Annotated in this window: 88 protein-coding genes and 1 pseudogene (1 of these 89 cut by a window edge); 51 read left to right on the top strand and 38 right to left on the bottom strand. The window is 61.4% G+C overall.

Annotated features, from left to right (window positions below):
- The 5 genes and pseudogenes from TU80_RS33215 to TU80_RS14660 all read left to right on the top strand — a co-directional run.
- The coding region (locus TU80_RS33215; RefSeq protein ID WP_211271285.1) for a hypothetical protein at positions 1-306 on the top strand (306 nt) is incomplete at its 5' end.
- Positions 270-794, top strand: a complete 525-nt coding sequence (locus TU80_RS14670) for a DUF3833 domain-containing protein (protein WP_057004766.1) — start codon at positions 270-272, stop codon at positions 792-794. The genes TU80_RS33215 and TU80_RS14670, both read left to right, overlap by 37 nt.
- A gap of 23 nt (positions 795-817) precedes the next feature.
- Positions 818-1123, top strand: coding sequence for a DUF6482 family protein (locus TU80_RS14665; protein ID WP_017844869.1), 306 nt, complete (start codon positions 818-820; stop codon positions 1121-1123).
- Between the two features lie 223 nt (positions 1124-1346).
- A pseudogene (locus TU80_RS31585) lies at positions 1347-1629 on the top strand (BrnT family toxin).
- Positions 1630-1632: 3 nt separating this feature from the next.
- Positions 1633-2001, top strand: a complete 369-nt coding sequence (locus tag TU80_RS14660) for a BrnA antitoxin family protein (RefSeq protein ID WP_057004765.1) — start codon at positions 1633-1635, stop codon at positions 1999-2001.
- Positions 2002-2082: 81 nt separating this feature from the next.
- On the opposite strand, the gene TU80_RS14655 is transcribed toward TU80_RS14660, so the two are convergent.
- Together TU80_RS14655 and TU80_RS14650 are read right to left on the bottom strand one after the other, a co-directional pair.
- Positions 2083-3276 carry an MFS transporter gene (locus TU80_RS14655; protein WP_057004764.1) on the bottom strand — a complete coding sequence of 398 codons (1194 nt, stop codon included), beginning with the start codon at positions 3274-3276 and terminating at the stop codon, positions 2083-2085.
- Positions 3273-4436: an MFS transporter gene (locus TU80_RS14650; protein ID WP_057004763.1), complete on the bottom strand. Its 1164-nt coding sequence runs from the start codon at positions 4434-4436 to the stop codon at positions 3273-3275. Before TU80_RS14650 ends, TU80_RS14655 begins: the two co-directional genes overlap by 4 nt.
- A gap of 95 nt (positions 4437-4531) precedes the next feature.
- On the opposite strand from TU80_RS14650, the gene TU80_RS14645 reads away from it, so the two are divergent.
- The 4 genes from TU80_RS14645 to TU80_RS14630 all read left to right on the top strand — a co-directional run bounded on the left by TU80_RS14645 (position 4532) and on the right by TU80_RS14630 (position 6827).
- The gene (locus tag TU80_RS14645) at positions 4532-5434 is read left to right on the top strand and encodes a LysR family transcriptional regulator (RefSeq protein ID WP_046384393.1); all 903 of its coding nucleotides are present in this window, start codon (positions 4532-4534) and stop codon (positions 5432-5434) included.
- Between the two features lie 147 nt (positions 5435-5581).
- Positions 5582-5764, top strand: coding sequence for a type II toxin-antitoxin system HicA family toxin (locus TU80_RS14640; RefSeq protein ID WP_057004762.1), 183 nt, complete (start codon positions 5582-5584; stop codon positions 5762-5764).
- A 22-nt stretch (positions 5765-5786) separates the two neighbouring features.
- Positions 5787-6197, top strand: a complete 411-nt coding sequence (locus tag TU80_RS14635; RefSeq protein WP_057004761.1) for a type II toxin-antitoxin system HicB family antitoxin — start codon at positions 5787-5789, stop codon at positions 6195-6197.
- Positions 6198-6326: 129 nt separating this feature from the next.
- Positions 6327-6827 carry a methylated-DNA--[protein]-cysteine S-methyltransferase gene (locus TU80_RS14630; protein WP_046490294.1) on the top strand — a complete coding sequence of 167 codons (501 nt, stop codon included), beginning with the start codon at positions 6327-6329 and terminating at the stop codon, positions 6825-6827.
- Between the two features lie 92 nt (positions 6828-6919).
- Here the strand turns inward: TU80_RS14630 and TU80_RS14625 are convergent, their stop codons facing one another.
- The 4 genes from TU80_RS14625 to TU80_RS14610 form a co-directional block, all read right to left on the bottom strand.
- Entirely contained in the window at positions 6920-7447 is a 528-nt protein-coding gene (locus tag TU80_RS14625) for a DUF4142 domain-containing protein (RefSeq protein ID WP_017844866.1), read from the bottom strand.
- Positions 7448-7563: 116 nt separating this feature from the next.
- Complete coding sequence (locus TU80_RS14620) at positions 7564-8205, bottom strand: LysE family translocator (protein ID WP_046384396.1); 642 nt, start codon at positions 8203-8205, stop codon at positions 7564-7566.
- Positions 8206-8259: 54 nt separating this feature from the next.
- A complete protein-coding gene (gene fos, locus TU80_RS14615) occupies positions 8260-8670 on the bottom strand; it encodes a fosfomycin resistance glutathione transferase (protein WP_017844864.1) in 411 nt (136 codons plus the stop codon).
- A gap of 13 nt (positions 8671-8683) precedes the next feature.
- Entirely contained in the window at positions 8684-9601 is a 918-nt protein-coding gene (locus TU80_RS14610) for a LysR family transcriptional regulator (RefSeq protein ID WP_376740634.1), read from the bottom strand.
- A gap of 77 nt (positions 9602-9678) precedes the next feature.
- Here TU80_RS14610 and TU80_RS14605 point away from each other — a divergent pair, with 77 nt between their 5' ends.
- Positions 9679-10167, top strand: coding sequence for a DMT family transporter (locus tag TU80_RS14605; RefSeq protein WP_057004760.1), 489 nt, complete (start codon positions 9679-9681; stop codon positions 10165-10167).
- Here the strand turns inward: TU80_RS14605 and TU80_RS14600 are convergent, their stop codons facing one another.
- A complete protein-coding gene (locus tag TU80_RS14600) occupies positions 10168-10845 on the bottom strand; it encodes an NAD(P)H-binding protein (RefSeq protein WP_057004759.1) in 678 nt (225 codons plus the stop codon).
- Positions 10846-11185: 340 nt separating this feature from the next.
- Here TU80_RS14600 and TU80_RS31580 point away from each other — a divergent pair, with 340 nt between their 5' ends.
- A complete protein-coding gene (locus TU80_RS31580; protein ID WP_079443023.1) occupies positions 11186-12412 on the top strand; it encodes an aminotransferase class I/II-fold pyridoxal phosphate-dependent enzyme in 1227 nt (408 codons plus the stop codon).
- A gap of 142 nt (positions 12413-12554) precedes the next feature.
- A complete protein-coding gene (locus tag TU80_RS14595) occupies positions 12555-13742 on the top strand; it encodes an MFS transporter (RefSeq protein ID WP_046384401.1) in 1188 nt (395 codons plus the stop codon).
- On the opposite strand, the gene yiaY is transcribed toward TU80_RS14595, so the two are convergent.
- Entirely contained in the window at positions 13709-14857 is a 1149-nt protein-coding gene (yiaY, locus tag TU80_RS14590) for an L-threonine dehydrogenase (RefSeq protein ID WP_017844859.1), read from the bottom strand. The genes TU80_RS14595 and yiaY overlap by 34 nt on opposite strands.
- Positions 14858-14980: 123 nt before the next feature.
- On the opposite strand from yiaY, the gene TU80_RS14585 reads away from it, so the two are divergent.
- The 4 genes from TU80_RS14585 to TU80_RS14570 all read left to right on the top strand — a co-directional run bounded on the left by TU80_RS14585 (position 14981) and on the right by TU80_RS14570 (position 20297).
- Positions 14981-15997, top strand: coding sequence for a DUF4917 family protein (locus TU80_RS14585; RefSeq protein ID WP_057004758.1), 1017 nt, complete (start codon positions 14981-14983; stop codon positions 15995-15997).
- Positions 15998-16107: 110 nt separating this feature from the next.
- Complete coding sequence (locus TU80_RS14580) at positions 16108-16647, top strand: RNA polymerase sigma factor (protein ID WP_017844857.1); 540 nt, start codon at positions 16108-16110, stop codon at positions 16645-16647.
- Positions 16644-17612 (top strand): FecR family protein, encoded by a 969-nt coding sequence (locus TU80_RS14575; RefSeq protein WP_057004757.1) that lies wholly within the window; start codon positions 16644-16646, stop codon positions 17610-17612. Before TU80_RS14580 ends, TU80_RS14575 begins: the two co-directional genes overlap by 4 nt.
- 126 nt (positions 17613-17738) lie before the next feature.
- Entirely contained in the window at positions 17739-20297 is a 2559-nt protein-coding gene (locus tag TU80_RS14570) for a TonB-dependent receptor (protein WP_057004756.1), read from the top strand.
- A 7-nt stretch (positions 20298-20304) separates the two neighbouring features.
- On the opposite strand, the gene TU80_RS14565 is transcribed toward TU80_RS14570, so the two are convergent.
- Both TU80_RS14565 and TU80_RS14560 read right to left on the bottom strand, forming a co-directional pair.
- Complete coding sequence (locus TU80_RS14565; RefSeq protein ID WP_017844854.1) at positions 20305-20604, bottom strand: ribbon-helix-helix domain-containing protein; 300 nt, start codon at positions 20602-20604, stop codon at positions 20305-20307.
- Positions 20605-20622: 18 nt separating this feature from the next.
- Positions 20623-21204, bottom strand: coding sequence for a DJ-1/PfpI family protein (locus tag TU80_RS14560; protein WP_017844853.1), 582 nt, complete (start codon positions 21202-21204; stop codon positions 20623-20625).
- A gap of 187 nt (positions 21205-21391) precedes the next feature.
- Between TU80_RS14560 and TU80_RS14555 the strand changes: the two genes are divergently transcribed.
- On the top strand, positions 21392-22291 hold the full coding sequence (locus tag TU80_RS14555; protein WP_057004755.1) for a DMT family transporter: 900 nt from the start codon (positions 21392-21394) through the stop codon (positions 22289-22291).
- A gap of 41 nt (positions 22292-22332) precedes the next feature.
- On the opposite strand, the gene TU80_RS14550 is transcribed toward TU80_RS14555, so the two are convergent.
- From TU80_RS14550 to TU80_RS14535, 4 genes are all read right to left on the bottom strand, one after another.
- Complete coding sequence (locus TU80_RS14550; RefSeq protein ID WP_017844851.1) at positions 22333-23550, bottom strand: class I SAM-dependent methyltransferase; 1218 nt, start codon at positions 23548-23550, stop codon at positions 22333-22335.
- Positions 23551-23771: 221 nt separating this feature from the next.
- Complete coding sequence (locus TU80_RS14545; RefSeq protein ID WP_057004754.1) at positions 23772-24389, bottom strand: TPM domain-containing protein; 618 nt, start codon at positions 24387-24389, stop codon at positions 23772-23774.
- A 31-nt stretch (positions 24390-24420) separates the two neighbouring features.
- Entirely contained in the window at positions 24421-25155 is a 735-nt protein-coding gene (locus TU80_RS14540; RefSeq protein ID WP_057004753.1) for a TPM domain-containing protein, read from the bottom strand.
- Between the two features lie 18 nt (positions 25156-25173).
- Entirely contained in the window at positions 25174-25785 is a 612-nt protein-coding gene (locus tag TU80_RS14535; RefSeq protein ID WP_017844848.1) for a LemA family protein, read from the bottom strand.
- A 241-nt stretch (positions 25786-26026) separates the two neighbouring features.
- Here TU80_RS14535 and bglX point away from each other — a divergent pair, with 241 nt between their 5' ends.
- Positions 26027-28318, top strand: a complete 2292-nt coding sequence (gene bglX / locus TU80_RS14530) for a beta-glucosidase BglX (RefSeq protein ID WP_057004752.1) — start codon at positions 26027-26029, stop codon at positions 28316-28318.
- Positions 28319-28499: 181 nt separating this feature from the next.
- Here bglX and TU80_RS14525 read toward each other — a convergent pair whose 3' ends face one another.
- The 4 genes from TU80_RS14525 to TU80_RS14510 form a co-directional block, all read right to left on the bottom strand.
- Complete coding sequence (locus TU80_RS14525) at positions 28500-29657, bottom strand: phospholipase D-like domain-containing protein (RefSeq protein WP_057004751.1); 1158 nt, start codon at positions 29655-29657, stop codon at positions 28500-28502.
- Between the two features lies 1 nt (position 29658).
- Entirely contained in the window at positions 29659-30249 is a 591-nt protein-coding gene (locus tag TU80_RS14520) for a YceI family protein (RefSeq protein ID WP_017844844.1), read from the bottom strand.
- Between the two features lie 99 nt (positions 30250-30348).
- Positions 30349-30663 (bottom strand): hypothetical protein, encoded by a 315-nt coding sequence (locus TU80_RS14515; RefSeq protein WP_017844843.1) that lies wholly within the window; start codon positions 30661-30663, stop codon positions 30349-30351.
- Positions 30660-31742, bottom strand: coding sequence for a serine hydrolase domain-containing protein (locus TU80_RS14510; RefSeq protein WP_057004750.1), 1083 nt, complete (start codon positions 31740-31742; stop codon positions 30660-30662). The genes TU80_RS14515 and TU80_RS14510 overlap by 4 nt, the downstream gene beginning before the upstream one ends.
- Before the next feature lie 185 nt (positions 31743-31927).
- On the opposite strand from TU80_RS14510, the gene olsB reads away from it, so the two are divergent.
- On the top strand, positions 31928-32683 hold the full coding sequence (gene olsB / locus TU80_RS14505; RefSeq protein ID WP_017844841.1) for an L-ornithine N(alpha)-acyltransferase: 756 nt from the start codon (positions 31928-31930) through the stop codon (positions 32681-32683).
- Positions 32683-33474, top strand: a complete 792-nt coding sequence (locus TU80_RS14500) for a lysophospholipid acyltransferase family protein (RefSeq protein WP_057004749.1) — start codon at positions 32683-32685, stop codon at positions 33472-33474. The genes olsB and TU80_RS14500 overlap by 1 nt, the downstream gene beginning before the upstream one ends.
- A gap of 47 nt (positions 33475-33521) precedes the next feature.
- Here TU80_RS14500 and TU80_RS14495 read toward each other — a convergent pair whose 3' ends face one another.
- The gene (locus TU80_RS14495) at positions 33522-34106 is read right to left on the bottom strand and encodes an acyl carrier protein phosphodiesterase (RefSeq protein WP_017844839.1); all 585 of its coding nucleotides are present in this window, start codon (positions 34104-34106) and stop codon (positions 33522-33524) included.
- Between the two features lie 154 nt (positions 34107-34260).
- On the opposite strand from TU80_RS14495, the gene TU80_RS14490 reads away from it, so the two are divergent.
- Genes TU80_RS14490 through TU80_RS14480 form a run of 3 tightly spaced genes read left to right on the top strand, consistent with a single transcriptional unit; the run spans position 34261 to position 36850 of the window.
- The gene (locus tag TU80_RS14490) at positions 34261-34587 is read left to right on the top strand and encodes an ArsR/SmtB family transcription factor (RefSeq protein WP_057004748.1); all 327 of its coding nucleotides are present in this window, start codon (positions 34261-34263) and stop codon (positions 34585-34587) included.
- A 13-nt stretch (positions 34588-34600) separates the two neighbouring features.
- Positions 34601-35767 (top strand): MFS transporter, encoded by a 1167-nt coding sequence (locus TU80_RS14485; protein WP_017844837.1) that lies wholly within the window; start codon positions 34601-34603, stop codon positions 35765-35767.
- A gap of 27 nt (positions 35768-35794) precedes the next feature.
- Entirely contained in the window at positions 35795-36850 is a 1056-nt protein-coding gene (locus TU80_RS14480) for an alkene reductase (protein WP_057004747.1), read from the top strand.
- 295 nt (positions 36851-37145) lie between these two features.
- Here the strand turns inward: TU80_RS14480 and TU80_RS14475 are convergent, their stop codons facing one another.
- Positions 37146-37778 carry a TetR family transcriptional regulator gene (locus TU80_RS14475; RefSeq protein WP_046384415.1) on the bottom strand — a complete coding sequence of 211 codons (633 nt, stop codon included), beginning with the start codon at positions 37776-37778 and terminating at the stop codon, positions 37146-37148.
- A gap of 286 nt (positions 37779-38064) precedes the next feature.
- Between TU80_RS14475 and TU80_RS14470 the strand changes: the two genes are divergently transcribed.
- The 7 genes from TU80_RS14470 (at position 38065) to TU80_RS14440 (ending at position 49523) form a co-directional block, all read left to right on the top strand.
- Positions 38065-39213, top strand: coding sequence for an efflux RND transporter periplasmic adaptor subunit (locus TU80_RS14470; protein WP_017844834.1), 1149 nt, complete (start codon positions 38065-38067; stop codon positions 39211-39213).
- Between the two features lie 3 nt (positions 39214-39216).
- Entirely contained in the window at positions 39217-42378 is a 3162-nt protein-coding gene (locus tag TU80_RS14465; RefSeq protein WP_057004746.1) for an efflux RND transporter permease subunit, read from the top strand.
- The gene (gene adeC, locus TU80_RS14460; RefSeq protein WP_057004745.1) at positions 42375-43832 is read left to right on the top strand and encodes an AdeC/AdeK/OprM family multidrug efflux complex outer membrane factor; all 1458 of its coding nucleotides are present in this window, start codon (positions 42375-42377) and stop codon (positions 43830-43832) included. The genes TU80_RS14465 and adeC overlap by 4 nt, the downstream gene beginning before the upstream one ends.
- Before the next feature lie 192 nt (positions 43833-44024).
- Positions 44025-45275 (top strand): OprD family porin, encoded by a 1251-nt coding sequence (locus tag TU80_RS14455; protein ID WP_057004744.1) that lies wholly within the window; start codon positions 44025-44027, stop codon positions 45273-45275.
- Positions 45276-45366: 91 nt separating this feature from the next.
- Positions 45367-46908, top strand: coding sequence for a M91 family zinc metallopeptidase (locus tag TU80_RS14450; protein WP_232566346.1), 1542 nt, complete (start codon positions 45367-45369; stop codon positions 46906-46908).
- Between the two features lie 111 nt (positions 46909-47019).
- The gene (locus tag TU80_RS14445) at positions 47020-47919 is read left to right on the top strand and encodes a polysaccharide deacetylase family protein (protein WP_046384422.1); all 900 of its coding nucleotides are present in this window, start codon (positions 47020-47022) and stop codon (positions 47917-47919) included.
- Positions 47920-48056: 137 nt separating this feature from the next.
- Positions 48057-49523, top strand: coding sequence for a M91 family zinc metallopeptidase (locus TU80_RS14440; RefSeq protein ID WP_057004742.1), 1467 nt, complete (start codon positions 48057-48059; stop codon positions 49521-49523).
- An 88-nt stretch (positions 49524-49611) separates the two neighbouring features.
- On the opposite strand, the gene pcaC is transcribed toward TU80_RS14440, so the two are convergent.
- The 11 genes from pcaC to pcaR all read right to left on the bottom strand — a co-directional run bounded on the left by pcaC (position 49612) and on the right by pcaR (position 60301).
- Positions 49612-50004, bottom strand: coding sequence for a 4-carboxymuconolactone decarboxylase (pcaC, locus tag TU80_RS14435; RefSeq protein ID WP_017844824.1), 393 nt, complete (start codon positions 50002-50004; stop codon positions 49612-49614).
- Positions 50005-50014: 10 nt separating this feature from the next.
- Entirely contained in the window at positions 50015-50806 is a 792-nt protein-coding gene (gene pcaD / locus TU80_RS14430; RefSeq protein ID WP_046384423.1) for a 3-oxoadipate enol-lactonase, read from the bottom strand.
- 10 nt (positions 50807-50816) lie between these two features.
- The gene (locus tag TU80_RS14425) at positions 50817-52181 is read right to left on the bottom strand and encodes a 3-carboxy-cis,cis-muconate cycloisomerase (protein ID WP_046384424.1); all 1365 of its coding nucleotides are present in this window, start codon (positions 52179-52181) and stop codon (positions 50817-50819) included.
- A gap of 10 nt (positions 52182-52191) precedes the next feature.
- Positions 52192-53487 (bottom strand): MFS family transporter, encoded by a 1296-nt coding sequence (locus tag TU80_RS14420; protein WP_017844821.1) that lies wholly within the window; start codon positions 53485-53487, stop codon positions 52192-52194.
- Between the two features lie 186 nt (positions 53488-53673).
- Positions 53674-54240 (bottom strand): protocatechuate 3,4-dioxygenase subunit alpha, encoded by a 567-nt coding sequence (gene pcaG, locus TU80_RS14415; protein WP_057004741.1) that lies wholly within the window; start codon positions 54238-54240, stop codon positions 53674-53676.
- A 1-nt stretch (position 54241) separates the two neighbouring features.
- A complete protein-coding gene (gene pcaH, locus TU80_RS14410; RefSeq protein WP_017844819.1) occupies positions 54242-54946 on the bottom strand; it encodes a protocatechuate 3,4-dioxygenase subunit beta in 705 nt (234 codons plus the stop codon).
- A gap of 17 nt (positions 54947-54963) precedes the next feature.
- A complete protein-coding gene (pcaF, locus tag TU80_RS14405; RefSeq protein WP_169850589.1) occupies positions 54964-56169 on the bottom strand; it encodes a 3-oxoadipyl-CoA thiolase in 1206 nt (401 codons plus the stop codon).
- The gene (locus tag TU80_RS14400) at positions 56166-56945 is read right to left on the bottom strand and encodes a CoA-transferase subunit beta (RefSeq protein WP_017844817.1); all 780 of its coding nucleotides are present in this window, start codon (positions 56943-56945) and stop codon (positions 56166-56168) included. Before TU80_RS14400 ends, pcaF begins: the two co-directional genes overlap by 4 nt.
- Complete coding sequence (locus TU80_RS14395; protein ID WP_017844816.1) at positions 56945-57802, bottom strand: CoA transferase subunit A; 858 nt, start codon at positions 57800-57802, stop codon at positions 56945-56947. Before TU80_RS14395 ends, TU80_RS14400 begins: the two co-directional genes overlap by 1 nt.
- A 171-nt stretch (positions 57803-57973) precedes the next feature.
- Complete coding sequence (gene pcaK / locus TU80_RS14390) at positions 57974-59314, bottom strand: 4-hydroxybenzoate transporter PcaK (protein WP_046384428.1); 1341 nt, start codon at positions 59312-59314, stop codon at positions 57974-57976.
- Between the two features lie 144 nt (positions 59315-59458).
- Positions 59459-60301, bottom strand: coding sequence for a pca regulon transcriptional regulator PcaR (gene pcaR, locus TU80_RS14385; RefSeq protein WP_017844814.1), 843 nt, complete (start codon positions 60299-60301; stop codon positions 59459-59461).
- Between the two features lie 541 nt (positions 60302-60842).
- On the opposite strand from pcaR, the gene TU80_RS14380 reads away from it, so the two are divergent.
- Both TU80_RS14380 and TU80_RS14375 read left to right on the top strand, forming a co-directional pair.
- Entirely contained in the window at positions 60843-61043 is a 201-nt protein-coding gene (locus TU80_RS14380; RefSeq protein WP_003172389.1) for a hypothetical protein, read from the top strand.
- A 333-nt stretch (positions 61044-61376) separates the two neighbouring features.
- Entirely contained in the window at positions 61377-62852 is a 1476-nt protein-coding gene (locus TU80_RS14375; protein ID WP_057004740.1) for an inorganic phosphate transporter, read from the top strand.
- 176 nt (positions 62853-63028) lie between these two features.
- Here TU80_RS14375 and ccoM read toward each other — a convergent pair whose 3' ends face one another.
- Complete coding sequence (gene ccoM, locus TU80_RS33715) at positions 63029-63145, bottom strand: cytochrome c oxidase subunit CcoM (protein ID WP_017844812.1); 117 nt, start codon at positions 63143-63145, stop codon at positions 63029-63031.
- 143 nt (positions 63146-63288) lie between these two features.
- The gene (locus TU80_RS33055; RefSeq protein WP_017844811.1) at positions 63289-63450 is read right to left on the bottom strand and encodes a hypothetical protein; all 162 of its coding nucleotides are present in this window, start codon (positions 63448-63450) and stop codon (positions 63289-63291) included.
- Positions 63451-63582: 132 nt separating this feature from the next.
- Here TU80_RS33055 and TU80_RS14365 point away from each other — a divergent pair, with 132 nt between their 5' ends.
- The 3 genes from TU80_RS14365 (at position 63583) to TU80_RS14355 (ending at position 65998) form a co-directional block, all read left to right on the top strand.
- Positions 63583-64455 carry a LysR substrate-binding domain-containing protein gene (locus TU80_RS14365; RefSeq protein ID WP_046384429.1) on the top strand — a complete coding sequence of 291 codons (873 nt, stop codon included), beginning with the start codon at positions 63583-63585 and terminating at the stop codon, positions 64453-64455.
- A gap of 89 nt (positions 64456-64544) precedes the next feature.
- On the top strand, positions 64545-64820 hold the full coding sequence (locus tag TU80_RS14360; protein ID WP_057004739.1) for a RidA family protein: 276 nt from the start codon (positions 64545-64547) through the stop codon (positions 64818-64820).
- Positions 64817-65998: an aminotransferase class V-fold PLP-dependent enzyme gene (locus TU80_RS14355; RefSeq protein ID WP_057004738.1), complete on the top strand. Its 1182-nt coding sequence runs from the start codon at positions 64817-64819 to the stop codon at positions 65996-65998. The genes TU80_RS14360 and TU80_RS14355 overlap by 4 nt, the downstream gene beginning before the upstream one ends.
- Here the strand turns inward: TU80_RS14355 and TU80_RS14350 are convergent.
- Entirely contained in the window at positions 65995-66336 is a 342-nt protein-coding gene (locus tag TU80_RS14350; RefSeq protein ID WP_046384432.1) for a hypothetical protein, read from the bottom strand. The two genes, TU80_RS14355 and TU80_RS14350, sit on opposite strands and share 4 nt — an antisense overlap.
- Before the next feature lie 218 nt (positions 66337-66554).
- Here TU80_RS14350 and rapA point away from each other — a divergent pair, with 218 nt between their 5' ends.
- Complete coding sequence (gene rapA, locus TU80_RS14345; protein ID WP_057004737.1) at positions 66555-69401, top strand: RNA polymerase-associated protein RapA; 2847 nt, start codon at positions 66555-66557, stop codon at positions 69399-69401.
- A 167-nt stretch (positions 69402-69568) separates the two neighbouring features.
- Here the strand turns inward: rapA and TU80_RS14340 are convergent, their stop codons facing one another.
- Positions 69569-70921 (bottom strand): spinster family MFS transporter, encoded by a 1353-nt coding sequence (locus tag TU80_RS14340; RefSeq protein ID WP_057004736.1) that lies wholly within the window; start codon positions 70919-70921, stop codon positions 69569-69571.
- A 253-nt stretch (positions 70922-71174) separates the two neighbouring features.
- Here TU80_RS14340 and TU80_RS14335 point away from each other — a divergent pair, with 253 nt between their 5' ends.
- Both TU80_RS14335 and TU80_RS14330 read left to right on the top strand, forming a co-directional pair.
- On the top strand, positions 71175-71543 hold the full coding sequence (locus TU80_RS14335) for a YkgJ family cysteine cluster protein (RefSeq protein ID WP_057004735.1): 369 nt from the start codon (positions 71175-71177) through the stop codon (positions 71541-71543).
- Between the two features lie 313 nt (positions 71544-71856).
- A complete protein-coding gene (locus TU80_RS14330; RefSeq protein WP_057004734.1) occupies positions 71857-74034 on the top strand; it encodes a hypothetical protein in 2178 nt (725 codons plus the stop codon).
- 221 nt (positions 74035-74255) lie between these two features.
- On the opposite strand, the gene TU80_RS14325 is transcribed toward TU80_RS14330, so the two are convergent.
- Positions 74256-74558, bottom strand: a complete 303-nt coding sequence (locus tag TU80_RS14325) for a DUF2288 domain-containing protein (protein WP_017844802.1) — start codon at positions 74556-74558, stop codon at positions 74256-74258.
- Between the two features lie 341 nt (positions 74559-74899).
- On the opposite strand from TU80_RS14325, the gene TU80_RS14320 reads away from it, so the two are divergent.
- The 9 genes from TU80_RS14320 (at position 74900) to TU80_RS14280 (ending at position 82585) form a co-directional block, all read left to right on the top strand.
- Entirely contained in the window at positions 74900-76027 is a 1128-nt protein-coding gene (locus TU80_RS14320) for a branched-chain amino acid ABC transporter substrate-binding protein (RefSeq protein ID WP_017844801.1), read from the top strand.
- Between the two features lie 228 nt (positions 76028-76255).
- Complete coding sequence (gene livH, locus TU80_RS14315) at positions 76256-77179, top strand: high-affinity branched-chain amino acid ABC transporter permease LivH (RefSeq protein WP_003231100.1); 924 nt, start codon at positions 76256-76258, stop codon at positions 77177-77179.
- Positions 77176-78429 carry a high-affinity branched-chain amino acid ABC transporter permease LivM gene (locus tag TU80_RS14310; RefSeq protein ID WP_017844800.1) on the top strand — a complete coding sequence of 418 codons (1254 nt, stop codon included), beginning with the start codon at positions 77176-77178 and terminating at the stop codon, positions 78427-78429. Before livH ends, TU80_RS14310 begins: the two co-directional genes overlap by 4 nt.
- A complete protein-coding gene (livG, locus tag TU80_RS14305; protein ID WP_012722652.1) occupies positions 78426-79193 on the top strand; it encodes a high-affinity branched-chain amino acid ABC transporter ATP-binding protein LivG in 768 nt (255 codons plus the stop codon). The genes TU80_RS14310 and livG overlap by 4 nt, the downstream gene beginning before the upstream one ends.
- A 1-nt stretch (position 79194) precedes the next feature.
- Positions 79195-79896 carry an ABC transporter ATP-binding protein gene (locus TU80_RS14300; protein ID WP_017844798.1) on the top strand — a complete coding sequence of 234 codons (702 nt, stop codon included), beginning with the start codon at positions 79195-79197 and terminating at the stop codon, positions 79894-79896.
- A gap of 226 nt (positions 79897-80122) precedes the next feature.
- Positions 80123-80428 (top strand): BufA1 family periplasmic bufferin-type metallophore, encoded by a 306-nt coding sequence (gene bufA1 / locus TU80_RS14295; RefSeq protein ID WP_017844797.1) that lies wholly within the window; start codon positions 80123-80125, stop codon positions 80426-80428.
- A gap of 23 nt (positions 80429-80451) precedes the next feature.
- Positions 80452-81330, top strand: a complete 879-nt coding sequence (bufB, locus tag TU80_RS14290) for an MNIO family bufferin maturase (protein ID WP_046384437.1) — start codon at positions 80452-80454, stop codon at positions 81328-81330.
- Positions 81327-82103, top strand: coding sequence for an HvfC/BufC N-terminal domain-containing protein (locus tag TU80_RS14285; RefSeq protein ID WP_057004733.1), 777 nt, complete (start codon positions 81327-81329; stop codon positions 82101-82103). Before bufB ends, TU80_RS14285 begins: the two co-directional genes overlap by 4 nt.
- Entirely contained in the window at positions 82100-82585 is a 486-nt protein-coding gene (locus tag TU80_RS14280) for a DoxX family protein (RefSeq protein WP_046384439.1), read from the top strand. The genes TU80_RS14285 and TU80_RS14280 overlap by 4 nt, the downstream gene beginning before the upstream one ends.
- Here the strand turns inward: TU80_RS14280 and TU80_RS14275 are convergent.
- On the bottom strand, positions 82582-83490 hold the full coding sequence (locus TU80_RS14275; RefSeq protein WP_017844793.1) for a LysR family transcriptional regulator: 909 nt from the start codon (positions 83488-83490) through the stop codon (positions 82582-82584). The two genes, TU80_RS14280 and TU80_RS14275, sit on opposite strands and share 4 nt — an antisense overlap.
- A 104-nt stretch (positions 83491-83594) precedes the next feature.
- On the opposite strand from TU80_RS14275, the gene TU80_RS14270 reads away from it, so the two are divergent.
- The 3 genes from TU80_RS14270 (at position 83595) to TU80_RS14260 (ending at position 86682) form a co-directional block, all read left to right on the top strand.
- The gene (locus TU80_RS14270) at positions 83595-84194 is read left to right on the top strand and encodes a short chain dehydrogenase (protein ID WP_057004732.1); all 600 of its coding nucleotides are present in this window, start codon (positions 83595-83597) and stop codon (positions 84192-84194) included.
- A 96-nt stretch (positions 84195-84290) separates the two neighbouring features.
- Entirely contained in the window at positions 84291-84962 is a 672-nt protein-coding gene (locus TU80_RS14265) for a COG3650 family protein (RefSeq protein ID WP_057004731.1), read from the top strand.
- A 106-nt stretch (positions 84963-85068) separates the two neighbouring features.
- The gene (locus TU80_RS14260) at positions 85069-86682 is read left to right on the top strand and encodes an NAD(P)/FAD-dependent oxidoreductase (protein WP_046384441.1); all 1614 of its coding nucleotides are present in this window, start codon (positions 85069-85071) and stop codon (positions 86680-86682) included.
- Positions 86683-86740: 58 nt separating this feature from the next.
- Here the strand turns inward: TU80_RS14260 and TU80_RS14255 are convergent, their stop codons facing one another.
- Entirely contained in the window at positions 86741-87835 is a 1095-nt protein-coding gene (locus TU80_RS14255) for a PLP-dependent cysteine synthase family protein (RefSeq protein WP_057004730.1), read from the bottom strand.
- Between the two features lie 215 nt (positions 87836-88050).
- Here TU80_RS14255 and nhaA point away from each other — a divergent pair, with 215 nt between their 5' ends.
- A protein-coding gene (nhaA, locus tag TU80_RS14250) for a Na+/H+ antiporter NhaA (protein ID WP_057004729.1) crosses the window boundary here: on the top strand, positions 88051-88880 show its 5' portion. 346 nt of this gene lie beyond the right edge of the window; 830 of the gene's 1176 nt are visible here — the first part of the coding sequence; it begins with the start codon at positions 88051-88053; its stop codon lies beyond the right edge, outside the window.

Genomic DNA, 88880 nt, shown 5'->3' with positions numbered 1-88880 from the left:
TCGTCAGGCGCGACTCTCATCGTGGCGCTGGGGCATACCCCAAACAGACGCCGGATAGATTTAAGCAAGCCAACCACACCACCCGTTGATCAGTATTGCAAAAATGGGGGTGACCATAGATTTTTATGGGTGGAATATAGAGTCGGGCGCTTCAAAGCCTCGGAAGCCTTCAAAATAAACACCGCAAAACATGTACAAAACAATATTTTTGTACAACTATCAATCCTTGAACCTCAGTACCCCGCCCCACACGATCAAGGAGCCGGTCCATGGCACGCCTACTGGTTTCACTGCTTCTGGTATTGAGCCTGTGCAGTTGCGGCAACGTAGAGGTCGACCACTACGCCGATCAGCAACCGCAGTTGGACCTGGAGCGTTTCTTCAGCAAACCCGTCAAGGCCTGGGGCATATTCCAGAAGCGTTCGGGGGAAGTGACCAAGCGCTTTGAGGTGGATATCGCCAGCCGACGCGAGGGCGATGTGTTGATTCTCGACGAGCGTTTTCTCTACAGCGACGGCACGCGCCAGCAGCGGGTGTGGACGTTGACACCGGATGGCCCCGGGCGCTGGCGCGGGCGCGCGGGGGATGTGGTTGGCGAGGCGATTGGCGAGGTGGCCGGCAACGCATTGCGTTGGCGCTACCGCCTCAACCTGGCGGTGGATGGCTCGGTCTACGAAGTCAGTTTTGACGACTGGATGTACTTGATGGACGAAGACACGTTGATCAACCGTTCGAGCATGTCCAAGTTTGGCGTCGAATGGGGCCAGGTCACGCTGTTCTTTCGTCGCCAATGAACGACCCACTGCGAGGCTGAATCATGAATATGCAAATGCTGACCGAACTGGCCGTGAAGGGTGAGATACGCGAGCTGGAGCTGCTGTCGCTGGAGGGCGGTTTCTACATCGCGCGCGTCAGGCTCGAGCATACGGCGATGACGCTGCTGGACGAGGATGCGAAACCGATGCGTATCGGCTCGACCACGCATTTGCGCGACCTGTTGCAACGGGTTCCGGCGTTTCCTTGTGTGCTGGTGCAGCACTGCGTCCACGATGAAATGTGCGGTACACGTGAAGGCCCCATCGGTGCGTTGCGTATTCCGTTTACGTTGGCCCAGTCCTTCTAGGGTGCATTTCATTCTTTGGCTGGCCTTCCCCTTGGTATGGGTGGGCTGGAAAGGGAAACCTACCGCACGCGATCCTGTGCCGCTTCTGTCAGTAACACCTCCTACACGCTAATTCTCTGCTCCCCACACTCCAAGTCAACGTCGATGGACAGATTCAAACGCCCATAGATCTGAAGGTCAGCGGTCCCGACAACCGCTTTTATATACATATAAAATATGCATAATTAAAACCTTCAGAATTCAATATGACGCCGCGAAAAACACGCTCAATAAAAGCAAGCACAACGGCTTGAGCCGGGCGGATACGGAACCGGTGTTTTATGACGAATCAGCACTGGTATGGCAAACCCATGACCATGACGAGTATCGCTGGTGCATCATCGGGAAGGACGCGAAAGGAAGAACATTGGTGCTCGCCTATACCTATCGGGACCCGAATTTTGTGAGACCTATCAGCGCAAGACTCGCATCCAGAAATGAACGACCGGAAGTATCTGGAGGCTTGAATCATGAAAGACGAATACGACCTCAGCACCACTAAACGCGGCGCTGTCGCCAGCAGTAAAGGCAAAACCCGGATCACCATCATGCTCGACGACTCGGTGATCGAGGCGGCTCGCGAAAGGGCTGAAAATGCCGGTACGGGTTACCAGACCGTCATCAACAACATTCTTCGGCAAGCGCTGATTTCTCAGGATGTTCATGATCTGGCACCCACGCCTAAAAAACCGCTGAAGACACTTCAGGTCATCAACAGCGGAATCAGTCAATCCGAAGTGGAGGCGCTGGAACAGCAATTGATCGCCGTTGCAGGAGAGCTGAATCGCGTGTTGGGTACGCCTAAGCTCGGCAAACAGAAAAACAAACCCTCGCTGTGATAGATAAAGCCCTACGCCCTTCCAAATAAAGACAGCGAGGGGCAAGGCGAACAAGCACCGACTGCCGTAAGCCAAACCCGCTTAAACCTCGTTTCTTAAACTCCTTCGCACCTCCCACACCAACGGCAACGTCACCAGCAACATCCCCGCCAACACCATCACCGCCACCGGCACGCCCAGCGCATCGCCTACGCCCCCCATCAGCACCGGCGCCAGCGCTCCGCCGCCAATGGTGCCGGTGTAGAACAGCGCAAAGGCCCGTTCCCGTTTGCCGGGGCTGACCAGGTCCGGCACGGCGCCGTACAGCACCGACGAGGTGCCATTGAGCACCAGCCCCAACACCGGCAACATCAGCATCAGCCCAGCCAGCGGCAGATACAGCGCGGCGACGATCAGCAGCGCCGTGCTGGTTTCCGTCAGCCAGACGGTTTTCATCATGCCGATACGCACGCCGAGATAGCCGCAGAACAGTTTGCCGAATGCACCGCCGATGAACAGCAGCGTCAACGCCAGGCCGATACCGGCCGTGCCCGCGCCTTTGGCTTGCAGCAGGAACGGCAGGAAGGTGAGAAAACCCATTCGCACGGCGCTGTCGATAGTGCCGGTAAGGATCAATGCGCGCAGGCCGGCCGCGGAGCCGGTTGCGGTGCAAGGCTGGGGCTTGGTTGTGGATGCGGCTGCGTGTGGCTGACCGGGGATCAGCCACCACAGCAACCCCGCCGCCGCCAGGCCGAGCAGCCCCAACAGTGTGGCGCTGGCCCGCCAACTGATCAGCGTGAGCAACAGGCCAACCAGGCCGGGAATCAGGGTTTTGCCGATGTCGCCGGAAAAGTTGTAGTGGGCCAGCGCTTGCTTGACGCCACCACCCTCCTCATACGCGTCCGTGATCATCGAGGATGCCAGCGGGTGCTGGGTGCTGGCGCCCAGGCCGCCAAGCAGCAGCGCCAACAACAGCACGGTCAACCCGCTGGCTTGCCCGACCAACAGGTAAGCGACACCCGCCAGCGCGGTGCCGCCCACCAGCATCGGAGTACGCCCCCAGCGTGTGGCGGCGCGGCTGGCCATCAGTTGGAACACCGCCATCATCCCGGAATAGGCGCCGCGCAACAGGCCGATCTGGACGTAGGACAAGGCGAATTGAGCTTGCCAGATAGGCAGCAGAACGTAGATCACATCGGTGAGGCCATCGTGTACGGCATGGGCGCTGCAGCCGGCGATGAGCGCGCGGCGGCGGGTGGATGTTTCAGCAACAGGCAAAGCGACGGTGTCGTTCATGGTGTGCGGATCAATTGAGGTTTAAGGGGCTTCCAGCCAGTCAAGGCGATCAGCAACGTCAGCAGTTGGAACACGATGATCAGCGCCACACACCCGGCCCAGCCCCAGCGCTCCCAGATCAGCGCCGGGACGACGGCCCCGCAACTGCCGCCCAGGTAGTACGCGGTGAGATAGACCCCCACGGCCCCCGCCTTGTTGTCGCGAGCGCTGCCGGCAATGAACGCATTGGCGGCAGCCTGGGCCAGAAACACACCGGTGGAACTGAGCGCCAGCCCGATCACGATGCACCACAGCGACGGCATCAGGGTCAGCGCCGAGCCGCTGATGCCAAGCACCGCCGCGACACTCAGCAGTTCGGCGGGTGGGCGGGCTTTGCTCAGGCGCCCGGCGATGGGGATCACAACCAGGGCCAGCAAGAACACCATGTACAGCGTTCCCAAGGCCGCAGGCCCCAAGTTAAAAGGCGGTAGGCCAAGGTACAAACCTGCGTAGGTAAACGCCGCAACCTGGGAAAACAGCACGCAAAAACCTACGGCATACGCCGCCACCAAGGGTTTGCGAAACAGCCCCGACGAAAACGCTTCAACCTGCATCGCTCGCGGCCGACCGGCGGGCAGCAGAAACTGGATAAACCCGCCCACCATCAGGCTCAACACGGCCAGCAGCTCAAAGGCTTCGCGCCAGCCCACGTACTCGGTCATCACACCGGTGACGAACCGCCCGGCGAACCCTCCCAACACGGTGCCCGCAACATACAGGCTGGTGACTTCAGTGACGGTCCCACCACGCCAGCGCTCGCCGATATAGGCCACGCTGGTGGCGAATACCACCGGAATCAACATGCCTTCGACAAAGCGCCACATCAGCACTTCGGCGAAGCTATCGGCATAGGCAGTCATCAACGTCGGCAGCGCCAGCAGCAGCGCGGCCGTGCTGATCACGCTGCGCGGCTCCAAGCGTGCGGTCAGGCGGCTGACGAAAGGTGCGCTGATCGCCACCGCCAGCGTGGTCACGGTGATGCTCCAGCCCGCCGTCCTGGCGCTGATCTGAAAGTGCGCGGCAAACGTCTGCAGGATGCTCTGGGTCGCATACAGGTTGAGAAACGCCGCGCAGCCACACAGGAACAGGGCAAGGCGGGCACAATGCAGGCGCGCGTTCATGAAACCTCTCGTTTTATTTTGAAAGGTCTTTATAGAATGGCGGGCGGGGCTTAAACCAATACCGAATTCGCACCGATTGATACCCAAGGATCAGGATGCTCGACCTACGCAAGCTGCGTTACTTTCTGATGGTCGCCGAAGAATTGCATTTCGGCCGCGCCGCCCTGCGTCTGCACCTGGCCCAGCCGCCATTGACCCGGCAGATTTCCGCGCTGGAGGCAGAGCTGGGTTTCAAACTGTTCGATCGCACCAGCCGCACGGTCGCCCTCACCGCCCAGGGCCGGGCGTTTTTGCCCTATGCCCGGGGTGTGCTGGAACAGGTCGAATTGGCCCACGTCATCGCCGGCAAACTCGCGGCCGGAACGGCCGGGCAATTGGCGTTGGGGTATGTCAGTTCAATCGCCCTGTCGGATCTGTTCAGCCAGGCGATCCAGGCTTTCGCGCAACGCTTCCCGGATGTGCAATTGACCCTGGTGGAATGCGCCTCCGGCAGCCTCGGCGCGCAGGTCGCCGATGGGCGGCTGGATATCGGCTTGAGCCGGCTGTTACCGCAAAACGACCACGTGCAGGCGCTGTCGCTGGGCGAAGAGCGGTTGGTGGCGGCGGTATCCAGCGACAGCCCGCTGGCCGAGCAGGCAACCGTCAGCCTGGCGCAGCTCTGCGCGTACCCGGTGATACTGTTTCCCGCGGACTATGGGTCAGGGCTGAACCAGACCGTCGAGCAGCTTTATCGCCAGCATGGCGTGCCCCTGCGCGCGGGGCCAACGGGGCGCCAGATCACCTCGATCATCGCCCTGGTGGCCGCCGGGCAAGGGGTGGCCTTGGTGCCGGCCTGCACGCAGAGCTTGATGAACAAGGGCGTGACGTACAGGCCGTTGGTGGAGGTGGATGCGTGTGCGCGGTTGTTGGTGCTGACCCCGACTGAAAGACCGAGTGCATTGGTTGATGCGTTTCTCTCCGTCATCGGAGAAGCGTCACTCCTGCGAAAACCCCAGTAATACCTCTGACCGACGCCCGTCCTGCGCGCTCATACGCTTGATTCGCCCCCCACCGAACTATCGCTCACCGACCGCTGGTAGGTAGAGTGTTGATAATTTATCTTCAGTGGTTATAGCCACCACCAACACACACCACAAGGAGGTGCTGTGGATAGCCGATATTTAATAGGCCATATCGTCGCCGACGGCTGGTATCTGGTGCGCGTCAGAGGTAGCCATCACCCCTTCAAGCACCCGACGAAACCGGGGCTGGTGACAATTCCTCATCCGAAGAAGGACTTGTTGGACAAGACCGCCAAAAGCATGTTGAAACAGGCACTGCTGAGTTAACTGTCCTTGGAGGACAACGAACGTGCTGTACCCCATCGCAATTTCTACTGGTGACGAAGACCATGCCTGGGGCGTGGAAGTCCCGGACATTCCTGGTTGCTACTCCGTCGGTGACGACTTGGACGACGCCATGGCCATGGCCCGTGAAGCGATTGAAGGCCACTTCGAAATTCTCGCCGAAGACGGTGCGCCGATTCCCAGCGCGCAGAAAGTCACCCTGCATGCAGCCAACCCCAAGTACGCCGGTTGCATGTGGGCAGTGGTGGACATCGATGTCACCAAATACCTGGGCAAGGCGCAGAAACTCAACATCACCCTGCCAGGCTATTTGCTCAATCGTATCGATGAATACGTACTGCACCATCCCGAGGAAAAAAGCCGTTCGGGGTTCCTCGCGTCCGCAGCGCTCAAGGTGCTGCAACAGGATCGATAGCAGCATCTGAATGCCGCCGACAGACTCGTTCCGGCGGAATTTGACCGCAAGAAACGTAGTTTGCCTCCAGGCCGGTGGAACTACCGTAGCGCTGTACCCTTTTACGTCCGTTCTTCGAGGAGCCCGTTGATGGCCTACGAATACACACTCATGCCCTCCCCCGTCGGCGAACTGACCCTGGTGTCCCGCCATGGCAAACTCAGCGCCATCCTATGGGAAACAGAGCGCGCGAACCGTGTACGCCTGGGGGAATTGCGCGAAGTGAAAGACAACCCCGTGCTGTTGGAAACCGAGCGCCAGTTGCAGGAATACTTCGCCGGTGCCCGTCATCGGTTCGAGCTGGAGCTGGACTTCACCGGCACCGACTTTCAGAAACAAGTCTGGCAGGCACTGCTGACCATCCCCTTCGGCGAAACCCGCAGCTACAGCCAGATCGCCCAGCAGATCGGCAACCCGAAAGCCGTGCGCGCCGTGGGCGCGGCCAATGGGCGTAATCCGATCTCGATCATTGCGCCGTGCCATCGGGTCATTGGCGCATCGGGCGGCTTGACCGGGTTTGCCGGCGGGCTTGCGGCCAAGCAGTATCTGCTCGCACTGGAAGGCACAGGCCAGGCGGAACTGCGGTTCTGAGTGCGCCGGCGACCAGGACCGACTTGAACCCGGCATAAAAAAACGGCGGTTGGATGGGCGCCAACCGCCGTTTTGCATATCGAGTGCAAGCCTCAACCGTCGCCTTGACGGCCTTTACCGTAGGTAGATGCCAGGGCGCGGGCCTTTTGCAGACGCTCTTCCAGCTTGGGCAGCGTCTCATCCACCAGCGCTTTTATTTCCGGGACATCCGACGCGGCACCTTCCTGCTTGAACAGCGCGATGGCGTCTTCGTTTTCCTTGACCTGTTGCGCGGTGTAGGCAGCATCGAAGGAATCACCGTCCTTGAGCTCGGGCATGAGGGTTTCGGCTTTGTCGACGATCTTCTCGCGCGGCGCCACGGGCAGGTCGAGCTTCTTGGCGATGGCCGCCAGATGCTGGTTGGCCAGGGTGCGCTCGTTGATCACCTCGATGGTGTAGTCCTTGATTTCCTGGGACGAGGTCTTGGCGTGGGCCATGCGGCTGGTTTCGATATCGGCCATGCCTTTGGCCGAAGCCTGCTCGATGAATTCAGCCGGCGACTGGGCGAAAGCATTGCTGGCGCCGAGGCCCAGCAGCATCGCGAAACTGGCGGTGCGTAACCGGATAGCCATGCGGCTCATGATGGGTTCCTCCAGGGCAAAAATAGGTGCGAGAACATACGCCCCGCTCTGAATTCGAATTTTAACCGCCGCAAAGGTTTAGAAAAAACTTGCCAGTGCGACGAACGGTCGCCGCCTCACGCCGGTTTACTGCCGAACAGGCCCGGCAACGCGTGGGCCAGCGCATTGATGGCGAAGCCGATGAACATCACCCCACAGAGCTTGGTGATGAGGATTTCGTGACGCTGATACACCGTGCGTACCCGCTGCGCGCCCACCACGCCGATCAGAATCGCGTAGGCCAACAGCCCACCGATAAAGCTCAGCAAGATCAACGATGGCAGCATCGCCCAGGTCAGCAACTCGGCACGGCTGGACAGCAAGGCGGTAAACGTGGCGACGGCCACCGGGTAGGCCTTGGGGTTGGTCAGGCCGAACAGGATGCCGTGCCAGAACGGATGCCGCGCCGCGCCCTGAGGTGCCTCACTGCTGCGGCGCTGGGTACGGATCGCGCGCCAGCCCAGCCAGAACAAGTACGCGCCACTGAGCACGCCCAGCACATCGAACGCAGTGCTGCCGACTTCCCGCGCCCCCACGATCGCAATCAGCGCGGTGCTGCACCACAGCACATCGCCGAGCAAATGCCCGCACAGAAAACCGGCCCCGGCGCGACGCCCCCGGGCCGCGCCGATACCGAACACGGCCAACACCCCCGGGCCAGGCGTAATACCGTAGATAAAACCCGAAGCGAGGACGGCGAGCAGCAAGGATGGGGTCATGGGCGTGACTCTGACTGACGGTTGAGAGGTGGAAGGATTCTGCACGTTCCCGCGCTACGGGTAAAACTGCATGCCGGCATAAGGCTTGGCGCGACAGGCTTGCAGGCGCGAGGCCAGATCACCGACATGGGCTTCGAGCTTGTGGCCATCGGGGTCGAGAAAATAGAACGAAGCGCCCTCGCTGCGGTTGTCGCGCCACTCTGCTACGCCGGCGGCTCGCAGGCGTTGCACCAGCGCGGCGAAGTCGCTCGCGCCTACCGTGAAGGCAAAGTGGGTGTATTCAGCCGCCGGCACCGACGGGCGCAGTGGGTCGAGGCACAGGCACAGCCACAAGCCGGGCAATGACAGGTAGGCGCCGTTGTCCCAGGTGGCGTCGAGGCGAAGTTGCAGCAGGTCATGGTAGAAGCTGACGCTGCGCGGCAGATCGGTGACAGCCAGGGTCAAGTGGTTGAGGCCGGTGAGCATGGGGTCGTTCCTGTTAGTGGCAACCTTCGGACAATACACCCTGCACCTGCGCCTTCAACCACTGCAACCCCGAATCCCCACCCCGCCGCGCATGCCACGCCAGCTCAAAGGCGAACGACGGAATATGAAACGGCGGCGGCACCGTCGACAGTTGCTCACGGTCGATGTTGAGCACGCCCCTCGACGAGACGGTCAGGATCAGGTCCGTGCCCTCGATCAACTGCGGCGCCACGCCCCAATGCGGCAGGCTGATCGCCACATGCCGCCGCTCACGGATCACGCTCAGCGCCCGCTCGATTTCCGGGGTGCCGCTGCCGCGCATTTCCAAGAGCACATGGGGCCGCGACAGGTAGGTGGGCAGGTCGAGCGTGCCGCTGGGTGGCAGGCTGGCGCGGTCGACCAGGCAGGTGTAATGCTCTTCGAATAACGGCGTAGTACGCAATTCAGCAGGCATGTCAGGGAAGACCCCGGCAGCCAGGTCGATATCGCCGCTGAGCACGCCGTCCACCATGCCTTCGCGGCTGGCCTGGATGATCTGCAGATCGATGCCGGGCGCTTCACGGCGCAAGGTTCGCACCAGCCCCGGCAGAAAAATCGCCGCGCTGTAGTCCGACATCGCCACGCGAAACTTGCGCGTGGCCGAGGCCGGATCAAAGCGATTCGGCGCCAGCAGCGCCTGCACCTGGGCCAAGGCCTGCGCCAACGGTATCGCCAACTCCAGCGCGCGGGCAGTCGGCAGCAACCTGCCGCCGTGACGCACCAGCAGCGGATCACCAAGCATGTCGCGCAGGCGCGCCAGAGCGTGGCTGACCGCCGGCTGGCTCAGGTGCAAACGTGCAGCGGCGCGAGTGACGTGCTGCTCGCTGAGCAAGGCGTCGAGGATCACCAACAGGTTGAGATCGATGCGGCGCAGATCATTCATCAGCTGCATGCCCTGCATAAAAACTTGGAATTTAAATTTGCGCGACGAATAGCCTAGAGTCCAGCAAAACCTCTGGGAGATTCAACATGACGACGTTGCAGTGGGCAGGTTTATTGCTTTTGGCGGTGATCGCCGGGGCGGTGGTGCCGTTTCAAAGCGCGATCAATGCCAACCTCGGACGCGGGCTCGGTCACCCGTTGTGGGCAACGCTGGCGTCGTTGCTGGTGAGCATCATCGTGCTGCTGCCAGTGATCATCGCCTTGCGCCTGCCGTTGCCGAGCCTGGCGTTTATCGGCAAGGCGCCGCTGTGGATGTGGGCCGGCGGTGCATTTGGCGTGTGCTTTATCTCGTTGGCGTTGATGCTGCTGCCCAAGCTGGGCGCATCGGGCTTTATCGCGCTGGCCATGGCCGGGCAACTTCTCGCCTCGCTGCTGCTCGATCACTTCGGCCTGTTCGGCCTGGTGGAACGCCCGCTGACAACGCCCCGGGTACTGGGCGCGTTGCTGTTGATCGGTGGCGTCGCATTGATTCAGTTCAGCGCCACCCCCGCCCGCGCACTCGCGACGGCGAGCTGATCAGCGGTTGTTCATAGAGGCCAGGCGATGGATCTCGGCTTGCTCCACCACCGGCTGTGGTGCGCCGTGACGCACCGCCGCCAACATCGCACGGCCAACGGTCTCGGTGCTGACTACCCAACCTGGCTTTATCCGACGCACCAACGAGAGCAACGGCCCGAGTACCGTATAGAACAACGCGTACAACGGCGTCTTCGAACGCACGTCGTGCAACGGCTGAATCAGCCCCGGCCGGAACACATACACCGCCTTGAACGGCAGGCGCAGCAAGGCATTTTCGGTCTTGCCCTTGACCCGCGCCCACATCGACTGGCTCGTTTCGGAACTGTCGGTGCCGGCGCCGGACACATAGATAAACGTCATTTGCGGATTGAGCCGCGCCAGGGTGCTGGCGGCGACCAGGGTCAGATCATAGGTGAGATGGGTGTAGCGGGTTTCATTCATCCCTGCCGATGAAACACCGAGGCAAAAGAAGCAGGCATCGAAACCTTGCAGCAAGTTCTCCAGAGCCTGCAAATCCAGCATGTCCGCGTGCAGCACCTGATGCAGTTTGGCGTGCTCCAGGGTCAACGGCGTGCGGCCGACGGCGACGACTTCCTGCACGTCGGCGGCCAGCAGGCACTCGCGCAGAACGCCTTGACCGATCATGCCAGTGGCACCGAATAACAGAACTCTCATCAAATCCTCCTTCATCCCGCTAGATTTACCTAGCCGACAGACAAGTCTTTTGAACGCTATCGGCACATCCGTTTGCACGCTGACACCTTACCTAATCGCGTGACGCACAACCTGAATAAATTGCATGCCCCCACGAAAACGCCACACTCTAATACTCCTCTGACGCAAAGGGCACAGATTAGAAAGCGTCTATCGAGACATCTATTCGCCATCATAAAAAGTAGGACCTTACTCACACAAATAACTCCATTTTGAGTTACGAGCACGGGAAATGTCTGACTTATTTCACAATGGTTTCCCCGCTACTGTTTTCCGCCAACGCCCAAGGACGAATAGGCAAATGGAAAACACATCATTCACAAACAAATTTTCAAACTACAAAAAACTAATTGAGCTGGCTGAAACAGATTGGCACTTTGCAAAGACAGGCAGAATATGCGAACTCAACGTCACCATCAAAAACAACAACTACCTGACCGACCAGCACGGACGTGAATTCCATCACTTCTGCACAACCTCATATCTCGGCCTTGATTATCATCAAGACATAATAGAGGGAGCGATTTGCGGAATAAGGGAGGCTAAAACCCTCCGAATTGCAAACTCAAAAAACCGATGCAAACTTGAAATCCTGGAACGGTACGAACAGGAGCTTTCGACTCTCTTCGACTCCATCTGCTTGAGTACTTTATCGTGCAGTTCAGCCAGCTCGGGGCTACTCCCCTTGCTCGCCAGCGGAGTGCTTACAAATAACTGTTCGCCAACAATGGTTTTCGACAAGCATTCTCACTATTCCATGAACCATATCAAAGCCTCATGCGCTGATGAGACCGAAGTTAAAACAGCGCCACATAATGACCTTTCCTTCATTGAGGAATTATGTAAAAAACGAAAAAAAGTCGCCTATGTATGCGATGGAATATATAGCATGGGTGGAATAGCGGACATCGATGGGTTACTTTATTTGAAATCGCGTTACGGACTATTTCTTTACATGGACGACTCCCATGCGCTATCGGCATTCGGAGAGAGAGGAAGAGGTTTCATCCGGCCGCGCATACAAACGCTAGACGATCAGACGTTAATTGTAGCCTCTCTAGGTAAATCCTTTGGTGCTAGTGGGGGGTTAATCATGTTTGGTAGCGAAAGACAAAAGAGCCTGATGCACCGATACGGAGGCCCTAGCAACTGGTCTCAAAGCCTAAATTCGGCAGCTATAGGTGCAGGACTAGCCTCAATAAAAATACATCAAACGGAAGAACTGTGTTCACTTCAAGAGAAACTCCTACTCAACATAAAATTATTTGACAGCCTGATACATACCGACCAATCCGGTACAGATGCTGCAATACGGCTGATCACCTGTGGCAAAGCGGAAAAAGCAAACACCCTCACCATTCATCTTGCGGAAAAAGGCTTTTTTACATCCTCCGTATTTTTCCCAGTGGTGCCAAGAGGAAAAGCTGCAATACGCGTCACTCTTCGAGCAGACATGGACCCTGCGACAATAATATTATTTTGCTCGTACCTCACCACTCTACTGAACAAGCACGAAATCAATAATTAACACTCACATCAGCTAAAAAACAACATTCACTTACTCGCATTGATTATTAACCCCTCTAAAAACCAGGCACCTGTGAACACCACGATAATCAGATAAGACGCATAACAATCCCCTTGAAACCTGGAGTGAAGGACAATACTTATTGAAAAATACCACCCCCCTAGCCCTCGCCTGCAGCGCCGCATTCCTTTCCCAAGTGGGCATCAGCAGCTACCTGCCGGCAGTCCCGGCCATCGCCCAGTCTCTACCGGCCGCCGAAGATCAGGTCGCCCTGGCCTTGGCAGCATATCTGGTGGGCATGGCACTTCCGATGTTGCTGTGGGGCAGCCTGGGCGAACGCTTTGGCAGAAAGCCGGTGTTGCTGGTGGCGCTGGCGGTGTATGCGTCGGCGAGTGTCGCGATTGCGTCGGCGTTCAATGTTGAGTCTTTTCTGGCACTGCGCCTGATTCAAGGCCTGGGCGCGGGCGGCATATCGGTGATGGCGCGAGTATTGGTGCGGGACAGTTTCAGCGGCACGCTGTTGGCCAAAGGCTTGTCGTGGTTGGGGATGACCTTTGTGATCGCCCTGGGCATCGGCCAATTCCTGGGTTCGCTGTTGCAGGCAGCATTTGGCTGGAAGGCGATCTTTTATAGCCTAGCGATCGGCGCCGTCATATTAATGCTGGTGTTGCCGCGCGTGATTTTTCCAACATTGGTGAAGGCCGATTCGTCGGCGTCAGCCTGGCGCATTTACACCCAGATTCTGCGACACCCCGCGTTCCTGCATGCAGCATTAGCGGGTGGGTTGGGTTATGCGGTGATCATTGCGTTCAACACCTGTGCGCCGATGATTCTGCAGGGGCGTTTCGAGTGGAGTGCCGCGCAGTACGGCTGGCTGGGCTGGCCGATCAGCGGGGCGTATCTGGCGGGAGCGTTGATGGTCAATCGCTTCGTCGCGCACACGGGCCGTTTGATGATGATGGGCTGGGGCGTGGGGTTAGTGTTGCTCGGCACAGCGATCATGCTGCTTGGCAGTGTGTTTGCCAGCGGGCTCGCATTGCTGCTGTGGTTACCGTATTGCCTGGCGGTGCTGGGGCAATCAATGAGTTACCCCATCAGTTTGTCCGTGGCCAATGATGAGTCACCGATCAGCGGCTCCTACGCCATGGCGTTGAGCGGCTTTATGCATCAGTTGATAGCGGCATTGATCGGTGGTGTGGCAAGCCTGCTAGTGAGTCAGCAGGCATGGCCGTTGGCGCTGTTGTGCGTGGCCTTGGCGGGCGGCGCATGTGCGTGTGTCGCCTGCTGCCGGTCGGATCAGAACGCGCTGCGGAAAATCTCCTCAATCTGACGCTGATCAGCCCGGCGTGGGTTGGTCAGGCCGCAGGCGTCTTTCAACGCGTTGGTGGCCAGCAGCGGAATGTCCTGCAACTTGGCGCCCAGTTCGCGCAGGCCGGCGGGGATGTCGACGTCCTGGGACAGGGTACGGATGGCGGCGATGGCGGCTTGGGCGCCCTCTTCCGGCGAGTTGCCGTTGATGTCCGCACCCAGCGCACGGCCGACGTCGCTCAAGCGCTTGGCACTGACGCTGGCGTTGAAACTCTGCACATGGGGCAGCAATACCGCGTTGCACACGCCGTGGGGCAAGTCGTACAGGCCGCCCAGTTGGTGGGCCATGGCATGCACGAAACCCAGGGAGGCGTTGTTGAACGCCATGCCGGCGAGGAACTGCGCATAGGCCATGTTTTCCCGCGCGGCCTTGTCGGTGCCGTCGCGTACCGCCAGGCGCAGGTTGGCGCTGATCAGTTCGATGGCCTTGATCGCGCAGGCGTCGGTGATCGGCGTGGCGGCGGTGGATACGTAGGCTTCGATGGCGTGGGTCAGGGCGTCCATGCCGGTGGCGGCGGTGAGGCCCTTGGGCATGCCGACCATCAGCGACGGGTCGTTGACCGACAACAGCGGCGTGACGTTGCGGTCGACGATGGCCATTTTCACGTGACGGGTTTCGTCGGTGATGATGCAGAAACGGGTCATCTCGCTGGCGGTGCCGGCGGTGGTGTTGATGGCCACCAGCGGCAGTTGCGGCTTGCTCGATTGATCGACGCCTTCGTAGTCGCCGATATGCCCGCCATTGGTCGCGCACAGTGCGATGCCCTTGGCGCAGTCATGGGGCGAGCCGCCGCCCAGGGACACCACGAAATCACAGGCGCTCTGCTGCAACAGCGCGAGGCCTTTCTCGACGTTGTCCACATTGGGGTTGGGCTTGGCGCCGTCGTAGATCACCGAATCGATGTCCTGCATCGCCAGTTTCTCGGCGATCATGCTGGCCACGCCCGCCTTCGCCAGGCCGGCGTCGGTAACGATCAGGGCCTTGCGAAAACCGTAGTTGCGAATGGCGACCATCGCGTCGTCAAGGCAGTCAGTGCCCATGATGTTAACGGCGGGGATGAAGAAGGTACTGCTCATGGCGAATCCTCAGAGGCGTTATGCCGACAGCATCAACGTTCATCACAGGGCCCACCTTGATCAGGATCAACCCTCGCTCGTGATAAAGTCACCGACCCGCCGATTTCGAGTAGACCCGCCGCGATGAAGGATTTTCAGGATATTGACGCCCACCTTGAAGACTGGAGCGCACTGCGCAGCGCCATCGACTTCAGTGGAATTCTGATCGGCAACGGCGCCAGCCGAGCGATTTGGGAAGACTTTGCCTACGACTCGCTGTTCGAAAACGCACGCACCGTTGAAGAAAAACCCTTGAGCCAATCCGAGCTGAGCGTGTTCGACGCCCTGCAGACCCGCAGTTTCGAGCAGGCCCTGAGCGCGCTGAAGACCACCAGCCGGGTCAACAAAGCCCTGGCGGTCAGTTCGGCGGCGCCGCGCAATCGCTACTATGCGATCAAGGAAGCATTGATCAATACCATCCACGCCGTACACATCCCGTGGCGCCTGGTGCAGCCGTCGACATTGGCGACGATCAACGCGGAACTGGCCAGCTACTCCACGGTATTCACCAGCAACTACGACTTGCTCAACTACTGGGCGATCCTGCACACCCCCGGCATCGACGACCTGTTCCGCAGCGCCGACGCCAGCTTCGACCTGCGCGACACCCGCACCGACGCCACGCGCATCCTTTACCTGCACGGCGGCCTGCACCTGGTGCGCAACCTCGACGGCACCGCACGCAAATTGCCGACCACCGACAGCACCCTGCTCAGCAGTTTTGCGATCAACAACACGATCAAGACCCTGGACGATGTGCCGTTGTTTGTCAGCGAGGGCAAGGTAGAAGAGAAGCTCAAGACCATCCGCAGCTCCGATTATCTGTCGTTCTGCTACGAGCAGTTACTCGGCCATGAAGGGGCGCTGTGCATCTTCGGCCACGACCTGGGAGCGCAGGATAAACACTTGGTGGATGCAATTCGCCAGGCCCGGGTGACGACCCTGGCGATCGCGGTATCGGGGCGCAGCGATGGGTTTATCCGCCAGCAGAAGCGGCGGTATTCGCAGTTGTTCGATGGCAGCAGCGTGGCGTTGAGATTCTTTGCCGCGCGCAGCCATGCGCTGGGGCATCCGGCACTGTCGGTGCCGGTCGAACGCTGAGGTCCTGAGCCGCTTGCGCAGGATCAGTGTATTTGCCTGGAGACAAACGACAATAATTCTCGATATCATTCACGACTTTTCTACATCGTGCTTCGCCAAGAAGGATATCCATGTCGCGTCCCAAATCCGACCCGCTGTCGGACGATGCCTTTCGCGGGTTTTATGCAGACATTCTGTATTTCCTGCGCAAGCGCACGGACAACGCCAGCGACGCGGCAGACATGACCCAGGATGTCTTCACCCAATGGCTGGACTACCGCGACCGGGCCAAGGTCGAGCAGCCACGGGCGTTTCTGTTCCAGATGGCGCGCAACCTGTTGCGCGATCACTGGCGCAAACAGAAGGTACGGCAGGCCGTCCACGCCGATCAGGTTGAAAGGGATGCCGAGCCGGTCATTGACGAGCACAACCCGCCGATGGCCGCCGCGCTTCGCTTGCAACGCCTGGAACAGTTGAAAGAAGTCCTCGCCGAACTCTCGCCGCGCAGGCGAGAAGCCCTTATGCTGCATCGCTTCGAAGGCTTGAGCCAGGCGCAGATCGCCGAGCGCATGGGTATTTCGACCAGCATGGTGGAAAAGCACATCGCTTTTGCCCTGCTGCATTGCAAGCGACGCCTTCAACCTGACCCCGGCACGGAGCAGCCAGCATGAACCGCCTGAGCGACATCGACGCCCCGGACATCGAAACGAGCGACGCCGTCGATGCCCAAGCCGCCAGCTGGTTTGCACGCAACCGCAACGCCACCGCACGCGCCGACCGCAAGGCCTTCGCCGCCTGGCAGGCGGTGCCGGCCCATGCCCAAGCCTATGCCGAGTTCGAACAACTGTGGGCCGACCTCGCCCAGTTGCAGCAACTGAACACGCCCGTGGCGCTGCCCAAGCGCACCGCCGTGATCTGGCGCCCGGCCCTGGCCGTGGCGGCCGCCCTGCTCTGCGCGGTACTGACCACGCCCCTCGGCGCGCCGCGCGAGTTGTATCACACCCAGGTCGCAGCCCACGCCAAGGGCATGCGTACCCTGAACCTGCCCGATGGCAGCCGCCTCTACGTGAATGCCAACACCCGCCTGCGCGTGGACTTCAGCGCCCACCAACGCATCGTTCACCTGGACAAGGGCCAGCTGTATATCGAAGTGGCGGCCGACAAGGAACGGCCGCTGTACGTGCAAGCCGGCGAAGCGACGGTGCGCGTGGTGGGCACCGCTTTCGATGTGCGACGCGGCCAGCAGCAACTGGTGGTGAGTGTTGCCCACGGCCAGGTGGCGTTCGCGCCGGATGCGACCAAACCGGTCGCGTTGCTCGGCGCCCAGCAACGCGCCAGCTTCGACTACGCCAAGGGCACCGTGCAACAACAAACCCTCACCGCCGAGGAAGTTGCCGACTGGCGCAGCGGGCATTTGTCGTTCCGCAATCGCGAGCTGGCCAGCCTGATCGATGAGTTGAGTTTGTACCGTCCCCAACCCCCGCTGCAGGTGAGTCACGCCGTGGCGCACCTGAAGGTGTCAGGCAACCTGGATGTGCATGACCCGGATGCCTTGCTCAACGCCCTGCCCGCCTTGTTGCCGGTGAAAACCGTGACCTCGGCCGATGGCATTGTCCGGATCGAACCCCGAAAATAGCCTCGAAGCAGACACATGAGAATATTTTTCATTCGCATGTGTGGTTTTTTTCCTCAGCCCCGTCTTCCTCCTGATTGTGTTCGATCCGCACACCTTTTTGGCTGTTTGGCCACCCCGGGGGATTTCATGTTTCGCGCGCCTTGCCACGCTTCGCACCTGCTTTTTCGACCGAGCCTAATGGCGACATGCCTGGCCTTCAGCCTCAGCGCCCATGCGCAGTCGTTCACACTGCAACTGCCCGCCCAGGCGTTGGCCACGTCCCTGAGCCAGGTCGCGCAACAGGCGAAAATCCAGCTGCTGTTCGATGAAAAGCAGCTCAAGAACGTCCAGGCGCCGGCGCTCGACGGTGACTTCACCGCGGAAGTAGCGATTCGTACCCTGCTGAACAATGGCGCGTTCACCCTGATCAAGGTCGGCAGCACCTACGTCGTGCGCCCCGATGAGGGCAAAACCACCAGCAGCGGCGCGATCCAGCTGGACGCCTTGAGCGTGATCGGCACCGGCAATCAAGTCGACTCCAGCACCGTCGGCCGCTCGACCCTGAGCCAGGCGGACATCGACCGCTACCAGGCCAACAACATCCCCAGCCTGCTGCAGACGTTGCCTGGGATCAGCCAGGGCGGTTCGCTCAAACCCGGCGGCCAGACCATCAACATCCGCGGTTTCGGTGACGCCGAAGACGTCCCGCTGACCGTCGACGGCGCCACCAAGAGCGGCTTCGAGCGCTACCAGCAAGGCACGGTGTTCATCGAGCCCGAGCTGATCAAGAGCATCGAAGTGGAGAAAGGCCCCAACTCGCCGTTCAGCGGCAACGGCGGTTTTGGCGGCACGGTGAACATGACCACCAAGGATGCCCCGGACCTGCTCAAGGACGGCCGCAACAGCGGCGCGATGCTCAAGTACGGTTATTCCAGCAACGACCACGAACAGGTCTACAGCAGCGCCGTGTATGGCCGCACCGACGATGGCCGGTTCGACGCCCTGGCCTACCTGACCCAGCGCGACGGCGGCGACATGAAGGTGGCCGCCAAGTTGCCCAACGAGAACAACCAGTACCCGATCAACCCCCAGCGCCTGCCCAACACCGCCCAGGATGTGGACGGCAAGCTGTTCAAGGTCAACGCGCACTTCACCGATGAGCACAGTGTCGGCCTGTCTTACTCGAGCGCCCGCAGCAACCGGTGGACGCCGTTTTCCGCCGCGAGCTACCCGACGCCACCGACCCAGGCCAACATCGACCGCTACGGCTACGAAGGCGCGTTGAAACGTTTCCTGGCCAACCGCGACACGCTCGACACCACTTGGTCGGGCAAGTATGAATACCAGCCCCTGGACAACCCGCTGGTGGACCTGACCGTCAAATATTCACAGTCCGACACCCAGCAGACCGACGAGCGCGACGCCACCGCGTTTTTCCAGTTGGCCACCGGCGGGCGCAAGATGGACACGGCCTACACCGACAAGCATCTCGACATCCGCAACGTCAGCCTGTTCGACACCGGGCCGTTGCAACACGCACTGACAGTCGGCGGGCAAATCCGCAAGCACACCCGCGAAACCGAGATGTGGATGCCCGGCGCCACCTACAACACGCCGCGCTACAACTATGGGCATTTCCAGCCGAGCTTCATGCCCCATGGCAAGGTGGATACCAACAGCTTCTTCATCCAGGATGCGCTGACCCTGGGCGACGTGACCGTCACGCCATCGCTGCGCTACGACCATGTGCGCAACCGCGGCGAAGCCAACGATGCGCCGTACTACAGCAACCCCGACCCGGCCGTCGGCCACGACTACAGCGATCGCACCTACACCGGCTGGTCGCCGCGCCTGGCGCTGTTCTGGACCGTCACCCCGAACGTCGCCCTGTTCGCCAACTGGAGCCAGACCTGGCGCGCCCCGGTGATCGACGAACAGTACGAAGTGCAGGGCCTGGGCAGCCGCACCGCCACCAGCGTCGACCTCGACCCCGAGCGCATCACCTCGATCACCGTGGGCAACATCACCCGCTTCGACAACCTGATCGCCCAGGACGATAACCTGCAACTGCGCACCACCCTGTTCCACAACAAAGTCGAAGACGAAATCTTCAAGGCCACGGGCGTGGGCTGCCAGAACCAGGCTATCAACGGCGGCACCATCGCCACCGCGTGCCCGCCGGGGCCGAGGTCCAATTACCGCAACATCGGCGGCCTGACCATCAAGGGTTTCGAGCTGGAATCGTTCTATAACTCCACCTACCTGTTCGGCTCGGTGTCGTTCGCCTACGCCACCGGCAAGCACGAAGGCGCCTACACCAACCCATGGGGCCCGGATGTGTCGGCCCGCGACATTCCGCCGACCAAATGGGTGCTGGTCATGGGCACCCACATCCCGGCCTGGGATGCCCAGGTGGGATGGATGGGGCAATTCATCGGCGCGACCGATCGCCTGCCCAGCGATAAATACTCCGGCGGCCCCGGCTCCGGCGTCGGCGACTTGTTCTACGACCAGTACGGCAACAAGCGCTACAACACCCAGGGCCTGTTCGCCAAATGGGCGCCGCAACAGGCTTACCTGAAAGGCACCGAGGTGAACTTCACGGTGGACAACCTGTTCAACAACAACTTCCGTCCGGCGCTGAGCGGCGACCGTGCCTACACCAAGGGGCGCGACGCGAAGATCAGCGTGACACGGTTCTTCTGACAGCGGCCTAGCGGTTGCGCACCAGGCTCAACTCGGCCGTCGGTGTGCGCTGCTTGCTCAAGTAGCGGGTACAGCTGACGCGCAGAAACGAGGCAAAATTGACCACCTCGCCGCGGTAGTCCATGACTTCCTCGTACAGCTTGGTGATCAGTTGATTGGTGGTCATGCCATCCACGCTGGCGATTTCGCTGAGGATGTCCCAGAACTGGTTCTCCAGGCGCACAGTGGTGACGACGCCGCAGATGCGCAGGGAGCGCGAGCGAGACTCATAGAGAATCGGGTCGGCCTTGACGTACAGCTCGCACATGGCGATGACCTCCGTTGCTTACAAGGTGATTGTCGTGCCCAGCAGGCCGAGGAACCCGGCCAGCCAGCTTGGGTGCGCCGGCCAGGCCGGCGCCGTGACCAGATTGCCTTGAACGTGGCTGTGGGTCACTGGAATATCGATGAACGAACCGCCCGCCAGGCGCACTTCCGGGGCACAGGCCGGGTAGGCACTGCACTCGCGACCGGCGAGGATACCGGCCGCCGCCAGCAGTTGCGCGCCATGGCACACCGCAGCAATCGGCTTGCCGGCTTGATCGAAGGCGCGCACCAGTCGCAGGACTTTTTCATTCAGGCGCAGGTATTCCGGCGCACGACCACCGGGCACCAGCAGCGCATCGTAGTCGGCGGCTTCGACCTGGGCGAAATCCGCATTCAGGGCGAACAGGTGACCGGGCTTTTCGCTATAGGTCTGATCGCCTTCAAAGTCATGGATCGCGGTTCGCACGGTCTCGCCGGCCGACTTGTCGGGGCACACCGCGTGGACGATATGACCGACCATCAGCAGCGCCTGGAAGGGCACCATCACTTCATAGTCTTCGACATAATCGCCGACCAGCATCAGGATCTTTTTCGCAGCCATGGGGCATTCCTCCAGTTCAACGGTTGGGCAGACAAGAGTAGTCAAGATAGGCGCGTGCCGACGGGCCGGGTAATCCCCCGCTACTACAACTGTACGGATCAATCCGCACCCAGCTGTAGACCCCCGATTCGCGGAGGTTGTGGCTAGATGATCGTCCACTTCCGACCACTCGATTCCGGTTCCCGCCATGAACTCGCGCGAAAACACCGGCATGGCCCTCGGCCTGCTGGGCGTCATCATCTTCAGCCTGACTCTGCCCTTCACGCGTATCGTGGTGCAGGAAATCCACCCGCTGCTCAACGGTCTGGGCCGTGCGTTGTTCGCCGCGATCCCGGCGGCGGCGCTGTTGCTGTGGCGCCGCGAGCGCTGGCCGAGCTGGCGCCAGGTGCGCGGCCTGTGCCTGGTGATTGCCGGGGTGATCTTGGGCTTTCCGGTGTTGTCGGCGTGGGCCATGCAGACGCTGCCGGCGTCCCACGGCGCGTTGGTCAATGGCCTGCAACCGCTGTGCGTTGCGCTGTACGCCGCGTGGCTGTCCCACGAACGGCCGTCAAAAGCCTTCTGGGCCTGCGCCGCCTTGGGCAGCGCGCTGGTGCTGAGTTATGCGTTGATCAGCGGTGCCGGCAGTATTCAAGCGGGGGATCTGTTGATGCTCGGCGCGATTGCCGTGGGCGGCCTGGGTTATGCCGAAGGTGGGCGCTTGGCCAAGGAGATGGGCGGCTGGCAGGTGATCTGCTGGGCGCTGGTGCTGTCGACGCCGCTGTTGATCGGCCCGGTGGCTTACCTGGCGGTGCAGCATCAAGGCGCGATTTCCATGGGCACCTGGTGGGCGTTCGGTTATGTGTCGCTGTTCTCGCAGTTCCTGGGGTTCTTTGCGTGGTACGCCGGGTTGGCCATGGGCGGCATTGCGCGGGTCAGCCAGATTCAGCTGTTGCAGATCTTCTTCACCATCGCGTTTTCGGCGTTGTTCTTTGGTGAACACATCGAGCCGATCACCTGGCTGTTCGCCTGCGGGGTGATCGTGACGGTGATGCTGGGGCGCAAGACCGCGGTGCAGCCGGCGCCAATCTCGAAGGCCAATGCGATTTAACGGTGGGAGGGGGCTTGCCCCCTCCCACATTGGCTTCGTGTTCAGCCGAGGTAACCGTCGGTGCGCAACAGGGTTTCCAGGCAGTGCTCGGTGATGTGATAGAAGTCCTTGAGTGCCTGAATCTTGTCCAGTAGCTGCGCGTTGTCCACCGGTTCGGCGCGTTTCACCGCAAGGATCATCTTGTTCTTGTTGGTGTGTTCCAGGGAGATGAACTCGAACACCTTGGTCTCATAACCGCAAGCCTCCAGGAACAAGGCGCGCAGGCTGTCGGTGACCATTTCCGCCTGCTGGCCCAGGTGCAAACCGTATTGCAGCATCGGCTTCAACAGCACCGGGCTCTGGATCTGCAGGCGGATCTGTTTGTGGCAGCACGGCGAGCACATGATGATCGAGGCGCCGGAACGGATGCCGGTGTGGATCGCATAATCGGTGGCGATGTCGCAGGCATGCAGGGCGATCATCACGTCCAGCTCGCTGGGCGCGACGCTGCGCACGTCGCCGCAGGTGAACACCAGCCCCGGGTGTTCGAGGCGGGCGGCGGCGGCGTTGCACAAGCTGACCATGTCTTCGCGCAGTTCAACACCGGTGACCTCGGCCTCGACATTGAGGGTGTTGCGCAGGTAGTCGTGGATGGCGAAAGTCAGGTAGCCCTTGCCCGAGCCGAAATCAGCGACGCGCACCGGTTGGTCCAGCCTCAGCGGGGACGCGATCAGCGCATGGCTGAACACTTCGATGAACTTGTTGATCTGCTTCCACTTGCGCGACATCGACGGGATCAGCGCGTGCTTGGCGTCGGTCACGCCCAGGTCGGCGAGGAACGGCCGGCTCAGGTCGAGGAAGCGATTCTTCTCGCGGTTGTGCTCGGCCGACGGCGCCTCACGCAATTGCTGCGGCTTGCTTTTGAACAGCGAGCTTTTGTTCTTCTTGCTGTATTCCAGCTGGGCTTCGTCGGTCAGCGCGAGCAAGTGTGCGTTCTTGAACGAGGTCGGCAACAACTCGGCAATCGCCGCCACGCCGTCGGCCACCGGGAGGTTCTTGGTGATGTCGCGGGTTTTGTAGCGGTAGACGAAGGACAGGCAGGGCTGCTCCTTGACCGTCACCGCCTTGATGATCAGCCGTTGCAGCTCGGCTTCCTCACCGACGTACTTGGCCAGCACCAGTTTGATAAAGGCGTTGTGCGCAAGGCTTGCGCTGAGCAGTTCGATGAACTGGGCGTGATGATCCGGCGCAGGGCGGGCAGGTTGAGCGGTGACGGACATGAACAAAAACGCCTCGGGCTGGGAATGCCGGGCATTTTAGGGGGGATGGGGGCTGAGGGCACGGGGTTATTTGATCAACGGTAAGATTGGGGGCCCCACCGCAGATCCAAATGTGGGAGGGGGCTTGCCCCCGATGGCAGTGTGTCAGTCAGCTCATCTGCAGCTGATGCACCGCTATCGGGGGCAAGCCCCCTCCCACATTGGGTTCGGCACTTGTTGGGTTATTCGAGCACGATCAGGCGATTGGGCAATTCATTGCGCGCGTGCGTCAGCGGCACATGCACCTTGAGCAACTCTCCGCTGGCTTCGATGCAGGCAATGAACCCGGCCAATGTCTGGCCCTGTTTCACCTGCTGGGTAAACGCCTTGACGATACCATCCCAACTGCTGTCATCCAGGCGTTTGGAAATCCCGTCATCCACCAGGATCTCCACATAGCGCTCGGCCTCGCTGACAAAAATCAACACCCCGGTGCCGCCCAGCGTGTGGTGCAGGTTCTGCTCGAGGAACTGACGCCGCGCCAGGTTCGACGCGCGCCAGTGGCGTACCGAGCGGGGGATCAAGCGGGTAGTGACTTTAGGCAGGCGAAACACCAGGCACAGCACGATGAATGTCGCCCACTGCGCCAACAACAAGGTGTACATGCTCAGGTAGCCCGAGAAGTAATGCACCACCCCCGGCACCACCAACGCGATCAGGCTGGCCCACAGCAACGGGATGTAGGCGTAATCGTCGGCACGCGCGGCCAGCACGGTCACCAGCTCGGCGTCGGTCTGTCGCTCGACCCGGGCGATCGCTTCGGCGACCTGGCGTTGTTCGTGTTCAGTCAGTAGTGCCATGGTTGTAAACGCTCGTTTTTAGTTATTGTCATCACCAGCCGCCCGAAGCCCCGCCACCGCCGAAACCGCCACCGCCGCCGCGAAAACCACCGCCACCACCGCCGCCTCCTCCCCCACCGCCACGGCCGCTGCTGCTGAGAATCGCCAACAGGATCGCCCACACGGGCAGGCCCAGGCGATTGCACAGCCACAACACGCCGATCAGCAGGACGAACAAGCCGATGGAAAACCCCGGATTATCCTTGGCGAAGTTGGCATCCGCCACATGGGCCGGCACCGCCAGCGGCTCGCCGCCCACCACCTGGATCATCGCGGCGACGCCGTCGCTGATGCCCTGGCTGAACTTGCCGGCCTTGAACTTGGGCGCAATCACCTGATTGATGATCACCCACGACTGCGCATCGGTCAGCGTGCCTTCCAGGCCATAACCGACTTCGATGCGCAATTTGCGCTCATCGCGGGCGACGATCAACAGCGCACCGTTGTCCTTGCCCTTCTGGCCGATGCCCCACTGGCGCCCCAACTGATAACCGTAGTCTTCAATCGGCACGCCCTGCAGGTCAGGCACGGTGACCACCACGATCTGGTCGCCACGGCTTTGCTCCAGCGCCTGCAATTGCTGGGTCAACTGCTCGCGCACCGCCGGGTCGATCATCTGCGCAGTGTCCACCACCCGCCCGGTCAACGCCGGGAAGGTCAACGCCGCCTGGGCCACGCCCGCGCAGGCCAACAGCCATAGCGCCAGGCCTATCCGTAATAAACGCATCGACACCTCAATGCAGCTTTATTTGAACTTCACTTGCGGCGCTTTATCGGCATCGGCAGTGGTGGCTTCAAACGTGGCGCGGATCGGCAGATCGCTGTACATCACGCTGTGCCACAGGCGCCCCGGGAACGTGCGGATCTCGGTGTTGTACGCCTGCACCGCCTGGATAAAGTCGCGACGCGCCACGGCGATACGGTTTTCCGTGCCTTCCAGTTGCGACTGCAGGGCCAGGAAGTTCTGGTTGGCCTTCAGGTCCGGGTAGCGCTCGGACACCACCATCAAGCGGCTGAGCGCACTGCTCAAACCGTCCTGGGCTTGCTGGAACTGCTTGAGTTTTTCCGGGTTGTCGAGGGTGCTGGCGTCGACCTGGATCGACGTGGCCTTGGCCCGCGCTTCAATCACTGCGGTGAGGGTGTCTTGTTCATGGGTTGCGTAACCCTTGACCACTTCCACCAGGTTGGGGATCAGGTCGGCACGCCGTTGATACTGGTTCTGCACCTGGCCCCAGGCCGCCTTGGCCTGTTCATCCAGGGTCGGAATGGTGTTGATGCCGCAACCGCTCAGCACTGTGCTGATCAATAGCAAAGCCGCGGCCTTCAAGCCCCAGCGGTAACCTTGTGCTGCTTGCATGGTGTTTCTCCTGCCCAACCTTGATGGAATTTGACGACTCGCCCTATAAACCGCGCACATGGGGCATAATCCGCCCCCACTACTGGAATGCATCGAGCCAATCAGCTAAAAAGATGCCCAGCGCGATAAAGAGTTCAGAGTGTGCTGCATTTTTCTGAACGACACCCGAACAACAATAGACGCTCCCCACATTTTGGCCGATCAGCCTAACCGCTGTGCAGTGCGCCGAAAAAGGATATTCATGAAGAAGCTGTGTTTGCTCGGCCTTGTTGCCACTCTGGCCACCCACCCCGTCTGGGCAGAAACAAAGCCTGCTGCGCTTAAAGACAAGGACGCCTTCGTCAGCGACCTGCTCAAGCAGATGACCCTCGATGAAAAGATCGGCCAATTGCGCCTGATCAGCATCGGCCCGGAAATGCCCCGCGAGCTGATCCGCAAGGAAATCGCCGCCGGCCGCATCGGAGGCACCTTCAACTCCATCACCCGCCCGGAAAACCGTCCGATGCAGGACGCGGCCATGCGCAGCCGGTTGAAGATCCCGATGTTCTTCGCCTACGACGTGATCCACGGCCACCGCACGATTTTCCCGATCAGCCTGGCCCTGGCGTCCAGCTGGGACATGAACGCCATCGGCCGCTCCGGGCGCATTGCCGCCCAGGAAGCCGCAGCCGACAGCCTCGACATCACCTTCGCGCCGATGGTCGACATCTCCCGCGACCCGCGCTGGGGCCGCACCTCCGAAGGCTTCGGTGAAGACACCTACCTGGTGTCGCGCATCGCCGAAGTGATGGTCAAGGCCTTCCAGGGCAGCAGCGCGGCGAATGCCGACAGCATCATGGCCAGCGTCAAGCACTTCGCCCTGTACGGTGCGGTGGAAGGCGGTCGCGACTACAACGTGGTCGACATGAGCCCGGTCAAGATGTACCAGGACTACCTGCCGCCGTACCACGCGGCGATCAAGGCCGGTGCCGGCGGTGTGATGGTCGCGCTCAACTCGATCAACGGCGTGCCCGCCACCGCCAACACCTGGCTGATGAACGACCTGTTGCGCAAGGACTGGGGCTTCAAGGGCCTGGCCGTCAGCGACCACGGCGCGATCTTCGAGCTGATCAAGCACGGCGTGGCCAAGGACGGACGTGAAGCCGCCAAGCTGGCGATCAAGGCCGGCATCGACATGAGCATGAACGACTCGCTGTATGGCAAGGAATTGCCGGGGCTGCTCAAGTCCGGCGAGATCGAGCAGAGCGACATCGACAACGCCGTGCGTGAAGTGCTCGGCGCCAAGTACGACATGGGCCTGTTCAAAGACCCGTACCTGCGCATCGGCAAGGCCGAGGACGACCCGGCCGACACCTACGCCGAAAGCCGTCTGCACCGCGCCGATGCACGAGACATAGCACGCCGCAGCATGGTCCTGCTGAAGAACCAGAACGACACCCTGCCGCTGAAAAAATCCGCGACCATCGCCCTGGTCGGCCCACTGGCCAAGGCCCCCATCGACATGATGGGCAGCTGGGCCGCCGCCGGTAAGCCGGCACAATCGGTGACCCTGCTCGACGGCCTCAACGCGGTGATCGGCGAGAAAGGCAAGATCATCTATGCCCGTGGTGCCAACATCACCAACGACAAGGCCGTGGTCGACTACCTCAACTTCCTCAACTTCGATGCCCCGGAAGTGGTGGATGACACCCGCCCGGCCCAGGTGATGATCGACGAAGCGGTCAAGGCCGCCAAGGATGCCGATGTGGTGGTCGCTGCCGTGGGCGAGTCCCGTGGCATGTCCCACGAATCGTCCAGCCGCACCGACCTGAACATCCCGCAAAGCCAGCGCGACCTGATCAAGGCCCTCAAAGCCACCGGCAAGCCACTGGTGCTGGTGCTGATGAACGGCCGTCCGCTGTCGATTCTCGAAGAAAACCAGCAAGCCGACGCGATCCTGGAAACCTGGTTCGCCGGCACCGAAGGCGGCAACGCCATCGCCGACGTGCTGTTCGGTGACTACAACCCGTCGGGTAAGCTGCCGATCACGTTCCCACGTTCGGTGGGGCAGATTCCGACCTACTACAACCACCTGACCATCGGCCGGCCGTTTACCCCAGGCAAGCCGGGCAACTACACCTCGCAGTACTTCGATGACACCACCGGGCCGCTGTTCCCGTTCGGCTATGGCTTGAGCTACACCACGTTCAGCCTGTCGGACATGGCGCTGTCGTCCACCACCCTGAACAAGAGCGGTAAGCTCGACGCCAGCGTCACCGTGAAAAACACCGGTAAGGTCGACGGCGAAACCGTGGTGCAGCTGTATATCCAGGACGTGGCCGGCTCGATGATCCGCCCGATCAAGGAGCTGAAGAACTTCCAGAAAGTCATGCTCAAGGCCGGCGAAGAGCGCACGTTGCACTTCACCATTACCGAAGAGGACTTGAAGTTCTACAACAGCCAGCTCAAGTTCGCGGCCGAACCGGGTGAGTTCAATGTGCAGATCGGCTTGGACTCCCAGGATGTGCAGCAGCAGACCTTCGAGCTGCTCTAACGCCCGCCCCCGCCCTCTGTAGGAGCGAGCTTGCTCGCGAAGACCGTTAACGATGACGCGCTCATGCTGAATGAACGCGTTGTTCTCAGGTTTTTCGCGAGCAAGCTCGCTCCTACAGTTAAGCGAATTGAGCGAATTAAGCGCGTTGAGCGCGTTGAGCGAGTTGAGCGCGTTGGGCGCGTCAGTCGCGTCGATTGAGCAGGTTCACCACCAACCGATCGATCCACCCCCACACCCGCTGCTTCACCCGCCGCCACAACGGCCGCGACTTCCATGCCTCCAGGCTCACCGCCTGGCTCTGGGCAAAATCCCGTTCGAAACTGCCGGCCACGGCCAGCGTCAGCGCAGGGTCCAACGCTTCGAGGTTGGCTTCCAGGTTGAAGCGCAAATTCCAGTGGTCGAAGTTGCACGAGCCAATGCTCACCCAATCGTCCACCAAGACCATCTTCAGGTGCAGGAAGCACGGCTGGTATTCAAAGATCTGCACGCCCGAGCGCAGCAAGCGCGGGTAATAACGGTGCCCGGCGTAGCGCACGGACGGGTGATCGGTACGCGGGCCGGTCAGCAGCAAGCGCACGTCCACGCCGCGCCCCGCCGCCCGGCGCAAGGCCCGACGCACGCCCCAGGTGGGCAGGAAATACGGGGTCGCCAACCAGATGCGCCGGTGGCCGCTGCTCAGCGCGCGGATCAGCGAGTGCAGAATATCGCGGTGTTGGCGCGCGTCGGCATAGGCAACACGGCCGAGACCGGACCCGGTCGGCGGTACTTTGGGCAAGTGCGGCAAGCCGAAATGGGTGGCCGGTTTCCAGGCGCGGCGGTCGTCGTTGGCCAACCATTGCCGGTCGAACAGCGCTTGCCAGTCGAGCACCAGCGGGCCGTCGATCTGCACCATCACTTCATGCCAGTCGGCGCTGTCCTGCCCCGGTGTCCAGAACTCATCGGTGACGCCGGTGCCGCCGACCACGGCGATGCCTTGATCGACCAGCAATAATTTGCGGTGGTCGCGGTACAGGTTGCCCATCCAGCGCCGCCATTCCAGGCGATTGTAAAAACGCAGTTCCACACCGGCGTCGGTCAGGCGCTTACGCAACCCGAGGGTGAACGCCAGGCTGCCGTAATCATCGAACAGGCAGCGCACCCGCACGCCCCGCTCAGCCGCCTGCGCCAGCGCCTGCACCAAGACTTCGGCGCAGGCGCCGGCTTCCACCAGGTATAACTCCAGATCCACCTGATGCTCTGCCCGGGCAATGTCCACCAGCATTTGCGGGAAAAAGCTCGGCCCGTCGATCAACAACTCGAAACGGTTGGCGCTGCGCCACGGGAACACTGCGCCGCTCATGTCAGCGCGCCGTAAAGATCAGTACCGCACCCACCGGCACCGCCAAACTGATCGACGCCAGCCCAGCCGCGTTGCGCAACGCCGTCACACCCGGCACCAGCTCAAAATCCTCGGCGCGCAACACCAGCGGTTCCAGGGTCACCACCTGGAAACGCCGATCATCCAGGCGCGTGGCCAACAGCTCGGCGTTGTAGGTGTGGGTCTTGCCATGCAGCGTGACGCTCAATGGCAGGCGCAACTCCAACTGCGCGCCGGGGGCCAGGTCGTTGATCGGTTGCAGGTTGATCTGCGTGCTGATCAACGCTTCGGGGAAGGTCTTGATCTCGAACAGTTGATTGCGCATGCGCTCATCGCGCAGCGGGATGCCGCTGTTGACCGACTCCAACTCCACTTCCACCTGCGCCGCACCGTTGCGGTCGACCTTGCCGTGCAGCACCAGGAAGCGCTGCACCTCGGCAATCTCGGTGTTTTTGGTGGTGACGAACGACAGCCGCGAGGACTCGTTGTCCAGGTACCAGTCCGCGTGGGCAGGCACGGCGGCGGCGGCCAGCAGGGCGAAGGCCAGGGGTTTGATGACAGACGCGTTGAACATTAAAGACTCGTGGGGCGGAAAACCTGAACGAACCTTAACTGTGCCGCCTGCCGGGCGCAATGTAGCTGACAAAGCCGCCCCCACCTCGGAGATGACGTGTCAGGGGTTGAGGCGGCAGCCCTGATGTTCGCCCAACCATCTGGCCGTATGGGTACGCCCCAATCCACTGGCGCTGACTTCACTGCGCTCCGGGTCATCGGTGAACGCACTGATCGGCACGTACTGCTTCACATACCCCCGGCAATACTCGGCGGGATTATTCTGCACATACCGGCACGAGCAGTACTCCTTGGCCGTATACGCCGCGATGATGTCGGGGAAGGCTTGCAGGTTGACGCGCTCGTGCCAGCCCCAGCCCAGCACGGCGAGCAACAGCAGCAGGAAAAGACTGGTAAACGGCCGACGACGGATCATGGCTGCACCGCCGCCAGCACGCGTTTGAGCAGTTCGTTGTGGCGGTAGCTGTCGTCGCGGTCATCGCCGTAGCGCACGATCACCAGATGTTCGTCGGGCATGACATACAGCGCCTGGCCCCAGTGGCCGAGGGCGGCGAAGGTGTCGGCGGGGGCGTCGGGCCAGGGTCTTGGGGCGCCCTGCACGGCGCGGTTGAGCCACCAATGGCCGCCGGGCACGGCTTCGTCCTGGCCGGCCTTGTAGTGATCGAACGGTTGCCGATTGAAATCGACCCAGGCTTTCGGTACCAGTTGTTGCTCCCGCCAGCGACCGTCGCGCGCCATCAGCAGGCCGACGCGCGCCAGGTCGCGGGCGGTGAGGTAGGCGTAGGACGAGGCGACGAAGGTTTCATCGGCATCGGTTTCCCAAGTGGCGTTGTGAATGCCCAGCGGCTTGAACAGCGCATCCCACGGGTAGCTCATGTAGGCCTTATGGCCGAGCATGCCCTTGAGCGCGGCGGAGAGCAGGTTGCTGTCGCCGCTGGAATAACGGAAGGCCTCGCCCGGCGCGCGGGCGGTGTGCATGCCGGCGACGAACTCCGCCATGTCGGCGCGGCCGCGGGTGTAGAGCATCGCGACGACCGAGGATTTCAGCGGGGCATATTCGTAATCTTCCTGCCAATCGAGGCCCGAGGCCCAGTGCAGCAAGTCGGCCATCGTCACGCTTGGATGCTGCTTCATCGGCGGGTAGAAACGTGCGGCGGGGTCGCTCAGTTTGAAGCGGCTTTCGCCGTAGGCCACGCCCAGCACGGTGGCCATCAGGCTTTTGCTGACCGACCAGGTCAGGTGCGGCGTGCTCGCGGTGGTGGGCATGGCGTAGCGCTCGTAGATGACTTCGCCATCGCGGATCACCAGCAGCGCGTCGGTGCGGATGCCTTGGCGCGTGGCGTCGTCACGCCGGGGAAACGCGTAGGCATTCAGGGCATCGACAGCGGGACCTTCGATCGGCGTGCCCTTGGCCCAGTCTTTGTCAGGCCAGGTTTCGGCGCGGGTGGTGACGGTGGCTAACAACAGGGCAACGCACAACAAGCCTCTGACCATGGACACGAACTCAAGGGGGCATTCAAGCCCGCGAGCCTAGCCGAGGCCGATGACAGATTGGCGACATAAGTGCCTGTCATCTAAGCGTCACCGTAACTTCATGGAGATGACACCGAGCCTACATAGCCTGAGTTTGGACAAACAAGTCGACCGGCCGGAACGTGGCTGGCACTCGGAGATTCGCCATGACTCAGATCGCCCGCATCAGCGACACCGGCAATGAACGCCGTCTGCAAGCCGAACGCCTGATCGGCGCCCAGGCTTTGCAAGAAGCACAGGCCCTGCGGTTCAACGTGTTCAGCGGCGAGTTCAACGCCAAGCTGAAAGGCGCGGAACTGGGCCTGGACATGGATGACTATGATGTTCACTGCAGCCACATCGGCGTGCGGGATTTGAACAGCGGTCGACTGGTGGCCACCACCCGTTTGCTCGATCACCAGGCCGCCAGCACCCTGGGCCGGTTCTACAGCGAAGAAGAATTCAGCCTGCATGGCCTGCTGCACTTGCAGGGCCCGATCCTGGAAATCGGCCGTACCTGCGTCGACCCGGCCTACCGCAACGGCGGCACCATCGCAGTGCTGTGGGGCGAGTTGGCCGAAGTGCTCAACGAGGGCTGCTACAGCTACCTGATGGGTTGCGCGAGTATCCCGATGCACGATGGCGGCATCCAGGCCCACGCGATCATGCAGCGCCTGCGCGAACGCTACCTGTGCAACGAACACCTGCGCGCCGAGCCGAAAAAACCGCTGCCCGCGCTGGACCTGCCGTCCAACGTCATCGCGGAAATGCCGCCGCTGCTCAAGGCGTATATGCGCCTGGGCGCGAAGATCTGCGGCGAGCCGTGCTGGGATGAAGATTTCCAGGTGGCCGACGTGTTCATTCTGCTCAAGCGCGATGAGCTGTGCCCGCGTTATGCGCGCCACTTCAAGGCGGCCATGTGATGGGCCGCGTGCGCGTGTACGCGCGGATCGCCCGGGTACTGTTGGTGGTGGCGCTGGGCTTGAGCATGGCCAGTGTGTTCGGTGTGTTCGAGCGCCTGGGGGTCGCCAACTCGATGGTGCGCCGCCAGCGTTGGTCGCGGTTCTTTATGTCGCGGCTGACCAACGCCCTGCCCTTTCGCGTGACGGTACACGGTGAATTGCCGCAGACACCGATGCTGTGGGTGAGCAATCACGTGTCCTGGACCGACATCCCGCTGCTGGGCATGGTCACGCCGATGTCGTTCTTGTCCAAGGCCGAAGTCCGCACCTGGCCGGTGGCCGGCTGGTTGGCGGCGAAGGCCGGTAGCCTGTTTATTCGCCGCGGTTCAGGCGACAGCCAACTGATCCGCAAACAGATGACCCGTCACCTGGAGCAGCAACACCCGCTGCTGATGTTCCCCGAAGGCACCACCACCGACGGGCGCAGCCTGCGTACCTTTCACGGGCGCCTGCTGGCCAGTGCGATCGAGGCGGATGTGTCGCTGCAACCGGTGGCGATCCGGTATCTGCGCGATGGGCAAGTGGACCCGCTGGCGCCGTTCATTGGCGATGACGATTTGCTCTCGCACCTGATGCGCCTGTTTGCCAACGACCAGGGCGATGTGGAAATCCATGTGCTCACGCCGATTGCCTGTGCCGGGCAGGAACGCGCGGCGCTGGCGTTCCAGGCGCAGCAGGCGGTGCAGAAGGCGTTGTTCGGGCCGCTGCCGGAAGCAGAACAGATTGCGGTTCGGCCGGCATTCGCCGCCTGAAGCGAGCACAGTCAACAATGTGGGAGGGGGCTTGCCCCCTCCCACATTTAGATCTCAGTGGTCAGTTGGGTTTGTGCAAATTTTTGCAACTCTGGATAGAACAGCCGGAAGTCTTCACTCAACGGTTCGTATAACGTGCGCAATTCCTGCATCGCATGGCCCAGTTCCTCAGGCTGCGTCAGGCGCCGCGAGATCCCCCGCAATACCGGCTCCATCACCGCGAACTCGCGGTATGAGCCCAGCCAATCATCCGCCGCCATGTACGGCGCAATCTGCGCCAGCCGCCCCGGCAACTGCGGTTCGGCCGCCAGCACGCGGTACACCTGGGAGGTGAAGTGTTCCAGGGGCTGCTCGGCATACAGCGCCCAATCCCGCGCCAGGCAGTGATCGAAAAACACATCGAGGACGATCCCGGCATAACGCCGGCGCGTCAGGCTAAAGCGCGACAACGCTTCGCCGACCTGCGGATGGCTGTCGGTGAAACGGTCGATTGAGCGATGCAACTGGATGGCCGCTTCGATCGGCGGGCTGAACTGGCCTTGCAGGCGACCTTTGACGAAGTCGCCATACAGGCTGCCCAGCAGTTGCGCAGGAAGTTGGCCGCCCAGGTGCAGATGTGCGAGATAATTCATGGTGTGCAGTCTATCACTGCCGTCAACGCATCGTTATAACCCGATATACCGATTCAGTCTGGCCTAAGACCGAAATCATATTGGAATATCGGGATATACCGATTTAAAGTTCGCCTCATCGCGATATAACGCTTTACGACACCGAGCAACCGCCATGTCCATCGACCTCGACGAAATAATAAAAGCCCTGGCGCACCCAGTACGGCGAGACATCCTCACTTGGCTGAAAGACCCGAAAGTGCAATTCCCCGAGCAACTGCACAACCACGAATACGGCATCTGCGCCGGGCAGATCGACCAGCGCTGCGGCTTGTCCCAGTCGACCGTGTCGGCCCACCTGGCGACCTTGCAACGGGCGAGATTGATCAGCAGCCAGAAGGCCGGGCAGTGGCACTTTTTCAAACGCAACGAGGAAACGATCCAAGCCTTCCTCACTGCGCTCATCACTGAGCTCAGTTCTGAAATCCGCGCACCACTGTAACAAGGACACGCACATGCCCCTCTCGCTCCTCATCCTCGCCCTGAGCGCCTTCGCCATCGGCACCACCGAGTTCGTCATCATGGGCTTGCTGCCCGATGTGGCGGCGGACTTGGGCGTGTCGATTCCCGGCGCCGGCTGGCTGGTGACCGGCTACGCCCTCGGCGTGGCCATCGGCGCGCCCTTCATGGCGCTGGCCACCGCCAGGCTGCCACGCAAGGCCGCGCTGGTCGCGTTGATGGGCATTTTCATTATCGGCAACCTGCTCTGCGCCCTGGCCAGCGACTACAACGTGCTGATGTTTGCCCGCGTGGTCACTGCGCTGTGCCACGGTGCGTTCTTCGGGATCGGTTCGGTGGTCGCCGCCAACCTGGTGCCGGCCAACAAGCGTGCGTCCGCCGTGGCCTTGATGTTCACCGGCCTGACCCTGGCCAACGTACTGGGCGTGCCCTTGGGTACGGCGCTGGGCCAGGAAGCCGGCTGGCGCTCGACCTTCTGGGCGGTGACCGTGATCGGCGTGATCGCGTTGATCGGCCTGATCCGCTTCCTGCCGGCCAAGCGCGATGAAGAAAAACTCGACATGCGCGCCGAACTGGCCGCCCTCAAGGGCGCCGGCATCTGGTTGTCGCTGACCATGACTGCGCTGTTCGCCGCGTCCATGTTCACCCTCTTCACGTATGTCGCGCCGCTGCTCGGCGACGTCACCGGCGTATCGCCCAAGGGCGTGACCTGGACCCTGCTGCTGATCGGCCTGGGCCTCACCGTGGGCAACATCATCGGCGGCAAGCTGGCGGACAAACGCCTGGCCGCCACCCTGATCGGCGTGTTCATCAGCATGGCGGTGGTCTCCACCGCGCTGACCTGGACCAGCATCGCGGTGATCCCGACCGAAATCACCTTGTTCCTCTGGGCCACCGCCTCGTTCGCCGCCGTGCCCGCGCTGCAGATCAACGTGGTGACCTTCGGCAAGGCCGCGCCGAACCTGGTGTCCACCTTGAACATCGGCGCCTTCAACATCGGCAATGCCCTCGGCGCCTGGGTCGGCGGCAGCGTGATTGCCCACGGTTTCGGCCTGACCAGCGTGCCCCTGGCCGCCGCGGCCCTGGCGATCCTCGCGCTGCTGGTGACCCTGATCACTTTCCGTCAGAGCGGCGATGCCGACCTGGCCCCTGCGACCAACTGATCAACTTAAAGAGAAGGGTGTTATCCCATGACGACTATTTTCGATCCGATCACACTGGGCGACCTGGAACTGTCGAACCGCATCATCATGGCGCCGCTGACCCGCTGCCGTGCCGACGCCGGTCGCGTGCCCAATGCGCTGATGGCCGAGTACTACGTACAACGCGCCTCCGCCGGGCTGATCCTCAGCGAAGCCACGTCCGTGACGCCGATGGGCGTGGGCTACCCGGACACCCCGGGCATCTGGTCCAACGATCAGGTACGTGGCTGGGCCAATGTGACCAAGGCCGTACATGCCGCGGGCGGCAAGATCTTCCTGCAACTGTGGCACGTCGGCCGGATCTCCCACCCTTCTTACCTGAACGGTGAAACCCCGGTGGCACCGAGTGCGATCCAGCCTAAAGGCCACGTCAGCCTGGTCCGCCCGCTGGCCGACTACCCAACGCCTCGCGCCCTGGAAACCGCTGAAATCGCCGACATCGTCGACGCCTACCGCACCGGTGCCGAGAACGCCAAGGCCGCCGGTTTCGACGGCGTGGAAATCCACGGCGCCAACGGCTACCTGCTCGACCAGTTCCTGCAAAGCAGCACCAACCATCGCACCGACAACTACGGCGGCTCCCTGGAAAACCGCGCGCGCCTGCTGCTGGAAGTGACCGACGCCGCCATCGAAGTCTGGGGCGCCGGCCGCGTGGGCGTCCACCTGGCACCGCGCGCCGATTCCCACGACATGGGTGACGACAACCTGGCCGAAACCTTCACCTACGTCGCCCGCGAACTGGGCAAACGCGGCATCGCCTTTATCTGCTCGCGTGAAAAAGAAGGCGCTGACAGCCTCGGCCCGCAATTGAAAGAAGCCTTCGGCGGCGTGTACATCGCCAACGAACGCTTTACCAAGGACAGCGCCAACGCCTGGCTGGCCTCGGGCAAGGCGGATGCGGTGGCCTTTGGCGTGCCGTTCATTGCCAACCCGGACCTGCCGGCACGCTTGAAAGCCAATGCGCCGCTGAACCAGGCGCACCCGGAAACCTTCTATGCCAAGGGCCCGGTCGGTTACATCGACTACCCGACGCTGGCGCTGTGATGCGTTGAAACGAAAAAGCCCCGGCTCGCAAGAACCGGGGCTTTTTTTCGCCAATCAGGAAAACACCGCGGATCAAATGTGGGAGGAGGCTTGCTCCCTCCCACATTAGATCTCAGCGGTCCGGAGAAACATTCCTTCACAGCCTTGCAACAAAATCGCTACAAAATACTTAGGCGGCTATCTTTCAACCACCCGCCAGCCCGTATATAAAGTCATCCTACCAATAGTCAGCAGGACGATTGCCCGCCCTTAGGCTTTACTGTTGAAACAATTGGATGCAATTACATATTTTGACTTAATTGCGCAGGCTAGGGCTCAAGCGCAGCATGTCCAGCCCTGCATCGACCCAACGCTCAGCCTCCTGGTGCAGCTCAAAACTGTCCGGCACCAGCAGCCATTGGCCCAACAAGCCATTGATGTAGGCATGAATGCACACCGCTGCGCGCGTGGTGTCGAGGTTTTCCGGGAGTTGCCCGCGATGGACCGCGTTACGCAAGGTCAGGCTGATACGCAGGTTGCACTCCAGGCTGTGGGTCTGGCGTTGACGGCGCATGTCGCACATCTCATCGGTGAACTCGCACTTATGAATCAGGATTTCGTTGATGCGCCGGGTTTTCGGGTCCAGGACCACTTGATGGAACAGATGAATCAACAGCTTGCGCATACACCCCAGCGGGTCGACTTCATCCTCGCTTTCACTGGCCCTGGCCAGCTCGTCCAGGGGTTCGTGCAGGGTCTCGAGCAATGCCTGCAACAGGTCGGACTTATTGCTGAAGTGCCAATAGATGGCGCCTCGCGTTACCCCGGCCAGCGCGGCGATGTCCGCCAGTGTGGTCCGCGCTACACCCCGCTCATAAAAGGCCTGCTCAGCGGCGTCGAGAATCTGGCTGCGCGTTTCCTGAGCTTCCTCTTTGGTGCGACGGACCATGGCAATAAAACCTCAATCAAAACATGTGGGACTATCGGTAACGCTGCTTTAATAGGCGCTAACGAGCATCTGAATAATTGTGGGACGACACCGTCATGGGCGCCGAACGTACTAAAATCGAGGCTCGGGGCGGTGCTGTGTCAACACCGCGCGAAGCCTGTCAAGAGTTTACAAACAACCATGAACGTAAGTATATTGCGTAGCAAGCTACTTATCTACTCACAGCTTGTTTTTTACCCTTCCACCCTTCTTGTGCGCAATCTGCGCGCCTGACCCGAGGATCTTCATGCAACTTAAGCCAGCTGTTACCGCTCTGGTCACTGCCGTCGCCCTGGCATCGCTGCTCAGCGGATGTAAAAAGGAAGAGGCGGCTCCGCCCGCTCAAACTCCTCTGGTCGGCGTGGTCACCCTTCAACCGCAAGCCTTTACCCTGACGTCCGAGCTGCCAGGCCGCACCACCGCCTACCGCATCGCGGAAGTCCGTCCGCAGGTCAATGGCATCATCCTCAAGCGCCTGTTCAAGGAAGGCGGGGATGTAAAAGAAGGCCAGCAGCTTTATCAGATCGATCCGTCGGTCTATGACGCCACCCTGAAAAGCGCACAGGCCAGCCTGTCCCAGACCAAGTCGATCGCCGACCGCTACAAGCAGTTGGTCGACGAGCAGGCCGTCAGCCGCCAGGAATACGACACCGCCGTCGCCAACCGCATGACTTCCGAAGCAAACGTTCAAACCGCCCAAATCAACGTGCGCTACACCAAGGTGTTCGCGCCGATCTCCGGGCGTATCGGGCGTTCCTCGGTCACCGAAGGCGCGCTGGTCAGCAATGGCCAGACCGATGCCATGGCGGTGATCCAGCAACTGGACCCGATCTACGTCGACGTCACGCAGTCTTCGGCTGAAATGCTGAAGCTGCGCCGCGACTTGGAAAGCGGCCAACTGGAGAAAGCCGGCGCCAATGCCGCCAAGGTCAAGCTGACCCTGGAAGACGGCAGCAGCTATGGCCTGGACGGCAAACTGGAGTTCTCCGAAGTGTCGGTTGACCAGACCACCGGTTCGGTCACCCTGCGCGCCGTGTTCCCCAACCCTGACCACACCCTGCTGCCTGGCATGTTCGTACACGCCCAGTTACAAGCCGGTGTGAACAGCAAGGCGATCCTGGCACCGCAGCAAGGCGTGACCCGAGACCTCAAGGGTATCCCGACGGCGTTGGTGGTCAACGCGGACAACAAAGTTGAGCAGCGCGTGCTGGTCGCCAACCGCACCGCCGGCGCTTACTGGCTGGTGGAAAAAGGCTTGAACGCCGGTGACCGTGTGATCACCGAAGGCTTGCAGTACGTCAAGCCGGGCGTCCAGGTCAAGGTCAAGGACGCCGACAACGCCCAGCCTGCCGGTACCGCCGCTCCTGCTGCCGCTGCTGCTGGCAAAGGGGAGTAATCCATGTCGAAATTTTTTATCGACCGTCCCATTTTCGCCTGGGTGATTGCCCTGGTGATCATGCTGGTCGGGGCACTGTCGATCCTGAAGTTGCCCATCAACCAGTACCCGGCGATTGCGCCGACCGCCATTGATATCCAGGTGACCTACCCAGGTGCATCCGCACAAACCGTGCAGGACACCGTGGTGCAGGTGATCGAACAACAGCTCAACGGTATCGACAACCTGCGTTATGTGTCATCGGACAGTAACTCCGACGGCAGCATGACCATCACCGTGACGTTCAACCAGGGTACCAACCCGGACATCGCCCAGGTCCAGGTGCAGAACAAACTGAACCTGGCGACCCCGCTGCTGCCGCAAGAAGTGCAGCAGCAGGGTATCCGCGTGACCAAGTCGGTGAAGAACTTCCTGATGGTGATCGGTCTGGTGTCGGAAGACGGCAGCATGACCAAGGACGACCTGTCCAACTACATCGTGTCCAACATCCAGGACCCGATTTCCCGTACTGCGGGTGTAGGTGACTTCCAGGTATTCGGTTCGCAGTACGCCATGCGTATCTGGCTCGATCCGGCCAAGCTGAACAACTATCAGTTGACCCCGGTAGACGTCAGCACCGCGATCTCGGCACAGAACGTACAAGTGGCCACCGGCCAATTGGGCGGCCTGCCTGCCCTGCCCGGCACCCAATTGAACGCGACCATCATCGGTAAGACCCGCCTGCAGACCACTGAGCAGTTCGGCAATATCCTGATGAAGGTCAACACCGACGGTTCACAGGTTCGCTTGAAGGACGTCGCGCGTATCGAGCTGGGCGGCCAGACCTACAGCATCAGCGCGCAGTTCAACGGCAACCCGGCGTCCGGTATGGCGATCAAGCTGGCCTCCGGCGCCAACGCCCTGGACACTGCCAAGGCCATCCGTGCCACGGTCGCGTCCCTGGAACCGTTCTTCCCGCCAGGCATGAAGGCGGTGGTGCCGTATGACACCACTCCAGTGGTGACCGAATCGATTTCCGGTGTGGTACACACCCTGGTCGAGGCGATCGTGCTGGTGTTCCTGGTGATGTTCCTGTTCCTGCAGAACTTCCGCGCCACCATCATCACCACCATGACTGTACCGGTGGTATTGCTGGGTACCTTCGGGATCCTGGCCGCGTTCGGCTTCACCATCAACACCCTGACCATGTTCGGCATGATCCTGGCCATCGGCTTGCTGGTGGACGACGCCATCGTCGTGGTGGAAAACGTCGAGCGGGTGATGGCCGAGGAGCACCTGTCGCCGAAAGAGGCGACGGTCAAGTCCATGGGCCAGATCCAGGGCGCCCTGGTGGGTATTGCCCTGGTGCTGTCGGCGGTACTGTTGCCGATGGCATTCTTCGGCGGCTCCACCGGTGTGATCTACAAACAGTTCTCCATCACCATCGTTTCGGCCATGGCGTTGTCGGTACTGGTTGCGCTGATCTTCACCCCGGCCTTGTGCGCCACCATGCTCAAGCCGATCGACCCCGAGACGCACGGCCAACCCAAGCGTGGTTTCTTCGGCTGGTTCAACCGCACCTTCGATCGTAGCGTACTGAGCTACGAGCGCGGCGTGGGGAACATGATCAGGCACAAGATTCCGGCATTCCTCGTTTACGTGCTGATCTTTGCCGGCATGATCTGGTTGTTCATGCGGATCCCGGCAGCGTTCCTGCCCGACGAAGACCAGGGCGTGATCTTTGCCCAGGTGCAGACGCCGGTCGGCTCAACGGCCGAGCGCACGCAGAAAGTCATCGACGACATGCGTATCTTCCTGCTCAACGACAAGGAAGGCGAACCCGGCGAAGGCAAGGGCGTGAAATCGGTCTTTACCGTGAACGGCTTCAACTTCGCGGGGCGTGGTCAAAGCTCGGGCCTGGCATTCGTGATGCTCAAACCGTGGGATGAGCGTGACGCGTCCACCTCGGTGTTCGAGATCGCCAAGCGCGCCCAAGGTTACTTCATGCAGACGTTCCAGGACGCCATGGTGTTTGCCATCGTGCCACCGTCTGTACTGGAGTTGGGTAACGCGACCGGTTTCGACGTGTTCCTGCAGGACCAGGGTGGCGTCGGCCATGACAAGTTGATGGCTGCGCGCAACCAGTTCCTGGGCATGGCCGCCCAGAGCAAGATCCTCGCCGGTGTGCGCCCCAACGGCGTGAACGATGAGCCGCAGTACGAGCTCACCGTCGACGACGAGAAGGCCAGTGCCCAGGGCATTACGCTGTCGAGCATCAACCAGACCCTGGCGATTGCCTTGGGTGGCAGCTACGTCAACGACTTCATCGACCGTGGTCGAGTGAAGAAGGTGTACGTGCAGGGTGATGCCGCCAGCCGGATGTCCCCTGAAGACCTGAACAAATGGTTCGTGCGCAGCGACTCCGGGAAGATGGTGCCGTTGTCGGCCATCGCTTCGGGCAAATGGATCTACGGTTCGCCGAAACTCTCGCGCTATAACGGTGTGGCGGCGATGGAAATCCTCGGTACCCCGGCACCGGGCTACAGTACCGGTGAAGCCATGGCCGAAGTCGAACGCATCGCCAAGCAATTGCCGGCGGGTGTCGGCTACGCCTGGACGGGCCTGTCGTATGAAGAACGTCTGTCCGGCTCCCAGGCGCCTGCGCTGTACGCCTTGTCGCTGCTGGTGGTGTTCCTCTGCCTCGCGGCGCTGTACGAAAGCTGGTCGATTCCGATCGCGGTGGTACTCGTCGTGCCGCTGGGTGTGGTGGGTGCGTTGATCGCCACCAGCCTGCGTGGCTTGTCCAACGACGTGTTCTTCCAGGTGGGCTTGCTGGTGACGGTGGGCCTGGCGGCGAAGAACGCCATCCTGATCGTGGAATTCGCCAAAGAGCTTCACGAACAAGGCAAAGGCATTGTCGAGTCGGCGATCGAAGCGTCGCGCATGCGTCTGCGACCGATCATCATGACCTCCATGGCGTTCATCCTCGGCGTATTGCCGCTGGCGATCTCCTCGGGCGCCGGCTCAGGCAGCCAGCATGCGATCGGTACCGGCGTTATCGGCGGTATGATCACCGCCACGGTCCTGGCGATATTCTGGGTGCCCCTGTTCTTCGCAACCGTGTCCGCCATGGGCGAACGCAAAAAGACTGAACCCAAGCAAACTCCTAAAGAGGCTGGCCAATGAGCAAGTCGCTACTTTCCTTAGCCGTCACGGCATTCGTGCTCAGTGGCTGCTCGCTGATACCTGACTATCAGCGCCCCGAGGCGCCGGTGGCCGCGCAGTTCCCGCAGGGCCCGGCGTATTCGTCGGCCCAGGCTCCGAACCAGGCCGCCGCCGAACAGGGCTGGAAGCAGTTTTTCCATGACCCTGCCCTGCAACAGCTGATCCAGACCGCACTGGTGAACAACCGCGACCTGCGCGTCGCGGCCTTGAACATCGATGCTTACGCGGCGCAGTACAACATCCAGCGCGCCGACCTGTTCCCGGCCGTATCGGCCACTGGCAGCGGCAGCCGTCAGCGCGTACCGGCACGCTCGTCGCAAACCGGTAAAGCAGGCATCAGCAGTTCGTACTCGGCCACCCTGGGCATCAGCTCCTATGAGCTGGACCTGTTCGGCCGTGTCCGCAGCCTGAGCGAGGAAGCGCTGCAGAAATACTTCGCAACCGAAGAAGCGCGGCGCAGCACCCAGATCAGCCTGGTGGCCAGTGTGGCCACCGCCTACCTGACCTGGCAGGCCGACAAGGAATTGCTCAAGCTGACCCAGGAAACCCTGGGCGCATACGAGCAAAGCTACAAGCTGACCTCGCGCAGCAACGAAGTCGGCGTGTCCTCGGCCCTCGACCTGAGCCAAGCGCGCACCTCGGTGGAAAACGCCCGGGTGGCCCTGGCACGCTATACCCGCCAGGTGGCCCAGGACGAAAACAGCCTGACCCTGCTACTCGGCACCGGCCTGCCGGCGAATCTCGTCAGCAAGCCGCTGTCGGATAACCTGCTCAGCGAAGTGCCGACCGGGTTGCCATCGGACCTGTTGCAGCGTCGCCCCGACATCCTGCAGGCCGAGTACAACCTCAAGGCAGCCAACGCCAACATCGGCGCCGCCCGCGCGGCGTTCTTCCCGAGCATCAGCCTGACAGCCAACGCCGGGACCATGAGCCCGGACCTGGGCGGTCTGTTCAAAGGCGGCTCGGGCACCTGGTCGTTCGCCCCGCAGATCAACATCCCGATCTTCAACGCCGGCAGCCTGCGCGCCAGCCTGGACTACTCGAAGATCCAGAAAGAGATCAACGTGGCAAACTACGAGAAGGCCATCCAGACCGGCTTCCAGGAAGTTTCCGACGGCCTCGCCGCGCGTGAGACCTACAAGGAGCAGTTGGAGGCCCAGCGTGGTTTCGTCGCCGCCAACCAGGATTACTACCGCCTGGCCGAGCGTCGCTACCGCATTGGTGTCGACAGCAACCTGACGTTCCTCGACGCCCAGCGCCAGCTGTTCAGTGCCCAGCAATCGCTGATCACCGACCGCCTCGCGCAGTTGACCAGCGAGGTCAACCTGTACAAGGCCCTCGGCGGTGGCTGGAATGAACAGGCGGCGAGTAACCAGCCGCTGAAAGAAGAAGCGCCAAAGATGAAGTTGTTCTGATAGTCGCGCTGTAAACCAAACCGCTTCCCTCACCGGAAGCGGTTTTTTTATGCCTGAGCGGTACCCACCGCGCGCGGACAAGTTGCGTTCGATCATCGCCCAAAACCCGCCCTCCCCCGATTGAACCACCCCCGCACTGCCCCGCACCATGGCCGCCACCTGCATAACCCCAATAACAACAGGTCCAATGCCATGAGCACTTTTCACCCTCGCCAGCTATTGCTGGCCACCGCAGTCGCCAGCCTCGCGTTTCCCGTCGTCGCCGAAGAACACGGTTTTATGGAGGACGCCAGCGCCAACCTCAACCTGCGCAATTTCTTCATCAACCGTAACTTCACCAACCCGACCAAAGCCCAGGGCGGCGCGCAGGAGTGGACGCAAAGTTTCATTCTCGACGCCAAGTCCGGCTTCACTCAGGGCACCGTGGGGTTTGGCGTGGATGTACTGGGGCTGTACTCGCTCAAGCTTGATGGCGGGCGCGGCACTGGCGGTTCACAGTTATTGCCGCTGGACCACGACGGCCGCCCCGCCGATGATTTCGGGCGCCTGGGTGTGGCGTTCAAGGCGCGGATTTCGAAGACCGAACTGAAGGTCGGCGAATGGATGCCGACGCTGCCGATCCTGCGCGCCGACGACGGCCGTTCCCTGCCGCAAACCCTGCGCGGCGGGCAGATCACCTCGAAGGAAATCGACGGCCTGACCCTCTACGGCGGCCAGTTCCGCGCCAACAGCCCGCGGGACGACAGCAGCATGTCGGACATGTCGATGTTCGGCAAAGCCGCCTTCACCTCCGACCGCTTCAACTTCCAGGGCGGCGAATACACGTTCAACGACAAACGCACCCAGGTCGGCCTGTGGAATGCCCAGCTCAAGGACATCTACCGCCAGCAGTTCGTCAACCTGGTCCATAGCCAACCCGTGGGCGACTGGACCCTGGGCGCCAACCTCGGGTTCTTCTACGGCAAGGACGACGGCAGCGCCCGCGCAGGCGAGCTGGACAACAAAACCTGGTCCGGCCTGTTCTCGGCCAAGTACGGCGGCAACACCTTCTACGTCGGCCTGCAAAAACTCACCGGCAACAGCGCCTGGATGCGCGTCAACGGCACCAGCGGCGGTACCCTGGCCAACGACAGTTACAACTCCAGCTACGACAACGCCCAGGAGAAATCCTGGCAAGTGCGGCACGACTATAACTTTGCCGCCCTCGGCGTACCGGGCCTGACCTTGATGAACCGCTATATCAGCGGCAGCAACGTGCATACCGGCACCATCCCCGACGGCAAGGAGTGGGGCCGCGAAAGCGAATTGGGCTACACGCTGCAGAGCGGCGCCCTGAAAAACCTCACGCTGCGCTGGCGCAATTCCAGCATCCGTCGCGACTTCAGCAACAATGAGTTCGATGAAAACCGCTTGATCGTCAGCTACCCGATCAGTCTGCTGTAAAGCCGTATTACACCTTGGCGGGAACGATTTGCTGCGGGTGGTCACTGTTAAGCGCCAGGGCTGATACCTGGCGCTTAAACAAGGACCACACATGGATGTTTTCAACGGTAGTACCCGCCTTCTCCCACGCCTCCTCGATGGCGTACCGCCCTTACCTGCAGCGCGCCCAGTAGCAACGTTCGACACTGGTCACTACGGGCTGGCCAAACCTGCCCATTTGCAGTTCCTCCCAGGCACATCGATCCAGACCTATCTGCACCCATTCCTGAATGACGGCAATCTAAAAGCCAGCGGACAGTCGATATGGGAGCGCGGCTATTCCTTCAGCCTGAACAACAGCCTGCTCCTGGAAACCGGCAACGACGCGGACCAGGTCCACATCAGCCAGGCTTCTGACGATCAGTTGAACATTCGCCTCAATGGCCGGTTGTATCGTTTTGCCAGCCACGATAACGATGGCAAACCGCTGACCCTGTACCTGAAGACCCACGGCGGCAATGACCACGTACACATCGATGCCAACGTCATGCAGCCCATCGTGATTGAAGCGGGGAACGGCAATGACCGAATCCAGGCCGGCGGTGGCGACACCCGCGTATTCGGCGGCAACGGTAACGACGTCGTGCGCCTTGGCAGCGGCCTTGGCTACGCCGAGGGCAATGACGGTGACGACCGGCTCATGGGCGGCAGCGGCGACAGCGTGCTCTATGGCAACAACGGCAATGACCGCCTCTATGCGGGCGCGGGATCGCGCCGAAAAGCCAGCTATCTGGATGGCGGCAACGGCAATGACCGGCTGTACGCCGGCTCCGGCCACACGGTGTTGCATGGAGGCACCGGGCACGATCGCTTGATCGGCCACGACCGAAGCACCTTCTACACCGGCGACGGTTACGACACCGTCATTGCCAATCGACCGGGCGACCGGATCTACGCCCAGCCCGGCGATTCGATCAACCCTCTCAATGGCTCGCTATTGACGGCCGTGTCTGCCCACGCCGGCCCAATCAAGGGGTTTGCGATCAAGGGATCTGCCGCGTTCATCCAACGGGTCGAAGACGATTTGGCGCTGTTACGCCACTCTCCCCAAGGCCAGCAGATGCTCGCAGAGATGGACGCGGCTGCCGATCGCAACGGCGCCCCGGTAACGATTGTGGAAGATCGGCAGGAGAACGGCAGCGGGTACATCTACGGCAGCCAGGAACTCCTGGCCCTGCTGCAGGACGAACGTGCGCCGGTAGTCGGCGACGATCCCAAGTGGGGGTTCATGGTCGACGGAGTACCCGGGTCTCGGGCTGACCGCGCGCACATTGAATACAACCGGTCCCAACTGAACCCCTCGGCGGGCACGACTCACCCGCCCATCATCGGGCTCTACCACGAAATGGCTCACGCCTATAACGCCGCCAACGGCACCGCCTTCACGGGTTCCACGCAGGAAGTATTCGAGGGGCAGGCGCACGAAGTACCTAACAGTGAACGCCAGGCCGTCGGCCTTGAGAGCAGCGCAGCCGCCTTTGATTTTGACAACGACCCTGCCACGCCGGCCATCACCACCAACCCCAAGCCCTTCACTGAAAACGCTTTGAACGAGGAAATGGGTAGGCCACTGCGAGCGCAATACGTAGGTTAAACCAGATCGCGTTTGTCAGCCTTTAACCCCACGCCGAGCATCTTGCGGTATCGTGCGCGCCTGCCGCTGCTGACCCATCCAGCAGCGGGTTTTATTCGAGCCTGCGCACCCATGAAATCTTTCGCCATCGCATCCGCCTTGCTTGCCCTGGCCTTGAGCCTCAGCGGCTGCATCAGCGCGCCCATCACGCTGACGCCGCAGACCGAACAACGCCTGCAGGCCCAGGCGCCGATCCGTTTTCTGCTGACGTTCGATGACGGTCCCAGCGCCTCGGGGTACAACAACCCGACCCGCTCGGTGATGGCCGACCTGGCAAACAACCCGGTATTGCCGGGCATCAAGGCGGTGTTCTTTCTGCAGACCGAAGCCTCGCGCTCCGGCGGCAGTTCACGGGGTCGCAAGACCATGGAACGTGAGTTCGCGGCCGGGCATGTGCTGGCGTTCCACACGGCCACGGCCTTTCATACCAACCATCGCTGGTTGAGCGACGCCGAGCTTGAACGCACCCTCAGCCAGGGCGCTGCGGATATCGCCGCGATCACCGGCGTGTCGCCGACGCTGGTGCGCCCGCCCTTCTGGAACTACGACCGGCGCACCTTCGCCGCCTACCAGCGCCACGGCATGAAGGTGTTGTTGACCGACCTGAGCGCCAACGACGGCAAGATCTGGGGCTTCAACGCCAGCCCGCGCCGCCGCGAGAACCTGATCCGCCAGCTGTCGGTGGTGCGCGAACGCATCGCCTTGGGGGAATTGCCGACAGTCGACGGCGTGATACCGGTGGTGGTGACCTTCCACGACATCAACCGCTACACCGCGCGACATCTGCAAGAGTACCTGCAGATCCTGATGGACAGCGCCCGGATCGACGGCCTGAAGACCGCCGCCGAGCCGTTCTACACCGATCACGCAGCACTGGAGCGGGCGGCATTGGCGCGTACCGTGAAACAAGCGAGTGAAGAAGTGCATCTGCCCGGGGTGTGGAATTGGGTGTGGGACGCCGATTCCAAGTGATGTGCGTTATCGGGCTGTGCGTTGTCTTTTTTCATACATGCTGTAATGAAGTAGTTATCGTCATGCGGGAACCCCTCCAACTTTTTCACCACTGATCGGCGGTAAATCACCGACGCTCACAAGAAAGAGTATTGACGATGCAAACCTCTTCCGTTGCGCCTAAAGCGCCCGAACCTAATGCCCTCCCCGGCGGATCGCCAGCTCCAGGCGCCACTGCACTCGTAAACAGCCCTCCCCCCCAGACCAGCAAGATTGTCAGTGACAAAAATGTCGATATCACACTGACAACCACGTCGTATCAGGGGGAAAGCGGGAAAAAAAATGTGACGATTCTAAAAATCGATACTGCCGATGGCGCAGACGACATTCACATCAGCAAAGGCGAACGCGGCCAACTCAATGCCATGATAAATGGCAAAAGTTATTTACTGCCCGCTGCTAACAGCGATGCGACAGCGATAGCCATCAGGGCGAACAAAGGTGACGACACCGTTCGCATTGATCCTGATGTGATGGCTTACACCCTAATCCATGGAGGTGAAGGTAACGATCATATACAGACCGGAGGTGGTAAAAGCCAAGTTTACGGCGGCGCGGGTAATGACATCATCCAACTGGGCAGCGCAAGCAGTTACGCCGGCGGTGACGACGGCGATGACACCATGATGGGCGGCACAGGCAATAACACCATGTACGGCGGGAACGGCAACGACCGCATGTACGCGGGTTACGGTCCTGACAGCAAAACCAGCTACATGGACGGAGGAAACGATGACGACCTGATGCACGGCGGAAGCGGCCACAACATCATGCACGGCGGCAAAGGCGATGATCAGATAAACGCTTATGGCCGAAGCCATATCTACACGGGTAGAGGTCAAGACAGCGTCTATTCCAACTCAAGCGACGACGTTGTGTACGGTAAACGCAGCGATCACCTGGGATTGCCATTCGGATTCAAGTTTATCGAGACCGTGCCATTGCCCGAAAATGCAGGGCGCAAGGCGATTGATATCGAAGGTTCCCCGGCATTCAAGCAACGGGTTGAGGATGACCTGGAGTTTTACCGAGGCTCTCCCAACAGCCAGCACATGTTGAATGAACTGGACGCCGCCGCAGAGCGCAGCGGAGCCAAAGTCACGATAATGCAAGATATCACTGATACTCACATCGTCGTGCCGCCGGAGGGCGTTCCCCTGGAAGAATGGCAGGACCCCACGATCATCCGCGATGGGGTCCGTGGCGCGGGCACGACAGAATCGTTTGTGACCTATAACCCGGTCATCCCCAGAGAAGCCTCGGACGAGTCGCGTGTGTTTCTGCCGACCACCACGACCCTGTACCACGAACTGGGTCACGCTTATAACGCAGCCACAGGCAGCACATTTCTCGGCAATACGGAAATTATCCGCCCGGACGGCACACGCACCCAGGAGCCCAATGATGAACGCCAGGTCGTCGGCCTGGAAACTGCCAGTCCGCCCTTCGACTTTGACAACGACCCCGCAACTGCGCCAACCACGTCAAATCCTTACCCACTGACCGAAAACGCGTTACGAGAAGAAATGGGCCTGCCCCTGAGAAAAAGCTACGGCTCCCTGTGAGTCGACCTGACCGCTCAGCCCCGTGACGGTCAGCGACCGCTCCTCGACAACCTGTTGCCTCTCGCCAGGAGTGCAGTGCCGAGTCGCACTAAGCGCGCGACTCGACCCCCAATTCATCCCACACCGATTCGGCCAGATGAAACGTCGCATTCGCCGCCGGAATCCCGCAGTAGATCGCGCTTTGCATCAGCACTTCCTTGATCTCGGCACGGGTCACGCCATTGCTGGCGGCGGCGCGCAGGTGCAGTTTGAGTTCTTCGCCGCGGTTCATGCCGATCAGCATGGCGATGGTGATCAAACTGCGGGTGTGCCTGGGCAGGCCGGGGCGGGTCCAGATATCGCCCCAGGCGTGGCGGGTGATCATGTCCTGGAATTCGCTGTTGAACTCGGTCAAGGCATTCAGGCTGCGGTCGACATGCGCGTCGCCCAGCACTTCGCGGCGCACTTGCAGGCCGTCGGCGTAACGTTGTTTCTCGTCCACAAAAGACTCCTCAGCGGGCCAGCAGAAATTGAATGACCCGGTCGCTGAACGCGGCACCGGCTTGCACGTTGGACAGGTGGGCGGCGTAGAACTCGGCGTACTCGGCCCCCTGTACCTGGCGCTGGATAAAGTGGCTGCCGGCGGGCGGTGTGACAGCGTCTTCAGTGCCGGCGATCACCAGGGTCGGCACGTGGATCGCCGACAGTTGCTCGCTAAAGTCTGCATCGCGCACCGCTGCGCAATTGGCGGCGTAGCCCTGGGGCGAGGTGGCCGCGAGCATGTCGGTAATGCGCTTGGCCTGCTGCGGGTTGGCCGCCGCGAAATCGGCGGTGAACCAGCGCGCAATCGACGCGTCGCGCAGCGCCACCATCGCGGCCGCACCGTCGCGCAGGACCATCTCGATACGCGGGTTCCACACGTCTGATGTACCGATCTTGGCCGCAGTGTTGCACACCACCAGGCGCTGCAAACGATCCCCCGCGTGAATCCCCAGCCATTGGCCGATCAGCCCGCCCATGGACAGCCCGCAGAAATGCGCGCGCGGGATGTCCAGCGCGTCCAGCAGCGCAATCACGTCGCGGCCGAGTTGTTCGATGCTGTAGGGGCCTTCGGTCACCAGGGATTGGCCGTGGCCACGGGTATCGAAGCGCAGCACGCGAAAGTGCTCGGCAAAGGCCGGGACCTGGGTGTCCCACATATTCAGGTCGGTGCCCAGCGAATTGGACAGCACCAGCACCGGTGCATCGATGGGGCCATCCAGTTGGTAATGCAGTTCGCCCTCGGCGAGTTGTACAAAAGCCACAGCAATCTCCTCAGGCAGTCAGTGCAAAGTGTTCGGTTACAGCGCGGCTGACCCAGGTTTGGGCCTGGCCCAGGTAGTGCGCCGGGTCGAGCAGGCGGTCCAGGTCTGTCGCCGACAACTCGGCGGTAATGAGCGGCTCATCGGCGAGGACGGCGCGCAGATGGCGTTGTTCGGCCACCGCGCGTTTGCAGCACTGCTCCAGCAGATGGTGCGCGGTGTCGCGGCCCAGGCGCTGCGCGAGCACGATGCTGACGGCTTCGGCCAGCACCAGGCCCTGGGTCAGGTCGAGGTTGCGCGCCATGCGCTCGGGGTCGACTTCCAGCCCTGCGCTCACCAGCAGCGCCTGTTGCAATGCGCCAGAGACCAAGCGGCAAATCTCCGGCAGGGTTTCCCATTCGGCATGCCACAGGCCCAGGCTGCGTTCGTGTTCCTGGGGCATGGCGCTGAACAGTGTCGCCACCAGGCCGGGCACGCGGGTCGCGGCGCTGATCAGCACGGCGGCGCCCACCGGGTTGCGTTTGTGCGGCATGGTCGACGAGCCGCCTTTGCCGGGCGCCGCCGGCTCGAATACTTCCGCCGCCTCGGTCTGCATCAGCAGGCTGATATCGCGGCCCAGCTTGCCAAGGCTGCCGGCGATCAGACCCAACACGCTGGCGAACTCCACCAGGCGATCACGCTGGGTATGCCAGGGTTGCTCGGGCAAGGTCAGTTGCAACTGCGCCGCCAACGCTTGGGCAACGGGCATTGCCTGTTCGCCAAGCGCAGCCAACGTGCCGGAGGCGCCGCCGAATTGCAGCACCAGCAAGCGCGGTTTCAGCTCGATCAAGCGCTGGCGGCTGCGGGTCACCGCGCCCAACCAACCGGCGATTTTCATGCCCAGGGTGACCGGCGTGGCATGCTGCAACCACGTCCGCCCGGCCAACGGTACAGCCGCATACCGCTGGGCCTGGGCTGCCAGAATATCGCCGAGGCGAGCCAGGTCGGCTTCGATCAACGCCAGCGCGCGCCGCAGTTGCAGGACCAGGCCGGTGTCCATCACATCCTGGCTGGTCGCGCCCAAATGCACATAGCGTTCGGCACTCGGGTCTTCGCCAGCCACCCACTTGCCCAGCGCCTTCACCAGCGGAATCGCCGAATTGCCCGCCGAGGCAATCGCCACGCCGAGGGCATCGACGTCATACAGCGACGCCAGGCACGCCTGGGCAATCGGCGCGACGGCCGCCTGCGGGATCAACCCGACCTGGGCCTCGGCCCGTGCCAGTGCGGCTTCGAAATCCAGCATGCCCTGCAGGCGCCCCTGGTCGCAGAACACCTCGGCCATGCTCTCAGCGCTGAAGTAAGCGTCGAACAGTTGGTTGCTCGTGCGCAGCGTCATAACGCCTCCTTTATAAATCGTGATGCAGGTACGCCGCCTGTTTCGGCAGGCGCAGGCTGAACAGGAAAGCCACCGCCATCATGCCGGTGACGTACCAATAAAAGGTGTTCTCCATGCCCAAGGATTTCAAACCCAAGGCCACGTATTCCGCCGACCCGCCGAAGATTGCGTTGGCCACCGCATAAGCCAGGCCCACACCCAGAGCGCGCACCTGGGGCGGGAACATTTCCGCTTTCACCAGGCCGCTGATGGAGGTGTAGAAACTGACAATGGCCAACGCCAGCGTGATCAGCACAAACGCCAGGAACGGACTGCTGACGGTTTTCAGGCTGAGCAGGATCGGCACCGTAAACAAGGTGCCCAGCGCGCCGAACCACAGCATCGAATTACGGCGACCGATCTTGTCGGCCAGCATGCCGAACAGCGGCTGCATGCACATATAAAGGAACAGCGCGCCGGTCATGATGTAGCTGGCGGTCTTGGCGTGCATCCCGGCGGTGTTCACCAGGTACTTCTGCATGTAGGTGGTGAACGTGTAGAAAATCAGCGAGCCACCGGCGGTATAGCCGAGCACGGTGATAAAGGCCGCTTTATGGTCACGGAACAGCGCGGCGATGCTGCCGGCGTCCTTGTCTTCGCGCATTTCCTTGCTGGTGGTTTCTTTCAGGCTGCGACGCAGCAGCAGGGAGATCACCGCCGCGATGGCGCCGATCACGAACGGAATCCGCCAGCCCCAGGCGCGCAGTTCGTCTTCGCTGAGGATCTGTTGCAGGACCACCACCACCGACACCGCCAGCAGTTGCCCGCCGATCAGGGTCACGTACTGGAAGGAGGCGAAGAACCCACGCTGGCCCTTGAGCGCGACTTCACTCATGTAGGTCGCGGTGGTGCCGTATTCGCCGCCCACCGACAAGCCCTGGAACAGCCGCGCCACCAGCAGTAACGCCGGGGCCCAGGCGCCGATGTCTTTGTAGGTGGGCAGGAAGGCGATGACCAGGGAACCGGCGCACATCATCAGCACCGAGATCATCATCGAGTTTTTGCGCCCGTGCTTATCGGCCACCCGGCCAAACAGCCAGCCGCCGATGGGCCGCATCAAGAACCCGGCGGCGAACACCCCGGCGGTGTTGAGCAGTTGCACCGTGGGGTCGTCCGAGGGGAAAAACGCCGGGGCGAAGTAAATGGCGCAGAAGGCGTAGACGTAGAAGTCGAACCATTCGACGAGGTTGCCGGAGGATGCCCCGACAATCGCAAAAATCCGTTTGCTGCGCTCTTCTCCGGTGTAGTGACTGGTTGTTGTTGTCATTTTTTTTCACTCAGTGGGAATGGTTATAGCCTAGACACACTTTGCAACAGCCATGTTCCGCTTGTAGACATTTACATAGGTGTTGCCTGAAATGGCCTCATCGGGGGCAAGCCCTCTCCCACCTTTGATGTGTGAATACATTCAAGTGTGGGAGGGGGCTTGCCCCCGATAGGTTTTCAAGCCAACTCAGTAATCAAAGAACACCGTTTCCTTATCTGTCCCCTGCAACACCACATTCCACTGATGCACACCGTCCGCATCCGGCTTGGCAATCAAGGTACTGCGCCGCTCTTTGGGCACGCGCGCGAGCAACGGGTCATCCGCATTCAGCGCCTCACCGTCAAAATAAATCCGCGTGAGCAAGTGTTTCACCAGGCCACGGGCAAATACCAGCACCACCAGGTGCGGCGCCTGGGTCGTGCCCGCCAGCCCCGGCACGCTGCCCGGCTTGACGGTGGTAAAGCGGAAGCGCCCTTCAGCATCCACCGGCACCCGGCCGAAGCCTTCGAAGTTCGGGTCCAGCGCTTTGTCCTGGTCGTCCTCCGGGTGGTCGTACTTGCCGGCGGCATTGGCCTGCCAGACTTCCAGCATGGCATCGTTGACGACATCACCGTTGCCATCCACCACTTGCCCGCTGATCGCCACGCGTTCGCCAAGGGTCGCGGCGTTGGCCAGGGCTTCGCGGTTCAGCCAGGTCAGGCCGATGTGGTAATACGGCCCGACGGTGTGGGACGTGGTCGCGTAAAGGCTCATCTCATTTCTCCATCGGCGTGGCGTCGCGGCCGCGCAGGACGATGTCCCAGCGGTAGCCGAGGGCATAGGAAGGAATGGTTTTTTCCAGGTCGAACGTGGCGATCAGGCGTTGCTTGGCCGAGGTGTCCGGTACGCAGTTGTAGATCGGGTCGTACTCGAGCAGCGGGTCGCCGGGGAAATACATCTGCGTGACCAGGCGCGTCAGCACGCTCGGGCCGAACAGCGAAAAATGGATATGCGCCGGGCGCCACGCATTGTGGTGGTTGCCCCACGGGTAGGCGCCGGGCTTGATGGTCTGGAACTGGTACCAGCCCTCGGCGTCGGTGACGGTACGCCCGGTGCCGGTGAAGTTCGGGTCGAGCGGCGCGTCGTGCAGATCGCGCGCGTGGTTGTAGCGGCCGGCCGCGTTGGCCTGCCAGATCTCCACGAGGATGCCCGGTACCGGCAGACCGTTTTCATCGAGCACGCGCCCGTGAACGATGATGCGCTCGCCCTGCGGCTCGCCGTCGTGCTGCGCAGTCAGGTCGTTGTCCTTCTCGTTGATGCGCTCGGCGCCGATGGTCGGCCCGGTGATTTCCGACAGGGAATGGGGCAGGAACACCAACGGCTGAGACGGCGAACGCAGGTTCGTCGACTGGTAGGCCGGGTGCAGGTAATCAGGTTGAGTACCCGCTTGCGGGCGCCGGTAACCGGGCTTGTCACTCATGGAGCGGTCCTCTCTTATTAGATGCGTTCAATCGCCAGCGCCAGGCCCTGGCCCACTCCAACACACATGGTCGCCAGACCTTTGCGGCCGCCGGTTTTTTCAAGTTGATGCAGAGCCGTCAGCACCAGTCGCGCACCGCTCATGCCCAGAGGATGGCCGAGGGCGATGGCGCCGCCGTTCGGGTTGACCTGGGGTGCGTCGTCGGCGATGCCCAATTCACGCAACACCGCCAGGCCCTGGCTGGCGAAGGCTTCGTTGAGTTCGATCACATCGAAATCGGTGACGGCCAGGCCCAGGCGTTCCACCAGCTTGCGAACCGCCGGCACCGGGCCGATACCCATCACCCGTGGCGCGACACCGGCGCTGGCCATGCCCAACACTCGGGCACGGGCGGTCAGGCCATGTTTTTTCACGGCCTCGGCAGACGCAAGAATCAGCGCCGCCGCCCCGTCGTTCACACCCGACGCATTGCCGGCGGTGACGGTCTTGTCCGGGCCGTTGACCGGTTTGAGTCGGGCCAGGGTTTCCAGGGTGGTGTCGGCCCGTGGATGCTCATCGTGTTCCACCACGGTTTCGCCTTTTTTATGGGCGACCCGCACCGGCACGATTTCTTCGGCGAAGAACCCGGCGGCCTGGGCGGCGGCGGTGCGTTGCTGGCTGCGCAGGGCGAAGGCGTCCTGGTCGGCGCGGGACACATGGTAGTCGTCGGCGACGTTATCGGCGGTCTGCGGCATCGCATCCACGCCGTACTGGGCCTTCATCAGCGGGTTGATGAAGCGCCAGCCGATGGTGGTGTCTTCGAGCTTCATATTGCGCGAAAACGCCGTGTCAGCCTTGCCCATCACGAACGGCGCGCGGGACATCGACTCGACGCCGCCGGCAATCGCCAATTCCATTTCACCGCTGGCAATCGCACGAAAGGCGGTGCCGATCGCGTCCATGCCCGAAGCGCACAAACGGTTGAGGGTCACGCCGGGAATGCTCGAAGGCAGGCCCGCCAGCAACAGCGCCATGCGCGCGACGTTGCGGTTGTCTTCACCGGCCTGGTTGGCGCAGCCGAGGAACACTTCATCGACTGCGTGCCAATCCACGCTAGGGTTGCGTTCGATCAACGCCTTGATCGGCAGTGCCGCCAGGTCGTCGGCGCGCACCGTGGACAGGCCACCGCCGAAACGGCCGATGGGGGTACGAATTGCATCGCAGATAAATACGTCGCGCATCAGGCTTCTCCGGGTGCTTGGCCGTGGGCGGCCGCTGTGCGGGCTTCGAGATCACGCAGGGCGGTCAGTTCGACTGCCGTCGGTTCCGCGGTGGTGCTGACCTGATCGGCAAAGCGAATAGCCCAGCCGGTGGCCGCGACCACTTGCTCGCGGGTCACGCCGGGGTGCAGCGCGGTGACCACGAACTCATGGCTGCCCTCTTCCGGCTCCATGATGCACAGATCGGTAATAATCCCGACAGGACCGGCGCCGGGCAGGCCCAGGCGCTTGCGTGAATCGCCGCCCTCGCCGTGGCCGACGGAGGTGATGAAGTCCAGCTTGTCGACAAACGAACGCGCCGACTGCTTGAGAATGATCAGCACGCTCTTGGCCGAACCGGCAATCTCCGGCGCGCCACCGGCACCCGGCAGGCGCACTTTGGGCTGGTGATAATCGCCGACCACGGTGGTGTTGATATTGCCGAAACGGTCGACCTGGGCCGCGCCGAGAAAACCGACGTCGATGCGCCCGCCCTGCAGCCAGTAGCGAAAGATCTCACCAGTGGGGACGACAGTGTCGGCAGTTTCCGCCAACTCGCCGTCACCAATGGACAGCGGCAATACGCTGGGCTTGGCGCCAATCGGGCCGGACTCGTAGATCAGCACCACATCCGGCGAGGACGTCAGGCGCGCCAGGTTGGCCGCCTTGGACGGCAGGCCGATGCCGACAAAACACACCGAATCATTCTTCAGGCGGCGTGCAGCGGCGACGGTCATCATTTCATTGGTCGAGTAAGCCATTACTTGGCCTCCTGCGCGGCGGCCAGCTTGGCCTGGAATTCACTGAAATCGGCAGTGCCGTGGATGTATTCGTCGATCCAGGCGGTAAACGTCCCACGGTCGCGAGCGATCGGGTCCCAGGCCTGGTAGAAACGGTTATCGCGTTGGTTATAGCCATGGGCATAGGACGGATGCGCGCCACCAGGCACATGGCACACCGCCGTCAGCGCCCAGGTCGGCAGCACGCAGCTGTTCATCGGCGCGTTGAGGTCGTCGACGATTTCTTCGACGGTGACGATGCAACGCTTGGCGGCCAGCGCCGCTTCCTTCTGTACGCCAAGAATGCCCCAGAGCAGCACATTGCCCTTGCGGTCGGCCTTTTGCGCGTGGATCACGCTGACGTCCGGACGTACCGACGGCACCGCCGCCAGCACTTCGCCGGTGAATGGGCAGGTGACGGTCTTGATCAGCGGGTTGACCTTGGGCAGATCGGAACCAGCGTAGGCACGCAACACCGCGAACGGCAGGCCGGAAGCACCGGCGACGTAGGCATTGGCCAGGTCGGCGTGGCTGTGTTCCTCAATCTCCAGGGGTTGCGGCCAGTGTTTCTCGACCGCATCACGCAGGCGATGCAGGGAACCCACGCCAGGGTTGCCGCCCCAGGAAAAAATCAACTTGCGGGCGCAGCCGGCGCCGATCAACTGGTCGTAGATCAGGTCAGGCGTCATACGTACCAGCGTCAGGTCTTTCTTGCCCTGACGAATGATTTCATGACCCGCCGCCGTAGGGATCAGGTGGGTAAAGCCTTCCAGTGCGACAGTATCGCCGTCGTTCACAAATCGCTTCACCGCGTCACGCAGCGCAAGAATTTCAGCCATGGGTTCGGGCTCCCGGTGTGGATCGAAAAAGGCGCGAAGGTGGCGCCGAAGTGCTTGAAGATTAAGCCGGGGCAAAAAGCCAAACAATCCGATAATCGACACAGTGTTCGATTATCGAACCGATTGTTGTCTAGCTAATCTTTCTTGCACCCACAGGAAATGCGCGTGTCTTCAGGTGGCGTCGGCATGGCTGACCATGCCTTTGATCACCACGGCGGCCGTGGCCAATGCGGCGGGGATCACCAGCGCGGTGAGCACCTGCTCGAAGTTCCAGCCCAGGCCCAGCAAGGTGGCGCCCATCCACGCGCCGAGGATCGCGCCGAAGCGGCCGATACCGAGCATCCATGACACGCCGGTGGCGCGGCCCTGGGTCGGGTAGAAGCGTGCGGCCAGGGACGGCATCGCCGATTGCGCACCGTTGACGCACATTCCGGCGATCAGCACCAAGGTCGCCAACACGGTGATATTGCCCAGGCTCTGCCCTACCGCGTAGGCAAATACCCCGGCCAGCAGGTAGAACGTGCCGATGACCTTGTGCGGGTTGAACCGGTCCATCGCCCAGCCCACCCCGACCGCACTCAACACGCCACCAAACTGGAATAGCGCACCGATGAACGCGGCCTGTTCCATGCTCGCGCCACTGTCGCGCATCAGCGTGGGCAGCCAACTGGTCAACAGGTACACAATCACCAGGCCCATGAAGTAGGTGAGCCAGAGCAACAAGGTGCCGGCGCTGTAGGTGCCGGAGAAGATCACCGCGAATACGTTGCGCGCCTTCACGGTTTTTTGCTCGGGCACGCTGAAACCGCTGGCTTGGGCGACGATGCCGGGCTCGATGGGTGACAAGGCTTTGCGCACCTTGTCGGTGCCGCGGTTGCGCACCACCAGGTAGCGCGCCGATTCCGGCAGCCATCCCCACAACACCACCGCAAGGATCAACGGCAAAATACCGCCGATGAGCAGCAAGCTGTGCCAGCCGAATGCCGGGATCAATTTGGCCGAGATAAACCCGCCACCGGCCATGCCCAGGTTGAAACCGCAGAACATGCTGGTCACCAGCAGCGATTTATGGCGTTCGGGGGTGTATTCGGACAGCAGCGTGGTGGCATTCGGCATACCGGCGCCCAACCCCAGGCCGGTGAGGAAGCGCAACACCAGCAACTGATCGACGTTGCTGCTGTAGGCCGAGGCCAGGCTGAAGGCGCCAAACACCAGCACCGCACTCACCAATACCACTTTGCGCCCGAAACGGTCCGCCAGCGGGCCGGAACCCAGGGCGCCGAATACCATGCCGATCAGCGCGGCGCTCATCACCGGGCCGAGGCTGGCGCGGTCAATGCCCCAGTCCTGGGACAGCGCGGGCGCGATGAAGCCCATGGCGGCGGTGTCGAGGCCATCGAGAAAGACAATCAGGAAACACAGGATCACCACACGCCACTGATAGCGTGACAGTGGCTGGGCATTGATGAAGGACTGCACGTCCAGGGTGGTAGCGACAGAAGGTTGATTCATTATTGTTATTCCACACCGATGGCGGGCCAACGACCTGGGGTCGTCATTATTATTGGGCGGCGCTCAGAGCGCTGCCGCACAGTAATAACCCAGGGGAAACAACGTCAATTGATCGAACCGGGATCTGTGCGGTCACCGAACAGCTTAGGCAAACAGTTGCGCACTCAACTCACGGCTGGCGCTGAGCATGCTCGGCAGGAAGCGCTGCTCCAGTTCGCTGCGGCTGACACGACCGGCATGGGTACTCACGTTGAGCGCCGCCAGCACCTGGCCGGACGCGTCATACACCGGCACTGCGATGGAGCGCAGGCCTTGTTCCAACTCCTGATCGACGATGCACCAACCCTGCTGGCGCACGTGTTGCAGACACTCGAACAAGGCTTCGGGCGTAGTAAGGGTGCGGCTGGTCTTGGTTTGCAGGTCGGCGTGGTCGAGGTAGTCCTGCAGCGACGCATCGTCCAGCGCCGCCAGCAGGATGCGGCCCATGGAAGTGCAGTACGCCGGCAAACGCCCGCCTACCGAGAGGTCCACGGAAATCAGGCGCTGCGTGGTGGCCGACCGGGCGATATAGAGGATGTCGTCGCCTTCCAGGGTGGCCATGTTGCAGGCTTCGTGAAGCTGCTCGCTCATGCGGTCCAGGTACGGTTGAGCGGAGACCGCCAGCGGCGTCGAGGACAGATAGGCATGCCCGAGGGTCAGCACCTTGGGCAACAGCGAATAGGTGCGCCCGTCAGTGGTGGCGTAGCCGAGCTTGATCAAGGTGTGCAGGCAACGGCGCACGGCGGCGCGGGGGATTTCGGTACGGTGGCTGATTTGGGCGATGGTCAAGTGACGCTTGCGTTCCTGGAACGCCTGCACCACGGCCAGGCCACGGGCCAGGGAGGTCATGAAGTCCGGATCACCGGTGAATGCCTGGATGCGTTTGGCCGGTGAAGCCACGATCGGCGGCGCCGCTGACGCAAAGGAGTTGCGCAATTGATCGTTCATTTCAAGGTCCTCTTTATTATTTTCAACCGCTGGCGCTTATCGGCAACCGCGAAGGTTGCTCGCTATTGAAAGCCGCCCCAACCGGGATGCACAAGGTTGGGTCAGCAACGTTGGGCGATTATCGGACGATCATGCGATTATCGCAATTTTGCCGGCGCGATCATAAAAACCGGATTGCATGACAGCATTGGGCTTACGCCGGCATTTATGTCGGCCACTTCCCAACCAAGACTGACGCGTGCATGTAACAAAAGCCTCACACAACGTTGACGCTTTTTAACTTTATGATGATAGTGTTATTAAAATACGCCGCTATAATGCAACCTGTGCAGAGGTCAGCCCGATATCCATATCGGGATGGGAGCTCGCCCGGCATCGTATGTTGATTATGCTGCCGTTTATAAATACCGGTTCAAGGAAGTCACCGCTGGCAATTCGTCTAAAGTTGAAGGGTTCACCTGCTCAACTTAAAACATGCCGAGGGCAATATTCGGGTGTAGCACTGCACGTTAATTAAACTCAACTCAAATTAGGTAACACTGTGACGAAAGATGAACTGCGCGCGGAACTTGAGCGCCAGGAGCAACGTTACAAGGACGTATACGGCGGGGAAGTCACCACCTACGCCGCTCAGCCTGAACCAGAGCGCAAGCCATGGCGCAAACGAGCGAGTCTGCTCGATCAGGCCTTTGCCCAGGAGATCCAAAAGATTGAACAGGAACTCAAAGCCGAAGAGCCATAAGCATCAAGGTTTGAGTCCAACGGGTTCTGCTGTCTCCGCCGGCTCACCGCCGGCGGAGGGCACCTCGCTCGTGGGTCAATTATTCAGCGTCCTGCTGCGACCAACGAAATTTCGTACAAATGTTTCAGAGATGACGTTTAGGTGACAAAACCCCACCTCTACGACGCCGCGCTTTGTAAATCAAAGACTTGCCGAGCCCCCGAAAACCCTGGGATGCGCGCTGCTGCCCGGCTTTTTTTCAATGAAGATTGTTACCGATGAGCAGCTAGTGCATCGATTACCGAGGTTTTCTGGCATAATCGCGCCCCCTTACGACCGGGTCAGAAAACCTTCATGATCGATTTATTCAGCGGACTGGATGCTTGGGTTCTCGTGAGCCTGCTGCTCGCCCTGGCCTTTGTCCTCGCCTTCGAGTTCATCAATGGCTTTCATGACACCGCTAACGCGGTGGCCACAGTCATCTATACCAAAGCCATGCCGCCGCATCTGGCCGTGTTCTTCTCCGGGTTGTTCAACTTCCTCGGCGTATTGCTCGGCGGTGTCGGTGTCGCCTACGCCATCGTGCATTTGCTGCCGGTGGAATTGCTGATCAATGTGAACACCGGCCATGGTCTGGCGATGGTCTTCTCTTTATTGGCCGCGGCGATCACCTGGAACCTGGGCACCTGGTACTTCGGTATTCCCGCCTCCAGCTCGCACACCCTGATCGGCTCGATCCTGGGCGTCGGTCTGGCCAATGCGCTGATCAATGACATTCCCCTGGCTGACGGGGTGAACTGGCAGAAGGCAATCGATATCGGTTCGTCCCTGGTGTTCTCGCCAATCGCCGGTTTCCTGGTCGCGGCCCTGGTGTTGCTGGTCCTGAAACGGTGGCGCCCACTGTCGAAGATGCACAAGACCCCGGACCAGCGCCGCAAGGTCGACGACAAGAAGCACCCGCCGTTCTGGAACCGCCTGGTCCTGGTGATTTCCGCCATGGCCGTGAGTTTCGTCCACGGTTCCAACGACGGTCAGAAAGGTATCGGCCTGATCATGCTGGTGCTGATCGGTATCGTGCCGGCGCAGTTCGTACTCGACCTGGGCAGCACCACTTACCAGATCGAGCGCACCCGCGACGCTACCCTGCACCTGAACCAGTTCTACCAGCGCAACCACGAAACCCTGGGCGAATTCCTGGCCCTGGGCAAAAGCGTGAAGGACGACCTGCCGGGCAAGTTCCGCTGCAACCCGCAGCAGACTGAACCGACCATCGACGCGCTGCTGGGCACCTTGAAAGGCGTTTCCGACTACCACGCGCTGTCGTCCGACCAACGCATCGAAGTCCGTCGCTACCTGCTGTGCCTGGACGATACCGCGAAGAAAGTCGGCAAGCTGCCAGGCCTGGAGTCCCGTGAGAAGTCCGACCTCGACAAGCTGCGCAAAGACCTGACGGCCACCACCGAATACGCTCCGTTCTGGGTGATTATCGCGGTCGCACTCGCCCTGGGCCTGGGCACCATGGTTGGCTGGAAGCGCGTGGTACTGACCATCGGCGAGAAGATCGGCAAGCAGGGCATGACTTATGCCCAGGGCATGTCGGCGCAAATCACCACCGCCAGCATGATCGGCCTGGCCAACATCTTCAGCCTGCCGGTGTCGACCACCCACGTGTTGTCGTCCGGTGTTGCCGGCACCATGGTTGCCAACAAGAGCGGCCTGCAAGGCGGCACGGTGAAGACCATCCTGATGGCCTGGGTATTGACCCTGCCGGCGACCGTAGGCCTGTCGGCCGGGTTGTTCTGGATGGCGTCCAAGGCGCTGGGCAGCTGATAGCCCGCCGGCCATGACAAAGGTGCGATCCGCGAGGGTCGCACCTTTTTTTATGCGGTCGATCTCAAGCCGAACACCGTTCAAAAGTGAGAGCGGTGTTGATTAAATCGCGGGCAAAAAAAAGGGCGACCGAAGTCGCCCAAAATGCCTTGCGTGCTCATGTAACCTGGAAAAACCTATGGTTTTTTACGCTTGTTCGCGTCTCTCCAGATAAAAAATCCAAACCCTACGAAGAACAGCACCATGAGGCCAACTGTCAGCACTCCGGCAAACACCACATTATCGAAAAACATGACTGGCCTCCTGCTGTTGCCTTGTTGCGATAGGGCTAAGTTAAAGGAGAAGGCGGGATGGGAAATTGACGAGGATCAATGTCGCCCACGACGGGGCGTAAAGAAGGGAAATAACTGACCTGCATCAATAGATGCAGGCTGTTTCAACGCTTTTTCGGTTTGTTTTTCGGTTTTTTCTTAACTTTTCCGAGCGGCATCGCCTGTTCAAACGCCTGGCGAACCTCATTCAGACGTTTATCGTTGAGGTCATGCACCCGTTTAGCGCGTTCGGCGTTCAGGTCGATCAGTTTGTCGTCATCACTCATGGCTTGGCTTACGTCGTGGCGGGGATCGCTTAATAATGCGGCCTCACTTGCCCGACAGCAAATCAGCGGGCGACAAAATGCAGGTCATCGCCCAAAATCGGCACTTCTCCCTTACCCAAGAGGCGCACACAGGTGGCACTGCACAAGGACCTTCCGCCGTTGCTGGCCCTGCGCGCCTTCGAGGCCGTGGCGCGGCACTTGAGCTTTATCAAGGCGGCCCATGAGTTGTCAGTGACCCAGAGTGCGCTCAGCCATCAGGTACACAAGCTCGAACAGTACCTGGGCAAACCACTATTTGTCCGACGCACCCGCGCGATTGATCTGACCGCAGACGGCCAACACTACTACGAGCAAATCCGCCCGGCCCTCGACCTGATCGCCGCCGCCACCCGCAGCCAACGGGTGGTGTCCAGCGTCACGGTGTTGCGCATCGGCTTGCTCGCATCCTTTGCCACCTTATGGCTGGCGCCGCGCCTGGCGGGTTTTCTGCAACGCTACCCGCAGATCCAGGTGGAGCTGGTGCCAGCGATTCAACTGGCGAACGTCGCGGCGGCCGAGGTCGACCTGGCCATCCGCTATGGCAAGGGCGACTGGCCTGACGTGCAGGCCACGCGGCTGATGCCGGAAGTGCTCTCCCCCGTGTGCAGCCCGGCGTTCAAGGCCAGCCGGCAGCACAACGGCGCTCTGCTGATGGCCACCTCGCACCGCCCGTTCGAATGGACGGATTGGTCCGGCCATTATCAAGTCGACCTCAGCCCGCATCCGCGCGTGGTGCTGCATGACTACAACATCGTGGTCGAAGCCGCCGTGGCCGGCCAAGGTATCGCCATGGGCCGTCACCGCTTGATCGAGCGCCGGCTCCAGGACGGCAGCCTGGTAGAAGCCTTCGACTGGCCGCCGTATCGCAGCGAAATCGGCTACTGGCTGATCGCGCCCCAAGGCCCCGCCAGCGCGGCGGCCGAATGTTTCAGCGCGTGGTTGAAGGCTGCCTGCGCCGACGCGTGAGTTATTTCGATACGTCGAATGATATCTATGCGTTTGCCGTCCATCACCTTGATCAACATGCTGAAACCTCTCAACCCAGAGGATTCAACATGCGCGATTCCATCCGCCAACGCGTGCAGGCCCTCGGCCTCACGCTGCCGACGCCCAGCCAGCCGATTGCCAATTACATCAACCACGTGATCAGCCGGAATCAGTTGTTTATCTCCGGGCAAATCCCATTGCTGGGCGGCAAACCGGCCTATGTCGGCCGCCTGGGCGAACCCCTCGGCGACAAAGGCCGGCATGTACGCACGGCTGTCGGTGTGTCCAGCCTGCCGGGGGGCGTGGCGGTGGAAGTCGACGCCATGTTCGAGCTGCAGCCATGAGCCCGCTCGACGTCCAGCGCCTGCGCGAGGCCACGCCGGGTTGTCGGTCCGGTCTCGTACACTTCAACACGGCCGGTGCTGCATTGCCGAGCCAGGCGACCCTCGACACCATCATCGAGCAACTGCAACGCGAAGCGTGCGACGGCCCGATGGAGGCCAGCGAACATGGCGCCATCCTGGTGGAAAAAGCCCGCCGCGCCGCCGGCCAGTTGCTCAATGCACCCACCGCGTCGATTGCCTTTGCCGGCAGCGGCTCGACCGCCTGGAGCCTGGCGTTCCAGGCGCTGGGCCGGTGGCAGCCGGGCGACAGGATTCTGGTGGGGCGCCACGAATGGGGCGGCAACCTGGCGAGCATGGAACTGGCGGTGCAGGCCGGTGCGCGAATCGAGGTAATCCCCTGCGATGAAACCGGTGCAGTCTGCCCGGTAGCCCTGGAAGCGATGATCGACGCAAGCGTGAAACTGATCGACCTGACCTGGCTCCCCGCCAATGGCGGCCTGATCAACCCCGCCCAGGCGATTGGTCAAGTGGCCAGGCGGCATGGCATCCCCTACTTCATCGATGCCGGCCAGGCGGTCGGCCAGGTGCCGGTGGATGTGCAGGCGCTGCACTGCGACGTGCTCAAGTCAGCGGGCCGCAAGCACCTGCGCGGGCCGCGGGGCACGGCGCTGCTGTACGTGCGGCCGGACTTTCTGGCGCGGTTGAACCCTGCGCAGCGCGATGTGTTTTCAGCGCCGTGGAGCGCCCAGGGGTTCGGCCTGCGCAACGATGCCCGACGCTTTGAAACCAGCGAAACGTCCTACGCCTTATTGGCAGGTTTGGGCAATGCGTTGCAGGAACTCAATCAACTGGGGATTGAGCGGGTGTGGGACCGGGTCCGGCAGACCAGCGAGCGAATCCGCGAAACGTTGCGTCAGACTCCGGGAATCTCTCTGCATGACTTGGGCACCAGCCAATCAGGCTTGATCGCCTTCAACCTCGCCGGCTGGGACGCCTTCGAGCTCAAGCGTCGCCTGGAGCTCAAGCGCATCAATATCGGCGCCAACGATGTGGCGTATACCCCACTGGATATGCAGTCACGAGGCCTGGCCAGCATTGCGCGAATCTCCGTCAGCCCGCTCAACACCGATCAGGACATTGAACGGCTGATGGCGGCCTTGCGCGAACTGCGCGATTAAACCTCGACGTCCACCCACAACCCCTGGCGCGGCGCGTCTTCGATCAGCGGCGCCACGGGCACGGTGTTATCGGCGTTGAGCTCGTCGCCCGGGATCGCCAAGTGCGCCTCCGGGTCGTCATCGGCTTCACGCCGGCGTTTCTGCTGCTCCTGCTGGCGACGTTGCTCCTCGCGCAGCAAAAACGTCGACTGCTCGGCATCGCCATTTTTCAGGTCGATCGTGCTCTCGTTGGAACTCGCTTGTACGGGCACCACGGGCGGAATATCGGGTTTTTGACGCACCGGGTCGAGTTGCGACGTGACCGGCACAACGCTGACGGGCAGCATAGGTGGCAGCATAATAGTTGTTCTCCTGTCAGCAGGCTGTCGGCGGGCGGCGGGCGGACTTGAGCGCAGGCTTGCCAACCTGTGACCCAGTCGACACTCACAAGTGCCCGCCATCTGTCGACTCAACATTCGATGCACGGCGCAAACCGCGTAGTTTTTGTCAGAGTCCTTTGGATGAGGGCCTTGTTCCGTTAAGATAGTCGGCTTTTTCACGGCGGGAGTCAGGCAGCATGGCGCAGCAGTATCAACCGGGGCAACGCTGGATTAGTGACAGCGAAGCAGAGCTGGGTTTAGGCACCGTTCTGGCACAGGACGGCCGCTTGCTGACCGTGCTCTATCCGGCCACTGGCGACACGCGCCAGTATGCGCTACGGAATGCGCCCCTCACCCGCGTGAGGTTCTCGCCGGGCGACAGCATCACCCATTTCGAAGGCTGGAAAATGACCGTGCAAGAAGTCGACGACGTCGACGGCCTGCTGGTCTACCACGGCCTCAATGGGCAGAACGAGCAGGTCACCCTGCCGGAAACCCAACTGTCGAACTTCATCCAGTTCCGCCTGGCCAGCGACCGTCTGTTCGCCGGGCAGATCGACCCGCTGGCCTGGTTCTCGCTGCGCTATCACACCCTGGAACACACCAGCCGCCAGTTGCAATCTTCGCTGTGGGGCCTGGGCGGCGTGCGGGCGCAACCGATTGCCCACCAGTTGCACATCGCCCGTGAAGTCGCCGACCGTATCGCGCCACGGGTATTGCTGGCCGACGAAGTGGGCCTGGGCAAGACCATCGAAGCCGGCCTGGTGATCCATCGCCAGTTGCTGTCCGGGCGCGCCAACCGCGTGCTGATCCTGGTTCCGGAAAACCTGCAGCACCAATGGCTGGTGGAAATGCGCCGGCGCTTCAACCTGCAAGTGGCGCTGTTCGACGAAGAACGCTTCATCGAAAGCGATGCCGCCAACCCGTTCGAAGACACCCAGCTGGCCCTGGTGGCCCTGGAGTGGCTGGTGGACGACGAGAAGGCCCAGGACGCACTGTTCGCCGCCGGCTGGGACCTGATGGTGGTCGACGAAGCCCACCACCTGGTCTGGCATGAAGACAACGCCAGCGCCGAGTACTCGCTGGTCGAACAGCTGGCCGAGGTCATCCCTGGCGTGCTGCTGCTCACCGCTACCCCGGAACAACTGGGCCAGGACAGCCACTTCGCACGCCTGCGCCTGCTGGACCCGAACCGTTTCCACGATCTGCAAGCGTTCCGCGCCGAAAGCGAGAACTATCGCCCGGTGGCCGAAGCGGTGCAGGAACTGCTGGACAAGGGCCGTCTCTCCCCGGCCGCGCACACCACCATCCAGGGTTTCCTCGGCAACGAAGGTGAAGCGCTACTCACCGCCGTCAACGATGGCGACACCGAAGCCAGCGCGCGCCTGGTGCGCGAGCTGCTCGACCGCCACGGCACCGGCCGCGTACTGTTCCGCAACACCCGCGCCGCGGTGCAGGGCTTCCCGGAGCGCAAGCTGCACGCCTACCCGCTGCCGAACCCGGACGAATACCTCGAATTGCCGCTGGGCGAACACGCCGAGCTGTACCCGGAAGTCAGCTTCCAGTCGCAGCCGGACATTGAGGAAGACAATCGCTGGTGGCGCTTCGACCCACGGGTTGAATGGCTGATCGACCAGCTGAAAATGCTCAAGCGCACCAAGGTCCTGGTGATCTGCGCCCACGCCGAAACCGCGATGGACCTCGAAGACGCCCTGCGCGTGCGCTCCGGCATCCCGGCCACGGTGTTCCACGAAGGCATGAACATCCTCGAACGTGACCGCGCCGCCGCCTACTTCGCCGATGAAGAATTCGGCGCCCAGGTGCTGATCTGTTCGGAAATCGGCAGCGAAGGCCGCAACTTCCAGTTCTCCCACCACCTGGTGCTGTTCGACCTGCCGTCCCACCCCGACCTGCTGGAACAGCGGATCGGCCGTCTGGACCGGATCGGCCAGAAACATGTGATCGAACTGCACGTGCCGTACCTGGAAACCAGCCCGCAAGAGCGCCTGTTCCAGTGGTACCACGAAGCGCTGAATGCGTTCCTCAACACCTGCCCGACCGGCAACGCCTTGCAGCATCAGTTCGGCCCACGCCTGCTGCCGCTGCTGGAAAACGCCGACGACGGCGAGTGGCAAGCCCTGATCGACGAAGCCCGTGCCGAGCGCGAGCGCCTGGAACAGGAACTGCACACCGGCCGCGACCGTTTGCTGGAACTCAACTCCGGCGGCGCGGGTGAAGGCGATGCGCTGGTGGAAGACATCCTCGAGCAAGACGACCAGTTCGCCCTGCCGATCTATATGGAAACCCTGTTCGATGCGTTTGGTATCGACAGCGAAGACCATTCGGAAAACGCGCTGATCCTCAAGCCCAGCGAAAAAATGCTCGACGCCAGCTTCCCCCTGGGCGATGACGAAGGGGTGACCATCACCTACGACCGTAACCAGGCGCTGTCGCGTGAAGACATGCAGTTCATCACCTGGGAACACCCGATGGTGCAGGGCGGCATGGACCTGGTGCTGTCCGGCTCCATGGGCAACACCGCCGTCGCGCTGATCAAGAACAAGGCGCTCAAGCCCGGCACCGTGTTGCTGGAGCTGCTCTACGTCAGCGAAGTGGTTGCCCCGCGCTCGCTGCAACTGGGCCGCTACCTGCCGCCGGCCGCCCTGCGCTGCCTGCTGGACGCCAACGGCAACGACCTGTCCGGCCGCGTGTCGTTCGAAACCTTGAACGACCAGCTGGAAAGCGTGCCACGGGCCAGCGCCAACAAGTTCGTCCAGGCCCAGCGCGACCAGCTGACGCCACGCATCAACGCCGGCGAAGAGAAGATCACCCCGCGCCATGCCGAGCGCGTGGCCGAGGCCAAGCGTCGCCTGGCAGCCGACACCGACGAAGAACTGGCGCGCCTGACCGCGTTGCAAGCGGTCAACCCGACCGTGCGCGACAGCGAACTGGTTGCCCTGCGCCAACAGCGCGAGCAAGGCCTGGCCATGCTCGACAAGGCCGCGCTGCGCCTGGAAGCGATCCGGGTGTTGGTGGCGGGTTGATTGCTGCGTTGCTCAGCTAAAAAGAAGGCCCGCGCAATGCGGGCCTTTTTTATTCACTGAAGAAGGTCTTCGCCAGTCATGGCCTCATCGGGAGCAAGCCCCCTCCCACACTTGGAATGCAGTTCCAGTGTGGGAGGGAGCTTGCTCCCGATGGCGTCAACGCGATCTCAAGCCGTCGCAGCAGCAGCCGGCACCGCCACCTCCACCGCCACCAGCCCGTCTTTCATCCGCTTGGCATCCCGCACAAAACTGCGCGACGCCTGAAACAGAAACAGCATGGTCAAGAACAGCGCCACCGGAATCAGGTACATGGCGTCATGCAACCCCACCGCTTTATAAGCCTCGGTCATCTGCTCCGCCCCGGCGGCATACATCGCCGAATGGGCAAAGTGATCGGACAAGCCCCCCACCACCACCGGCCCCATGCCGCCACCCAGCAAGTACAGGCCGGCAAAGAACAGCGCCATCGCCGTGGCCCGCAGGCGCGGCTCGACCACGTCCTGGATCGCCGTGTACACACAGGTGTAGAAGTTGTAGGCAAACAACCAACCCACACTGAACAGCGCGACAAACACACCGATCTCGATACGCCCGGCGTGCAAGGCCCAGGCGGTGGTGACGGTGGAAATGATCAGGCTGAACGCGGCAAACAACAGGCGGCCATTGGCAACCCGTTGATGGATCTTGTCGGCGATCCAGCCGCCCAACGTCAGGCCGACCAGCCCGGTCAACCCGACGATCACCCCGGTGGCAACCGCCGCGTCCTGCAACGGCATCAGGAAATAGCGCTGCAGCATCGGCACCAGGAACGAGTTACACGCATAGGTTGCGAAGTTGAAGCACAACCCGGCCAGCACCAACCAGAGAAAGGTCGGCACCGCCAGCACGCGGCGGATCGGGCGGTCGACGCGTTCCTGGGAGACTTGCACGGTTTCTGCCGCGCCGCGCTTGGGTTCTTTGATAAAGAACATGAAGACCGCGAGGATCAGCCCCGGCACGGCCGCGATAAAGAACGGCGCGCGCCAGCTGTCGAACGCCTTGACCATCGCGCCAATGGTAAAGAACGCCAGTAACAGGCCCAATGGCAGGCCCAGCATGAAAATGCCCATGGCCCGCGCACGGCGGTGGGCCGGGAACAGGTCGCCAATCAGCGAATTGGCCGCCGGCGCGTAGCTGGCTTCGCCGATGCCGATGCCCATACGCACCAACAGGAACGTCCAGAAACTGCCGACCATGCCGTTGATCGCCGTCAACCCGCTCCACGCGAACAGGCCCCACCCCATGAGTTTGCTGCGCGAACCGGTATCGGCCAGGCGCCCGAGCGGCAGGCCGGCAATGGCGTAGACAATGGTGAAGGCGGTGCCGATGATGCCCAGCTGAAAGTCGCTCAGGTGCCATTCCATGCGGATCGGCTCGATGATGATCGCCGGAATGGTGCGGTCGAAGAAGTTGAACAGGTTGGCGAGGAACAGCAGGAACAGAATGCGCCAGGCATTCGCCGCTTGGGTCGAGTTCTGCATGGGTCCGTCTCTTTTATTGTTATGAGAGCTGCGATGCCCGATGCATCCTGCTCAGGTATCTGCAACATAGTCAGGCCGGCGACGCTTGTCTGTAATGATTCGTAACGCTGATAGGGCATGATTCCACCCGAAACTACGGGACTTTCCCTACGAAAAATATAAGTGTGCCCTCCTCTTCCCAACGGCCATGGCGCGATTAGAATGGCGAGCCTTCCTGTCACAACCCTTCTTACTTTCCTTATCGAAGACGCCCATGTCCGAAGCCAGTCCGTGTCTGAATTGCGGTGCCTGCTGTTCACACTTCCGTGTGTCTTTCTTCTGGGGTGAGTGCGCCTCGGCGGGGGGCACGGTGCCCGATGACCTGGTGGTGCAGATCAACCCCACACGCGTGGCGATGATCGGGACCGACCAGAAACCCGCGCGCTGCTGCAGCCTTGAGGGCGAAGTGGGCAAAGGCACTCATTGCACGATCTATGAGCAGCGCTCCAGCGTGTGCCGCGAGTTCGACGCCTCCTGGAGCCACGGTGTGCAAAACACCGATTGCGATGCCGCGCGCGCAGCATTTGGTCTGACGCCGCTGGAGCCACCGCCTTTCGAGCTGGACCTGCCGATCAGCGCTTAGCCGCCAACAGGGCCGTGATGTCGGTCCGGGTGAGCTGCCCGCCAGCGCGATCATGAAGATTTCCGCTGCCCGCAGCGGCGCCCACTTGCCTGCCAGAGCAATTCGCTGACGCCGAATCTTTGGCATTTCGCCATCATTTATCTAAAGAATGCCGGTAAACGGCCGATTCATCAGAGTCGGGCCGGGATTTCCCCTTGAAACGCTAGGGTTAAACCTATCGCCCCGGACCCGGACGCACTGTAAAGTCGCGAACTCCCACTCAGTGATGGCTTTTTAACATTTCACAGCCATCCGCCCAGGTACATGGCGCACAATGACTTCTAAAAATAACTCTGCCACCGTGGTCTCCGATGTGTTGCCGACAGCTCCTGCGGAAAAACCTTCAGGTTCGAAGTCATTGAGCAGCCCCCCTCCACTGGCGACCCAGCAATACCTGTACTTCACCGAGACCAATACCGACCGCATCCTCGACAACCTCGACGGCCTGCGCGACATGGTGTTCCCGCGCCTGCCCCATCAGGAAGTCGATGGCGAGCCGCGCAGCGAACAGGAATTCCCCTCGGTGTGCCTGATCGGCCTGGGCCGCTGCGGTTCGAACATTGCGCTGGACGTGGCCGAGCTGGTCTATAACGCACGCAAGTTCTACCTCAACGAATTCAGTACCGAAGACAAGTCGACAGACAAGGGCTACAGCCCCGCCCAATGGATTCGCAACAACCTGCGCCTGGGCGTCGGCAAGGCCAGCAAACCGGTGTTCCTGGTGGAGCCGCTGGTGATGCTGGGCGACCTGGACAAAGACATCGCCGGGCGCATCCGATTCTCGCGCAAGGGCGAAAAAAGCGGCTTCCTGCGCGATTACAGCAAGATGAAAATCATGGACCTCTCGGAAGTCCATGCCGGTGGCGCCGGTAACGCGCCGATCCTCGGCCAGTACCTGGCCAAGATCATCCTCAATAAAGACACCCAGCGTTTTTCCAGCCCCGACTGGAAGATGATCCATTCGTACCTGATCGACTCCTGCGGCATCAAGGCCAACCAGTCGCGCCTGTATTTCTCGATCTTCAGCGCCGGCGGCGGCACCGGCTCGGGCATGGCGTCGGAGTTCGGCCTGGCCCAACAGCATTCGTACATGAACAAGACGTTCGACACCAAGCCGGCCGACGAGCACGACAGCAAAAGCGGCCACGCCTTCGTTTTCGAACCGATCTTCACCAGCGGCATCTGCGTGCTGCCGAACATCTCCGACCACCGCAGCGAAATGTCCGAGGCGCTGCACATCAACGCCGGGCGGCTGCTCTGCAAGTATCTGTCGGAAGAATGGGATTTCTCGTACAACTTCGCCAATGAAGACAGCAGCGAAGCCAGCGTCAAGGGCCGTATCCGCCCGTGGAACGCGATGATGCTGATCTCCAACGACATCATGCGTTACGCCGAAGAGAGCGATGACGGCAATATCCAGAACATTGATGTCAATGCCATGGAAAAGCACGCCAACCAGTATATCTCGCAACAGATCTTCAACATTCTTACCGCCCAGGCGGTCACCACCGACTACGACCAGAACTACTTCCGTCGCGCCGGTATCGACATCGGCGAAACCATCCGCCTGGATGCCAACGACCTGTTCATGAGCCTGGCCGGCCCGGTGGCGATTGCCTACGCCGAATCGGTGGTCCCGGAAACCCCGGCGCCGTCGGGTGACAAGTTCAAGGTGTTCGACAAAGAGCCGCAGCGCCTGAACATCGACGACCTGTTCTTCCGCTCCATCGACCTGCCGCACTTCAACAAAGTCACCCAGGCCATCGAAGGCATCAGCCTGCTGCCGATCGAGTCCAAGCGCTACAAGGCCTCCCTGGAGCAGTACAAGAACTCCGGCTATGACGCGGCGGCGCTGCACGACCTGCACTTCTTCAAGAACTGCTCGTCGGTGGTGTCGATCGTGTCGCTGCCCAAGGACTACAAACTGTCCTACATGGACCTGAACCGCCTCAAGACCCACCTCAACAGCCTGTTCCCCAACACCACGCTCAAGCGCTACGCCCTGGTGATCGGCGCGTCGGCCAACCTGTCGCTGACCACCCTGATCGCCAAGAGCCCGTGCCTGTCGGATGACTTCCTGACGCTGATCGTGGCGTTCATCAAACGCTGCTTTGCGCGCAACCCGTACCGTTTCGACGACACGCTGGACAACTCGATCCTGGACTTCATCATCCACGAGGATTTCGACGAAGAGCGTATCGACGAACTGCTCAATGAGTTTGAAAACCCGGCGAAGATCCTCGACACCAACTGGTACGCGATCAAGCCGATGTATGAGAAGAAGTACCGTGAGTTGATCAATGACAAAGATAAGTTTGTCTCGATCAATGACATTCGCCTGTCACGGGATTGCGTGAAGAAGGCGATCAAGTACTTGCGTGAGATTTACCGTCATCGGATCGGCAAGACTAAGATTATTTCGTTGAACAACCATACCGGCAAAACCGCCTAGTTGTCTGTGGCGAGGGAGCACGCTCCCTCGCCACAGCGATCTGCTAACACCAAGAAACAATTCCCCGGGCATTTCGCCGTCGGCAAAACTGTTCCCGTGACGCGCACGTCACCCTCGGCTGTGACCTTTCTCCACGGCAAGATGCCATCACCGCATCAGCGGTTACTCCGCTACACACTTGCAGCGGCGCAAACCATGCACCATTTTCGCGCAGGCTTTTCTTACGCTGCCCTTTCCTGGATCAGAATCCACGGCGAAACCACCACCGCCCACAGGCTCGGATCACGCTCCAGCAGGTCCAATGCCCGCGTCGCAGACACTTCGCCCAGGCTCCCCGAGGCCAGCCAGGCAGCGACTTTATCGCGCTGATCCTCGGCCATGCCTTCGGCCGCCTCGATCAAATCCAGGCCGGCGTCGACCCACAATAGGGCACCCTTGGCAAAGAACGGTTCGAGCTCCTTCCAGGAGATTTCGGCGGTTTCACCGAGCAGCTTGGCATAGAGGGTGCTAGGTTCTTGCGTCATGGGGATTCACCTTGGGAAAAAATCGGCGCAATCATAACGTCGTGTCTCTCGTAGAAAAACCCAGTTGCAAATGAGTGAACGATTGAAAGCGTCAGGAAAGCCACGGATTGTCCGCCACTGCGGCAGCGTCCCGGCGCAATTCTGTCTTTTTCTTTCATTTAAGCGACACGCCCGGGTATTGCCCCCAGCAGCCAGCTTTTCAAGCGATCAACCGGCGCTCTACACTGTACCGGTACAGTTGCCAGGGCACTGCCGGGGGGATATTCAAGATATCTGATCCGGTTCTGCAGCTCACAAGGCCGCTAGAACTATAAAAAAGACAACAGTAAGAGTGGAGCACTATGAATAAGGCTACTAAGCAGATTTCCAAACTGTTTGCCGCTATGGTCCTGGCCGGGGTTGCCAGCCATTCGTTCGCAGCCGACACCATCAAGATCGGCATCGCCGGGCCTAAAACCGGTCCTGTCACGCAATATGGCGACATGCAGTTCATGGGTGCCAAGCAAGCGATCGCCGACATCAACGCCAAGGGCGGCGTCGATGGCAAAATGCTCGAAGCCAAGGAATACGACGACGCCTGCGATCCCAAGCAAGCCGTGGCCGTCGCCAACAAAGTGGTCAACGACGGCGTCAAGTTCGTGGTCGGTCACCTGTGCTCCAGCTCCACTCAGCCCGCGTCCGACATTTATGAAGACGAAGGCGTGATCATGATTACCCCGGCAGCCACCAGCCCGGAAATCACCGCCCGTGGCTACAAGCTGATTTTCCGCACCATCGGCCTGGACAGCGCCCAAGGCCCGGCGGCCGGCAACTACATCGCCGACCACGTGAAGCCGAAGATCGTTGCCGTGCTGCACGACAAGCAACAATACGGTGAAGGCATCGCCACTGCCGTTAAACAGACCCTCGAGAAGAAAGGCACCAAGGTTGCCGTCTTCGAAGGCCTGAACGCCGGTGACAAGGACTTCTCCTCGATCATCCAGAAACTCAAGCAAGCCAACGTCGACTTCGTCTACTACGGCGGCTACCACCCTGAGCTGGGCCTGATCCTGCGCCAAGCCAAGGAAAAAGGCCTGAACGCCAAGTTCATGGGCCCAGAAGGCGTCGGCAACGACTCCATCTCGCAAATCGCCCAGGGCGCTTCCGAAGGCCTGCTGGTGACCCTGCCGAAATCCTTCGACACCGACCCGGCCAACAAAGCCATCGTTGAAGAGTTCGCCAAGAACAAGCAGGACCCAACCGGTCCGTTCGTGTTCCCGGCCTACTCGGCCATTGAAGTCATCGCCGGTGGTATCAAAGCCGCGAAAAGCGAAGACACCGCCAAAGTGGCCGAAGCCATCCACGCGGGCACCTTCAAGACCCCTACCGGCGATCTGAGCTTCGACGCCAAGGGCGACCTGAAGGACTTCAAGTTCGTGGTCTACGAGTGGCACTTCGGCAAACCGAAAACCGAAGTTTCCCCTCAGTAAGCCAGGCGTTACTGGTCAACAAGCCCACTGTGAGAGCAGTGGGCTTTGTTTTACGAGGTTTATGGGCCTGTCACCCGCGATCCGGGCGCTGGCTCACCTGAAAATCTTAAAACCGTCACCAGCGGTTCGCTGGCAAACGCTTTGCGCAAATGTGCTCACAGAACACAGCGCAGGGCCGGAACATGACTCCACCAGTGAAATGCGTATCGGGTTTTTAGGAGCGTTGTAATGCCTGAGATCTATCATTTTTTCCAACAGCTGGTTAATGGCCTGACCATTGGCAGCACCTATGCCTTGATAGCCATTGGCTACACAATGGTTTACGGCATCATTGGAATGATCAACTTCGCCCATGGCGAGGTCTACATGATTGGTTCCTACGTGGCCTTCATTGCCCTTGCCGGGCTGGCCATGATGGGGATCCACTCCCTGCCGTTGTTGATGACCGCCGCGTTCCTGGCGTCGATCGTCGTAACCAGTGCCTATGGCTACAGTATCGAACGGGTTGCCTATCGTCCCTTGCGTGGCAGCAACCGTTTGATCCCGCTGATTTCCGCCATCGGCATGTCGATTTTCCTGCAGAACACCGTATTGCTGTCCCAGGACTCCAAGGACAAGTCCATTCCCAACCTGATCCCGGGGAGCTTCTCCTTCGGCCCAGGCGGCGCACAAGAAGTGCTGATTTCGTACATGCAGATCCTGGTCTTCGTCGTCACCCTGGTGGCCATGCTGGGCCTGACCCTGTTCATTTCCCGCTCCCGTCTGGGGCGCGCCTGCCGGGCCTGCGCCGAAGACATCAAGATGGCCAACCTGCTGGGCATCAACACCAACAACATCATCGCCCTGACCTTCGTCATCGGTGCCGCGCTGGCGGCCGTCGCGGCCGTGCTTTTGAGCATGCAGTACGGCGTGATCAACCCCAACGCCGGTTTCCTGGTCGGCCTCAAGGCCTTTACCGCAGCGGTATTGGGCGGCATCGGCAGCATTCCGGGCGCGATGCTCGGCGGGCTGGTGCTGGGGGTGGCCGAAGCGTTTGGCGCCGATATCTTCGGCGACCAGTACAAGGACGTCGTGGCGTTCGGCCTGTTGGTTCTGGTGCTGTTGTTCCGTCCGACCGGCATTTTGGGCCGTCCGGAGGTTGAGAAAGTATGAGCAGATATCTTAAATCGGCGTTTTTCAGCGCCCTGTTGGTGTGGGCCGTGGCGTTCCCGGTACTCGGCCTCAAGCTGAGCATTGTCGGCATCAACCTGGAAGTGCATGGCACCGGTCCCGTGACCCTGACCATCATTGCCCTGTGTTCGGTGCTGATGTTCCTGCGCGTGCTGTTCACCCGGCAGGTCGGCGCGTTGTTCAAGGGCAACCGTGGCCCGCTGGTATCGCCCAAGGTCAGCCAATTCCTGACCCTGCCGCGCACCCAGCGCTACATCATCATCGGCCTGATCGTGGCCGCGCTGATCTGGCCGTTCTTCGGCTCGCGCGGTGCGGTCGACATCGCCACCCTGATCCTGATCTACGTGTTGCTGGGCCTGGGCCTGAACATCGTGGTCGGTCTGGCCGGCCTGCTCGACCTGGGTTATGTGGGTTTCTACGCCGTGGGCGCCTACACCTATGCGCTGCTCTCGCACTACCTGGGCTGGAGCTTCTGGATCTGCCTGCCCCTGGCCGGCATGGCGGCGGCGACGTTCGGCTTCCTGCTGGGCTTCCCGGTGCTGCGTCTGCGCGGCGACTACCTGGCCATCGTGACCCTGGGCTTCGGGGAAATCATCCGACTGTTCCTGCGTAACCTGACCGACATCACCGGTGGCCCCAACGGCATCAGCAGCATTCCCAAGCCGACCTTCTTCGGGCTGTCGTTCGAGCGCTCTGCGGCCGAAGGCATGCAGACCTTCCACGAGTACTTCGGGATTGCCTACAACCCGGTGAGCAAAGTGGTGTTCCTGTACCTGGTGGCGCTGTTGCTGGCCCTGGCCGCACTGTTCGTGATCAACCGCCTGCTGCGCATGCCGATCGGCCGTGCGTGGGAAGCGCTGCGCGAAGATGAAATCGCCTGCCGGGCCCTAGGCCTGAACCCGACCATCATCAAGCTGTCCGCGTTCACCCTGGGCGCCGCGTTCGCCGGTTTTGCCGGTAGCTTCTTCGCCGCTCGCCAAGGCCTGGTGACGCCGGAGTCGTTCACCTTTATCGAGTCGGCGATCATCCTCGCCATCGTGGTACTGGGTGGCATGGGCTCGCAGTTGGGCGTGATTCTCGCGGCGATCGTGATGATCCTGCTGCCGGAAATGATGCGTGAGTTCAGCGAATACCGCATGTTGATGTTCGGCGCCATGATGGTGCTGATGATGATCTGGCGTCCTCAAGGCCTGCTGCCCATGCAACGTCCACACATGGAGCTGCGCAAATGAGCCGCGAGATCCTGAAAGTCGAAAACTTGAGCATGCGCTTCGGCGGCTTGCTGGCGGTCAATGGCGTGGCCCTGACCGTGAAGGAAAAACAAGTGGTTGCGCTGATCGGCCCCAACGGCGCCGGCAAGACCACGGTGTTCAACTGCCTCACCGGTTTCTACAAGCCCAGCGGTGGCAGCATCCTGCTCGACGGCCAGCCGATCCAGGGCCTGGCCGGTCACGAGATCGCCCGCAAGGGCGTGGTGCGGACCTTCCAGAACGTGCGGTTGTTCAAGGACATGACGGCGGTCGAGAACCTGCTGATCGCTCAGCACCGTCACTTGAACACCAACTTCTTCGCTGGCTTGTTCAAGACCCCGGCGTTCCGCAAGAGCGAGCGCGAGGCCATGGAATACGCGGAGTATTGGCTGGACAAGGTCAACCTCACCGAGTTCGCCAACCGCCCCGCCGGCACCCTGGCCTATGGGCAGCAACGTCGCCTGGAAATCGCCCGCTGCATGATGACCCGCCCGCGGATCCTGATGCTCGACGAACCGGCCGCCGGTTTGAACCCCAAGGAAACCGAAGACCTCAAGGCGCTGATCGGCGTGTTGCGTGAGGAAAACAACGCCACGGTGCTGTTGATCGAACACGACATGAAACTGGTCATGAGCATTTCTGACCACATCGTGGTGATCAACCAGGGCACGCCCCTGGCCGACGGTACGCCGGAGCAGATCCGCGACAATCCTGAAGTGATCAAAGCCTATCTGGGGGAAGCGTAAAATGCTGCAATTCGAAAACGTTTCCACTTTCTACGGAAAGATCCAGGCCCTGCACAGCGTCAACGTCGAAGTGCGCCAGGGTGAGATCGTCACGCTGATCGGCGCCAACGGTGCCGGCAAGTCGACCTTGCTGATGACCTTGTGCGGTTCGCCGCAGGCCCACAGCGGCAGCATCCGCTACATGGGTGAAGAGCTGGTGGGCCAGCAGTCGTCGCACATCATGCGTAAAAGCATTGCCGTGGTGCCGGAAGGCCGACGGGTGTTTTCGCGCCTGACCGTCGAAGAGAACCTGGCCATGGGCGGGTTCTTCACCGACAAGGGCGACTACCAGGAGCAAATGGACAAGGTGCTGCACCTGTTCCCCAGGCTCAAGGAACGCTTCAGCCAGCGCGGTGGCACCATGTCCGGCGGCGAGCAGCAAATGCTCGCCATCGGTCGCGCGCTGATGAGCAAACCCAAGCTGTTGCTGCTCGACGAACCTTCCCTGGGCCTGGCGCCGATCATCATCCAGCAGATCTTCGACATCATCGAACAGCTGCGCAAGGACGGTGTGACGGTGTTCCTGGTCGAACAGAACGCCAACCAGGCGCTGAAAATCGCCGACCGTGCCTATGTGCTGGAAAACGGCCGGGTGGTGATGCAGGGCACGGGTGAACAGTTGCTGACCGATCCGAAGGTGCGTGAGGCGTACCTCGGCGGTTAACACCCGGTTGCTAAATGTGGGAGGGGGCTTGCCCCCGATGGCGCCATGTCAGGCACAGAACATGTGACTGATATACCGTCATCGGGGGCAAGCCCCCTCCCACATTTGTTTCGGGTGATCGCTGAATTTTTTTTCAAACGGCTTGTAACGAATTCCAGCGTCCAGCCTCTAGTGGTACAAGCAGGCAATCATGCCCGCCGACTCATTCCACTGCTGGAGATACACCATGACCGTTAAACACCGTTCACTGTCCGCTGCTTCCCTCGTCCTCGCCCTGAGTTCCGCCCTGAGCCTGTCCGCCTTGAGCACCAGCGCCCACGCGGCCGACGACATGCAGAAATGCTTCGGCGTCGCCGAAGCCGGCAAGAACGATTGCGCCGCTGGCGCTGGCACTTCCTGCGCCGGCACGTCCAAAACCAAGGATCAGGCCAACGCCTGGAAACTGGTCCCGGCCGGCACCTGCACCCAAACCCCAAGCACCACCTCGTCGACTGGCTTCGGCCAGGAAGCGGCCTTTACCGCCAAGTCCTGAAGCAGCCCGCAGCCTGAGTACTGATGATGACGCTTTCGTTCCTGCAAACGCCCTCAGCGGCTCAGGTGCCCGGCCTCCCCCTGCGGGCCGGGCTGGGGCTGAAAAACGAGCACTTCACCGAAGTGCTCGACACCTGCCCCGATATCGGTTTTTTTGAAGTGCACGCCGAAAACTACATGGTGGCCGGCGGCCCGTTTCATCACTACCTGGGTTTGATTCGCGCGCAGTACCCGCTGTCGCTGCACGGCGTGGGCCTGTCCATCGGCGGCGAAAACCCGCTGAACCGTGAGCACCTGGCACGGCTGGCAACACTGATCGAGCGCTATCAACCCCAGGCCTTTTCCGAGCACCTGGCCTGGTCGACCCACGGCCCGGTGTTTTTCAACGACTTGCTGCCCCTGGCCTACGATGTCGCCGCCCTCAATCGAGTGTGCGAACACGTTGATCAGGTTCAGAGCACCCTCAAGCGGCCAATGCTGCTGGAGAACCCGTCGACCTACCTGCAGTTCCAGCGCTCGACGCTCGACGAAACGGACTTCATCGGCGAAATCATCCGCCGCACCGGCTGCGGCCTGCTGCTGGACGTGAATAACGTCTATGTGTCGTGCATCAATCATCAGCGCGATCCGTTGACCTACATCGACGCGCTGCCCTTGCACGCCGTGGCTGAGATTCATCTGGCAGGCTTTGCCGAAGACACCGACAGCCTGGGCGAGCGCCTGCTGATCGATGATCACGGCGCGCCCATCGATAACGCCGTCTGGCAGTTGTACGAACACGTGCTCGCGCGTACCGGCCCGGTGGCCACGCTGATCGAAAGGGATAACCAGGTACCGGCCTTCAGCGTGCTGCTGGCCGAGGCACAGCAGGCCGAACGGCACTTGTCGCGGGGCCGCCCATGAGCCTTCTCGAAGACTTTGCCGCCGCCCTGCTGGCGTCGGACCAAGCCTGCCCGGCCGGCCTGTTCAGCAGCAACGGCGCCGACCCGGCCAGCCGTTTTGCGGTGTATCGCAACAATGTCCACGGCTCGTTGATCAACGCGCTGGCGACCGCTTACCCGGTGACGTTGCAACTGGTGGGCGATGAGTTTTTCCGCGCCATGGCCGGCTGTTATGTACAGGCGTCCCCACCGGCAAGCCCATTGATCAGCGAATACGGCGCGACATTTTCCGGTTTTATCCAGGGCTTTGAACCGGCCGCGAGCGTGCCTTACCTGGCGGATGTAGCACGCCTGGAACGCTTGCGGGTCCGTGCCTATCACGCGGCGGATGCCCTCGCGCTGGAACCGCAGGCTGTTCTGCAGCAACTGCAAACGCACACCGAGCTGGGCACATTGCACCTGCAACTGCACCCATCCCTGGCCACGCTGGACTCGCGCTACGCCGTCGTCGCGGTATGGGCGGCGCACCAGACCGAGGGCGCGATTGCCACGTTGAATCCCTGGCATGCCCAGGGCGCCCTCGTGTTGCGCCGGGGCCTGGAGGTCAAGGTGTTCGCCATCGACAGCGGCTCGGTGGCGTTTATCGACAGCCTGAACCAGGGCGCGGTGCTGGAGAAGGCGCTCGCGCACGCACTCGAGGCCTCAGCCGAGTTCGACCTGCACCAATGCCTGGCGCTGCTGATCAACCAAGCCGCCATCACTCATCTGTCTCTGGAACACAAGGTATCGCCATGAACCCTCGATCAACGTGCCTGATCAACCGGGCCATCCAGCTTTTCGAAAAAATCCCCTACAGCTTGATCGCCTTTCTCGCACGCTTCTCCATCGCGGCGGTGTTCTGGAAGTCCGGGCAAACCAAAGTCGAAGGCTTTGCCATCGACTTGATCAGCGGCACCTTCCAACTGGGCGAGCCGCGCCTCGCCGCCTCGACGCTGCCGCTGTTTCGCAGCGAATACAAGCTGCCCTGGCTGTCACCGGAAGTGGCCGCGCACATGGCGGCATTTGCCGAACACTTCTTCCCGGTGCTGATCCTGCTGGGCTTGGCCACACGCTTCTCGGCCCTGGCGTTGATCGGCATGACCCTGACCATTCAACTGTTCGTGTACCCCGATGCCTACCCGACCCACGGCACCTGGCTGGCCGTCCTACTGCTGTTAGTGGCCAAAGGCCCGGGTCGCCTTTCCGTCGACCACCTGATCGCCCGCCGCTATCGCTAGAGTCGGTCGAGGGCTTCGCCGCTGCGCTTGAACCAGTCCACCAGGTAGTCGGCCAACACCTGGGTGCGTCGCGGCAAGCCGCCCTGATAGGGATGCACCAGGTACATCGGCAGGCTCCGCGTCTGATAATCCCGCAGCAGCCAGCGCAATCGGCCGTCAGCCAGTTCCGCCGGTAAAACGTAGGAAGGCAGCCGCGCAATACCAGCGCCCACCAGGGCGGCCTTTTTCAACAGGTTGTAGTGATTGGAGGCGAAGGTCCCGCTCACCCGCACGCGTAGCAGCTCGTGCTGTTGGTGGTACAGCCACTCTTCGCGGCCGCTGTAGTGGCTGTTCAGCAGGCAGGTGTGGGACGCCAGATCGGCTGGGGTCAGCGGTTCGCCGTGCTGCTCCAGGTAGGCCGGGCTGGCACAGGTCATCTCGTGCCAGGCCAACAACGGCTTGGCCACCAGGCGCTGATTTTCGATGGCGCCCGAGCGTACCCCCAGGTCGAAGCCATCCCGCGCCAGGTCGCGGTAGCTGTTGTTCAGCTCCAGTTCGATCTGCACCTGCGGGTAGTGCTCGGAAAACTCCAGCAACAAGCCGTCGAAGAAGGTTTCGCCCAACGACACCGGAACCGTCATACGCACCGGCCCGGCCAAGTCGTCCTTGAGCCGGGCCAGCGCCTGACGTGCCCGTTCGACCTGCGCCACCAACGCCTGCGCCTGGGGCAACAACGCAGCGCCGGCCGCGGTCAGGCTGAGCTTGCGCGTGGTGCGATGCAGCAACACCACCGAGTACCCCGCCTCCAGCTGGCTGATGCGCTTGGACAGTTGCCCTTTGCTGCAACCCAGTTGCTCAGCCGCCACGGTGAAACTGCCGGCCTCGATCAGTACGGCAAACGCCGCCAGGTCATCCATCTCGCTCATGGATTGTTTCCATTTGAAAACCAAAGGTTGCCTATTAGCGCGTTTATCCACTTGAAAAGCCACACTAGACTGAACCCTCACTTACCCACTGGAGAAACAGCACGATGAAAATCCTATTGATTGGTGCCAGCGGCACCGTGGGCTCGGCGGTCAAGGCGGAACTGGCGCAGCGTCACGAGGTGATCAGCATTGGTCGCAGCGGCGGCGACTTCCAGGTGGATATCAGCGACAGCGCCTCGATCCGTCGGCTGTTCGAGCAGACCGGCCGGTTCGATGCCTTGGTCTGCGCCGCCGGCAGTGTGAATTTCGTCGCGCTGGGTGAGATGAGCGAAACCGATTTCGAACTGGGCCTGCGCGACAAACTGATGGGCCAGGTCAACCTGCTGCTGATCGGCCGCGAGTACGCCAACGACGGCGCCTCGTTCACCCTTACCAGCGGCATCCTCAACCGCGACCCGATTCGCACCGGCGCCTCGGCGGCACTGGTCAATGGCGCACTGGATGCATTTGTGAAAGCCGCGGCAATCGAATTGCCACGGGGCCTGCGCGTCAATTCCGTAAGCCCGACAGTGCTGCTGGAAGCCATGGGCAGCTATGCACCGTACTTTCGCGGGTACAAACCGGCTGCGGGCGCCGATGTGGCACTGGCCTACGCGAAAAGCGTCGAGGGCTTGCAGACCGGCCAAACCTTTATCGTAGGTTGAACGCCAAAGCTGTAAGAAATGCCTGAAGCTGGCGCGTGGGCTTGTGATGCACCGCCAGCCTGCGTAACGTGGCGGCACTTGTCAGGAGACCCGATAATGCGTGCCGCCCGTACCCTCATGCTGTTTGCCTTGCTCCCCTTGTTCACCGCCTGCCAGTTGTTCGAAAGCGAGCCGGCCAAACCGTCCACTGCCGGGCTGACCCGCATGCAGGGCGAGCTCACGGCAGTCGCCGGCAAGCTGTTGTTCCAACCGTGCCACGACCAGCGCAACTACGTGGTCAAGGACACCGGCGGCACCAGCATCCTGCAGGAAGCCGCTTCCCTGGCCGGCCAGCAAGGCGCACTGTTTGCCGACCTGCGCGGCAAGTTCTCCGGCGTCGCCGCCGGCACCCAGGGCGAAGTGGAGCTGCAACAGCTGTACCGCGTCGAGCGCTCGATCTCGGCCTGCGATGATCCCGACTTCAAGCGCACGATCCTGCGCGCCAACGGCCACAAACCGGCCTGGACGCTGAACGTCACCGCCAAGGGCATGGTGCTGGAGCGCGAAGGCCAGCCACCGCTGCCGGTTCCCTATGTCGAGGAACAACTGGGTGACGGGCGTTTCAACCTGATGACCGAAGCCAATAACCAGCACATCGAACTGTGGGTGGCCCCGCAGCGCTGTGTCGACAGTGCCAGCGGCAGCCTGCAACACATGACCGCCGAGTTGCGGGTCAACGGTCAAGTCCAGCGTGGCTGCGCGGCTTTCGGCGGTTCGCGCGACGATTGATTCGGGCCCGCGCTGTTTTAACATGACGGGAACCTGCCGTTGGGGCTTATAATCGCCGGTTTGCAAAACCGCCGGCCCCACCAAACGCCGCACACCGGATCCTGTCATGTTACGAATCACCGAACTCAAGCTGCCCATCGACCATCCCGAAGAAGACCTGCGGCCCGCCATCGTGCAGCGCCTGGGCATCGCCAGTGATGACCTGCTCGATTTCACCCTGTTCAAGCGCAGCTACGACGCCCGCAAGAAATCGTCGGAGCTGTGCTTCATCTACACCGTCGACGTGAACGTGAAGGGTGAAGCCGCCCTGCTGCTCAAGTTTGCCGACGACCGCAACATCAACCCGGCGCCGGACGTCAGCTACAAGGTGGTGGGCCAGGCGCCCGCGGATCTGGTTGAACGTCCGATCGTCGTCGGTTTTGGCCCGTGCGGGATTTTCGCCGGGCTGCTGCTGGCGCAGATGGGCTTCAAGCCGATCATCCTCGAACGCGGCAAGGAAGTGCGCCAGCGCACCAAGGACACCTGGGGCCTGTGGCGCAAAAGCGTGCTCAACCCGGAGTCCAACGTGCAGTTCGGTGAGGGCGGCGCAGGGACCTTTTCCGATGGCAAGCTCTACAGCCAGATCAAAGACCCGAAATTCCACGGGCGCAAAGTGCTGCACGAGTTCGTCAAGGCCGGCGCGCCGGAAGAAATCCTCTACGTCAGCAAGCCGCACATCGGTACGTTCCGCCTGACCGGCGTGGTGGAAAACATGCGCGAGCAAATCATCGCCCTGGGCGGTGAAGTGCGCTTCGAGCAACGGGTGACCGACGTATTGATCGAAGACGGTCAACTGAACGGCGTGGTCATCGACGGCGGCGAGCAGATCCTCTCCAAGCACGTGATCCTCGCCCTCGGCCACAGCGCCCGCGACACCTTCCGTATGCTCCACGGCCGTGGCGTGTACATGGAAGCCAAGCCGTTTTCCGTGGGTTTCCGTATCGAACACCCACAGTCGCTGATCGACGCCGCGCGCCTGGGCAAATACGCCGGGCATCCGAAACTCGGCGCGGCCGACTACAAACTGGTACACCACGCCAAGAATGGCCGTTCGGTCTACAGCTTCTGCATGTGCCCCGGCGGCACCGTGGTGGCCGCGACGTCCGAGCCGCATCGCGTGGTGACCAACGGCATGAGCCAGTACTCGCGCAACGAGCGCAACGCCAACTCCGGCATCGTCGTCGGCATCACGCCTGAGGTCGATTACCCGGGCGGCCCGCTGGCCGGCATCGAGCTGCAGGAGCGCCTGGAATCCCACGCCTACATCCTCGGCGGCAGCAATTACGAAGCCCCGGCGCAACTGGTCGGCGATTTCATCGCCGGCAAGCCGTCCACGGCCATCGGCAGCGTGGAACCGTCCTACAAACCTGGGGTGTCCATGGGCGATCTGGCCCTGGCACTGCCGGACTTCGCCATCGAAGCGATCCGTGAAGCCTTGCCGGCGTTCGAGAAGCAGATCAAGGGCTACTCGTTGCACGATGCCGTCTTGACCGGGATCGAAACGCGCACCTCATCGCCGTTGCGGATTACCCGTAACGAATCGATGCAGAGCCTGAACGTCAAAGGCCTGTTCCCGGCCGGCGAAGGCGCGGGTTATGCCGGTGGGATTCTGTCGGCGGGAGTCGACGGCATTCGGATTGCCGAGGCGTTGGCGCGGGATATGTTGGGTATCGAGGCCTGAAAACAGCGCCGTCCAAAGGTGGGAGCGCGGCCGCTCCCACATTGGTTTTTGTAGCGTGTCAGATATTCGCGCGCAGGATGTCGTCGGGCAGTGGCTCACCGCGCTCGACGCTGGCCGCCACCGCGGCTATCAAGCCCTGCAGTTCATACCCCTGCCCCGCCAGCCACGCCTGATCGTAATAGGTAGTGGCATACCGCTCGCCCCCGTCACACAAGATCGCCACGATCGACCCCGACTCCCCCGCCGCTTTCATCTGCTGCGCCGCCATCAGCGCACCGATCAGGTTGGTCCCGCTGGAGCCGCCGACCCGCCGACCCAACCGCTCGGCTAGGTAATGCATGGCCGCCAGCGACAGCGCGTCCGGCACCTTGACCATCGCATCGATGACCTTGGGCAAAAACGACGCTTCGACCCGCGGTCGGCCAATACCTTCAATCCGCGAGCCGCACTCCAGGCGCAAGCCGGCATCGCCGCTCAGGTAGTAGTCAAAGAACACCGAGCGCTCGGCATCGGCACACAACACGCGGGTGCAATGCTGGCGATAACGCACATAGCGTCCCAGGGTCGCAGTGGTGCCGCCCGTGCCGGGGCTGGAAATCAACCAGCTCGGCTCCGGATGACGCTCGAAGCGCATCTGCTGGAAGATCGACTCGGCGATATTGTTGTTCGCCCGCCAGTCGGTGGCGCGTTCGGCGTAGGTGAACTGGTCCATGAAGTGACCACCGCTTTCCTGCGCCAGGCGTTCGGATTCGGCGTAGATCTGCGTCGGATCTTGTACCAGATGGCTCTTGCCGCCATAGAAGCCGATCTGGGCGATCTTTTCCTGGGAGGTGGTGGCCGGCATCACGGCGATAAACGGCAGGCCGAGCAAGCGCGCGAAGTAGGCTTCGGAGATCGCCGTCGAACCGCTGGAGGCTTCGATCACCGGCGCTCCCGGCTTCAGCCAGCCATTGCACAGCGCATACAGGAACAGCGAGCGCGCCAGCCGGTGTTTGAGGCTGCCGGTGGGGTGGCTGGACTCATCCTTGAAGTACAACTCGATACCCGGTAAGCCGGGCAGCGCCAAAGGGATCAGGTGGGTGTCGGCGCTGCGCTGGAAGTCTGCTTCAATGATACGAATGGCTTCGCGGGCCCAGGGACGGTGGTCGCTCATGAGAGGATCTCTAAGGATTTCAGTCTCAATCTTAGGATGTTTCCTACACCACACACAGATACAGTAACGACTCAATCGGACACACAATTGCTAGGCTCCGCCCCAACTCCGAGCGCGCCCCCTTCTTATAACAAATAAGAATATAACTTTTGTTTTAACAACTAACGGTACGGGTTAGGGTACGCATCTATTGAATCTGGATTGGAGAGCACCCCTTGGCTCTGCGTAGCACGTTCACCCGTTTCTTCCAGCTGGAAGCCGCCAGCGGTCTGTTGTTGATCGCCGCAGCCGCGTTGGCGCTGATCGTCAACAACTCACCGTTGTCGCACCTCTACAGCGCGTTCCTCGACGTGCCCGTGGTAGCGCAGATTGGCGCGCTGAAGATCGCCAAGCCCGCGTTGTTGTGGATCAACGATGGCCTGATGGCCCTGTTCTTTCTGCTGATCGGCCTGGAGGTCAAGCGCGAGCTGCTCGACGGCCACCTGTCCAAGCCTTCGCAAGTCGTCCTGCCAGGCGCCGCAGCGATCGGCGGCATGGTCGTGCCGGCATTGATCTACTGGGCAATCAACAAGGATTACCCGGCGGCGCTTTCCGGCTGGGCGATCCCCATGGCCACCGATATCGCCTTCGCATTGGGCGTCCTGGCGCTGCTCGGCAAGCGCGTGCCGGTGTCGCTGAAACTGTTCCTGATGACCCTGGCCATCATCGATGACCTGGGCGCGATCATCGTGATCGCCGTGTTCTATTCCAGCGACCTGTCCGGCGCCGCCCTGGCGGGCGCGGGCGCCTGCTTGATCGCCTTGATTGCCATGAACCGCCTGGGCGTGATCAAGCTCGGGCCGTACCTGATCATCGGCCTGATCCTGTGGGTCTGCGTACTGAAAAGCGGCGTGCATGCCACCTTGGCCGGCGTGACGCTAGCGTTCTGCATCCCGATGCGTACCAAAAACGCCGAACCCTCGCCGCTGTTGACGCTCGAACATGCCCTGCATCCATGGGTGGCCTATGGCATCCTGCCGCTGTTCGCGTTCGCCAACGCCGGCGT

It is taken from the genome of Pseudomonas veronii (genome assembly GCF_001439695.1).
GTDB classification, from domain to species: Bacteria; Pseudomonadota; Gammaproteobacteria; order Pseudomonadales; family Pseudomonadaceae; genus Aquipseudomonas; species Aquipseudomonas veronii.
Note: the sequence above shows the minus strand (reverse complement) of the source record. Positions and strands in the feature narration are given on the sequence as shown.

Excerpts from the sequence above, each read along its gene's own strand:
- TU80_RS14445 (WP_046384422.1), top strand. The coding sequence starts at position 47,020 with ATGAAATCTTTCGCCATCGCATCCGCCTTGCTTGCCCTGGCCTTGAGC.
- TU80_RS14475 (WP_046384415.1), bottom strand. The coding sequence starts at position 37,778 with ATGGTCCGTCGCACCAAAGAGGAAGCTCAGGAAACGCGCAGCCAGATT.
- TU80_RS14275 (WP_017844793.1), bottom strand. The coding sequence starts at position 83,490 with ATGAGCGAGATGGATGACCTGGCGGCGTTTGCCGTACTGATCGAGGCC.
- TU80_RS14310 (WP_017844800.1), top strand. The coding sequence starts at position 77,176 with ATGAGCAGATATCTTAAATCGGCGTTTTTCAGCGCCCTGTTGGTGTGG.
- pcaG (WP_057004741.1), bottom strand. The coding sequence starts at position 54,240 with ATGAGCCTTTACGCGACCACGTCCCACACCGTCGGGCCGTATTACCAC.
- TU80_RS14355 (WP_057004738.1), top strand. The coding sequence starts at position 64,817 with ATGAGCCCGCTCGACGTCCAGCGCCTGCGCGAGGCCACGCCGGGTTGT.
- TU80_RS14270 (WP_057004732.1), top strand. The coding sequence starts at position 83,595 with ATGAAAATCCTATTGATTGGTGCCAGCGGCACCGTGGGCTCGGCGGTC.
- TU80_RS14520 (WP_017844844.1), bottom strand. The coding sequence starts at position 30,249 with ATGTTCAACGCGTCTGTCATCAAACCCCTGGCCTTCGCCCTGCTGGCC.
- TU80_RS14665 (WP_017844869.1), top strand. The coding sequence starts at position 818 with ATGAATATGCAAATGCTGACCGAACTGGCCGTGAAGGGTGAGATACGC.
- TU80_RS31580 (WP_079443023.1), top strand. The coding sequence starts at position 11,186 with ATGGAAAACACATCATTCACAAACAAATTTTCAAACTACAAAAAACTA.
- TU80_RS14560 (WP_017844853.1), bottom strand. The coding sequence starts at position 21,204 with ATGGCTGCGAAAAAGATCCTGATGCTGGTCGGCGATTATGTCGAAGAC.
- TU80_RS14495 (WP_017844839.1), bottom strand. The coding sequence starts at position 34,106 with ATGAATTATCTCGCACATCTGCACCTGGGCGGCCAACTTCCTGCGCAA.
- bglX (WP_057004752.1), top strand. The coding sequence starts at position 26,027 with ATGAAGAAGCTGTGTTTGCTCGGCCTTGTTGCCACTCTGGCCACCCAC.
- TU80_RS14655 (WP_057004764.1), bottom strand. The coding sequence starts at position 3,276 with ATGAACGACACCGTCGCTTTGCCTGTTGCTGAAACATCCACCCGCCGC.
- adeC (WP_057004745.1), top strand. The coding sequence starts at position 42,375 with ATGAGCAAGTCGCTACTTTCCTTAGCCGTCACGGCATTCGTGCTCAGT.
- TU80_RS14485 (WP_017844837.1), top strand. The coding sequence starts at position 34,601 with ATGCCCCTCTCGCTCCTCATCCTCGCCCTGAGCGCCTTCGCCATCGGC.
- TU80_RS14325 (WP_017844802.1), bottom strand. The coding sequence starts at position 74,558 with ATGACGCAAGAACCTAGCACCCTCTATGCCAAGCTGCTCGGTGAAACC.
- olsB (WP_017844841.1), top strand. The coding sequence starts at position 31,928 with ATGACTCAGATCGCCCGCATCAGCGACACCGGCAATGAACGCCGTCTG.
- TU80_RS14330 (WP_057004734.1), top strand. The coding sequence starts at position 71,857 with ATGACTTCTAAAAATAACTCTGCCACCGTGGTCTCCGATGTGTTGCCG.
- TU80_RS14575 (WP_057004757.1), top strand. The coding sequence starts at position 16,644 with ATGAACCGCCTGAGCGACATCGACGCCCCGGACATCGAAACGAGCGAC.
- TU80_RS14490 (WP_057004748.1), top strand. The coding sequence starts at position 34,261 with ATGTCCATCGACCTCGACGAAATAATAAAAGCCCTGGCGCACCCAGTA.
- TU80_RS14395 (WP_017844816.1), bottom strand. The coding sequence starts at position 57,802 with ATGGCTGAAATTCTTGCGCTGCGTGACGCGGTGAAGCGATTTGTGAAC.
- TU80_RS14600 (WP_057004759.1), bottom strand. The coding sequence starts at position 10,845 with ATGAGAGTTCTGTTATTCGGTGCCACTGGCATGATCGGTCAAGGCGTT.
- TU80_RS14515 (WP_017844843.1), bottom strand. The coding sequence starts at position 30,663 with ATGATCCGTCGTCGGCCGTTTACCAGTCTTTTCCTGCTGCTGTTGCTC.
- TU80_RS14535 (WP_017844848.1), bottom strand. The coding sequence starts at position 25,785 with ATGCAAGCAGCACAAGGTTACCGCTGGGGCTTGAAGGCCGCGGCTTTG.
- TU80_RS14455 (WP_057004744.1), top strand. The coding sequence starts at position 44,025 with ATGAGCACTTTTCACCCTCGCCAGCTATTGCTGGCCACCGCAGTCGCC.
- TU80_RS14545 (WP_057004754.1), bottom strand. The coding sequence starts at position 24,389 with ATGGCACTACTGACTGAACACGAACAACGCCAGGTCGCCGAAGCGATC.
- TU80_RS14660 (WP_057004765.1), top strand. The coding sequence starts at position 1,633 with ATGAAAGACGAATACGACCTCAGCACCACTAAACGCGGCGCTGTCGCC.
- TU80_RS14500 (WP_057004749.1), top strand. The coding sequence starts at position 32,683 with ATGGGCCGCGTGCGCGTGTACGCGCGGATCGCCCGGGTACTGTTGGTG.
- TU80_RS14670 (WP_057004766.1), top strand. The coding sequence starts at position 270 with ATGGCACGCCTACTGGTTTCACTGCTTCTGGTATTGAGCCTGTGCAGT.
- TU80_RS14320 (WP_017844801.1), top strand. The coding sequence starts at position 74,900 with ATGAATAAGGCTACTAAGCAGATTTCCAAACTGTTTGCCGCTATGGTC.
- TU80_RS14470 (WP_017844834.1), top strand. The coding sequence starts at position 38,065 with ATGCAACTTAAGCCAGCTGTTACCGCTCTGGTCACTGCCGTCGCCCTG.
- pcaH (WP_017844819.1), bottom strand. The coding sequence starts at position 54,946 with ATGAGTGACAAGCCCGGTTACCGGCGCCCGCAAGCGGGTACTCAACCT.
- TU80_RS14480 (WP_057004747.1), top strand. The coding sequence starts at position 35,795 with ATGACGACTATTTTCGATCCGATCACACTGGGCGACCTGGAACTGTCG.
- TU80_RS14280 (WP_046384439.1), top strand. The coding sequence starts at position 82,100 with ATGAACCCTCGATCAACGTGCCTGATCAACCGGGCCATCCAGCTTTTC.
- TU80_RS14375 (WP_057004740.1), top strand. The coding sequence starts at position 61,377 with ATGATCGATTTATTCAGCGGACTGGATGCTTGGGTTCTCGTGAGCCTG.
- TU80_RS14525 (WP_057004751.1), bottom strand. The coding sequence starts at position 29,657 with ATGAGCGGCGCAGTGTTCCCGTGGCGCAGCGCCAACCGTTTCGAGTTG.
- TU80_RS14340 (WP_057004736.1), bottom strand. The coding sequence starts at position 70,921 with ATGCAGAACTCGACCCAAGCGGCGAATGCCTGGCGCATTCTGTTCCTG.
- TU80_RS14580 (WP_017844857.1), top strand. The coding sequence starts at position 16,108 with ATGTCGCGTCCCAAATCCGACCCGCTGTCGGACGATGCCTTTCGCGGG.
- TU80_RS14440 (WP_057004742.1), top strand. The coding sequence starts at position 48,057 with ATGCAAACCTCTTCCGTTGCGCCTAAAGCGCCCGAACCTAATGCCCTC.
- TU80_RS14540 (WP_057004753.1), bottom strand. The coding sequence starts at position 25,155 with ATGCGTTTATTACGGATAGGCCTGGCGCTATGGCTGTTGGCCTGCGCG.
- fos (WP_017844864.1), bottom strand. The coding sequence starts at position 8,670 with ATGCTCACCGGCCTCAACCACTTGACCCTGGCTGTCACCGATCTGCCG.
- TU80_RS14605 (WP_057004760.1), top strand. The coding sequence starts at position 9,679 with ATGACGACGTTGCAGTGGGCAGGTTTATTGCTTTTGGCGGTGATCGCC.
- TU80_RS14550 (WP_017844851.1), bottom strand. The coding sequence starts at position 23,550 with ATGTCCGTCACCGCTCAACCTGCCCGCCCTGCGCCGGATCATCACGCC.
- pcaK (WP_046384428.1), bottom strand. The coding sequence starts at position 59,314 with ATGAATCAACCTTCTGTCGCTACCACCCTGGACGTGCAGTCCTTCATC.
- TU80_RS14620 (WP_046384396.1), bottom strand. The coding sequence starts at position 8,205 with ATGACCCCATCCTTGCTGCTCGCCGTCCTCGCTTCGGGTTTTATCTAC.
- TU80_RS14625 (WP_017844866.1), bottom strand. The coding sequence starts at position 7,447 with ATGAGCCGCATGGCTATCCGGTTACGCACCGCCAGTTTCGCGATGCTG.
- TU80_RS14585 (WP_057004758.1), top strand. The coding sequence starts at position 14,981 with ATGAAGGATTTTCAGGATATTGACGCCCACCTTGAAGACTGGAGCGCA.
- TU80_RS14285 (WP_057004733.1), top strand. The coding sequence starts at position 81,327 with ATGAGCCTTCTCGAAGACTTTGCCGCCGCCCTGCTGGCGTCGGACCAA.
- TU80_RS14465 (WP_057004746.1), top strand. The coding sequence starts at position 39,217 with ATGTCGAAATTTTTTATCGACCGTCCCATTTTCGCCTGGGTGATTGCC.
- livG (WP_012722652.1), top strand. The coding sequence starts at position 78,426 with ATGAGCCGCGAGATCCTGAAAGTCGAAAACTTGAGCATGCGCTTCGGC.
- livH (WP_003231100.1), top strand. The coding sequence starts at position 76,256 with ATGCCTGAGATCTATCATTTTTTCCAACAGCTGGTTAATGGCCTGACC.
- yiaY (WP_017844859.1), bottom strand. The coding sequence starts at position 14,857 with ATGAGCAGTACCTTCTTCATCCCCGCCGTTAACATCATGGGCACTGAC.
- TU80_RS14335 (WP_057004735.1), top strand. The coding sequence starts at position 71,175 with ATGTCCGAAGCCAGTCCGTGTCTGAATTGCGGTGCCTGCTGTTCACAC.
- bufA1 (WP_017844797.1), top strand. The coding sequence starts at position 80,123 with ATGACCGTTAAACACCGTTCACTGTCCGCTGCTTCCCTCGTCCTCGCC.
- rapA (WP_057004737.1), top strand. The coding sequence starts at position 66,555 with ATGGCGCAGCAGTATCAACCGGGGCAACGCTGGATTAGTGACAGCGAA.
- TU80_RS14350 (WP_046384432.1), bottom strand. The coding sequence starts at position 66,336 with ATGCTGCCACCTATGCTGCCCGTCAGCGTTGTGCCGGTCACGTCGCAA.
- TU80_RS14300 (WP_017844798.1), top strand. The coding sequence starts at position 79,195 with ATGCTGCAATTCGAAAACGTTTCCACTTTCTACGGAAAGATCCAGGCC.
- TU80_RS14645 (WP_046384393.1), top strand. The coding sequence starts at position 4,532 with ATGCTCGACCTACGCAAGCTGCGTTACTTTCTGATGGTCGCCGAAGAA.
- TU80_RS14360 (WP_057004739.1), top strand. The coding sequence starts at position 64,545 with ATGCGCGATTCCATCCGCCAACGCGTGCAGGCCCTCGGCCTCACGCTG.
- TU80_RS14450 (WP_232566346.1), top strand. The coding sequence starts at position 45,367 with ATGGATGTTTTCAACGGTAGTACCCGCCTTCTCCCACGCCTCCTCGAT.
- TU80_RS14425 (WP_046384424.1), bottom strand. The coding sequence starts at position 52,181 with ATGACGCTGCGCACGAGCAACCAACTGTTCGACGCTTACTTCAGCGCT.
- TU80_RS14265 (WP_057004731.1), top strand. The coding sequence starts at position 84,291 with ATGCGTGCCGCCCGTACCCTCATGCTGTTTGCCTTGCTCCCCTTGTTC.
- bufB (WP_046384437.1), top strand. The coding sequence starts at position 80,452 with ATGATGACGCTTTCGTTCCTGCAAACGCCCTCAGCGGCTCAGGTGCCC.
- TU80_RS14510 (WP_057004750.1), bottom strand. The coding sequence starts at position 31,742 with ATGGTCAGAGGCTTGTTGTGCGTTGCCCTGTTGTTAGCCACCGTCACC.
- pcaR (WP_017844814.1), bottom strand. The coding sequence starts at position 60,301 with ATGAACGATCAATTGCGCAACTCCTTTGCGTCAGCGGCGCCGCCGATC.
- TU80_RS14255 (WP_057004730.1), bottom strand. The coding sequence starts at position 87,835 with ATGAGCGACCACCGTCCCTGGGCCCGCGAAGCCATTCGTATCATTGAA.
- TU80_RS14420 (WP_017844821.1), bottom strand. The coding sequence starts at position 53,487 with ATGACAACAACAACCAGTCACTACACCGGAGAAGAGCGCAGCAAACGG.
- TU80_RS14630 (WP_046490294.1), top strand. The coding sequence starts at position 6,327 with ATGGCCTACGAATACACACTCATGCCCTCCCCCGTCGGCGAACTGACC.
- TU80_RS14400 (WP_017844817.1), bottom strand. The coding sequence starts at position 56,945 with ATGGCTTACTCGACCAATGAAATGATGACCGTCGCCGCTGCACGCCGC.
- TU80_RS33055 (WP_017844811.1), bottom strand. The coding sequence starts at position 63,450 with ATGAGTGATGACGACAAACTGATCGACCTGAACGCCGAACGCGCTAAA.
- ccoM (WP_017844812.1), bottom strand. The coding sequence starts at position 63,145 with ATGTTTTTCGATAATGTGGTGTTTGCCGGAGTGCTGACAGTTGGCCTC.
- TU80_RS14555 (WP_057004755.1), top strand. The coding sequence starts at position 21,392 with ATGAACTCGCGCGAAAACACCGGCATGGCCCTCGGCCTGCTGGGCGTC.
- TU80_RS14260 (WP_046384441.1), top strand. The coding sequence starts at position 85,069 with ATGTTACGAATCACCGAACTCAAGCTGCCCATCGACCATCCCGAAGAA.
- TU80_RS14650 (WP_057004763.1), bottom strand. The coding sequence starts at position 4,436 with ATGAACGCGCGCCTGCATTGTGCCCGCCTTGCCCTGTTCCTGTGTGGC.
- TU80_RS14565 (WP_017844854.1), bottom strand. The coding sequence starts at position 20,604 with ATGTGCGAGCTGTACGTCAAGGCCGACCCGATTCTCTATGAGTCTCGC.
- TU80_RS14610 (WP_376740634.1), bottom strand. The coding sequence starts at position 9,601 with ATGCAGCTGATGAATGATCTGCGCCGCATCGATCTCAACCTGTTGGTG.
- TU80_RS14570 (WP_057004756.1), top strand. The coding sequence starts at position 17,739 with ATGTTTCGCGCGCCTTGCCACGCTTCGCACCTGCTTTTTCGACCGAGC.